This is a genomic window from Phytopseudomonas daroniae, from assembly GCF_004327285.1.
In the GTDB taxonomy this organism is placed as follows: Bacteria; Pseudomonadota; Gammaproteobacteria; order Pseudomonadales; family Pseudomonadaceae; genus Aquipseudomonas; species Aquipseudomonas daroniae.
Genome location: NZ_QJUI01000001.1, coordinates 171103 through 286445, shown reverse-complemented (window position 1 = coordinate 286445; position 115343 = coordinate 171103). Strand labels below are relative to the sequence as shown.

The window sequence follows — 115343 nt, the reverse complement described above, 5'->3', positions numbered from 1 at the left end:
ATCAGTGAGGCGTCCTTGTTGGCCACGGCCAGCATGGCTTCCAGACGGCTCAGGGAGCGGTCGGTACGCCAGTCCTTGGCCAGTTCGACGGCGGCGCGTACCAGATGGCCCTGGTGTCTTTCCAGTTGCGACTCGAAACGTTCGAACAGGGTGAAGGCATCGGCGGTGGCACCGGCGAAACCGGCGATGACCTGACCGTGGTACAGGCGGCGAACTTTTTTCGCATTGCCTTTCATCACGGTATTGCCGAGGGAAACCTGGCCGTCGCCACCCATGACGACTTTACCGTGGCGGCGGACTGAAACGATGGTAGTCAAGGGCGTGCTCCTTCGGCAGCTCCGGGGTTGACCTGTTATATGGGGATAGATTGCGTGAGGTTCAAGCCGAATGGCGTGAACGGTAGGAAAACTACCCCGCCTGATGGCTGGACTTGGCTGGCCGCCGTTTCGTGACGGGTGGCTGGAGCAAGGCGTAAGCAGACGTAGGGTGGATCGGGGCGCGTAGCTGACGCTCTTTTCATCACCATGCGATCGTAGAGCGGTGGACGGGTCGGGCCGCGTAGTAGGTGAAGCGCCGTCCACAGCCCGCCGCGACCTCGGCAGGATGGGTGAAACCCATCAATTACCGATGGGGTTCACCCATCCTGCGACCGTCCGCTTTCGCCTTTTCACGGTCGTAGGGTGGGTGGTGCCGCTTCGTGTCTGTCCTCACGGGGGCTGACGGCGAAGCGGGCGCGGTAGCGGCGGGCGAAGTAGGACGCCGACTCGAAACCGCAGGCCAACGCCACCTCGAGCACGCTCATGTCGCTCTGGCGCAGCAGCTGGCGCGCCTTGTCCAGGCGCACGCCAAGATAGAAGGTGACGGGAGTGGTGCTCAGGTGCTGACGAAACAGGCGCTCCAACTGCCGTGGAGTGATACCGACCGCGCTGGCCAGTTCACCCGGCGAGCGGGGCGCTTCGGTACTGCGTTCCATCTCACCAACTACCTGTACCAGCTTGCGGTTATGAATACCGTAGCGGCTGGTGATCTGCATGCGCTGGTGATCGAGGCGCGTGCGAATGCGCCCAAGCACGAACTGCTCGGACACCTGGATCGAAAGCGGCTCGCCATGGTCGCGGCCGATCAGCCCGAGCATCAGGTCGAGGCTGCTGGTGCCGCCGGCACTGGTGATGCGCTGGCCATCGATCTCGAACAGCTCCTGGGTCGGTTGCAGCTGTGGATAACGTTCGCGAAAGGCATCCAGCGCTTCCCAGTGCAGGGTGAAGCGTTGGCGTGGTTCCAGCAGCCCGGCTTCGGCCAGCACGAAGCTGCCAGTGTCGATGCCGCCCAATACCCGGCATTCTCGCTCCGCCCGACGCAGGCGGCTCGCCAGCTGCGCCGTGAAACCTGCCAGCGGGTCGAAGCCGGCAACCACGAACAGGCTGGTGTCCGTCAAGGCGCCGTCCAGGGCGCCGTCGACATTGAGCGACATGCCGTTGCTGGCCTGCACGGCCTGGCCATCGTCACTGAGCAGGCGCCAGCTGTAGTGCGGGGCGTGAAAGCGATTGGCGACCCGCAACGGCTCGATGGCAGACATCAGCCCCATCATCGAAAAACCGGGCAGCAGGAGAAAGCAGAAGCTGTGCGACATGGCGGAATCCCCCGCGTGTGGAGTCCGCATCTAACGGCAGGTACGCCGATGGATCAAGTCGTTATGATCCTTTTTTATGTCGATATAGTTCGAATTGATTGCCCGGCAACTGCGTAAGGTGGACTCATCGGAACTTCGTTGTTCCGGTCACACGGTACTAAGAACGACACGAAACCGTTGAGGAGCCCCATTATGAAAGCGCTCACTGCGTTCGCAGCTTGCTGCACCTTTACCTTATTCAGCTCACCCTTGCTGGCCGCCGACGAGGAGAGTTGCAAGACCGTCCGCCTCGGCGCCGTTGGCTGGACGGATGTGGTTGCTACCACCGCCGTAGCCAGCGAATTGCTGCAGGGTCTTGGTTACCAGACCACCCAGACGCAGGCGTCGCAGCAGATCATCTTCGCCGGCATCCAGAAAGGCCAGGTCGACGCCTTTCTCGGCTACTGGAAGCCGATCATGGACGACAACATCAAGCCTTTCCTCGCCTCCGGCGCGGTGAAGGTGGCCGATCAGCCCTCGCTGGACGATGCCGTGGCAGTGCTGGCCGTACCCGGTTACGCGGCCGAGAAGGGCCTGAAAACCCTGGCCGACATTGCCCGCTTCAAGGACGAGCTGGATGGCAAGATCTACGGTATCGAGGCGGGTTCCGGAGCCAACACGGCGATCCAGAAGATGATCGACGGCAACCAGTTCGGTCTCGGTGATTTCAAATTGGTGGAGTCCAGCGAAGCCGGCATGCTCGCTGCCGTCGGGCGCGCGGTGAGGAATGAGAAACCGGTGGTGTTCTTTGGCTGGAAACCACACCCGATGAACCTGCAGATGCCGATCACCTACCTGACCGGTACCGAGGATGTGTTCGGCCCCAATGACGGCGCCGCTACCGTATCCACGGTCACTGCCCCGGACTATGCCCAGCGCTGCCCGAATGCCAACCGCTTGTTGACCAGCCTGCGCTTTACCAGTGAGCAGGAGGCGGAGCTTATGCAGCCGATCATGGATCGTCAGCCGGCTGCCAAGGTGGCCCGCGAGTGGATTGCCGCCAATCCACAGGTAGTCGTCGGCTGGCTGGAAGGCGTCACCACCTTCGACGGCAAACCGGCCAGCGAAGCGCTAGCAAACTAATACTCAACTTGCCGTGACCGTGCCTGCGCGCGGGGGCGGCGTTCGTCCCGAACAAAGGAGATCGACCGTGAACCATGAAATCATCGTCACCTGCGCGGTCACCGGCGCTGGCGATACCGTGGGCCGCCATCCGGCCATTCCGGTGACGCCGAAGCAGATCGCCGATGCCGCCATCGAAGCCGCCAAGGCCGGCGCCACCGTTGCCCACTGTCACGTGCGTGACCCGCAGACCGGCAAGCCGAGCCGCGACGTGGCGCTGTATCGCGAGTTGGTCGAGCGCATCCGCGAGAGCGACACCGATGTGATCATCAACCTGACCGCCGGCATGGGCGGCGACCTGGAGATCGGTCGGGGCGAGCAGCCGCTGGAGTTCGGTGCCGGCACCGATCTGGTCGGGCCGTTGACTCGGCTGGCCCATATCGAGGAGCTGCTGCCGGAGATCTGCACCCTGGATTGCGGCACCCTGAATTTCGGTGATGGCGACTTCATCTACGTCTCCACTCCGGCACAACTGCGTGCGGGTGCCAAGCGCATCACCGAGCTGGGTGTGAAGGCCGAGCTGGAAATCTTCGACACCGGCCACCTGTGGTTCGCCAAGCAGATGATCAAGGAGGGCTTGCTGGACGACCCACTGATCCAACTATGCCTGGGCATTCCCTGGGGCGCACCAGCGGATACCGCGACCATGAAGGCCATGGTCGACAACCTGCCGGCGGGTCTGACCTGGGCCGGCTTCGGTATCGGTCGCATGCAGATGCCCATGGCTGCCCAGGCCATGTTGCTAGGCGGCAACGTGCGGGTCGGCCTGGAAGACAACATCTGGCTGGACAAGGGCGTGCCGGCCAGTAACGGCTCGCTGGTCGAGCGTGCGGTAGAGATCATCGAACGTCTTGGCGGGCGGGTGCTGAGCCCGGCCGAAGGACGCGAAAAGATGAGCCTCAAACCTCGTTGAGCCTGCGATCTGGAGCCTGATATGTCTTTCGTTACCACTGTCAAAACCTTCGCCGTCCTTGGCACTGGCGTGATTGGCGCCGGTTGGGTCGCCCGCGCCCTGGCCCACGGCCTCGACGTGCATGCCTGGGATCCGGCGCCCGGCGCCGAGGCCGCGCTGCGGACACGCATTGCCAACGCCTGGCCGGCGCTGCAGAAGCAGGGACTGGCGCCGGGCGCCGCGATGGAGCGCTTGCGCTTTTTCGACGACCTCGAGGCCTGCGTGGCCGATGCCGATTTCATCCAGGAGAGCGCGCCCGAGCGGCTCGACCTCAAGCTCGAACTGCACGGTCGGATCAGTGTGGCTGCGCGGCCGGATGTGATCATCGGTTCCAGTACCTCGGGCCTGCTGCCCAGCGAGTTCTATGCCGAAGCGCAGCACCCGGAGCGCTGCGTGGTCGGCCATCCCTTCAACCCGGTGTACCTGCTGCCGCTGGTGGAAGTGGTCGGTGGCGAACGCACCGCGCCTGACGCGGTGCAGGCCGCCATCGCCATCTACGGCGCTTTGGGTATGCGCCCGTTGCACGTGCGCAAGGAAGTGCCGGGCTTTATCGCCGACCGCCTGCTCGAAGCGCTATGGCGTGAGGCGCTGCACCTGGTCAACGATGGCGTGGCCAGCACCGGCGAGATCGACGATGCGATCCGCTTTGGCGCCGGGCTGCGCTGGTCGTTCATGGGTACCTTCATGACCTACACCCTGGCTGGCGGCGACGCCGGCATGCGCCATTTCATGGCCCAGTTCGGCCCCGCTCTGAAGCTGCCCTGGACCTATCTGCAGGCACCCGAACTGACCGAATCGCTGATCGATGACGTGGTCGCCGGCACCAGCGTGCAGCAGGGCCAGCGCAGCATTGCCGAGCTGGAACGCTATCGTGACGACTGCCTGCTAGCGGTGCTCGATGCCGTGCGCCAGACCAAGGCGCGCCACGGTTTCGCCTTCGAGGAATGAGCATGTTGCCCGTCACCTACCGTACCGCCGTGCAAGCCGATTGGGTGGATTACAACGGCCATCTGCGCGATGCCTATTACCTGCTGATCTGCAGCTTCGCCACCGATGGGCTGATGGATCTTGTCGGCCTGGACGAGGCGGGCAGGGCACGTACCGGGCACACGATCTATACCCTGGAATGCCACCTCAATTTCCTCGCCGAGGTGAAACTCGGTGTGGGTGTTCAGGTGCGCACCCAACTGCTCGACCATGACCGCAAGCGCCTGCATATCCTTCACCGCCTGGAGACCGTCGAGGGCGAGCGACTGCTGGCCGAAAGCGAGCAGATGCTGATGAACATCGACACGCCAAGCGGCCGCTCTGCGCCGTTCGATGTGCAGGTGGCGCAACGGGTTGCCGAACTGGCTGACTCGCAACAGGGTGTGCCGCGCTCCGTCCATGTCGGTCGAGTGATCGGGTTGCCGGTGAGGTAGAGCTTCAAGACAAGGCTTCTACAGGCGCGCAACTGACCCGTACGTGTGCAGCCACAATCGCCCGCAAGCGGGCTCCTCGAGCCTGCTGCCAACCGGGGCTCTTCTGTAGGAGCCGGCTTGCCGGCGATCATTAGGTGCTCGATCAGCCGCAGGGGGTAACGCGCCGAGCTGCGGGTCGCCCGCAAGCGGGCTCCTACTGAACCCTGTTGCCAATCGATCCTCCCTGTCGGAGTCGGTAAGTTTGCTTCTGCAGATTAGCCGCGCATCACCCGCCAGGCCGGCGTATTGTCGTTGGGGTTGTAGGTCAGCTCGCTCTTGTCGGTCTTCTCCACGCCGATGGCTTTCAGCCAGGTTTCCAGGTCGCCAGTGCTGATCTTGCCGTCGCGGCGGTCGTTCTTGGCCAGGTTGTCGAGCTGGTCGAAGAAGCCCTGGTTGTCGAGCAGGAAGCGCGCGGCCTCTTTCTCGGCGTCGCTGCCGTCGCCATCCGCGATCTTCTCCAGATCCTTCTTGCTGACGATGGCGTCCTTGCCGTTCCAGTCATCCCAACGGTCGCGGATGGTATCGATGATGCTCTGGTGCTCGTCGAAGAAGGCCCGGTCGAACTTCTCCTCATGGGCACCGACCATTTTCAGCCAGGTGTTGAGGTCGTTGGTGCTTACCTTGCCATCCTGGCCGCCCTTGCCCCATTGGGTGTCGAGCTGGTCGAAGAAGTCGTTGTTGTCGAGCAGGAATTGCGCGGCCGCTTTCTCCTCGTCGCTGCCATCGCCATTGGCGATCTTTTCCAGATCCTTCTTGCTGACGATGGCGTCCTTGCCGTTCCAGTCATCCCAGCGCTCACGGATGGTGTGGATGACCTCGCGATTCTCCTGGTAGAAGGCCCTGTCGTACTTGGCCAGGTGCAGGTCATCGTCGAGGCGGTTGATAGACGAGCCCCCTTCCTGGGGCGTGTCCTTGAAATGCTCCCACTCGTCCTTCTGATAGTCGTAGATGCTTTGCCCGGCCGGGGCGTCGCGGCCGTCGTATTCGTAGAAGCTGTAACGTGCGTATTCGAGCTTGTCGCCCCAGTCTTCCTGGGTCAGGCCGAGTTCGGCGAGATCCTTGAACCACTGGCCTTCCTTGTCGGTGGCTTTCTGCTTTTTCTCATGATCGACGAAAATGCCGATGATGCCGGCGATCAGCCCGAGGCCTGCGGTGATCAGGAACAGCGGTCCGGTGGCGCCTGCCAGTGCACCGATGCTGGCGAACAGGCCGACGGTGCCGATCACGCCTGCCGTTGTGCCGGCCACGCCACTGATGATTTGCAAGGCACCGGCAGCCTTGCCCAGGTCGCTGTTGTTGGCGATGGCGTCCTTGATCGCGAAGCCGCCCATCACGATATCGGCGACGCTGAGGATATCCGGAGCCACGCCCAGCACCTTGGTCAGCGTGCCGCCAATTTTCGCCGCCAGGCCAGGTTTGATCGATGGTGTATCGGTGGTGCTCAGCGCATCCTGGATGGTGCGCGTATCGACGATGCCCTGTACCGAGGTATTGCTGCGCACGGAGGCGTTGACCCGTTCGATGGCATCATCGACGACGTCGGCGGCCGGAGGCGTGCGATTTTCGTGCTCGAACATCTCGTTGATCGATTGACGATCGAGCTCCAGGTTGCCGTCGAACGGATCGCCGCCGGCCGGCGTGCTGCGGCCTGACTCTTCCAACCGTTCGTTGACCACCCGATCGAAGGACTCGCGGCTCGGTGGGGTGATGTTGCGCTCTTCGAAATACTCCACGGCGTCTTCGTAGATCGAAGACAGGGCGTCGGTGTAGGTGGAATAGCCGGAGGAGGTGATGGACGGTGGCAGCGCACGGTTGGCGGCGTCGTCCAGATGGTTGGCGAACTCGTTGACCGAGGCATCGTCGGGAATGTCGCCCAGACCGTTGGCCGCACGGCGTTCGGCGATAGCGTCATTGATGTGCTCTTCGCTGATGGTCAGGTTCTGTTCTTCGGCGATCTGGTTGAGGCTGTTGTAGCGAGACCAGTCCTCGGGCGGGTTGCCGCCAGCGCGGGTGATGATGTCGTCGAGCAGGGCGCGACTGCCGGCGTCGTCCAGGGAACCGATGCCCGACGCTTCGGCCGAGAGCCTGACCTGGTCGAGTGCGTCGCTGCCGCCGCCGCTGTTCAATGAGCCCAGCTCGATCATGCTGTTGGCGCGATCCTGCACCGCTTCGGGAATGCCAGAGATGCCCTTGTCGCGCAGGAATCCTTCGATCTTCTTGCCGAGCGCGCTTTCCTTGCCCCAGATTTCCGGCACGGTCTTGCTCAGGCCCAGCAGCTCGGCGGTGTTGGTTTTGGTGAACAGGTCGAATATGCCGGTCTTCTCGAACTGCGCGCCGCCACCGAGGAAGGTGATGAAGTCCTTGGCGATGGCCAGGCGCTCCAGCGGCTCGTCGGCCAACTGGCCGTTCTTCGCCGAGAGCATGTAGATGGCGCCGCCCAGTGAGCCGAAGGCGGAGATGGTGCCGAGCACGCCGTATTTGTTGAGGGTGCCCAAGGCCTTGGCGAAGTCGTCCTTGCTGACATCCATGGGCACGTACTTGCCCTGCATCTGCTGGTCGAACTCGGCCTGGGTGATGGTGCCATTGTTCAGTTGGTTGCTGAGCTCGACGAAGTCGGCCATCTTGGTCTTGTCGTTGAGCAGCTCGTTGTAGAACTTCTCGATGGTCTCCTGCACTCGACGCGGGATGTCGGCGGACTTGAGCACGGTCTTGATCAGCGCGCCCATGTCCTTGTAGGCCATTTCCTTGTATTCGTCGGGAATCGCACCGGGGTCGCCGACCAGGGTGTCGATCTCGATCAGAATGCCGTTCTGCTTGAGCGCCGATTCAGCCTGGCGGGCGCGCTCCGGGTCGAGCAGTTCCAGGCTCGAAGCGAGGCGGGCGACTTCCGCTTGGCCTTCGCTGTTCAGGCCCTGTTTCTTCATGTCCGCCAGGTATCTGACGAAGTCCAGGCTGGTCAGGGTTTCGTAGATTTCGTCCGCCAGCTTGGTCTTGTCTTCGCCGCTGACCTTCTCGATGGCGCTGTCCAGCTCGGCCTGGAATTCCTTGCCGATCTTGTCTTTCTCGCCGTCGCCGCTGGTGAACATCTCGCTGAGCAGCTTATCCACCGAGTTGCCGTTGAGGATGTCCTGCATGTCCTCTTCGCTGAGGGTTTCGCCATCGGTGTCGAACTTTCGCCAGGTGGTGTCGCCGCCACGCGGGTCTTCTATGTAGGGGGTGATCTGGTGGCCGCTCTCCATGGCGGCCTTGGCCTCGATGGCCTTGACCAGCTTGTAGATGTCGCTGTCCTTGCCGACCTCGCCGTCGTCGATGAGCTTCTTGTACTTGTCGAGCAGGTTCTTGGTGGCCAGCTCGACCACCGTCATCTCATCCTTGTCGTCCTTGTTGGCTTTCTCGCCACTGCTCTGGCCGAGCAGATCCAGAGCATCGAGGTCGGGCAGATCGTACTTTTCACGAAGTTCCTGGATCGAGTCGCCGCCTTTGACGTGATCACTCCACATCCCCGCGACACGGTCGTACATCTCCTTGTTTTCGTGCTGGGATACGACGTACTTCTTGCCGTCCTTGGTCTCGAACTGGATGACCCCATTGCCGAACTCGTCCGGGCCGCCCCAAAGGGCAATGTCATGCTCGGCCACATAGGTGTCGGCACCAGCGACCTCACGTCCATCGGCCACGCGCTGCTCGAGTGTGTAGCGTGACAGGCCGATCTGCTGCACCGAGGCGAACAGCTCGGGGGTCAGCGCCTTGGAGACGCTGACGGTTTCGCCGTCGGCGGTGATGTAGGTGATCACTTCGGCGTCTTCCAGGTTGCCCTGCCACTTGAACTGGGCGTAGTCGCCCCAGTCCTGTACCTCGGTGTTGCGGTCGGCGATAAGGTGTTCGTCGCCCATCGCTGCAACCACTTGAGCTTTCTGTCCAGGCGACTGGTTGAGGGTGTGCAGGTTGACCAGAAACTTGTACAGCTCCGGGTTGACCGAACGCTCGACCACCACGCCCTGGCCGTTCAGCTCGTAACGGATCTTGCCGTCCTTGGCTGCTTCGACCTGGGTCTTGTCCACGGGTGGCCACTTCTCGTTATCGGTGGCGATGCGGTCTTCCTTGGGCTTCGTGTCACCCTTGGCCTTCAGGCTCAGGCGCATGAGGCTATCGAATCGCAGGCCATCACCGCCTGTCTGTTCGTTGGGGCCTTTGCTCAGTGGTTTCACGCTCACGGTAGATTCCTCGCGAAGTGGAAGCTGGTGGCCGAGCCGCTTCGCAGAGGGAGCCGCGTGTGCGTCTATGGCCGGGACTGCCTCGATTGTTTCGCTTACCGGCGTGAAATGCTGTGAAACATCCCGTTCATAAACCGAGCGGGCAAAGAGAAGCCCCGCCGGTGTTGAGTCCGGCGGGGCTGCGGGGCCATTTTCGGGGTGGCAGGTCGGTCAAAGGCGATAGCAGCCACAAGCGGACGTAGGGTGGATGACGCTCTTTTCATCCACCATCGCGATCTCAGAGCGGTGGACGGTGAAGCGTCGTCCACCCTACGACAGGCTGTTTACGCCACTCTGCAGCCGTATGTCGCTTACTGCGCGGTGACGTCGCGCAGGTAGGGAGCGGGTGCAGCGCCGAGGTTGTTGAGCATGCGTTCGCTGTACCAGTCGATGAAGTTGACCACGCCGAACTCATAGGTCTTGGAGTAGGGGCCGGGCTGGTAGGCGGTGGAGTTGATGCCGCGCTGGTTCTCTTCGGCCAGGCGCCGATCCTGGTTGTTGGTGGCGTCCCATACTTCACGCAGGCGTGCCACGTCGTAGTCGACGCCTTCGACGGCGTCCTTGTGTACCAGCCACTTGGTGGAGACCATGGTTTCCTGGGCGCTGATCGGCCACACCGTGAAGACGATGAGGTGATCACCCATGCAGTGGTTCCACGAATGCGGCAGGTGCAGGATGCGCATGGAGCCCAGATCCGGGTTCTGGATGCGGCCCATGAGCTTTTTGCTGCCCTGTTTGCCATCCATGGTCATGGATACCGTGCCCTTGAGCAGCGGCATGCGCACGATGCGGTTGCGCAGGCCGAAGCTGGCGTGGGCGAAGGGAATTTTCTCGGCTTCCCACTTGGCCGCCGATTCGGCGACATGATCCTTGAATGACTGACTGGCCCGAGGGTCGGTAACGTCGTCCCACTCCAGCAAGGTGTTGAGCAGCTCCGGGTGCGAGCCGTTGCAGTGATAGCACTCGCGGTTGTTTTCCAGCACCAGCTTCCAGTTGGCCTTTTCCATCAGGGTGGTCTGCACCGCCACCTTGGTGTTCTCCATATCGTAGGGCTCCATGTAATGGGCCAGCGTGGAGAGGAACTCGTCGATAGCCGGTGGATTCTCGGCCAGTGAGATGAAGATGTAACCGCCCGCCGTCTTGCAGCTAACCGGCTTGAGGCCGAACTGCTGCATGTCGAAGTCGGCGCCCATTTCGGTGCCTGCGAACAGCAGCCGGCCATCCAGTTCGTACGTCCACTGGTGGTAAGGACAGACCAGCTTGGCCACCTTGCCCTTGTCGCTGGTGCACAGGCGCGAGCCGCGATGCCGGCAGACGTTGTGGAAAGCATGCACGATGCCGTCGGCACCGCGGATGACGAGGATCGGGTTGTCGCCGATCTGCAGGGTCAGGTAGTTGCCCTTGGTGGGGATTTCGCAGGTCATGCCGGCGATCAGCCATTCCTTGTGGAAGATCTCCTGCATGTCGAGCTGGAACACGCGTTCGTCGTTGTAGAACGGCTGCGGCAGGGAAAAGGTGCGCTCGCGGTTCTGCAGCATCTCGGCGGTAGCGGCGCGTGCCGGTTCCAGTGGATCGCCAAGGCTCAGCGTAGAGGTGACGGTCATCGGAAAACTCCTCGTGGCGAGCGCGCTGCGCACGCCGTAAAAGTGGCTATTGCGGTGGTACGCAAGGTGGCGCGTCGCTCCCTGATCGCCTGCCGAATGGCGTTTTGCTTAGGGGCTGCGGCTGGCGCTCTTATCCTGTTCGGCTTGGGGGCGAGTGTGGAGCCGGGCGCGGCGCGAACCTTATCCATGGGCGACATGCTCGAATCATTTCCCGACTCGGTACGCCAGTGTCTACGGGGCAGGTCGCCGTTAGCATGCCGATGTCGCTGGCAGGTAAATGAGCGACAGGTGCGTTGCGCACAATCGCGGCAAAGACAGGGCCGGTGAGCGGCCTGCGTGCGCGAGAGAAACGACCATGTCGAACGACTTCCTCTATCCCGTCACTACCCAGACCTGGAGCAATGGCCGCCACGTGGTGCGTTGCGTCAAGGTCATCCAGGAAACATGGGATGTCCGCACCTTCTGCTTCATGGCCGACCAGCCGGTGCTGTTCTTCTTCAAGCCGGGGCAGTTCGTCACCCTGGAACTGGAGATCGACGGCCTGCCGGTGATGCGCTCCTACACCATTTCCAGCGCGCCCTCGGTGCCTTACAGTTTTTCCATCACCATCAAGCGGGTGCCGGGCGGCAAGGTTTCCAACTGGCTGCACGACAATCTCGCCGAAGGGCAGGAACTGGCGGTGCATGGCCCGGTGGGGTTGTTCAACGCCATCGACTTTCCGGCGGACAAGGTACTGTTTCTCAGCGGTGGGGTCGGCATCACCCCGGTCATGTCGATGGCCCGCTGGTTCTATGACACCAACGCCAACGTCGATATGGTCTTCGTGCACAGCGCGCGCTCGCCGAAGGACATCATCTATCACCGCGAGCTGGAGCACATGGCGGCGCGGATCAGCAACTTCAACTTGCATGTGATCTGCGAGAAGCACGGCCTGGGCGAGGCCTGGTCCGGCTACCGCGGATACCTCAACGAGTCCATGTTGCAACTGATGGCGCCGGACTATCTGCAACGGGAAATCTTCTGCTGTGGGCCTACGCCCTATATGGCGGCAGTCAAGCGGCTGCTCGAAGCCAAGGGCTTCGATATGAGCCGCTACCATGAGGAAGCCTTTGGCCCGGTGCCGGCGGAGGTGCGTCAGGATGTCCGGGAGCTTGCCGAGCAGGCCGCCGATGCGCCACGGGTGCCGGCGGCCGACCTCAATCAGGTGCAGTTCACCAGCACGGGCAAGAGCATTCAGGTCGGCCCAGGCGAAACCGTGCATGCGGCGGCGTCGAAACTCGGCCTGCATATCCCCAAGGCCTGCGGTATGGGCATCTGCGGTACCTGCAAGGTGCTCAAGACCGCCGGGGAAGTGGATATGGAACACAACGGCGGGATCACCGACGAAGACGTGGCCGAGGGGTACATCCTGTCCTGCTGCAGCGTACCGCGTAGCGATGTGAGCATCGATTACTGATATCGAGCCGTTGGCTAGAAAGTAGCCAACGGCCTGCAGGGCTTGCTGTTCGTGGGCTGCAGCCAGTGTCGAACAGCTTATCCACAGCCAGGCGCACAGTAATTGTGTGCAAGCCTTGCTGCTGATTCGTCTGTCATCCAATGCGATCCTGCCCTGCGTCACTGGGACACGCGCCGTTTGGCTGCGCTGCGCGGTGCAGGTATTGAACGAAAATGCAGCACACGCCTGCAGAAGCCACGGGCGTTGGAGGTGGTGGATTGCTGGACAGGTTATCCACAGCTGTATACACAGTTATTGTGTGTAAAACAGAGTGAGTCACTCCCGTGCAGGTGTTTTGAGTGATAAGTCAATCTTATGAAATCGTTCGATTTTTGATCGTTTCCCTACAGGCATGATGGATAAAGGCCTGCGGCCGAGTGACGACAGGTTATTCACAGCTTGATCCACGGACTTTGGGGAAAGGCAGCCGCAGGGTTATTCACCTGTAGCCAGCCCCGACGGTGCTTGCATGCTCTTGGTGAACGCTAGGCGCAGCGAAACACGCGTCGAACAAAAAATGATCAGTACGCTGCAGCCGCCGTATTCACTGGCCTGTAGCCTGTACTGAACACCTTATGCACAGGTAAGCGCACAGCTTCTGTGTGTAGATAACTCTCCAACCTTTTGAAATAGAACGTTTTTCGCTCAAATCGCTGAGACCCTTGTCTGGCAATGGCTGTAGGGGTTTACCTACAGTTTATCCACGTCATCGTCCACGGATTATGGGGACGGCTGTCCACAAGGCTTGGATGACACTTCCTGATAGCTGTGGACGAAATTGTCTCTGGCGGGAGTGATCAAAAAACAATCAGTCCGCTACAAGCCAAGTAATACCTGGTCTGTGAGTACATATGCACAGCTTGTGCAAAGGCTGCTGCACAGCGAGTGTGTGTAACCCTAAGCTCAACCTATTGAAATAGAACGTTTTTTGTACGAACCGCCAAAGGCGCCAAACTGTGTGGCCTGTAGCCCGTTGCCGACAGCTTATCCACAGCGTCGCCCACCTTATCTGGGGATTGTGTCATCGGTTATCCCCAGTCGCTGAAATGGGCGCTCGAGCCGACCCTTATCAGCTGTTATCGATGGCTCGGGTGTTGAGGTGGTGAGCTGCATGAGCTTGGCCCAGCTCTGGAAGGGATGAGATAAATTAAATTGTTACAGGTTCATGTATCCCAATATTCACGCGGGATCGCGCTGAAGTGCGCAAAAAGTTGCGCACTTCATACCTGCTACTTTCGTGCGCGATTTTCAAGGAAGGTTGTCGCTCTCTCCCCGTAGAGCACCACTCGGTAGTGCGGCACACATCCTTGACCTCACTCACTATTTGCAGGGATAGGCACCATGAGTGGAAAACCCGCTGCGCGTGTTACAGATCCAACAGCTTGTCCATTGCCAGGGCATGGCAACAACCCGATCGTCCAAGGCTCTCCCGATGTCATCTTCGATGGTCTGCCGGCGGCACGAGAGGGTGATGTTTCTGCCTGCGGCAGCTCCATTACGTCTGCTGTTTCGTCCACGGTATTCATCAACGGCAAGCCTGCCGCAACACTTGGCAGTGTTGGTGCGCACGGCAACGTGATCATCGGTGGTTCAGGCACGGTCATCATCGGTGACATGTTCGTACCCGCTCCGGTCTCTCCTGTTGCAGCACTTGTCAGTAGCAATGCGCTTTACTCAGGGCGCTTTCAACTCATTGACCAGGAAACAGGTAAGCCGGTCGTCGGGCGCAGAGTAAAAGTCTGGTCGAGTGATGGCTGGAGTTCGCTCGAGACGACAGATGCCGAAGGCATGACATCGTGGGTCAAGCGTGCTGCTTCGGAGTCCATCCATATCGATCTGGTGCAGGGAGGCGAAGCATGAGCGAGCAGCCTAGCCTTTCTCAGGGAGGTATGAGCCCCGACGGCAAGGTCAACCCTCTCGGCACCCTGGAGCCTAAGCTCGACCCACAGGACAAGAACGTGTTGTGTTCGGCGATCTGCTATTGCAGCACCACGCCCAACGTCAGTCAGAACGGCAAGAGTCTCAAGCAGGCCTGCGTGGCCCAGCGCCTGGGAGAGCTGGACGAAATTCTCCAGAGGCGCAGCCCGTACAAGCCCGAGGTCAGTTACGACATGACCAAGCATCCGCCGCAACCCATCCTCGACAGCCAGACCGGCAACAACCCCCATGGCTGGATTCCAGGTTGGATCAGTAAGTACTGGGATGAAGATCCGGAGCACCCACCGTTTAAACCTGGACGAGGCATGATTCGCCGGCCTGACGTGGTGATCGTCAAGGATCCCAACCTGCCGCCGACTCAGGACAATATCAAGCAGGTGGTAGAGATGAAGTTTCCGCCTGATCCGTCAAACCAAAACCAGGTAGATGCCTATGCAGCTATTGCAGGTGATGAGTGGAAGGTAGTCGAAATGAAACCCACCGATTGCGATTGTAGCCAGACGAATCAAGGTTCCAAGGTGCCGATTGAGGAGTTGGGATGGGCCGCTGCTATTGCTAGTGGTGTGATGTACATCCTGACACGTGGCCGCTCCCCGCGACCGATGATCCCCGCCTATTAGATCGGAGGAAATATTATGGAACCGGAATTCAACATGGCCGAGGAATTGGCCAAACAACCGAATCTATTGGAAATACCTGGCAACCTGTTAATGAAGGGTGGTCGCGAAGATTATATCGGTGCGATGCTTTGCCTGCGCGGTACGCTTTATTTCAAGGAGGCCCATACCCCCCTAGTGCGCGAGGCACTGTGCCAATGCTTCGACGAATTCAAGCGCTTGGCCGAGCCCCATCTCACCTGGCTGTGGCGTGAGGAGCCACCAGAAGGAAAGCCACTGACTGCGTACAGTGATGCAAAACCGTTGCGTGAAATACTATCCGGTATGGATGAGGATTACCCGCTGACGTTCTATTACACGAGTGGTCGCCGGGCGAATGATGCTAGTCCCTGGTTCTTCGAGATTTATGGCAAGTCTGCTTGGGAGGCTCGAATCGGACGAAATCTCAGCGTTCTGCAATTCTCAATTCCACTGTTGTATCAGGAGCAGAGCCCGATTAAGTTTCTGCAGCTATTTATCGACTTCTCGCGACGGCTGAACCCGGAACAAGGTTATGCGGGTCATGCCTACAACCTCTCAATAACCAAGCGGGACGATAATCAACCCACTGAAGCCTTTATGGCCGCACGTATGCCCGGGCTGGATGCAGGCACGGCGGCTTTATTGGCTAACCGCCCGCAGTTCAAACATCCCAAGATCAAAACCGTCAGTTGGCTGACCTTGCTCGACCAGGAACGCTTGGAGCTGGCAGGCGGCCTGGAGGCTCTGCGCGCCCAACTGCCATCCAGCCATTTCGCCTTCTACGATTATGGTAACGGTATCGTGATCCAGGCCGGCGCTTACCCCTACCTTGGCGGCGATGCTGAAGACCCCAAACCGGCTCCCTACGTGCTGCTGAACCATGTACTCAAGGGCATCCGCTACGAGACCGTAGGCTCGTTACACGGAGGTTCTCATGACGGCGAGTTGCGCCTGGTCGGCTGGTCGGCCGACCAGTGGCTCAAGCGCCTGGATGTGACGGAGAGTGAGGTACCCGCCTGGCGTGCCAAACTGCTGGCCAACGAACCTGCTCTGAGCGCAGCCAACACCTTGCCGGAGCGCTTGTGAGCGAGCGGCAGCGTTTTGCCCTGACTAATCAGGAAACCGGTTTGCCCATGGCCAATCATCAGGTGCGCCTGTATGCGGAGGATGGGTGGGAAGCCACGGTCACGTCCGATGAACATGGGCTGACGCCCTGGGTCGACTACCCGTTGCCGCTTTCCTGCCTTCCGCTAAATGGCCCGTCCGCCACTGCTCTGCGTACAGCGGCGCAGCTGGCAGATCAACTGATCGAGTGCTTTACGAGGCCAGATGGTCGCGTCGCGTCTCTCACCGGGCTACCAGCGCTGCCCGGCAACCTGCTGATGAAAGGTGGTCCCGAGGACTATATCGGCGCGGTGCTTTGCCTACGCGGTACGCTTTATTTCAAGGAGGCTCATACCCCTTTGGTGCGTGAGGCGCTGTGCCAATGCTTCGACGAGTTTAGGCACTTGGCCGAGCCGCACCTTACCTGGCTTTGGCGTGAAGAGCCCCCGCAAGGAAAACCACTGACAGCATACGGTGACGCCAAGTCGCTGCGCGAGATGATGGGGGCAATGGATGAAGACGATCATCTCAGCTTCTGCTACACCAGCGGCAAGCAATCTCGCGATGCCAGCGCCTGGGTTTTTGATGTTTATGGCAAGCGGGGCTGGCAGGCGAGGATTGGGCGTGATTTGAGTGTGTTGGAATTTTCCATACCGCTTCTTTACCAAGAGCAACAGCCGCTGGATTTTCTACGCCTTTTTCTGGGTTTTGCACGGCGGCTGAATCCAGAGCAGGGCTATGTTAGCTACGCTTTCAACCTTTCCCCCACAAGTCAGAGCAGTAACGAGCCGACTGAGGCATTTATGGCTGCACGTATGCCAGAGCTGGATGTAGGCACTGCAGCTTTGTTGGCTAACCGTCCGCAGTTCAAACAACCCAAGATCAAAACCATCAGTTGGTTGACGTTGCTCGATCAGGAGCGCTTGGATCTGGCAGGCGGCTTGGAGGCATTGCGTGCGCAACTGCCATCCAGCCATTTCGCCTTCTACGACTACGGTAACGGTGTAGTGATCCAGGCCGGCGCCTATCCGTACCTGGGTGGTGATGCCGAAGACCCGAAACCGGCCGCCTACGTGCTGCTGAACCATGTACTCAAGGGCATCCGCTACGAGACCGTAGGCTCGTTACACGGAGGCTCTCATGACGGGGAGTTGCGGCTGGTCGGCTGGTCGGCCGATCAGTGGCTCAAGCGCCTGGATGTGACGGAGAGCGAGATACCCGCCTGGCGCGCCAAACTGCTGGCCAACGAACCTGCTCTGAGCGCAGCCAACACCTTGCCGGAGCGCTTGTGAGCGAGCGCAGCGATGTTGGGATGCGCTCCAGAACCACCCCGGCGAACTGACGCAGGAAGTCGTCTCTTTAGCCGGCCATCACTTCGCGAATATCCGCTGCCAGTTGGCGGACGCGAGCCTCTTCGGTGTCCCAGGAGCACATGAAGCGGGCGCCGCCAGCACCGATAAAGGTGTAGAAGCGCCAGCCGCGGGCGGTCAGGGCGGCGATGGCGGGTTCGGACATCTGCAGGAACACGCCGTTGGCTTCCACCGGGAACATCAGGCTGACACCGGGCACGTCCTCCACCAGTTCGGCGAGCAGTTGCGCGCAGCGGTTGGCATGGTTGGCATAGCGCAGCCAGGCGTCGTTCTGCAGGATGCCGACCCAGGGCGCCGACAGGTAGCGCATCTTCGAGGCCAGTTGCCCGGCCTGCTTGCAGCGGTAGTCGAAGTCTTCGGCCAGGTCACGGTTGAAGAACAGGATCGCCTCGCCGACCGCCATGCCGTTCTTGGTGCCGCCGAAGCAGAGCACATCGACACCGGCTTTCCAGGTCAGCTCCGCGGGGCTGCAGTTGAGGAAGGCGCAGGCATTGGAGAAGCGCGCGCCGTCCATGTGCAAGTTCAGGCCGAGTTCGTCGCAGGTCTGGCTGATCGCCTGGATTTCCTCGGGGCGGTAGACGGTGCCGACTTCGGTAGCCTGGGTCAGGGTGACCACGCGAGGTTTCGGGTAATGGATGTCCTTGCGCTTGAGGGCGATCTCGCGGATCGAGGCCGGGGTCAGTTTGCCCTGCTCGGTGTGTGCGATGAGCAGTTTGGAGCCGTTGGAAAAGAATTCCGGCGCGCCGCATTCGTCGGTCTCGACGTGGGCGGTCTCCGAGCAGATCACGCTGTGGTAGCTCTGGCACAGCGCGGAAAGAGCCAGGGAGTTGGCGGCGGTGCCGTTGAAGGCGAAGAACACGTCGCAGTCGGTTTCGAACAGGCTTCGGAAATGGTCGGCGGCGCGGGCTGTCCATTCGTCATCGCCGTAGGCGCGCTGATGACCCTGGTTGGCCTCTGCCATGGCTTCCCAGGCCTCGGGGCAGATGCCAGAGTAGTTGTCGCTGGCGAATTGCTGGGCGTTGTCGGGCATTGGAAAATCCTTGTCTGCGTCGCCCCGTGCGGGCGTATGCCGCTACTTTAGCCCGCCTTGGGTATGCATAGAACTCGCTGGCGCGACATATTGTTCAGGGCATTCATTCTGAACTCACAGGCGCCGATGGGCTCACAAAGCAGAGAGTCGTATTCAAGGACTCGCCGATTCCAAGCTACAGGAGCCCACCATGAGCTACCGTCATCTGATCGCACTTTTCGCACCGCTCGCCTTCGCCCTACCGGCCGTGGCAGCCGAGCCCTGGTCACCAGAAGCCAAAGCGACCTTCGTTCAGGAGTGCGTGAAAGGCGCTCAGTCCGGCCACTCTCAGGAGAAACTCACCGCGTTCTGCGACTGCGCCGCGACCAAGGTCAGCGAGGAGTTCAGCGAGGCGGAAATGGCCGAGATGAGCCAGCAGGTTCCGCCGGATGCAGCGCTGCAACAGCGTCTGGTCACTGCCTCGAGCAGTTGCAACGCGCAATTGCAGTAGTCAGTGTCGTACGGACGGCGCAGGGTGCAGCCCTGCGCCGCCTTTTGATTTGCGCCGAGGCGCAGACAGCCTCTACCGTGCAGCTTCATCCCCCTGCGTGACGCATGCGCATGCCTCCAGCCCCATCTGCTTCCCTGCAAATGCCTTTTGGCCGTGACGCGGCCCTCGACCTGATCAAATGGCTGGCGCTGCTGACCATGCTGATCGATCACCTTCGCCATGTCTGGCCCTCCCTGTATTTTCTCTACGTGCCTGGCCGCCTGGCCTTTCCGCTGTTCTGTCTGGCGATCGCCGCCAATGTCGCACGGCCGAGAGTCGGCGCTTCGAGTGGCGTGTCCCTGAGCTATCTCGGCTGGTTGCTGCTGTTCTCGCTGCTGTCTGAGTGGCCTTACCGCATGCTGGTGCCTACGGCGGAATCGCTCAACGTGCTGCCGACCCTGGTGCTTGGCCTGCTGATCGCCAACGCCGTGCAGCGGCCGCAGCTCCAGGCCTGCTTGCTGGGTGCGGCTGCGCTGGTGATCGCCGTGTTTGGCCATGACTGGCTGATGTTCGGCTCCTTCGGAGCCGTGTTGCCCGCCGCCTTCCTGCTGGCGCTGCGCAAACCCTATATCGCTTGGTTGCTGCCGATGCTCTGCTGCCTGGCGGCCAACTACTGGGCACCGTTCTACCGCGACGCCGCTCGTGGCGACCCGTTCGCCTGGAGCGTGCTCGGCATCTGCCTGCTCGCCCCGCTGATCGGTCTCTTGCTGTTGCGTCAGCGCCCGCCGTTCCCGATACCGCCGGTACGGCGCTGGGCCTACCTGTTCTACCCCGCGCACTTTCTTGTCCTGGTGGCGCTGCGCAGCGTCTGACCGGCTTTCACGCATGCGTGATTGCGACACTCGCCCATGTCGCAAACGCAATCTCCCGTGGCGTGCATAGGCATCTGGTTCTCGAGGGCGAGTCATACCATCGCTGCAACAAGACTCATATCGAGCAACCGAGCCAGATGCGGCGCCTTCAGGCGCCTCGGGGAGATACGTGATGTTCAGCAAGCAAGACCGGATTCAGGGCTACGATGACGCACTGCTCAGCGCGATGAATGCAGAGGAGCGTCGTCAGGAACATCACATCGAACTGATCGCCTCGGAAAACTACACCAGCAAGCGGGTGATGGAGGCGCAGGGCAGCGGCCTGACCAACAAGTACGCCGAAGGCTATCCGGGCAAGCGCTACTACGGCGGTTGCGAGCATGTGGATAAAGTCGAGCAGTTGGCCATCGATCGCGCCAAGCAGCTGTTCGGTGCCGATTACGCCAACGTGCAGCCGCACTCCGGTTCGTCGGCCAACTCCGCCGTATACCTGGCGCTGCTGCAGGCCGGCGATACTATCCTCGGCATGAGCCTGGCCCATGGTGGTCACCTGACCCACGGCGCCAAGGTCAGCTCGTCCGGCAAGCTGTACAACGCCGTGCAGTACGGCATTGATACCGACACCGGGCTGATCGACTACGACGAAGTCGAGCGCCTGGCCATCGAGCACAAGCCGAAGATGGTCGTCGCCGGTTTCTCCGCCTACTCCAAGACCCTGGATTTCCCACGCTTTCGTGCCATCGCCGACAAGGTCGGCGCATACCTGTTCGTCGACATGGCCCACGTTGCCGGGCTGGTCGCGGCCGGTCTGTACCCGAATCCGATTCCCTTCGCCGATGTGGTCACCACCACCACCCACAAGACCCTGCGTGGGCCGCGTGGCGGGCTGATCCTTGCCAAGGCCAACGAAGAAATCGAGAAGAAACTCAACGCCGCGGTTTTCCCGGGCGCCCAGGGCGGCCCGCTGATGCATGTGATCGCCGGCAAGGCGGTGTGTTTCAAGGAAGCTCTGGAGCCGAGTTTCAAGGACTACCAGGCACAGGTGATCAAGAATGCCCAGGCCATGGCCGAGGTATTCATCGAGCGTGGTTTCGATGTGGTCTCCGGTGGTACCGACAACCACCTGTTCCTGCTCTCGCTGATCAAGCAGGGCATTACCGGCAAGGATGCCGACGCTGCTCTTGGCCGCGCCGGCATCACGGTGAACAAGAACGCCGTGCCCAACGATCCGCAATCGCCGTTCGTGACGTCCGGCCTGCGTATCGGTACCCCGGCGGTCACCACCCGCGGCTTCAAGGAAGTCCAGTGCCGTGAGCTGGCGGGCTGGATCAGCGACATCCTCGAGCACCTCGGCGACGCCGATGTCGAGGCCCAGGTGGCCGGGCTGGCTGCCGGGTTGTGTGCCGATTACCCGGTGTATCGCTAACGCATTGTCGTCACGTAGGGGCCACAGGCTTTGACATCGTAGGATGGGTGGAACCCATCGAAAACTGATGGGTTTCACCCATCCTACGGTTCAGGTGAGCTCCTACAAGCAAGCAGAATTCAGGAGTTCCCCATGCAGCGCTATTCCGGCTTCGGCCTGTTCAAGCATTCCTTCAGCCACCACGAGAACTGGCAGCGCATGTGGCGCAACCCGACGCCCAGGCCGGTCTACGATGTGGTCATCATCGGTGGTGGCGGTCACGGCCTGGCCACCGCCTATTACCTGGCCAAAGTGCATGGCATCAAGAATATCGCGGTGATCGAGAAGGGCTGGCTGGGCGGCGGTAACACCGCGCGCAACACCACCATCGTGCGCTCCAACTACCTGCTGGACGAGTCGTCGGCGCTGTACGAGCACGCCATGAAGTTGTGGGAAGGCCTGTCCCAGGATCTGAACTACAACGTGATGTTCTCCCAGCGCGGTTGCTACCACTTGTGCCATACCCTGCAGGACTTGCGTGACGCTGAACGTCTGGTGACCGCCAACATCCTCAACGGCATCCCCAACGAATTGCTCGACACCAAGCAGGTGGCCGAGGAAATCCCCTACCTGGATTGCAGCGCCAATACCCGTTATCCGGTGCTTGGCGCCTCGGTACAGCGTCGTGCCGGCAATGCCCGTCACGATGCCGTGGCCTGGGGCTACGCGCGCGCCGCCGATGCCCTGGGTGTGGATCTGATCCAGCAGACCGAAGTCACCGGCTTCCGCAAACAGGATGGTGCGGTGATCGGCGTGGAAACCAACAAGGGTTTCATCGGCGCCAAGCGCGTCGGCATGGTGGTGGCGGGCAACACCGGGCCGCTGGCACACAAGGCCGGCTTCAGGTTGCCGATCGAATCCCATCCGTTGCAGGCCCTGGTTTCCGAACCGATCAAGCCGATCATCGACAGCGTGATCATGTCCAACGCCGTGCACGGCTACATCAGCCAGTCGGACAAGGGCGACCTGGTCATCGGTGCCGGTATCGACGGCTGGGTCGGCTATGGCCAGCGCGGCTCCTACCCGATCATCGAGCACACCATCGAGGCCATCGTCGAGATGTTCCCGGTGCTCTCGCGGGTGCGCATGAACCGTCAGTGGGGCGGCATCGTCGACACCACGCCGGACGCCTGCCCGATCATCGGCAAGACACCGGTCAAGAACCTGTTCATCAACTGCGGTTGGGGAACCGGCGGCTTCAAGGCCACACCGGGCTCCGGCCATGTGTTCGCCGCGACCCTGGCCAAGGGCGAGCCCCATCCGTTGGCTGAACCGTTCTCCATCGAGCGCTTTCACACCGGCGCGCTAGTGGATGAACACGGCGCCGCGGCAGTCGCACATTGAAAGGTTGCGCGCAGCGCAACAACTGAATGTCCCTCTCCTTCTGGGAGAGGGTGCCCGAAGGGCGGGTGAGGGTTGTTCCAGGCGCCACGATTGGCCCAGGAGCCCCTCTCCCCAGCCCTCTCCCAGGGGGAGAGGGAGCGGAACGAGCCCTTCTCGACGATTCGAGCAGGTAACAAGATTCACCGGAGGCTCCAACCATGCTGCACATCTTCTGCCCGCACTGCGGCGAACTTCGCGCCGAAGAGGAACTCAGCCCGGCCGGCCAGGCCCACATCCCGCGGCCGCTGGATCCGGCTGCCTGCAGCGATGCCGAATGGGGCGAGTACATGTGGTTTCGCGACAACCCCCGTGGCCTGCGTCATGAGCTATGGCTGCATGCTGCCGGTTGCCGCAAGTATTTCAACGCCACCCGCCACACCGTCAGCTACCAGATTCTCGAGACCTACCGGATCGGCGAGAAACCCAGCGTGACCGAAGCAGTCGCCGAGCCAGCACCGCTCGCCCAAGGAGCCACGGCATGAGCCAGATCAATCGCCTCGCCAACGGCGGTCGCATCGACCGCAGTCAGCCGCTGAGCTTCACCTTCAACGGCCAGTCCTACAGCGGGTATGCGGGCGACACCCTGGCTGCCGCGTTGCTGGCCAATGGCGTCGATATCATCGGCCGCAGCTTCAAATACTCACGCCCGCGCGGCATCGTCGCCGCGGGTGCCGAGGAGCCGAACGCCGTGCTGCAGGTCGGCTCCCGCGAAGCCACTCAGGTACCGAACATCCGCGCTACCCAGCAGGCGCTCTATGCCGGCCTGGTGGCCGGCAGCACCAACGGCTGGCCGAGCGTGAACACCGACCTGATGGGCATTCTCGGCAAGGTCGGTGGCGGCATGATGCCGCCCGGTTTCTACTACAAGACCTTCATGTACCCGCAGAACATGTGGCTGACGTACGAGAAGTACATCCGCAAGGCCGCCGGGCTCGGCCGTGCGCCGAAAGAGAATGACGTGGACACCTACGATCACGTCAACCGGCACTGTGACGTGCTGGTGGTCGGCGCGGGCGCGGCTGGTCTGGCCGCGGCGCTGGCTGCCGCGCGCAGTGGTGCGCGGGTGATTCTCGCCGACGAGCAGGAAGAGTTCGGCGGCAGCCTGCTGGATACCCGTGAGCAACTCGACGGCCTGCCCGCTACCGAGTGGGTGAGCAAGGTGGTGGCCGAGCTGAAGACCTTCCCGGAAGTCGTCCTGCTGCCGCGTGCCACGGTCAACGGTTACCACGACCACAACTTCCTGACCATTCACGAGCGCTGCACCGATCACCTCGGCGACAGCGCGCCGCTTGGCGCATTCGCCCATCGTCCGGTCCGCCAGCGTCTGCACCGCGTACGTGCCAAGCGCGTGGTGCTGGCGGTCGGTGCCCACGAGCGCCCGCTGGTGTACGGCAACAACGATGTGCCGGGCAACATGCTGGCCGGGGCCGTTTCCACCTACGTGCGCCGTTATGGCGTGGCGCCCGGCAAGAAGCTGGTGCTCGCCACCACCAACGATTACGCCTACAAGACGGCCCTGGACTGGCTCGATGCCGGTCTCAAGGTGGTGGCCATCGCCGATGCGCGCAGCAACCCGCGCGGCAGTTGGGTCGAAGAGGCGCGCTCCCGGGGCGTACGCGTGCTGACCGGCAGCTCGGTGCTCGACGTCAAGGGTAGCAAGCGCGTGGAGGCCGCACGCATCGCCGCCATCGATCCGCAATCCTTCAAGGTCACCAGCCCCGGCGAGTGGCTGGAGTGCGATCTGATCGCCAGCTCCGGCGGCTATAGCCCGGTGGTGCACCTGGCGTCGCACCTGGGCGGTCGCCCGACCTGGCAGGAAGACATCCTCGCCTTCGTGCCCGGCGATGGCCTGGGCATGCAGGCACGGGTTTGCGCCGGTGCGGTGAATGGCGTGTTCAAGCTCGGTGATGTGCTGGCTGACGGTTTCGAAGCGGGCGCCAAGGCCGCGGCCGAGAGCGGCTTCGCAGCCGTCAGCGGTGAACTGCCGCGTGCCGAAAAGCGCGTCGAGGAAGCCTCCATCGGTCTTTATCAGGTGCCCCACGACAAGCCCACGGCGCGTGCTCCCAAGCAGTTCGTCGACCTGCAGAACGACGTCACCACCGCTGGCATCGAGTTGGCCGTGCGCGAGGGCTTCGAGTCGGTAGAACACGTCAAGCGCTACACCGCGCTGGGCTTTGGTACCGACCAGGGCAAGCTGGGCAATATCAATGGTCTGGCCATCGCTGCCCGCGCCCTTGGCGTGAGCATTCCGCAGATGGGCACCACGATGTTCCGCCCCAATTACACGCCGGTTTCCTTCGGTGCGGTAGCCGGGCGCAACGCCGGTGCGCTGTTCGAGCCCAAGCGCTACACCGCGCTGCAGGCCTGGCACGTCCGGCAGGGCGCCAAGTTCGAGGATGTCGGCCAGTGGAAGCGGCCGTGGTACTTCCCGCGTGGCGCCGAAGACCTGCATGCCGCCGTCGCCCGCGAGTGCAAGGCGGTGCGTGCCAGCGTCGGCCTGCTGGACGCCTCGACCCTCGGCAAGATCGACATCCAGGGCCCGGACGCCCGCGAGTTCCTCAACCGCGTCTACACCAACGCCTGGACCAAGCTCGACGTGGGCAAGGCGCGCTATGGCCTGATGTGCAAGGAAGACGGCATGGTCTTCGATGACGGCGTGACCGCCTGCCTTGCCGACAATCACTTCCTGATGACCACCACCACGGGCGGCGCCGCTCGGGTGCTGCAGTGGCTGGAGCTGTACCACCAGACCGAATGGCCGGAGCTGAAGGTGTACTTCACCTCGGTCACCGACCACTGGGCGACCCTGACCCTGTCCGGCCCCAACAGCCGCAAACTGCTGGCCGAGGTCACCGATATCGATCTGTCGCCGGAAGCCTTCCCGTTCATGACCTGGCAGGAAGGCTTGGTCGCCGGCGTGCCGGCCAGGGTGTTCCGCATCTCCTTCACCGGCGAGCTGAGCTACGAGGTGAACATCCAGGCCGACTACGCCATGGGCGTGCTGGAAAAGATCGCCGAAGCCGGCAAGCAATACGACCTGACCCCGTACGGCACCGAGACCATGCACGTGCTGCGTGCCGAGAAGGGCTTCATCATCGTTGGCCAGGACACCGACTCCACCGTCACTCCGGACGATCTCAACATGGGCTGGTGCGTCGGCCGCACCAAGCCGTTCTCGTGGATCGGCTGGCGCGGCATGAACCGCGAGGACACCCTCAAGGAAGACCGCAAGCAACTGGTCGGCCTCAAACCGGTGAACCTCAATGACGTGCTGCCCGAGGGCACCCAACTGGTATTCGACCCGAACCAGCCCAAGCCGATGAAGATGGCCGGCCACGTGACCTCCAGCTACATGAGCGCGACCCTGGGCCACGGTATCGCCCTGGCACTGGTCAAGGGCGGCATCAAGCGTATGGGCCAGAAGGTGTTCGCACCGACCCGCGACGGTCGGTTGATCGAAGCACAGATCGTCAGCTCGGTGTTCTACGACCCGAAAGGCGAACGGCAGAACGTGGTTTGAGCAGCGGCAAGCTCCAAGTTGCAAGCCGCAAGCAAGAGCGAAAGGGTGGCGTCCTCGAAGGCGTCTCCCACCTATGAAGGACTGACGACATGACAGCAGCAAACGTCTACCAGCAGCGTCCCGATGATTCCGGCGTAAAAGTCGAGTCGCCGCTGCACCATGCCGGCTTCAACGAGCTGGTCGGCAAGGGCAGAAGTGGTGCGGGCGTGACCCTGCGCGAGAAGAAGCTCCTGGGGCACCTGACCTTGCGTGGTGACGGCAAGGACGCGGCTTTCGCCGAAGGTGTGCACAAGGCCCTGGGGCTGGAACTGCCGGTGGCCCTGGGCCTGGTGGCCAAGGGCGACAGCTCGGTGCAGTGGATGAGTCCGGACGAGTTCCTGGTCATCGTGCCGCGTGGCGAGGAGCTCGCCACCGAGCAGAGGCTACGTGAGGCGCTGGATGGCCAGCACATTCAGGTGGTCAACGTCAGCGGCGGGCAGACCCTCCTCGAACTGAGCGGCCCGAACGTGCGCGACGTGTTGATGAAATCCACCAGCTACGACGTTCATCCCAGCCAGTTCCCGGTGGGCAAGGCGGTCGGCAGCAACTTCGCCAAGACCCAGTTGTATATCCGCCATACCGGCGAAGACACCTGGGAACTGCTGGTGCGCCGCAGCTTCGCCGATTACATCTGGGCCTGGCTGCAGGACGCCAGCGGCGAGTATGGTCTGGCGGTCGAGGCCTAGGCTCTCGTTTCGGTGAATGGCAGGATCAAGGCGCAAGCGGACGGTCGTATGGGTGCAACCCATCGGCAATTGATGGGTTTCACCCATCCTACGGGCTGCAGGATCAAGGCGTAAGCAGACGTAGGGTGGATCGGGCCGCGTAGGCAAGCGTCGTCCACCCTTGTATCTCGACTACAGCCTTTCAGTGAGGCTATGGTTCCCGACTGATCATCGGGGGAGGAGCTGCAAGCCGTGTCCACCCTTAAGCCTTGAGCTTGCAACGTAGATTGCGCTGCGCCCCTCCACACTCATCCGCTAAGTCCGAACGGTATCCAGAGCTTCGAGCTCGCATCAGCAAGGTTGGACGGATGCAGTGACGATCAGCAACCCAAAGGAGGAGATGATGAGTACTGTTGTTGGCATCGACGTCGCCAAGCACACCTTCGATATCGCCACGCTTCAGGCCAATGGCAAACACCGCACCAAAGCCAAGCTGGCCAACGACCCAAAGGGGTTTGAAGTGCTGCTGCAATGGCTGAACAAACACGCTGAGGCGCAGGCCTGGATCGTGATGGAAGCGACCGGCATTTACCATGAGGCCTTGGCTGAATGGTTGTATGAGCGCGGTTATCAGGTCTGCGTGCTGAACCCGGCTCAGATCGCGTTTTACGCCCGCAGTCAGCTGCAGAGAGTAAAGACCGACAAGGTCGACGCCAAGCTAATTGCCGATTATGGCCATCGGCATCAGAAAGAACTGCGCGCCTGGAAACCGGAACAGCCTTCGATCAAACGCCTCAAAGCGCTGACACATCGCCTCAAGGATCTGCAGGAACTGGAGCAGATGGAACAGAATCGTCTGGACGTGACGAGCGATGCCAAGGTAGCCGCGTCGATCCAGTCGGTACTGGGGCATATTCGTCAGCAGATTGCTGACACACTCAAGGCGATCAAGCAGCACTTCGATGACAACGATGATCTGAGAGGGCAACGCGATCTGCTCAAGAGTATCGATGGCATTGCCGACAGAACAGCGGCGTTACTGCTGGCGGAGCTGGGTGATATACGGCGCTTCGACGACAGCCGAGCCGTCACCGCATTTGCCGGTTTGAATCCAAGGCTGCAGGAGTCGGGCAAGCACAAAGGGCATGTGCGTATATCGCGGATGGGGTCTGCATTACTGCGCGGCGGACTTTACCTGCCGGCGGTTACCTCCCTGACTTACAATTCAGCGATCCGGGCAATGGCCGAGCGACTGCGAGCAAAAGGCAAGACCGGCAAACAGATCGTCTGCGCGGCCATGCGCAAGCTGCTATGCATCGCTTACGGGGTGCTCAAATCCGGCCAACCCTTTAACCCGCAACTCGCTATTGCGAGGTGAGGGTTAAGACGGTATCTACGAACCAGCCGTTCGAGCATGAAACTGAGCAAGCCCAAAGAACCCTCACTCCCGGCCCCTCTCCCGGGGGGAGAGGGGTGAACATCATCGGAGTTTGTTATGAGCCGCACCCCCGACACCTGGATTCTTACCGCCCACTGCCCGAGCCTGCTTGGCACGGTGGATGTGGTCACCCGTTACCTGTTCGAACAGGGCTGCTACGTCACCGAACACCACAGCTTCGATGACCGGCTGGCCAGCCGATTTTTCATCCGCGTCGAATTTCGTGCCCAGGCCGATTTCGATGAATCGGCCTTCCTCGCCGGCCTCGGCGAGCGCACCGCGCCGTTCGATATGCACACCGAGCTGACGTCGCCGGGCTATCGCGCCAAGGTAGTGATCATGGTCTCCAAGGCCGATCACTGCCTCAACGATCTGCTCTACCGTCAGCGCACCGGGCAGTTGCCGATGGACATCACCGCCATCGTCTCCAACCATCCGGATCTCAAGCCGCTGGCCGACTGGCACGGCATCCCGTATCACCACTTCCCCCTCGATCCCAACGACAAACCGGCGCAAGAGCGCAGGGTGATGCAGGTGGTCGAGGAAACCGGCGCCGAGCTGGTGGTGCTCGCCCGCTACATGCAGGTACTGTCCGCCGACCTGTGCCGCAAACTCGACGGCCGGGCGATCAACATCCATCACTCGCTGTTGCCCGGCTTCAAGGGCGCCAAGCCCTATCACCAGGCTTACCAGAAGGGCGTGAAGCTGGTCGGTGCCACGGCGCACTTCATCAATAACGATCTCGACGAAGGCCCGATCATCACCCAGGGCGTGGAAAGCGTCGATCACGCGCACTACCCCGAGGATCTGGTCGCCAAGGGCCGTGATATCGAGTGCCTGACCCTGGCCCGTGCCGTCGGTTATTTCCTCGAGCGCCGGGTGTTCCTCAACGCCAACCGCACCGTGGTGCTGTAGCGCCAACGACATCCTGGCGGCTGTATCTGCCGCACATGGAACGTCGACTGTCGGTTCTGCGCCCACGCAACCGACAGCCGCTGGCTACTCTCCCCAGACCTGCGTTCGACGATCGATCGTCGATACGCCGATTCGGCACGCCTCCTGCCAGTTTTCGGCGCGTGCCGATACAGACGCTTCAACGCTCCGCTACAAGGCCTGCGCGACAGCCGTCGCGTCTTTGTATCCACAAGAAGAAAGGAGAGACATATGTCTGGTAATCGCGGTGTCGTCTATCTCGGCACAGGCAAGGTCGAAGTACAGAAGATCGACTACCCGAAAATGCAGGATCCGCGTGGTCGCAAGATCGAACACGGTGTCATCCTCAAGGTGGTCTCCACCAATATCTGCGGTTCCGACCAGCATATGGTGCGTGGCCGTACCACCGCCCAGGTCGGCCTGGTGCTCGGCCACGAGATCACCGGTGAAGTGATCGAGAAAGGCAGCGATGTCGAGAACCTGAAGATCGGCGACCTGGTGTCCGTGCCCTTCAACGTCGCCTGCGGCCGCTGCCGCTCCTGCAAGGAACAGCACACCGGCGTCTGCCTGACCGTCAACCCGGCGCGTGCCGGTGGTGCCTATGGCTACGTGGATATGGGCGACTGGACGGGCGGCCAGGCCGAATACGTGCTGGTACCTTACGCCGACTTCAACCTGCTGAAACTGCCGGATCGCGACAAGGCCATGGAGAAGATTCGCGACCTGACCTGCCTCTCCGACATTCTGCCGACCGGTTACCACGGTGCCGTCACGGCCGGCGTCGGCCCTGGCAGCACCGTCTATGTGGCGGGTGCCGGCCCGGTTGGCCTGGCGGCAGCGGCTTCGGCTCGGCTGCTCGGCGCGGCGGTGGTCATCATCGGTGACGTCAATCCGGTGCGCCTGGCACACGCCAAGGCACAGGGGTTCGAAATCGCCGACCTGTCCAAGGACACGCCGCTGCACGAGCAGATCGCCGACCTGCTCGGTGAACCGGAAGTGGATTGCGCCGTCGATGCGGTGGGCTTCGAGGCCCGGGGGCATGGCCATGCCGGCGCTCAGCACGAGGCACCTGCCACGGTTCTCAACTCGTTGATGGGCGTGGTACGGGTAGCCGGCAAGATCGGCATCCCCGGCCTCTACGTCACCGAAGACCCGGGCGCGGTGGACGCGGCGGCGAAGATCGGCAGCCTGAGCATCCGCTTCGGTCTCGGCTGGGCCAAGTCGCACAGCTTCCACACTGGCCAGACCCCGGTGATGAAGTACAACCGCGCGCTGATGCAGGCGATCATGTGGGATCGCATCAACATCGCCGAGGTGGTCGGCGTGCAGGTCATCAGCCTGGACGATGCACCACGCGGTTACGGCGAGTTCGATGCCGGCGTGCCGAAGAAATTCGTCATCGACCCGCACAAGACCTTCAGCGCGGCGTGAAGCCAGCCGGGAGCGGGGCCAGCCGGCTCCGCTTCCAGGTTTCGGAAGCGGCTATGGCGTTGCTCAGGTGTGTGGGAGCCGCGCCCCCGCGGCGATGGGTGGTCGCACCGCGAATCCCGTTGTATGGCTGCCATCGCATCGCCCCGAGGTCGGGGCTCCTACGCGTGCGATACTGCATCGTTGCCATGGCCCTGGCCTCGATGCGGCCAAGACGTATGGATTCCCCCCTGACAATATGCATTTGCCACTGGAGACCGGCATGTCCTTCGACCGACGCATTTCCCTGATCACCCTTGGCGTCGACGACGTTCAAGCCAGCGCGGCGTTTTACCAGAGACTGGGCTGGAAACGCTCCTCGGCCTCCCAGGAGCAGATCGTTTTCATCAAGCTCAAGGGACTCGTGCTGACGCTGTTCGCCCGGGATGAACTGGCCCGGGACGCGAACATCGACGAGCAACCGGGCAAGCCGGCCTTTTCCGGCGTGACCCTGGCGCACAACCTGGAAAGCCCGGAGGCGGTGGACGCCGCCATGGCCCACGCCATCGCCTGCGGAGGCACACTGCTCAAGGCACCGGAGAAGGTCTTCTGGGGTGGCTACTCCGGTTATTTCGCCGACCCCGATGGACATGTGTGGGAGTTGGCCCACAACCCCTTCGCGCCGCTGGACGAGTCGGGGCACATGATCCTGCCCGATTGAACACGGCGCACCGCGATGGCGCGTGCCGTACTTGGCTGGCCGGGGAACGGAACTTGCATTGCCTAGGGTCTGTTGACGTTTCAGCACGACCGCGCCGGAGCCCGTTTTGCCGCGAGGCAAGGCACGAGACGTGAAGTTTGGTCGTTCCAAATGAGCGTCGAGAAACGCAGCATTCGCGGCAACGTCAACAGACCCTAGCACCCTTCAGGCTGTATTCGGAGCATCCCCATGCGCCACCTCGATACCGATGCCCTGGCCGCTTTCGTCGCGGTCATCGACCACGGCGGCTTCACGGCGGCAGGTGAGCACATCGGCAAGACCCAGGCCGCCGTGAGCCTGATGATCTCGCGCCTGGAAGATCGCCTGGGCAAGCGGCTGGTCGAACGCTCGCGGCGTGGTGTCAGCCTGACCCGTGCCGGTGAGCTGCTGATCGGCTATGCACGGCGCATCCGCGAGCTGGAGGACGAGGCGCTGTTCGCGCTGGGAGAAAGCGAGGCGACACGTATTCGGGTGGGCATGCCCGACGATTACCTGGAAAGCATCGGCTCGCTGCTGCTGCGCGATTACCCGCTACGGCAGGCCGATGCCCAGGTCGAGGTAATCTGTGACTTCTCCTACCGCCTGGAGCAGATGCTGCAGGATGGCACCCTGGACATGGCCATCATTTCCCGGGAGAAGGATCGCCCCATCGGAGTGCTGCTCAAGCGCGAGGCCCTGCTCTGGTGCACGCATCCGGACAGGCGACCGGAACTGCTCTCGCCCTTGCCGCTGGTGCTGTTTCCCGAGGGCTGCCGGGCGCGGCCCAAGGCCATCGCGGCCCTCGATCGGGCCGGGTGCCAGTGGCGTATCGTCTGTACCTCATCACATATCCAGGGCGTGCAGGCCGCCATCCGCATGGGCGAAGCGCTGACCGTGCTGCCCGCCACGGCCGTCCCCGCCGACTGGCGCATTCTCGGCCCCGAAGAGGGCCTGCCCGCCCTCGCCAGCCAGGAGCTCGCCCTGGTCATGCCGAGTGGCGCGCGCCTGGCCGTGCGCCGCCTGGCGCACTTCATCGAGCAGAAATTCGACGCCGATAGCTGCCAGGCCGCCATCGCCTGAGCGCTCTATCTAACGCGAACGAAGCTGTCTCCGCGCGATGCGATGGCAGCCATACAGCGGGATTCACGGTGCGACCACCCATCGCCGCGGGGTCGCGGCTCCCACAGAGCCAGGGCAAACCGCCGTTTTGTGGGTCAAATGCTTGACTGACTGGCATTTGGGGCTAGGCCCAGGCTTCGGCCACTTCGCTGAATATCTCCAGCATCTGCTCCAGCACGGCACGGGTATGCGCGACCGAAAGGTAGATGCGCCCGTATCCGGCGGGCATCGTCAGCAGGCCGCGCCGGCGCAGTGCCAGGTGCAGATCCAGCGAGCGCTGCGGCTTCAGCCAGGCGCTGGCCTCGCTGTAATCGCTCGGTGCCCGTGGCGCGTGCCAGCAACTGAAGACACTGCCATAGCCGCTGGTGCTCAGTGCCAGGCCGTTGCGCGCGAAGACCTGTTCCAGCGCCTGACGCAACCAGTTGCCGTCGGCCTGGTGCGTCGCGTAGTCGAAGCGCTTGAGCTTGCCGAGCGTCGCCAGCACGGCGGCGCAGGCCGGTGGGTTGCCGCTGTAGGTACCGGCGCGCACGACGTTGCCGGTTTCGAATCCGCGCATGACCTCTGCCGTTCCCAGCACCGCCGCGACCGGAATACCACTGCCTATCGCCTTGCCGACGCAGGCCAGGTCGGCGTCCACCGCGAAGGCCTGGCTGAACAGCCCGGCGCGCACCTGGAAGCCCATCAGCACTTCGTCGAGGATCACCAGTGCGCCATGGGCGTGGGCGCTCTTGCACAGCCGCTCCAGATAACCGGGCGCCGGAACCACGCAGCCGGCGTTGGCCAGCATCGGCTCGAGCAGCACCGCGGCGATGTCGGGGTGCTGCGCGAACAATCGCTCGATGTCGTCGAAGTCGTTGTAGCGCAGCAGGGTCATGCCGTCCTTCACCGGCCGCGCGCCGGGCATCTCGGCGTCGGCGCTGGCGGCGTTGCCGAAGGCGACCGGGTCGTACCAGCCGTCGTAGCCGGCGGCGAACTTGGCCACCAGCTTGCGCCCGGTATAGGCCCGGGCGGCACGGCAGGCGAGGTGCACCGCTTCGCTGCCGGTGTTGACGAAGATCACCTGATCCAGCGCGCCAGTACAGCTCGCCAGCGCGCTGGCCGCCTGCTCCTCCAGGGCGTGGGCGTAGGATGGCATGGGCGCGCGTCGCAGCGCCTCGGTCACCGCGTCCAGCACGTCCGGGTCGGCATGGCCGAGCTTGGCCGCGCCGAAGCCCATGGCCGTATCGATATAGGCGCGGCCATTCGTATCCCAGACCTGATGGGCCGCGGCACGCTGTGCCAGAAAGGGGATTCCGTCCAGAGCGGGCAAAGCGCGGCCGGCGCTGGATATTCCACCAACGAGATGGTGCATCGCATGGTTTCCTTGAAGTCGGGTAGAGCGGTTCAGTGATAAAGGGGGTTCAGTAACCGGCCATTCTCGGCAGCCACTCGGTGAGTTCGGGGAAGATCACCAGCAGCACGATGGCCACGGCGCTGGCCACCCAGAACGGCACCAGGCGCCGCGATACCGCGCCGATGCTCAGCTTGGCGACGTTACAGACGACGAAGATGTTGGTGCCCACCGGCGGGGTGAACAGGCCGACGCCGAGGGTGACGGTGAACAGCACGCCGATCTGGTAGGGTTCCAGGCCCGCGCTCTGGGCGATCGGCACCAGGATCGGCGCGAGGATGATCAGCGCCGGGCCCAGATCCAGCCACAGGCCGACCACCACCAGGGCGAGAATGACCAGGACGATGTCCACCACCGCGCCGCCATGCAGGCTGGTGATCCAGGTGGCGATGGTCTGTGGCACCTGCTCCACGGTCAGCAGCCAGCTGAAGGGTACCGCCACGGCCATGATGATCATGATCGCCCCGGTGGTGCTGACCGCTTCGATGATCGAGGGCCAGAGCACGTCCCAGGACAGCTCGCGATAGACCAGCGCGCCGACCAGCAGGGCGTAGATCACTGACAGCGCCGCTGCCTCGGTGGCCGTGGCCAGGCCGCTGACGATCGAGCCGAGAATCAGCGGCGGCATCAGCAGCGCCGGCAGCGCCGCGCGCAGGTCGAGGAAGAGGCGCCGCCAGCTCGGCCGGGTGTCCTGGCGCGGGAAGTTCTCCTTCACGCCGACCACGTAGGCGGCGACCATGAAGGTCAGCGCCAGCAGCACGCCCGGCAGGATGCCGGCCATGAACAGGCCGCCGATGGAGGTGTTGGTCAGCACGCCGTAGATGATGAACACCACGCTCGGCGGCAGGATGATGCCCAGGGTGCCGGACGCCGCCGTGACCGCGGCGGCGAAGGCCTTGGGATAGCCCCGCTCCTCCATGGCCGGGATCATCACCTTGGCCACTGCGCCGGTGTCGGCGGTGGCCGAGCCGGTCAGGCCGCCGTAGACGAACGAGGTGGCCACGTTGACCAGGCCGAGCCCGCCGCGAAAGCGCCCGAAGAGGTGCTCGGCGATGCGCATGATCTGCCGGGTCAGGCCGCCGCGGTTCATCAGCTCGCCGGCGAACAGGAACAGCGGAATGGCCATCAGCGAGAGCGAGTCGGCGCCGCGGATGGTCTGCTGCGCCAGCCAGCCCACCGGTACGCCGACATCGCCGAAGATCAGGGTGATGATGGTAGCGGCGGCCATCGACCAGACCACCGGCACGCCCAGCAGGAGGAACAGGAAGAAGCCACCGAACAGCAGGGCGATGATCATCGGGTCGCTCCCAGTACGCGGCCGCGGCCGGAAAATACCTTGAACAGACGGATGGCCGCGATCAGCAGCAGAACCACCGCACAACTGATCAGGGCCAGGGTGGTGATGCCGGTGGGCCAGCGCAGCACCGGCGTGGGAACCCAGGCCGAGCGCTTGAGCACCGCCAGTGCGCTGTACAGCAGCCAGCCGGACACGCCGGCCAGCAACACGGCGCAGAGCACCGTCATGGCGTGCTGGGCACGGGCCGGCATGAGCTTCAACAGGCCGTCGAAGCAGACGTTCTCACCGCGCAGCTCGGCGATGGCGGTGCCGATGAAGGTGATCCAGATGAAGCCGATGCCGGCGATCTCGAACGACCACTCGAAGCCCGACAGCTTGAAGCTGCGCGCGGCCATGCCCGCCACGATGGCGGTGAAGGTGGCGATAAACAGCAACCCACCGATCAGGCACAACACGCGCTCGCCCCAGCCTTGCCGGGCGCTGGTTTCAGGCAACTGACTCATGCGGGCTCCTTCAGGGCTGGGCGCTGGCTGCGGCGGCGCTGCGCACGCGCTGGATGAGTTCGTCGCCCCATTCCCTGGCGAAGGTGTCGTACACCGGGCCGGCCATGGCCCCGAACGGTGCGGTATCGACCTGGTTGACCTTGACGCCCTTGGTCTGCAGCTCGGCGATCACCTGCTCGGTCACGGCGCCCAGCTGGCCGCGGTACCAGGCGGTGACATCGGCCACGGCGGCATCGAGCGCGTCGCGCTGGGCCGGCTCGAGGCTTTCGTAGGTGTCGAGGTTCATGTACCACCAGTTCGCCGACCACAGGTAGTTGGCGATCGACAGGTAGCCTGCCGGCTCGTACCACTTCTGGTCGTAGTAGTCGCGGGCCTCCGGTTCGGCGCCGTCGACCACGCCGGATTGCAGCGAGGTGTAGACCTCGCCGTAGGGAATCGACTGGGCCAGGGCGCCGAACTGCTTCATGGTGGCGAGGATGGTCGGCATCGGCGGCGTGCGCACCTTCATGCCGGCCAGATCCGCGGGTGTGACGATGGCCTTGCGGCTGCCGACGAACTGACGGAAGCCCGAGTCCAGTGGGGCCAGCACCTTGTAACCGTGATCGTGGCCGAAGCCCAGTACTTCCTTGCCGGCGTCCGTATCGAAGAAGGCATAGACATTGGCCGCATCCTGGAACAGGAAGGGCAGGGTGACCACGTTCAGCCTCGGGTCGATGGGTTCGACCACGCCACCCAGGCCGATGTCGATCGAGCCCATGCCCACGGATTCGGCGATCGGGCCTTCATCGCCCAGCTGTCCATCGGGGAACACCCTGGCTTTCAACTCGCCGCCGCTTCTGGCCTCGAGTTCGGCGGCGAAGCGCGTCATCGCCTGGTTGACCAGGCTGTCGCCGCTCGAGGCGTGGGCGACACGCAGTGTGCGCTCCGCCCAGCTGTGGCCCGATGCCAGCAGGCACACGGCGGACAACGTGATCATGGGCAGCAGGCCGGCGCCACGCAGCAGGTTTGTCGATTTCATGGTGAACCCTCCCCGTTGAATAGCCTCGAGTGTACCCAGCGGCTTTCAGCGGCAGGCGGGTTTCGCCATAACAATAACTAATGCCGGCATGCGCTTTTTTATGGCCTGCCATCCCTGGCGGCCACCCTGCGGGCTGTCGCCAGCGACGTTAAAAATGGCTCCCGGCCATTTTTTATGGCCTGCCAGAGCCGTTCGGCGTCCGTAGGAGCGTCGACCCCGGCGCGAGGCGCTGGCGGCCTTTCCACAAACCGTGTCACGGCCACCAATCGCCGCGAGGTCGCGGCTCCCACACGAATCTGGCGGTCGAACGCTATCCGTAGCTCGGGTCGAGCGCAGCGACACCCGGGAAACCGTCCCCTGGGTATCGCTGCGCTCGACCCAGGCTACGGGGCAAGCCGTACTCCGGTCACGATCCACGTGGCGGGGTAACCACCATGGGCGCAACCGCGTGGGGTCGGGCTCAGGGTCGGTACAGCTTCAGGCTTTCCACCCGCGCGCGGTACGCCGCCAGGCGCTCCTTGAGCTGATCCTTGCGCGAACTGGCCACGCAGTGCAGCAGCACGTTGAGGGCGCTGGTCAGGCCGCCGGTGGACTCCAGGATCAGGCCGGTCTTGGTCTTCATGGTGATGATGTGGGGGGTGTCGATGTGCCGGGCGATGCCGTACTCGTCGGTGAACACCACCAGGTCGGTGCCCTGCTGCAGGCAGTTGTTGGCGAAGGCGACGCCGGCCTCGGCATAGGGCGCGATGTCGATCAGGATCACGCAGCAGCGCTGGTTGTGGCTGTCGATCCACTGGCCGAGCACGCCGCTGTAGAGGTCGAGGAACTCCACGCCCGAGCGCACCAGGGCCAGGCGGTTGGCGAAGTCCTCGGCCAGCCCGCGGATGGTCTGGAAGCCGCAGACGAACACCCGTTCGGCCTGGCTGACCCGGGCGACGATGTCCTGCCAGTGCTGGCTGCCGAGCTGGTTGGCGAAGGCGCTGAGCGCCTCGATCTCCTCGTTGAGATGGGCCAGCAGATCGTCGGGCTGCTGTTCGACGCGGTCGATCAGCGTGGTGTTGAGCAGTGATTGCACGCGGACCTCGTCGCGCAGTTCTTCCTTGAGGCTCTTCAGGCCCTTGTAGCCGAGGCGCCGCAGGAAACGGCTGACGGTGTTGGGGCTGACCCCGCTCTTGGCCGCCAGGCTGGCGCCGTTCTCGAACGCCAGGGTTTCCAGGTTGGCCTGGATATAGGCCCATAAGGTGCGCTCGGCCGGCGTCAGCTTGCCTTCCAGGTGTTGCATCTTGCCATCGAGCATGTCCGTTTCCCCTGCCATGCCAAATCGTTCTGACATTTAAATGTCAAATTGTTGGTCTTTGGAATAAATATATTCTACGCTACAACCGTACCGCAAAGAGACCTCGATCTGCCGCTATACGGGTGAAGAAAGCCAGCAGAAGTCTTTCCGCCCCGCGCTCGACTCTTGCGCAATTCCTGCCGCAACAAGCAAATGCCGCGCCTTCGAGCGGTCATAACAGTGGAGAACAGGAATATGCCCATCCCGCGTCCCCTGCGTCATCTCGCCCTGTGCGTCGCCTGCGGCGGCAGTCTCGTCTCCGGCGCCGCCCAGGCTGCCGAGGAACTGCGGCTATACAACTGGGGGGATTACATCAACCCCGAGGTGCTGAGCCGCTTCAGCGCCGAAACCGGCATCAAGGTGTCGCTCGACACCTACGGCAGCAACGAGGAAATGCTCGCCAAGCTGCAGGCCGGCGCCAAAGGCTACGACATCGTCTTCCCCTCGGTACACATGCACGACAGCATGGCCGCGCTCGGCCTGTTGGAGAAGACCGACATCAACCAGGATCCGGGCTTCGCCAACATCGATCCGGCCTTCCTGCGCGCCAAGTCCGATCCCCAGGGCGAGTACTGCATGCCTTACGCCTGGGGCACGGTGGGCATCTTCTACAACAAGAGCAAGGTGTCCAGGCCGATCGAGAGCTGGGACGATTTCTTCGCCGAGGCGCAGGCCGGCAAGAAGGTGATCATGCTCGACGACATGCGCGAAACCCTCGGCGTCGGTCTGATCAAGGACGGCAAGTCGGTCAACAGCAACGATGCCGCCGAGCTCAGGCAGGCCGCCGACTGGCTGATCGAGCGCAAGCCGCTGATCTCCGCCTTCACCTACGATAGCGTGCCGATGGTGCAGTCCGGCGATGCCGCGGCCGCGCATTATTTCGTCGGCGCGATGATGTACGTGAAGCAGGATCCGCAGAATCTCGCCTACGTCATCCCCAGAGAAGGTGCGACCCTGTACCAGGAAGACATGTGCGTGCTCAGGAGCGCGCCGAACAAGGCCAACGCCAAGCGCTTCATGAGCTTCTTTCTGCAACCGGAGATCGCCGCGCTGAACACCGCGCAGCAGATGAACGGCACGCCCAACAAGGAAGCGCTCAAGCTGCTGCCGGCCGAGCTGCGCGACAACCCGCAGGTCAACCCGCCCGCCGAGGTGATGGCCAAGCTGCAGATCTTCGAGGATCTGGGTAAGGGCCTGCGTCAGTACGACCGGGTGTGGACGCGCGTGCGTACCGCCAACTGAGTGCTGGCAGGTCGCGGCTGGAGCATCGCATCGAAGTAGCCTGGGTTGAGCGAAGCGATACCCGGGTCAGCGTGCGATGGGTATCGCTTCGCTCAACCCATCCTACGGAGGTATGGGCGGGGCTTTAGCCGCGGCGGCTTTACACCTTTCCGGGAGTTGTCATGACTGTCTTCACCCAGACCGCGCCGGTGGTCGAGATTCGCGCCGCCGTGAAGCATTACCGCGCCCCCGAAGGGCATCTGGTGCGCGCCATCGACGGCCTCGACCTGGCCGTCGGCGCCAACGAGTTCGTCACCCTGCTGGGGCCGTCCGGCTGCGGCAAGACCACGCTGCTGCGCACCATCAGCGGTTTCGAGCAACTGGACGGCGGCGAGCTGCTGATCCAGGGCCTGCCGATGAACGCCGTGCCGCCGCACCGCCGCCCGGTGCACACGGTGTTCCAGAGCTACGCGCTGTTCCCGCACATGAGCATCGGCGACAACGTCGGCTATGCCCTGGATGTGCGCGGCGTGGGCAAGGCGGAGAAACGCCAGCGTGTCGGCGAAGCGCTGGAGCTGGTCGGCCTGGCCGGCATGCAACTGCGCAAGCCCGGCCAGCTTTCCGGCGGCCAGCAGCAGCGCGTGGCGCTGGCCCGCGCCATCGTCGACCGCCCGGCGCTGCTGCTGCTCGACGAGCCGCTGTCGGCGCTCGACCGCCAGTTGCGCCAGGCCATGCAGCGCGAACTGAAGAACCTGCAGCACGAGCTGGGCATCGCCTTCGTCTTCGTCACCCACGACCAGGAAGAGGCGCTGACCATGAGCGACCGCATCGTCGTGCTCGATGGCGGCCATATCCAGCAGATCGGCGCCCCGGCGGAAATCTACCAGCGCCCGGCCAACGCCTTCGTCGCCGGCTTCATCGGCGAGAGCAACCTGTTCGACGTGCACGTGACCGCCGTCGACCAGGGCGTCGCCTACCTGATGGACAGCCAGGGCGACCTGCTGCGGGTGCGCCATGGCGGGTTGCAACGCGGGCAGTACGCACAACTGATGCTGCGCCCGGAACAGTTCCACCTGCACCGCCCCGGCGAGGGCTTCGCCGCGCTCGACGGGCAACTGGAGCAGGTGCTGTTCATCGGCAAGGACTTCGAACTGCTGCTGCGCACCGCCCATGGCCGCCGGGTCAAGGCGGTGCTGCGCGACGCCGCGCTGCAGGGCGTGCAGCAGCTGCGCCCCGGCGCTGCGCTGCAGCTCTGGTACGGCCTGGAGGCCGCGCACCTGATCCCGGGAGGTGCCTGATGCTGGGCGAACGCCTGCGCCTGATCGGCCTGCTCGGCCCGGTGACGCTGGTCATCGGCGTGTTCTTCCTCTCTCCGCTGGCGATCATGGCGCTCTACAGCCTGCTCGAGCCGGGGTTGTATGGCGGTGTTGAATGGAATTTCTATCCGGACAATTTCGGCCGCGTGCTGGGCTGGGCCGATGGCACCGTTGAGGACTTCGACCCGGTCTACCTGGCGATCATCCTGCGCTCGTTCAAGCTGGCCGGGCTGACCGTGCTGGCGACCCTGGCGCTGTGCTATCCGGCCGCCTTCTGGGTGGCTCGCCAGCCCGAGCGCATGCGCAACTTCTGCCTGTTCCTGATCACCCTGCCGTTCTTCACCAGCCTGATCGTGCGTCTGTACGCCTGGCTGCTGATCCTGCGCCCCAGCGGCTTCATCAACACCACGCTGCTGGCGCTGGGCATCCACAATCCGCTGGAGCTGATCTACACCGAGACGGCGGTGCTGATCGGCATGACCTACATCTTCATCCCGTTCATGTTCATGCCGGTCTACGCCAGTGTCGAGAAGCTCGACCGGCGCCTGCTGGAGGCCTCGGCCGATCTTGGCGCGAGCCGCTGGCAGACCTTCTGGAAGGTGATCTTCCCCATGACCCTGCCGGGTATCGCCGCCGGCTCGATCATCGTGTTCATCCCCAGCCTGGGCAACTTCATCGTGCCGTCGCTGCTGGGCGGCGCGCGCGTGCTGATGATCGGCAGCCTGGTCGAGCAGCAGTTCCTCGCCGCGCGCAACTGGCCGTTCGGCGCGGCCCTGGCGATGCTGCTGATGGCGGCGGTACTGATCTGCCTGGTGCTCTACGTAGTGGTTCAGGGACGCAACAGCATGCAGGAGGCCAGCCGATGAACACGATGCTCGCATGGCTCGGCCGCCGCCTGCTGGGCGGCTACAGCCTGGCCTTCTTCGTCTTCCTGTACCTGCCGATCGGCCTGATCGTCGCCTACTCGTTCAACAGCAACCCGATCAACATGATGATCTGGGACAGTTTCAGCCTGGACTGGTACCGCTCGTTGTTCGGCCTGTCCACCAGCCTCAGCGAGAACGCGCTGTACGTGGAGTCCACCGACCAGTTGCTGGCGGCGCTACGCACCAGTCTGATGGTGGCGCTGACCACCACGGCGATCTCCACCGTGATCGGTACGCTCACCGCGCTGGCCCTGGCGCGCCATCGCTTCCGCCTGCAGAAGTTCTACCGGGTGCTGCTGTTCATGCCGATGCTGATGCCCGACATCGTGCTCGGCATTGCCCTGCTGATCTTCTTCGTCGGCGTCGGACTGCCGCTGGGCAAGACTTCGATCATCATCGGCCACTGCACCTTCCTGATCAGCTACGTGTTCCTCATCGTCAGCGCGCGCCTGGCCGGCATGGACACACGCCTGGAAGAGGCCTCGGCCGACCTCGGCGCCTCGCCTTGGATCACCTTCCGCCGGGTGACCCTGCCGCAGATCCTGCCCGGAGTGGTCGGTGGGGCATTGCTGGCGTTCATCATCTCGATGGACGACCTGGTGATCACCTACTTCATCGCCGGTGTCGACTCGACCACGCTGCCGGTCTTCATCTACGGCATGATCCGTCGCGGCATCAAGCCCGAGATCAACGCCATCGCCACCCTGCTGCTGCTCGCCTCGCTGCTGATCGCCGCCCTCGGCCTGTACCTGCGCAACCGCAAGCCCGCCACCTCCCAGGATGACGCCCATGGCTAGACCTCGCGCCCGCGAACTCGGCCTGCCGCTGCCCGGCAGCACCGGCCCGCACAACGCCATCACCGACGTACCCGGCGTGCTGGTCGGCTACCGCACGATCAACGGCCTGGCCGACAACGGCCGGCGCATCCAGACCGGCGTCACCGCCATCCTGCCGCGTGGCCGCAACCCCGAGCCGCAGCCGGTGTGGGCGGGCTTCCACGCGCTCAACGGCAACGGCGAGATGACCGGCACCCACTGGATCGAACACGGCGGCTACTTCGTCGGCCCGCTGTGCATCACCAACTCGCACAGCGTCGGCATCGTCCACCACGCCGCCACGCGCTGGATCATCCGCCAGTACGCCGAAGCCTGGCAGCACCAGCACCTGTGGGCCATGCCGGTGGTGGCCGAGACCTACGACGGGGTGATCAACGACATCAACGGCCAGCACGTCGGCGAGGCCGATGCCCTGGCCGCGCTGGATGCGGCATCCGCCGGGCCGATCGCCGAAGGCAACGTCGGCGGCGGCAACGGCATGATCTGCTACGGCTTCAAGGGCGGCACCGGCAGCGCCTCGCGCCTGGTCGAGATCGACGGCCAGCGCTACACCCTCGGCGCCCTGGTGCAGGCCAACCACGGCCAGCGCGCCTGGCTCAAGGTGTGCGGCGTGCCGGTGGGCGAACGCTGGGGCGAAGACGCGCCGAGCGGGCTGGAGCGCGAGCGCGGCTCGATCATCGTCATCCTCGCCACCGACGCGCCGCTGCTGCCGCACCAGCTGGGGCGCCTGGCGCAGCGCGCCGGTATCGGCATCGGCCTGGGCGGCACACCCGGCGGCAACAACTCCGGCGATATCTTCCTTGCCTTCAGCGTCGCCAATCCTCGGGCATTGCCACAGCTGTCGACGACCAGGCTGAATCTCGACTACCTCAACGACGAGTGCCTCGACGCACTTTATCTGGCGGCTGTCCAGGCCACTGACGAGGCCGTGCTCAATGCCATGCTGGCCGCAGAGGATGCGCCGATGCAGAAGCCCGAAGGCCTTTGCAGGGCGCTTGATGGCGAGCGTTTGCTGGCAATGATGGCTAAGGTCTGATCAACGGTGTACCAGATCGCTCTTGAGCTGGGCGATGCGTTGGTCTTTTTCTTCCCATAAACCGCTGACCCAGGCCTGTACGTACTGGCGGAATTCGCCATCGTTCTGGTAATCGCCCTGCCACAGGGCGGGATCAAGTGGTCGCGTACGGATATCCATGATGACCCTTGGCACCTGGCCGCTGATCAGCTTCCAGAAACCGGGCGGGGTCTTTTCCGCATAGACGATGGTGACGTCGAGAATGGCGTCCAGTTGTTCGCCCAGGGCGGCGAGCACGAAGGCCACACCACCGGCCTTGGGCTTGAGCAGGTACTGGTAGGGCGAGCCCTGCTGAGCCTGTTTGGCCGGGGTGAAGCGGGTGCCTTCCAGGTAGTTGACCACGGTAACCGGCAGTTCCTTGAATTTCTCGCAGGCATGCTTGGTGATCAGCAGATCCTGTCCCTTGAGGTGCGGATATTTTTCCAGCTTTGCCTTGGAATAACGCTTCATGAACGGGTAATCCAGCGCCCAGAACGCCAGGCCGAGAAAGGGCACCCAGATCAGTTGCTGCTTGAGGAAGAACTTGAAGTAGGGCGCCTTGCGGTTGAAGGCTTGCACCAGCGCCGGGATGTCGACCCAGGACTGGTGGTTGCTGATCACCAGATAGGAAGTGTCCTGATGCAGCTCGCCACCGCCGCGTATATCCCACTGGGTGGGCGTAAGAGCCGCGAAGATGCGTTTGCAGTTTTCCGCCCAGAACTCGGCAACCCACATCACCTGGCGCGAGCAGGCGGCCTTCAGTGCCTTGCCCGGCAGCACGAACTTGCCGAGGGCGATGAGCAGCATCGGCCCGATCAGGATCAGGGTATTGAGCAGCAGCAGGAGGATAACGGTGAGGCCGGTGAGCAGGCGGCGCATGGCAACTCCTTGTGGGCGCGAAGTGCCCATCATAGGCAGGCGCGACGTTCGCGCCAAATCGGTGCGCGGTTCGGTGCGTTACGCGATATGAGTTTGGCGAGTGGCCAAGGTTTCAATCGCATCATGCTGTGCGACGGTGGCCAGGTCGAGCGCACCGGCACCTGAAATTTCCTGGGTATCGCTGTACTCAACCCAGACGTAGGGTGGATCGGGGCGCGTAGCTGACGCCTTTTTCATCCAGCATCGCGGAGCCGGGGCTGGTGGACGGATGAAGCGCCGTCCACCCTACGGGTCAGAACAGTCGGGCGAGCAGGGCGGTGACCGCCGTTTCCACCCGCAGAATGCGCTCGCCGAGTTGCACGGGCTGCAGACCGGCCTCGGCCAGTTTGTCCACCTCATAGGGAATCCAGCCGCCTTCGGGGCCGATGGCCAGGGTGACCGGCTGCTCGACAGCGCGGGGGCTCGCCGGGTAGTGACCGGGATGGCCGACCAGGCCGAGAGTGCCAGCCGCCAGTTGCGGCAGGCGATCCTCGACGAAGGGCTTGAAGCGCTTCTCGATGATCACCTCGGGTAGTACCGTGTCACGCGCCTGTTCCAGGCCGAGAATCAACTGCTCGCGAATCGCCGCCGGCTCGAGAAAGGGCGTCTGCCAGAAACTCTTTTCCACCCGGTAGCTGTTGAGCAGGATCAGCCGCGGCACGCCCATGGCGGCGACGCTTTGCAGCACGCGCTTGAGCATCTTCGGTCGTGGCAGGGCGAGCAACAGGGTAATCGGCAGCTTGGCCGGTGGTGGTTGGTCGAAGCTGACCTGCAGTTCGGCGCTGCTGGCGTCCAGCTGCAGTAGCTGACCGCGGCCCATGTCGCCGCCGAGGCGGCCGACCCTCAAGGTGTCGCCGTTCTCGGCGCGGTGCACCTCGTGCAGGTGAGTCAGGCGGCGGCCATCGAGGCGTACGCGGTCGGCGGCGATGAAGTCGCCGTCCTCGAGGAGCAGCAGGTTCATGGCTGCGTGCTGGGCGGCTGATCGGCCGGGGTTTCCTCGTCGTCGGGCTCGCCGCGACGCTTGCGGATCAGGCTGCCGGCGATGATGCCCAGCTCGAACAGCAACCACATCGGCACTGCCAGCAGGGTCTGCGAGAAAATGTCCGGCGGCGTCAGGATCATGCCGACCACGAAGCAGCCGATGATCACGTAGGGGCGAGTCTTGCGCAGGTACTCGACATCGACCACGCCGATCCAGATCAGCAGCACCACGGCCACGGGAATCTCGAAGGCCACGCCGAAGGCGAAGAACAGCGTCATCACGAAATCGAGGTAGCTGGCGATATCGGTCATCATCGACACACCTTCGGGCGTCACGCTGGCGAAGAAGTGGAAGATGATCGGGAACACCAGAAAATAGGCGAAGGCCATGCCGCTGTAAAAGAGAATGATGCTGGAGACCAGCAACGGGATGGCGATGCGCTTCTCGTGTTTGTACAGGCCCGGTGCGATGAAGCCCCAGACCTGATGCAGGATCACCGGCATGGCCAGGAACACCGCGACGATCATGGTCAGCTTGAACGGGGTGAGGAACGGCGAGGCCACGTCCGTGGCGATCATCGTTGCGCCTTCCGGCAGGTACTCACGTAGCGGTGCGGAAACCAGGGTGTAGATCTTCTGCGCGAAGTAGAACAGGCCGGCGAAGATCAGGAAGATCGCCGCCACGCAGCGCAGCAGGCGCGTACGCAACTCGGCGAGATGGGAAACCAGCGGCATTTCCTGGTCGTTGTCGGAGAGTCGACTCATGGTTGCGGCGTCTTGTCCTGGCTGGCGACGGGCGCCGGTTCGGGCCCTGTAACGGGGGTGTGCTCAGGCGCAGCGGCTGCCGGGGCGGGCTCGGCGCCGGGTGCCGAATACTGCGTGGGCGGCGGCGTTTCGGCCTGGGGCGCGGGTGTGCTCGGTGGCAGAATGTCGTTCTTCACCGCCTGCATTTCCCGCTCCAGGTCGAGAATGTGTTCGTTATGCAGCTGGCGCCGGATCTCGTCGGCGCCGATTTCGCGCTCGACCTCCGACTTGATCGCATTGAAGCTGCGCTTGATGCGGCCGATCCACAGCCCCGCGGTACGCGCGGCACCGGGCAGGCGCTCGGGGCCGAGCACCAGCAGGGCGATCAATCCGACCAGCAGCAGCTCGCTGAAACTGATACCGAACATGCTCTGGCCTCAGTCCTTGCGCAGGGGTTCTTCGACCTTGCTGGCCTGGCCTTCGACGGTGTGCGGCTGGTTCAGCGGCGCCTGTTGCTGGTGCGGTTGCTGAGCCTGCGGGTCGGCCGGTTTGCTTTCGTCTTCGTTCATTGCCTTGCGAAAACCCTTGATGGTTTCACCGACGTCGGAACCAAGGTTCTTGAGTTTCTTGGTGCCGAACACCAGCACGACGACGATAAGGATGACTACCCAGTGTTTCCAATCGAAAATGCCCATGTTTTGTTGTCCTCGTCAGAGTCTCTATCAGGCTGTTGAAAACCTACCTACGTTTTCAGCGGCCCGCTATTGGTTGTCGCTATCCGGGCGCGCTGCTTTCTCCGCATGCCCGGACAGGCCGAAACGGCGATCCAGTTCGTCCAGCACCGCCTGCGGGTGCTGATCCAGCGCGGCCAGCATGACCAGGCTATGGAACCATAGATCGGCAGTTTCGTAGATCAGGTCGCTGCAGTCACCGCTGGTGGCAGCGTCCTTGGCGGCAAGAATGGTTTCCACCGATTCCTCGCCGACCTTCTCCAGGATCTTGTTCAGACCCTTGTGGTACAGGCTGGCCACGTAGGAGCTGTCCGGTGCCGCACCCTTGCGCGATTCCAGCACCTCGGCCAAGCGTTTGAGGGTATCAGTCATGGCGGTGTTCCGGTGCATATATGGTGTGCGGATCTTTCAACACGGCGTCGACGGTCTTCCAGGCACCCTTCTCGAACACCCGGTAGAAGCAGCTTTCGCGACCGGTGTGGCAGGCGATGCCGCCGAGCTGTTCGACCATCAGCACGATCACGTCGGCGTCACAGTCCAGGCGCAGCTCGTGGAGCTTCTGCACGTGGCCGGATTCCTCGCCCTTGCGCCACAGCTTGCCGCGCGAACGCGACCAGTAGATGGCGCGCTGTTCGCTGGCGGTCAGGGCCAGGGCTTCGCGGTTCATCCAGGCCATCATGAGGATGCGGCCGGTCTGGTGATCCTGGGCGATGGCCGGTACCAGGCCGTCCTCGTTCCAGTTGATTTCATCTAGCCAGTCGTTCATTGCTCTCTCGTATTCATGGCGCAGCGGCGCCTGCTCTCTCGTTGCCAAGTGTGCCAGCCACGGCGTTGGCTGGCTATCGGCGCAGGATCAGGTACAGACCACTGGCGCTCATCAGCCAGGTCGGCCAGGCCGTGGCCGGTTCGCTCAGGTTGCCGGCGCCCAGAGCCAGCACCACGCCACCGCCGAGCAGTGCTGCGCCGATCAGCCGCACTGCCCAGCCATCGCGTTCGCGCCACGGCGGTGGCGGGTCGTTGGCATGGGGCTGGGCCATGCGCTCGAGCAGGCTGCGGGTCATGTTGGCCAGGTGTGGCACCTGCTCGACCTGGCTCTGCAGGTTGTGCAGCAGGTTGCGCGGGCTGACTCGCTCGCGCATCCAGCGCTCGAGGAACGGCTGGGCGGTCGTCCACAGATCCAGATCCGGGTAAAGCTGGCGACCCAGGCCTTCGATGTTCAGCAGGGTCTTCTGCAGCAGCACCAGCTGCGGCTGGATTTCCATGTTGAAACGTCGCGCGGTCTGGAACAGGCGCATCAGCAGCAGGCCGAAGGAGATGTCCTTGAGCGGGCGCTCGAAGATCGGCTCGCACACGGTGCGGATCGCCGCTTCGAAATCGTTGACCTGGGTTTCGGCCGGTACCCAGCCTGAGTCGATGTGCAGCTGCGCCACCTTGCGGTAGTCGCGCTTGAAGAAGGCCACCAGGTTGCGCGCCAGGTAGTCCTGATCCTCGGGGGTGAGGCTGCCGATGATGCCGCAGTCGATTGCGATGTACTGCGGGTTCCAGGGCGTTCGCGTGCTGACGAAGATATTGCCGGGGTGCATGTCGGCATGGAAGAAGCTGTGGGTGAACACCTGGGTGAAGAAAATCTCCACACCGCGTTCGGCCAGCCGTTTCATGTCTGTGCGCTGATCGGCCAGGGTCGCCATGTCGTTGACCTGCACGCCGTAGATGCGCTCCATCACCAGCACCTTGGGTCGGCACCAGTCCCAGTAAACCTGCGGTACGTAGAGTAGATCCGAACCCTCGAAGTTGCGCCGCAGCTGGCTGGCGTTGGCCGCCTCACGGAGCAGGTCGAGCTCGTCGTAGATGGTCTTCTCGTAGTCGCTGACCACGTCCACCGGGTGCAGGCGGCGGGCTTCGGCCGAGGCGCGTTCGGCCAGTTTGGCGAGCAGGAACAGCCAGGCCATGTCGGCCTTGATCACTGGCTTGAGGCCGGGGCGCACCACCTTGACCACCACTTCCTCACCGCTTTTCAGCTGCGCGGCGTGCACCTGGGCCACCGATGCCGATGCCAGTGGCTGCGTATCGAAACGGGCGAACGCCTGGCTGACCGGCACGCCGAGCTGTTCTTCGATCAGCGCCAGGGATTTGGCCGGGTCGAACGGCGGTACGCGATCCTGCAGGTGCGCCAGTTCGTCGGCGATATCCGGCGGCAGCAGGTCGCGGCGAGTGGACAGCAACTGGCCGAACTTGATGAAGATCGGCCCCAGCTCTTCCAGGGCCAGGCGCAGGCTGGCGCCGCGGCTCAGGGACGAGGGCTTGCGCGGCAGCCAGCGCCACGGCAGCAAAACACGCGGCGCACGCAGCCAGAACGGCAGCGGCAGGGCGAACAGCAGGTCATCCAGGCGGTAGCGGATGACCACGTAGAGGATGCGCAACAGACGACGAACGGCAAGCAGCTTCATGCGATGGGCTTATGGCGTTGGACGAGACGCTCGATGCGCGCGTCGAGACGATCGAGGGAAAGTTTCAGGTCATCCAGTTCGGCAAAACGCGCCTCGGCCTCGCGGTAACCAACCAGGGCGCGCGACTCTTCGCTGAGGTAGTCGGCGAGGCTCAATTGCAGGCTGTGCAGATTGTCCCGCGTCCAGCCTGTGCGGCTGCGCAGGTGACCGGCCAGCAGCGGCGTGGCGACGGGGCCGAGCCAGCGCGACAGCTCGTACTCCCAGTCCAGTTCGAGATCCTGCAGTACGCCGGTCAGTTCCATCAGCGCGCCACTGTCGCCGTCGAGATCGACCTCCGGCTCGTGCAGCACGGCCTGCTTGTCCTTGGCCAGGGCCAGACGCAGCAGAGCGCTGGCGGGCGCGCGCAGGGTGCAGTCGACCTCGCCGGCCCACTGGCTGGCCAGACGCAGGCCCTCGCCATCGGCGAGGATGAACAGCTGTAACGCTGGTGCCCGCGATTCGACCGCAATCACTCGACCATTCAGCCGGGCCAGGCGTGGCAGGGCGGTGCTGTCCAGCGCCAGGACGCGGTTGAGGCCGCGCTCGACGCCTGCGAACAGGGCCTGGGTCAGCATCAGGGCTTGATACCGCGGTGCAGGGCGACGATGCCGCCGGTCATGTTGTGGTAGGTCACTCGGTCGAAGCCGGCACCCTGCATCATGGCCTTGAGGGTGTCCTGATCCGGGTGCATGCGGATCGACTCGGCCAGGTAGCGATAGCTCTCGGCGTCGTTGGTGACCAGCTTGCCCACCAGCGGCATGAAGTTGAACGAGTAGGTGTCGTAGACCTTGGACAGCAGGCTGCTCTTGGGTTTGGAGAACTCCAGCACCAGCAGGCGACCGCCGGGTTTGAGCACCCGCAGCATGGAGGCGATGGCGGCGTCTTTATGGGTGACGTTGCGCAGGCCGAAGGCGATGGTCACGCAGTCGAAATGGTTGTCCGGGAAGGGCAGCTTTTCGGCGTCTGCCTGAACGAACGCGATGTTGCCCGATACGCCACGGTCGAGCAGGCGGTCACGGCCGACCTTGAGCATCGAGGCATTGATATCGGCCAGCACCACTTCGCCGGTTTCGCCGACCAGGCGCGAGAACTGCCGGGCCAGGTCGCCGGTGCCGCCCGCGATATCCAGCACGCGGTTGCCGCTGCGTACGCCGGACAGTTCGATGGTGAAACGCTTCCACAGACGATGCATGCCGCCGGAAAGCAGGTCGTTCATCAGGTCGTACTTGGCGGCCACCGAGTGGAACACTTCGGCGACCTTCTCCGCCTTCCTGCTTTCCGGAACATCCTGGAAGCCGAAGTGGGTGGTGGGTTCGCTGCCGTCGTTCTTGCGCGGATCGTTCATGTCGCCCTTTCCTGAAATCCGAGAGGCTCTATAAGCCGAGTGCGGGCATTCTAAACCGAAAACCCCGGCACAGGCTGCAAGCGCGGTAGTGGGTCACAGGGCGCTTCTTGTATATTCCCTCGCCAGCATTTTCAGTCAGGAGAGCCTTGATGGCCAAAATTACCGTCGACCGCCCCCACAACCTGGGGATCGAGGCTGCCCGGGGCAAGGCCGAAAGGCTGGCCGAGCGCCTGGCGCGGGAATACGACGTGCGTTATCAGTGGAACGGCGACACCCTGGAATTCAAGCGCAGTGGCGCCGACGGGCGGATCGCGGTCAGCGAGGATCGCGTTAACCTGCAGCTCAATCTGGGTCTGTTGCTGTCGGTGATGAGCGGCAAGATCAAGAGCGAAATCGAAGAAGTCCTGGATAAGGAATTGCAGGTCTGAACACCAGGTTCAGGCCTGCACTCTCGTAGGGTGGGTCACGCTTCACCGACCCACCATGCGGTACTCCGGGGGATCCTGGGTATCGCCGCGCTCAATCCAGACCATTCGTGAGGCTAGCTCCATACAAGTGTTCGCGAGCCTCTACGGCAGGCGCCGAGGCAACCGAAGCCAGAGCATCCAGCCAATCCCGCTGACCACTGCTCGGCTGCTGCGGCCAGCTCTGAGCCAGCGCCTCCAGGCGAAGCAACTGTTCCCGTTCCGCATCCAACTCCAGCTGTTTGACCCTTTGCCGCAGGTCGGCCAGCGCCGGGTCTTGCTGCGCTGACGTACGCCAGGCCTGGCGCAGTGCTCTGAGCGGTTTGACGACGTCGCGTTGCCAGTGCGCTGCGATCTGCCGTAATTGCGCTTCGAACTCACCGTTATGGGGCGTGCCGAGACGGTCCAGCCACAGGCCACAGAGCAGCAGGCAGACGTCCGTGCCGGCGTCCTGCTGCGTCAGGCAAGCGGCCTCCACACCCGGACGGGCGTACAGCGTGGTGGCGAAATCCCACAGGTCAGCAGTCATGGCACCTTCCGAGTATGCGGCAAGGGACTCTGGTAGAATCCGCCGCCATTATGATCCGACTCCTGAACCTTACCTTACAGCGTGGCCCGCAGCGTCTGCTAGAAGACGCCGAGCTGACCCTGCACGCCGGCCACAAAGCCGGTCTTATCGGTGCCAACGGCGCCGGCAAATCCAGCCTGTTCGCCCTGCTGCGCGGCGAGTTGACCCCGGATGCCGGCGATTGCCTGCTGCCCGGCGACTGGCGCATCGCCCATATGCGTCAGGAGGTCGATAACCTCGAACGTCTGGCCGTGGACTACGTGCTCGACGGTGACCACAACCTGCGCCGCGTGCAGGCTGAGCTGGCGACTGCCGAACAGCGTCAGGACGGCAGCGCCATCGCCCGCCTGCACAGCGAGCTGGACAGCGCCGACGGCTATACCGCCGACGCCCGTGCACGCAAGCTGCTGGCTGGCCTGGGTTTCGACAATGCGCAGATGGGGCAAAGGGTCGGCGACTTCTCCGGTGGCTGGCGCATGCGCCTGAACCTGGCCCAGGCGCTGATGTGTCCGTCCGACCTGCTGCTGCTCGACGAGCCGACCAACCACCTGGATCTGGATGCCATCCTCTGGCTCGAAGGCTGGCTGCAAAGCTATCCCGGCACCTTGCTGCTGATTTCCCACGACCGTGATTTTCTCGATGCGGTGGTCGATCACGTCGCCCATGTCGATCAGCGCAAGCTGACCCTTTATCGCGGCGGCTACAGCGCCTTCGAGCGTACCCGCGCCGAGCGCCTGGCTCAGCAGCAGCAAGCCTACGAGAAACAGCAGGCGCAGCGGGCGCACATGGAAAAGTACATCGCCCGCTTCAAGGCCCAGGCCACCAAGGCGCGCCAGGCACAGAGCCGCATCAAGGCATTGGAACGCATGGAGGAGCTGAGTGCGGCCCATGTCGACTCGCCCTTCGATTTCGTGTTCCGCGAGGCCGACAAGATTTCCACGCCGCTGCTCAGCCTCAGTGAGGGGCGTCTGGGGTATGGCGACAAGACCGTGCTGCAGCCGGTCAAGCTGAGCCTGGTGCCCGGCGCACGGATCGGCCTGCTCGGCCCGAACGGCGCGGGTAAATCGACTCTGATCAAGAACCTTTCCGGTGAGTTGCAGCCCTTGGGCGGCAGCCTGCAGCGTGGCGAGAACCTGGTGATCGGCTACTTCGCCCAGCACCAGCTCGATGCCCTCGACGACAAGGCCAGCCCATTGCTGCACCTGCAACGCATTGCGCCGACCGAGCGCGAGCAGACCCTGCGCGATTTCCTCGGTGGCTTCGATTTCCGTGGGCCGCGCTGCGATGAGCCGGTGCTGAATTTCTCCGGTGGCGAGAAGGCACGCCTGGCTCTGGCGCTGATCGCCTGGGGCAAGCCCAACCTGCTGCTGCTCGACGAACCGACCAACCACCTGGATCTGGAAATGCGCCTGGCGCTGACTATGGCGCTGCAGGAGTTTGCCGGGGCAGTGGTGGTGGTGTCTCACGATCGTCATCTGCTCAAGAGCACCACCGACGAGTTTCTGCTGGTGGCGGATGGGCGCGTGGTGCCGTTCGACGGTGACCTGGAGGATTACGCGCGCTGGCTGGTGGATTATCGTCAGCGGCAGGCGGCTCCGGCGACTGCGGCACCGGCCGGCACCGGCAACGACAAGCGTGGGCAGCGCCAGGCCGCCGCTGCGCTGCGTCAGCAACTGGCGCCGCACAAGAAGGCGGCGGACAAGCTCGAAGCCGAGCTCGGCCAGGTGCAGGGCAAGCTCGCCGCACTGGAAGAGCGCCTGGGCGATAGCGCCATCTACGAGGCGACGCGCAAGGAAGAGCTGCGCCAGGCTCTGGCCGAGCAGGCAGGGCTCAAGAGCCGTGAAGCCGAGTTGGAAGAGCAGTGGCTGGAAGCGCTGGAAACCCTGGAAACCTTGCAACAGGAACTGGAGGCAATAGGTTGAACTTCGATGTCACCGATCTGGCCTGGCTGACGGCCTGGAGCCAGCCACTGATGCGCACCGGTCAGGTGGTGCTGATTCTGGTTCTGGCCTGGCTGGCGCAGCGTATTCTCACCCGCGGCATCACTCGGCTGGGCCACCGTTACCCCCAGCTGCCGGGAGAGCTGCTGGTGCCGTTGCGTGGCCTGACTCGCTGGCTGATCCTCGGCAGCGCCTTCATGCTGGTGCTCGAGCGACTGGGTGTCTCGGCACAGGTTCTGTGGGGCGCCTTGACCGGCTTCGTCGCCGTGGCAGCCATCGCCTTCTTTGCCATCTGGAGCGTGCTGTCGAACCTGTTCTGTGCCTTGCTGATCTTTGCTCTCGGGCCGTTCCGTATCGGCGACTGCGTCGAGGTGCTGGAAAGCGCCGACAAACCCGGCGTACGTGGCCGCGTTCTGGACATCAATCTGTTCTATACCACCCTGGAAGACCTGACCGGTGATGCGCCGGGAACCTGGGTACAGATTCCCAACAGCCTGTTCTTCCAGAAGGCCGTGCGGCGCTGGCGCAACGGCGATGTTCCTGCTCCGCGCAAGATCGAATCCTGATCGTCACTAATTCGAGGTCGTCACTATGGCTCTGGAAACCTGGCTCGCTTTCTTCGTCGCCTGTTGGCTGATCAGCCTGTCGCCGGGAGCCGGTGCCATCGCGTCGATGTCGGCCGGCCTGCAATACGGCTTTCTGCGTGGTTACTGGAACGCACTGGGCCTGCAGCTCGGCCTGGCGCTGCAGATCGCCATCGTCGCGGCCGGCGTCGGCGCGGTGCTGGCGACCTCGGCGCTGGCCTTCAGCCTGATCAAGTGGTTCGGTGTTGCCTACCTGGTGTACCTGGGCTGGCGCCAATGGCGGGCGCTGCCTGCCGACATGAGCATCAGCGGCGAGCGCCCGATTGGCCGGCCGCTGAGCCTGGTGTTGCGCGGCTTTCTGGTGAATTTCGGCAACCCCAAGGCAATCGTGTTCATGCTGGCGGTGCTGCCGCAGTTCATCAACCCCCATGCGCCACTGGTCGAGCAGTACCTGACCATCGGCGTGACCATGATCGTCGTCGACCTGATCGTCATGGCCGGCTATACCGGCCTGGCCGTACGCGTCCTGCGCCTGCTGCGTACGCCGCGCCAGCAACGGATCATGAATCGCAGCTTTGGCGTGCTGTTCGTCGGTGCTGCAGCGTTGCTGGCCACCGTGCGTCGCGCGCCGGTCTGAGGCTGGCGGGTATGCGTGTGTGGATCGATGCCGACGCCTGCCCACGGGCCGCTCGGGATCAGGTGGTCAAGTTCGCCCTCAAGCGTAACTTCAACGTGATCATGGTCGCCGGCCAGGCCCAGCCCAAACCTGCGTTCGCCTGCGTACGGTTGATCGTGGTGCCGAGCGGCCCGGATGCGGCCGACGACTATCTGGTGGAGCATGCGCTGCCGGGTGAACTGGTGATCTGCAGCGATGTGCCGCTGGCTGATCGCCTGGTGAAGAAAGGTGTGGCGGCGCTGGATCCGCGCGGCAAGGAATTCGACGAGCGCAACATGGGCGAGCGTCTGGCGGTGCGCAATCTGTTCACCGACCTGCGTGAGCAGGGGCAGGTCGGTGGTGGTCAGGCCGCCTACGGCGACAGGGATCGGCAGGCTTTCGCCAACTCGCTGGATCGTCTGCTGACGCGCCTGTCACGCGGTTGAATGAGCGGCCGGATCCCGAATCCTAGCCTGGGTTGAGCGAAGCGATACCCGGGGCTGGAAGGTGGCGGATGTAGGCAATCCGACGAGCCGAGATTGGCGCTGAATGGCCTGGTGGGTCGGTAAAGCGTGACCCACCCTACGAAAGGCCAAACGGCAAGCCTGTCACTCGTGGGTCAGTTCCAGCACCCGATCGACCAGCTTATTGATCCCTGATGCTGCCTGGGAGATTGAATTGGCCAGCATGTAAGCCGGGGTGGTCACCAGTTTGCGCTTGGGATCTTCGACGATGTCTTCGACGTTGCACTCGACGTGCTCGGCGCCCATCTTGCCCAGGGCGGCGGCCGTGTCGGCATCATGGCCGATGGTACAGATCACGCCGGCACCGAAGATGCGTGCGGCCAGAGCCGGGGCGATGCAGATCAGCCCTATGGGCTTGGCGGCGCTGACGAACGACTGCGCAGCGGCCAGTACGTCGGCCTGTACGCTACAGTCGCTGCCGCTGCTGGCGAAGTCGGAAAGATTCTTGGCAGCGCCGAAACCACCCGGCAGGATCAGAGCATCGAAGTCGTCGGCACGCAGTTCGCGCACGTCCTTGATATTGCCGCGGGCAATGCGCGCGGACTCCACAAGCACGTTACGCGCCGGCTGCATTTCTTCGCCATTGAGGTGGTTGAGTACGTGTACCTGGTCGATATTGGGCGCGAAGCACTGCACCTCTGCACCGCGCTGGTCGAGACGCAGCAGGGTGATTACGCTCTCGTGGATTTCCGAGCCGTCATAGACGCCACAACCGGAAAGAATCACTGCGACTTTTTTGTTCATCGACCAACTCCTGATGAGGTACGAACCGAGCCCGGATCTGATGTCCGGCGGTCTTGCCTGGGGAAATGTATCTTCTGTTATGACTGGACTGTCAGCCAATTGTTACAGGTGTTTAAGCGTGCGCAGGGCTATCGTCAACCGTCGTGTTTCAGCTGCTGCGCTGTCTGCGACGGTATAGCCAGATGCCAAGGCCGAGAACCAGCAAACCGCCGAACAGGTACAGCTGAACCTGATGCAGCTCGCCAAGCAGGCTTTCGAGTACGCGGCCGAGCTTGTAAGCCAGGGTGCCGAGCACGACGGCCCAGATCGCCGCGCCGATGGCATCGAGGATCACGTAGCGGCGTCGCGGGTAGCCGGAGAGGCCGATAGCCAGTGGCATCACCGTGCGCATGCCGTAGAGGAAACGAAAGCCCAGCACCCACAGATCCGGGTGGCGGCGCAGATACACCAGCGCCTTATCGCTCAGCGCCTGCCACTGCGGGCGGCGATCGAGGATGCGCCGCCCATGACGGCGACCCAGGTGGAACCACAGCTGATCACTGGCGTAGGTGCCGAGAAAGGCGAAAACCATCACCAGCTCGATGTCGAGAATGCCGCGCAACGCCAGGTAGGCCGCCAGCAACAACGACATTTCGCCTTCGAGAAAAGTGCCCAGCGCCAGGGCCGGGTAACCGAAGTGCTGCAGCAGATTTTCCAGCATGCAAGTTGACCGTAGAGGAGAGAGTTCAAGGTACGCCGTTCGACAACGTAAAACAGCATTTGTCGGGAGACTGTGAAATGGCCAGCCGCAGCTTTTTTCCGACTGCGTAGGCTTTTGGCTTTTTCGATGTGCCTTATCAACTGCGACGCACCGTCGCAGTATTCGTTATCGGCGTCATCATTTGGTCATAATGGCGGCTTATAACTGTCACACTTCGCCCGCTCGAGCGGGCCCAGGAGTCTGCCGTGAGCTTTACCCCCGCCAACCGCCTGTTTCCAGCCACCCGCCTGCGTCGCAATCGTCGTGACGACTTTTCCCGGCGTCTGGTGCGTGAGAACGTGCTGACCACCAACGACCTGATCCTGCCGGTATTCGTGCTCGACGGCGAGAATCAGCGTGAAGCGGTGGCGTCCATGCCGGGCGTTGAGCGTCTGTCCATCGACCTCCTGCTGCAGGAAGCGGAAAAGTGGGTAGCGCTGGGTATCCCTGCTCTGGCCCTGTTCCCGGTAACCCCCGCAGAAAAGAAAACCCTCGACGGTCGCGAAGCCTGGAACCCGGATGGCATCGCCCAGCGCGCCACCCGTGCGTTGCGCGCGCGGTTCCCCGAACTCGGGGTGATCACCGACGTGGCCCTCGACCCGTTCACCACCCACGGCCAGGACGGCATTCTTGACGAAGAAGGCTATGTGCAGAACGACATCACCGTCGATGCACTGGTCAAGCAGGCGCTGTCCCATGCTGAAGCCGGCGCCCAGGTGGTGGCACCCTCGGACATGATGGATGGGCGCATTCAGGCCATCCGCGAGGCGCTGGAGCTGGCCGATCACGTCAACGTACGGATCATGGCCTACTCTGCCAAGTACGCCAGCGCCTATTACGGCCCGTTCCGCGATGCGGTGGGTTCCTCGCTGAACCTGGGCAAGGCCAACAAGGCTTCCTACCAGATGGATCCGGCCAACAGTGACGAGGCGCTGCACGAAGTCGCCGCCGACCTGGCCGAAGGCGCCGACATGGTCATGGTCAAGCCGGGCATGCCGTATCTGGACATCGTTCATCGGGTCAAGAACGAATTCAAGGTGCCGACCTTTGTCTATCAGGTCAGTGGCGAATACGCGATGCACATGGCCGCCATTCAGAACGGCTGGCTCAGCGAGGCGGTAATCCTCGAGTCGCTGACGGCCTGCAAACGAGCGGGTGCCGACGGCATCCTCACTTATTTCGCCGTGCGTGCGGCCGAACTCATACGACAGGGGCAATAGCCCCTCCAGGGCATTTCAATGAACAGCGAAGGACTCAGTGAGAACGAACAGCACGATGTACCGGCAGTCAGCCTGCCGGTGATCGACGAGGCGCCGGTGGAAACAGTAGTGGAAACGCCAGTAGTCGAAACCACGGCGGTGGCCGTGGCAGTGCCCAGTCTGGATGACAGTAGCCTGTACATCCATCGCGAGCTGTCGCAGCTGCAGTTCAACATCCGCGTGCTGGAGCAGGCGCTGGACGAGTCCTATCCGCTGCTCGAACGTCTCAAGTTCCTGTTGATCTTCTCCAGCAACCTCGACGAGTTCTTCGAGATCCGCGTCGCCGGGCTGAAGAAGCAGATCAATTTCGCCCGCGAGCAGGCCGGTGCCGACGGCCTGCAGCCGCACCAGGCACTGTCGCGGATTGCCGAGCTGGTACATGAGCAGGTCGGCCGCCAGTACGCCATCCTCAACGACACCCTGTTCCCGGCGCTGGCCAAGCACGGCATCAACTTCGTACGCCGGCGCTACTGGACGACCAAGCTCAAGGCCTGGGTGCGTCGCTACTTCCGCGACGAGATCGCACCGATCATCACGCCGATCGGTCTCGACCCGACTCACCCGTTTCCGCTGCTGGTCAACAAGAGCCTGAACTTCATCGTAGAGCTGGAGGGCGTCGATGCCTTCGGCCGCGACTCTGGTCTGGCGATCATCCCGGCGCCGCGCCTGTTGCCGCGCATCATCAAGGTGCCGGAAGACGTCGGTGGTTCTGGTGCCAACTACGTGTTCCTGTCGTCGATGATCCATGCCCACGCCGACGACCTGTTCCCCGGTATGAAGGTCAAGGGCTGCTACCAGTTCCGCCTGACCCGTAACGCCGACCTGTCGGTGGATACCGAGGACGTCGAAGACCTGGCCCGCGCTCTGCGTGGCGAGTTGTTCAGCCGTCGCTACGGTGACGCTGTGCGCCTGGAAGTGGTCGACACTTGCCCGAAACACCTCACCGATCAGTTGCTCAAGCAGTTCGGCCTGTCGGAGCACGAGCTTTACCAGGTCAACGGCCCGGTCAACCTGACCCGCCTGTTCAGTATCACCGGTCTGGATAGCCATCCGGAACTGCAGAATCTGCCCTTCACGCCGGTGATCCCCAAGCTGCTACAGAACAGCGAGAACCTGTTCAGCGTGATCAGCAAGCAGGATATCCTGCTGTTGCACCCCTTCGAGTCCTTCACCCCGGTGGTGGACATGTTGCGCCAGGCGGCCAAGGATCCCCATGTCCTCGCGATCAAGCAGACGCTGTATCGCTCGGGCGCCAACTCGGAGATCGTCGATGCGCTGGTGGAGGCCGCGCGCAACGGCAAGGAAGTCACCGCAGTGATCGAGTTGCGCGCGCGTTTTGACGAGGAGTCCAACCTGGCCCTGGCCAGCCGTCTGCAGGCTGCAGGCGCGGTGGTGATCTACGGTGTGGTGGGTTTCAAGACCCACGCCAAGATGATGCTCATTCTGCGTCGTGAGAATGGTGAGATTCGCCGCTATGCGCACCTGGGCACTGGCAACTACCACGCCGCCAACGCACGTCTATATACCGACTACAGCCTGCTCACTGCCGATGTGGCGCTGGGGGAGGATGTGTCCAAGCTGTTCAGCCAACTGATCGGCATGGGCAAGACCCTGCGCATGAAGAAGCTTCTGCATGCACCCTTTACCCTGAAGAAAGCCCTGCTCGACCTGATCGCCAAGGAAACCCACCTGGCCAGCGAGGGCAAGCCGGCGCATATCATCGCCAAGTTCAACTCGCTGACCGATCCGAAGATCATTCGCGCGCTGTACAAGGCCAGCCAGACTGGCGTGAGGATCGATCTTGTGGTGCGCGGCATGTGCTGCCTGCGTCCGGGGATTCCGGGGGTATCGCACAATATCCAGGTGCGCTCGATCATCGGTCGCTTCCTCGAGCACACCCGGGTGTTCTACTTCCTCAATGGCGGCGAAGAGAAGATCTACCTGTCCAGCGCCGACTGGATGGAGCGTAACCTCGACAAGCGGGTGGAGACCTGCTTCCCGGTAGAGGGCAAGAAGCTCATCACCCGGGTCAAGAAGGAGCTGGAGGCCTACCTGACGGACAACACTCATGCCTGGGTACTGCAGCCTGACGGACGCTACCTGCGGATTTCCCCGACCGGCAACCAGAACTCGCGCAGCGCTCAGGCCAGCCTGCTGGAAAAGCTCAGCGCACCGGTGATCATTCCGCGCTGAGTCGCCTTTAGGCGATATTCGGCGTTGCGGCATGGTGGGTTACGGCGTAGCAGGAATTGCATGCGCCGGGCTGCCTGGAACAGGCACCTAACCTGCGCGGCCCGACCCACCCTACGGTTTCTCCCGTGCGATTGAAATTCAATCAGCCGGGTCAAAACCACGCCTCGTTCATCGCCAGGCACGTATCGTCGCGCCGCTCCAGCAGATCCAGGTCGTGATGACAGCCCGGTACTTCGCGGAGCAGGAAGTAGCGCGCGGCCTGCAGCTTGCCGCGGTAGAAGTCGGCGTCCGCCGGGTTACCGCTCTGTCGACCGCCCTCGGCGTGGATGGCCTGTTCCAGCCAGCGCCAGCCGATCACCATATGCCCAAACACCTTGAGATACAGCGCCGAGTCTGCCAGGGCGCTGTTGAGGCGACCCTGCTGCAGATCGCCAAGCAGCGCCAGCGTCACGTTCGACAGGCGCGCCAGTAATTTTTCCAGCGGCTGACGCAGTGCGTCCAGTTCGGTAAAGGGCTCGGCGCGCTGGCAGGTATCGATGATCTGTCGGCTCAACGCCTTGAGCGCCGCGCCACTCTGCTGGCCGACCTTGCGCCCCAGCAGGTCGAGTGACTGAATGCCGTGGGTGCCTTCGTGGAGCGGATTGAGGCGGTTATCGCGGTAATACTGTTCCACCGGGTGATCGCGGGTATAACCGTGGCCGCCGAGAATCTGGATTGCCAGGGCATTGGCCTGGAGGCAGTACTCGGACGGCCAGGATTTGGCCACCGGGGTCAGCAGGTCGAGCAGTTGCCCCGCCTGCTCGCGCTGCTCGGCGTCTACCAGGGTCTGGCTATCGTCGAACAGACGGGCGCAATACAAAGCAAGATCGAAGGCACCTTCCACGTAGGCCTTCTGGGTGAGCAGCATACGGCGCACGTCGGCGTGCTCGATGATCGCCACCTGATCACTTGCCGAACTCTTGCCGTCGGGCAGGCGGCCCTGCGTACGCTGGCGTGCATATTCCAGAGAGTACAGATAACCGGCGTAGCCGAGCATCACTGCACCCATGCCGACACCGATGCGCGCCTCGTTCATCATCTGGAACATGTAGGACAGGCCTGCGTGTGGTTTGCCCACCAGATAGCCGACACAGTTACCTTGATCGCCGAAATTCAGCGCCGTGGACGTGGTGCCACGCCAGCCCATCTTGTGGAACAGACCCGCCAGGGTCACGTCGTTGCGTGGGCCCTGGTTGCCATCTTCATTGATCAGAAATTTCGGCACGATGAACAGCGAGATGCCTTTCACCCCGGCGGGTGCATCGGGCAGTCGGGCCAGCACCAGATGGACGATGTTTTCGCTCAGCCCATGGTCGCCACCGGAGATGAAGATCTTGTTGCCCTTGAGGCGGTAGCTGCCGTCGGCCGCCGGCTCGGCGCGGGTGCGAATGTCGGCGAGGGAAGAGCCGGCGTGGGGCTCGGTCAGGGCCATGGTGCCGAAGAAGCGACCCTCGATCATCGGCTGCAGGAAGCGGCGCTTCTGCGCCTCATCGCCGAAGGCTTCGATGAGGTTGGCGGCCGCCATGGTCAGCAGCGGGTAGGAGGCCGTGGCGATGTTGGCCGCCTGGAAATGCGCGAAACAAGCCTGGGACAACAGGTTGGGCAACTGCATGCCGCCTGCCTCGAAGTCTCTGGTCGCGTTCAGAAAGCCGGCATCGATAAAGGCCTGCAGCGCGGGTTTGACTTCGGCGATCAGTTGCGCGGTGCCTTCGACATACTGCGGCTCATGTTCGTCGCCTTTGCGGTTGTGCGTGGCGAACAGCTCCTCGGCAATGCTGCGCGCGGTCTCCAGCGCCGCCTCGAAGGTTTCCCGGTTGTGCTCGTTGAACCGCTGGCGGCTGGTGAGTGCTTCGGCGTTCAGCACTTCATAGAGTTCGAACGCCAGATTGCGGGCGCTGAGCAAGGTCTCGGGCATGATGTCTCTCCGGTTGTATAAGGCCAGTCTAGGGAGCTGCGCGTACGCCGCCAGCATCATCGACAGCCGTGATGCCGAGGAACAAGCCGGACGCTGCCCGGCCAATCCATGCCAGGCGCTGCACCGCGGGCGCAGGACGGCTACAATTCGCCCCCTGCTCAGGAGTCGATGATGAATTACCGCCACGCCTTCCATGCCGGCAACCATGCCGATGTGTTGAAACACCTGGTGCTGTGCCGTCTGTTCGCCCTGCTGGCGCGCAAGGAGGCGCCCTATGCCTACCTCGATAGCCATGCTGGCGTTGGTCTGTACGACCTTGCGGGGGATCAGGCCAGTCGCACTGGCGAATGGCGTGAAGGGATAGGCCGCCTGTGGGAGGCCACGGATGTGCCGGATCCACTGCTCGATTACCTGGAAGTGATCCGCACGATGAACCCCGATGGCGTCCTGCGTCATTATCCCGGTTCGCCGGAGCTGGCGCGCTTGCAGACCCGTGAGCAGGATCGCCTGCACCTGAACGAAAAACATCCCGAGGACGGTCGCCTGCTCAAGGAGAACATGGCAGGCGACCGCCGCGTTGCCGTGCACCTGGGCGAGGGCTGGCACGTGCCACGAGCCCTGCTGCCGAGCCGCGAGAAGCGCGCGGTATTGCTGATCGATCCGCCCTTCGAAAAGGCCGACGAACTCGAACGCTGCGTGACAGCGCTTAATGAGGCCATCGGACGCATGCGCCAGACCGTGGTCGCGATCTGGTATCCGATCAAGGACGAGCGTCAGCTCAAGCGTTTCTACCGCGATATGGAAAAGAGCACGGCACCCAAGCTGCTGCGTGTCGAACTGTTCGTGCACCCGGCCGACGAGGCGCAGCGCCTCAACGGCTCCGGCCTGCTGATCAGCAATCCACCTTGGGGGCTGGAAGACGAACTACGTGCGCTACTGCCCTGGTTGACCGAGCGCCTTGCTCAGAGCCAGGGCAGCTTCCGCCTGGACTGGCTGATCGCGGAGTAGGGGCTACCCGGCTGGCCGACGGCTTCAAGGCGTAAGCAGACGTAGGGTGGATGACGCTCTTTTCATCCACCATTGCGATCGCTAGGTTGGTGGACGGATCGGGCCGCGCAGGTGAAGCGTCGTCCACCCTACGTCATGAAGCCCACCAAATCGAATGTCCGCTTTCGCCTTATCACTGCCACGATCAGACGTAAATCTCGGGACTTTCTAACGCCGTCGAGAGTCGACGTAATAGCTCAGCTGTTGGCGCGGGTTCAGGTATTCGCGGGCTTGCGGTGGCAGTTGCGAAGCACGCAAGCTGCTGGCGATGCTCAGCGCCGGTTCCCGTGCCAGGTCGATGATCAGCGTTTCTTCCTTGGGCGCATGGGGCGTGTCCTTTCCATCGGAGCCTGTGTTGTGATGACCGGCCGTATAGGACTACTGCGGTGCTCAGGCTGGCAGGCACACTCCGGTTCCGCCCAGGCCGCAATAGCCTTCCGGATTCTTCGCCAGGTACTGCTGGTGGTAGGCCTCGGCGTAATAGAAGGGCGGTGCCGGGGCGATTTCCGTGGTGATCTCGCCAAAGCCGGATTTCTCCAGTTCGTTCTGGAACTGCGCCTGACTACGGCGGGCAATCTCGAGCTGCTGTTCATCCGTGCAGTAGATGGCCGAGCGGTACTGGCTGCCGATGTCGTTGCCCTGACGCATACCCTGAGTCGGGTTGTGCACTTCCCAGAACACCTTGAGCAGCTCTTCATAGCTGGTTTGTTGCGGGTCGAACACGACCAGCACCACCTCGGCATGGCCCGTCAGGCCTGAGCAGGTTTCCTCGTAGGTCGGGTTGGGTGTGTGACCACCGGCATAGCCCACGGCGGTCGTCCACACACCAGGCTGCTGCCAGAAGCGGCGCTCGGCGCCCCAGAAACAACCCAGCCCGAACAGCGCGGTCTGCAGGCCCGCGGGGAATGGGCCCTGCAGCGGGTTGCCGTTGATGTAATGGGCTTCGGGCACCGAAATCGGCGTATCGCGACCAGGCAAAGCCTGTTCGGCACTGGGCAGTTCGAGTTTGTGAGCGAGAATTTGCGAGCGTAAGACCATGGGGCATGTTCTCCGAATCGTTGTTTGGGGTAGACCGCGGCGTCTGCTGGACGTGCCGTTCAGCGTGTGGGGCGCCGCGGGTAGCGCTTCAGGCTTTCTACCAGATCGCGTCCCGCTATGGGGCGGTCGAACAGGTAGCCCTGGCCGATATCGCAGTGCTGACGGCGCAGGAAGTTCAACTGGGCCGGGGTTTCGATACCTTCGGCGACCACTTTGAGCTTGAGGTTGTGAGCCATGGCGATCACCGCTGAGGTGATTTCCATGTCGTCCTGATTTTCCGGAATGTCCTTGATGAAGCTGCGGTCGATCTTGATCACGTCGATCGGGAATTTCTTCAGGTAGCTGAGCGACGAGTAGCCGGTGCCGAAGTCGTCCATGGCCAGAGTCAGGCCCAGTTGTTTCAAACGGCTTAGCTGGCTGCGGGTGTCTTCGGTGGCTTCCAGCAGCAGGCCTTCGGTGAGCTCCAGTTCGAGCATCTGTGGCGGCAATTGCTCCTCGTCGAGGATGGCGGCGATCGAACCGACCAGATCCGGGTCGCTGAACTGCTTGGGCGACAGGTTGATCGCCACCTGCAGGTTGCCCAGCCCCACGGCGGTGAGCTGCTTGCTCATGCGGCAGGCCTGGCGCACCACCCATTTGCCGATGGGAATGATCAAGCCGGTTTCTTCGGCCACGCTGATGAACTGATCCGGGCGGATCATGCCTTTTTCCGGGTGTTGCCAGCGCAGCAAGGCTTCCACGCCCAGCAACTGCCCGGTTTTCAGGCAAAGCTTGGGCTGATAGAACACTTCCAGTTCGTTCTGCGTCAGGGCGCGGCGCAGGTTGTTTTCCACGAACAGCTTGTAGTTGGCTTCGGCATTGAGAACGTCGGTGAACACCTGCAACTGATGCTTGCCGTTGGCCTTGGCTTTGTGCAACGCCAGGCCGGCATGTTTCATCAGCGTCTGTGGATCCTCGCCGTGTTCGGGCGAACAGGCCAGGCCTACGGATCCCGTGAGGTTGATCAACTGGTTATCGACGAACAACGGTTTGTCCAGGGTTTCCAGCACCTGCTGAGCGATGAGCTGACCCCGCTCGCTTTGGCAGTTGTCGAGCAGGATGGCGAATTCGTTGCTGGCGAAGCGCGCCAGGGTGCCTTCGCCGCCGAAGCTGTTGCGCAGGCGTTTGGCCAGGCTTACCAGCAACTTGTCGCCGGTCTGGTGGCCGAGGGTGTCGTTGATGCGCTTGAAGTTATCGATGTCGACCAGCAGCAGGCTGACCGGAGAGCTGCCGCTGCTGGCGAAGCGTTTTTCCAGGGCGCGGATGAAGGCGTAGCGGTTACCCAGACCCGTGAGGTTATCGCTGTAGGCCAGGCGCTCGATGCGTTGTTGGGACTGCTTGGTTACGGTGATGTCTTCGTAGATGCCGATGTAATGGGTCAGGGTGCCGTCGTCCGCATGCACCTTGGAAATCGAGAACTGCCCCCAGTAGGGTTCCAGGTTCTTGCGCCGGCTCTTGAACTCGCCCTGCCAGCTGTTCTGTTCGGCCAGCCCGGAGGTGCTGTCGAATAGCAGATCACTGAGATTTTCCAGGGCTGGCAGCTCGGCAAGCTGACGGCCCTGCACCTCGTCGGCGCTGTACTGGGTAATTGCTGTGAAACTCGGGTTGACGTACTCCACCATGCCGTCGCGATTGAGCAGGATGAAGGCGCTGGCGCTCTGCTCTACGGCGCGCTGGAACAGGTACAGGGCACTGGTGGTGTTGCGCCGCTCCTGATTGCTCAGCACGTTGGCATATTGATCCGCCAGCTCGCCGGCGAAAGCTATTTCGTCCGCCTGCCAGATACGTGGCCCGCCGGTATGTTCCAGGCAGAGCACGGCGACCAGTTCACCGCCGACACGGATACTGGCATCGAGTATGGCGGTGATCGCTTCGGGGCGCAGATAGTCATCGCGCAGCTCACTGGTGCGCGGATCGTTTTCGGCGTCATGAGCATTCAGCGAGCGACTTTCCTTCAGGGCGCGAAGGTAGTTCGGATAACGACGCCCATCGATCGGCAACGGTATTTCGTAGTGATTCTGATCCAGCAGGTAAAGTGCCACGGGATCGAGGGTATCGCCATTGATATGCCAGATGCCGGCTCGGGCGACCCTGTAGATCTCACAGGCGCTACGGGTGATCAGCTCGGCCGCTTCACGTGTCGGGTCGCTGCCCTGATAGCGTTGGCTGGCCAGGCGCACGATGAGTTGTTGCTGGGCGAGAGAACGCAATTGATGCTGCTGTAGCTCAGCCTGGCTTCGCTGGAAGTGCTCCAGCGAGTCCAGAGCCTCGGTAGGCGCTGGTGGCTCAGCCGTGGAGAGATCCGCGTTGTCGTCGCCGATGATCATCAGGTAGCCGCGCAGCAGATGTCGTCCGCGCTGCCTGAACGGCTCGCCGAGCTCCATCAACCTCAGCGGGCCTTGAGGTGTATGCAGGGTGTAGCGCACCAGGTAGTGAGCACTTTCCGACAATTGTTGCTGAATGGCATCGTGCAGGCGGTAGCGCGTTTCCGGCTCCATCAGGCTGGCGTAGGGGGTTTCCACCAGCGTGCAGAGATCACTGGCAGAAATCCCGAACTGCTTTTCGCAGGACGCGTCGAGAAACAGCAGAAGCCAGTTCGCTTCGTTCATCCGCTCGAAACGCATCATGCCGAGCCGAGAAGGCACGGGCAGTTGCGTCACGACCTCGGCCGTTACACGGCTCGCGGTATCGGGATGGCTTTTCATCGAATGGCTGTATCCATCTGCTGGCGCAGGCAACGCCTGGCCTTTTCACTATAGCGCTAACGAGGGGTGTTGCCGCATCTCCCTGGCCGCTGTGAGGCGGTAATGGCGCCTAGGTTGCACCATGGTGTGACGGCTGACAAGAAATCTAGTGGCATTGTGATGTCTTTCTTTTAACGTGCTGATTTTAAATAAATAATTATTTTATTTTGATGACTATCAAGCTTGTTCTGGCGTCTTCGAACGCGGCGGTTACCGTGAAAACAGGCAAAAAAAACCCCGCCTGATCGGGCGGGGTCGAGGGTACGAGCGTGGCGCTCGAAAATGGTTCGTTTACAGCAGCATGGTGCGGATATCGGTCAGTACATCGCCCAGGCGCTTGGTGAAGCGTGCGGCGGCTGCACCATTGATCACGCGGTGATCGTAGGACAGCGACAGCGGCAGCATCAGCTTGGGCTGGAAGGCTTTGCCATCCCATACCGGCTGGATGGTTGCCTTGCTGACACCGAGGATCGCCACTTCCGGTGCGTTGACGATCGGCGTGAAGCCGGTGCCGCCAATGTGACCGAGGCTGGAGATGGTGAAGCAGGCGCCCTGCATGTCGTCAGCCGAGAGCTTCTTGTTGCGCGCTTTTTCCGCCAGTGCGGCGGCTTCGGCAGCCAGTTGCAGCAGGCTCTTCTGGTCGACGTTCTTGATCACCGGCACCAGCAGGCCATCCGGAGTATCGACGGCGAAGCCGATGTGCACGTATTTCTTGCGGATCACGGCCTTGCCGCTCGGAGCCAACGAACTGTTGAAGTCCGGCAGTTCCTTGAGCAGGTAAGCGCAGGCCTTGAGCAACAGCGGCAGAACGGTCAGCTTGACGCCGGCTTTCTCGGCGACGGCCTTCTGGGCGACGCGGAAAGCTTCCAGCTCGGTGATGTCTGCCGAGTCGAACTGCGTCACGTGCGGCACGTTCAGCCAGCTGCGGTGCAGGTTGGCAGCACCGACCTGCATCAGGCGGGTCATCGGCACTTCTTCGATTTCACCGAACTTGCTGAAATCGATGGTCGGGATCGGCGGAATGCCTGCACCGCCGGTAGCGCCAGCCGCTGCTGCGGCAGGAGCCGATTTGGCCTTCTGCAGCTCGGCCTTGACGTAGACCTGCACGTCTTCCTTGAGGATGCGACCTTTCGGGCCGGTACCTGCCACGGCGCTCAGCTCGACGCCGAATTCGCGGGCCAGCTGGCGCACGGCCGGGCCGGCGTGCACTTTGCTGCCGTCTCGGCTTGGCGTGGCCGCTGGAGCGGCCTGCGGTGCGGCCTGCGGTGCGGCCTTGGCGGGTACCGAACCCTGGACGTTGGCCGCTTTGGTCTGTTCCGGGGCGGCAGCTGGAGCCTGAGCGGCGGCCGCGGGTTTGGCGGCTGCCTTGCCCTGGACTTTCAGCACCAGGATCAGGTCGCCGGTCTTGGCCTGATCACCGACCTTGATGGCGATGCTCTCGATAACCCCGGCCTTGGGGGCCGGGATCTCCATGCTGGCCTTGGCCGATTCCAGCACGATCAGCGACTGTTCGGTTTCGACGCTGTCGCCAACCTTGACCAGCACTTCGATCACGCCAGCAGCGTCTTCGCCAATATCCGGAATACGCACTTCTTCACTGCTTTCGCCTGCCGGCTCTTCTTCGACTGCCGCAGGAGCGGCGGCTTCGGCAGGGGCAGCAGCACTTGGTGCGGCAGCCGGAGCGCTGGCAGCCTGCTTCGGCTGTGCGCCAGCAGCGCCTTTGAGTATCAGGATCAGGTCGCCGGTACCGACTTCGTCACCAACCTTGATCGACACGCTCTCCACCACGCCTGCGGCGGGCGAGGGGATTTCCATGCTGGCCTTGTCGGACTCGAGGGTGATCAGCGATTGATCGGCCTCAATGGTGTCGCCCGGCTTGACCGACACTTCGATCACGCTGGCCTTGGCGCTGGAACCGATGTCCGGCACCTTGACTTCCTGAGGCTCGGCACTGCCCGCCGACTGAGCCTGTGGCTCGGCGGCTTGCTGCGCTGCAGCGGCAGGTTCTGCCTGGGCAGGCGCCTGCTCTTGCTTGGCCGGAGCGGCCTCGGCATCGCCTTCCACGTCCAGTTCGAGCAGTTCGTCGCCTTCTTTCAGGTTATCGCCCAGCTTGACTTTCAGGCTCTTGACGACGCCGGCTTTGGGGGCCGGAATCTCCATGCTGGCCTTGTCCGACTCGAGGGTCAGCAGGCTTTGATCTGCCTCGATGCGGTCGCCAACCTTGACGAACAACTCGATGACTTCACCCTCACCACCGCCGATGTCGGGTACGCGAATCAATTCACTCACAATGCGTCTCCTTAGCAGTCCAGAGGGTTACGTTTTTCGGGATCGATACCGAACTTGACGATGGCCTCGGCCACGACTTTACGTTCGATCTCACCACGATCGGCCAGCGCTTCGAGCGCAGCCAGGACGACCCAGCGGCGATCCACTTCGAAGAAATCGCGCAGTTTGCGGCGGCTGTCGCTGCGGCCGTAACCGTCGGTGCCCAGCACCTTGTATTCCTTGACCGGTACCCACTGACGAATCTGCTCGGCGAACAGCTTCATGTAGTCGGTGCTCGCCACAACCGGGCCTTTGCGGCCGTTCAGGCACTGTTCGACATAGCTCTGCTTGGGCTCGTCGCCCGGGTGCAGGCGGTTGCTGCGTTCCACGGCCAGGCCGTCACGGCGCAGTTCGTTGAAGCTGGTGACGCTCCATACGTCGGCGCCGATGTTGTAATCGTTGCGCAGGATCTTCGCCGCTTCGCGAACTTCGTTGAGGATGGTGCCGCAGCCCAGCAGTTGCACGTGGTGGGCGGCTTCCTTCTTGTCCTCTTCGAGCAGGTACATGCCCTTGATGATGCCTTCTTCGACACCTTCCGGCATGGCGGGCTGCTGGTAGTTCTCGTTCATCACGGTGATGTAGTAATAAACGTTTTCCTGCAGGGTCATCATCCGGTGCGTGCCTTCGCGCACGATCACCGCCAGCTCGTAGGCATAGGTTGGATCGTAGCTGCGCACGTTGGGGATGGTGCTGGCGAGGATGTGGCTGTGGCCGTCCTCGTGCTGCAGGCCTTCACCGTTCAGCGTGGTGCGGCCGGAAGTGCCGCCCAGTAGGAAGCCGCGGGTCTGGCCGTCGCCAGCTGCCCAGGCCAGGTCACCGATACGCTGGAAGCCGAACATCGAGTAGAAGATGTAGACCGGCAGCATCGGTGTGTTGTAGTTGCTGTAGGCGGTACCGGCAGCGATGAAGGAGGAGAACGCACCGGCCTCGTTGAGGCCTTCCTGGAGGATCTGGCCGTCCTTCTCTTCGCGGTAGTACATCACCTGGTCGCGGTCGACCGGCTCGTACAGCTGGCCGACAGGCGAGTAGATACCCAACTGGCGAAACATGCCTTCCATACCGAAGGTACGGGCTTCGTCAGCGAGGATCGGGACGATACGCTTGCCCAGCTCCTTGTCCTTGACCAGCGACGCAAGGATGCGGCCGAACGCCATGGTGGTGGAAATTTCGCGGTCGCCGGAGCCGTCCAGAACAGCCTTGAGGGTGTCCAGCGGCGGGGTCGGGATGCTGATGGTGCCGCGGTTGCGCTGCGGCAGGTGGCCACCGAGCTTCTCGCGGCACTTGCGCAGGTACTTCATTTCCGCGCTGTCTTCGGCCGGACGGTAGAACGGCAGTTCTTCCAACTGCGAATCGTTCAGCGGGATGTCGAAGCGATCGCGGAATTTCTTCAGCGACTCGATATCGACCTTCTTGGTGTTGTGCGCGGTGTTCTTCGCTTCGCCGGCACCGGTGCCATAGCCCTTGATGGTCTTGGCCAGGATGACGGTCGGCTGACCCTTGTGGTTGACCGCCTGATGGTAGGCCGCATAGACCTTGTAGGGGTCGTGGCCGCCGCGGTTGAGATTGAAGATCTCCTCGTCGGAGAGCTTCTCGACGCGCTTGAGCAGCTCCGGGTCGGCACCGAAGAAGTGCTGGCGCACGTAGGCGCCGTCCTTGGCCTTGTAGTTCTGGTACTCGCCGTCGATGGCCTGATCCATGCGACGCTGCATGCGGCCGTCTTCGTCCTGGGCGAACAGCGGATCCCACATGCGGCCCCAGATGACCTTGTTGACGTTCCAGTTGGCACCGCGGAAGTTGCCTTCCAGTTCCTGGATGATCTTGCTGTTACCACGCACTGGGCCGTCGAGGCGCTGCAGGTTGCAGTTGATGACGAAGATCAGGTTGTCGAGGTTTTCGCGGCCGGCCAGGGAGATGGCGCCCAGGGTTTCCGGCTCGTCGCACTCGCCGTCGCCGATGAAGCACCAGACCTTCTGCTTGCCGGCCGGGATGAAACCGCGGTTTTCCAGGTACTTCATGAAGCGTGCCTGGTAGATCGCGGTGATCGGGCCCAAGCCCATGGAAACGGTGGGGAACTGCCAGAAGTCCGGCATCAGATGCGGGTGCGGGTAGGACGACAGGCCGCCACCGTCCACTTCCTGACGGAACTTGAGCATCTGCTCTTCGCTCAGGCGGCCTTCCAGGAAGGCGCGTGCGTAGATGCCGGGAGAGGCGTGGCCCTGATAGTAGATCAGGTCGCCGCCATGCTCATCGGTCGGAGCCTGGAAGAAGTAGTTGAAGCCGATGTCGTAGAGGGTCGCACTGGAGGCGAAGGTGGAGATGTGGCCACCCAGATCCGGATCCTGCATGTTGGCGCGCATCACCATGGCCAGGGCGTTCCAGCGAACGATCGAGCGGATGCGGCGTTCCATGAACAGGTCGCCCGGCATGCGCGCTTCGCGGGTTACCGGGATGGTGTTGCGATAGGGTGTGGTGATCGAATAGGGCAACTGCGTGCCGCTACGAGTGGCCAACTCACCCAGGCGCGTCATCAGATAGTGGGCACGGTCTTCGCCTTCCTTGTCGAGGACGGATTCCAGCGCGTCCAGCCATTCCTGGGTTTCGATTGGATCGAGGTCTTGCATGGCTTGCTCCAGAGCGGAAAGGCTTCCAGAATCGGAAGCCAGGATGCGTGGCCGGCTTTTTGAGCGGGCACATTAATTCTTGGATATACCGGTTGGGTAGATCCGGCTTCGTGTAGTTTTACTACATTTCGCTGGCGATTTCAGCTCTTACGATTGATTCATTAGCAGCAAAACTACAATCAAATCAGGCGTGAGCCATACGCGGCGAGCCTTCGCAGGGCTTCGCCGGTTTTCCAACAGGCTCAGTAGCCCGCCGAAAAGGATAGACCATGAGCTTGCCCGCGCTCGTCTCTTTGCCTGCCATCCTCATGCCGCTGGCCCAGCGCGCCGAGCAGTCGCTGACTCAGACCTTCAGTGAATTGTCTCCCCAGGCCGCCACCGGCTTCGCTGCCTGGCCGCCGCTGCGCAAGGAGCATTTGCAACGGGTGACGGCCGCGAGCGACTTCGTGACGCAGCAGGGGCTACGCGACCCGAAAATGCTGCTCGACCTGGCCGACAGTGGCGAGCTGGAACGCCGCCTGGCAGCCGGTGAGTTGCGCGGGCAGCTTGCAAGACAGTTGAGCGAATGTGCTGACGAGAATGCCTTGGCGCGCAGTCTGCGGCGCTTTCGCAATCGCCAGCAGCTGCGCATCATCTGGCGCGATATCAGTCGTCAGGCGGATCTGGTGGAGACGTGCCGCGATTTATCCGACCTGGCCGATGCCTGCATCGATCTGGCCTATCAATGGCTCTATCCCAAGCACTGTGAGCAGTTCGGCACGCCGGTCGGGCACCGCACTGGCGAGCCGCAGCATATGGTCATCCTCGGCATGGGCAAGCTTGGTGCCCATGAGCTGAACCTGTCGTCGGATATCGATCTGATCTTCGGCTATCCGGAAGGCGGCGAAACCCAGGGGGTCAAGCGGCCGCTGGATAACCAGGAGTTCTTCATCCGCCTGGGCCAGAAGCTGATCAAGGCGCTGGACGCCATCACCGTCGACGGCTTCGTGTTCCGCACCGACATGCGCCTGCGCCCCTATGGTTCTTCCGGTGCGCTGGTGTTCAGTTTCAACGCGCTGGAGCAGTACTACCAGGATCAGGGTCGCGACTGGGAGCGCTATGCGATGATCAAGGCGCGGGTGGTCGGCGGTGACCAGGAGGCCGGCGCGCAATTGCTGGAGATGTTGCGCCCGTTCGTCTATCGCCGTTATCTGGATTTTTCCGCCATCGACGCGCTGCGCACCATGAAGCAGCTGATTCAGCAGGAAGTCCGGCGCAAGGGCATGGCCGAAAACATCAAGCTCGGCTCTGGTGGCATCCGTGAAGTGGAGTTCATCGCCCAGGCCTTCCAACTGATCCACGGCGGTCGCGATCTCAGCCTGCAGCAGCGTTCGCTGCTCAAGGTGCTCGATACTCTCAAGGGGCAGGGTTATCTGCCAGCGCAGGCAGTCGACGAACTGCTCGCCGGTTATGCCTTCCTGCGTTATACCGAGCATGCCCTGCAGGCCATCGATGACCGGCAGACGCAGATGCTGCCGGACAACGACGAAGATCGTGCACGGGTGGCCTTCATGCTCGGCTTCGACGACTGGGAAGCTTTCCATGCGCAGTTGATGCAGTGGCGTGGTCGCGTCGACTGGCACTTCCGCCAGGTCATCGCCGACCCGGACGAAGATCAGGACATTGGCGAAGAGCCCATGGTCGGCGCCGCCTGGCTGCCGCTGTGGAACGACGATCGGGACGAAGAAGCGGCCTGCCGGCAATTGGCCGAAGCCGGGTTCGCCGATGCCCAGGCCGCCTGGCAACGCCTGGTGGGGCTGCGCAACGGCAATCAGGTACGGGCGATGCAGCGCATCGGTCGCGAGCGCCTGGATGCCTTCATCCCGCGGCTGCTGGCCGCCACGGTGGAGCAGGAAAAGCCGGATCTGGTGCTGGAGCGGGTCTTGCCGCTGATCGAAGCGGTAGCCCGGCGCTCCGCCTACCTGGTGCTGCTCACGGAAAACCCCAATGCGTTACTGCGCCTGCTGACCCTGTGTGCGGCCAGCCCGTGGATCGCCGAGCAGATCACGCGCTTTCCGCTGCTGCTCGACGAACTGCTCAACGAAGGACGCCTGTTCAGCCCGCCTCAGGCACCGGAGCTGGCTGCCGAGCTGCAGGAGCGGCTGACGCGCATCCCCGAAGAGGATCTGGAACAGCAGATGGAAGCCCTGCGCCATTTCAAACTGGCTCACGGCCTGCGCGTGGCGGCTTCGGAAATCACTGGCACGTTGCCGCTGATGAAAGTCAGCGATTACCTGACCTGGCTGGCCGAGGCCATTCTCGACCAGGTGCTGGCGCTGGCCTGGCGGCAGATGGTCGCCCGTCATGGCACACCGCAGCGGCTAGACGGCAGTTTGTGCGCGCCGGACTTCATCATCGTCGGCTACGGAAAGGTCGGTGGTATCGAGCTGGGCCATGGCTCCGATCTGGATCTGGTGTTCATTCATGACGGCGATCCCCAGGCCGAGACCGATGGCGCCAAGCCCATCGACGGTGCGCAGTTCTTCACTCGGCTGGGTCAGCGCATCATCCACCTGCTGACGGCACAGACCAACTCCGGCCAGCTTTACGAGGTCGATATGCGCCTGCGGCCTTCCGGGGCGGCCGGATTGCTGGTCAGTTCTCTGGGTGCCTTCCGCCGTTATCAGGAAAGCGAAGCCTGGACCTGGGAGCATCAGGCGCTGGTGCGTGCCCGGGTGCTGGTCGGCTGTCAGCGGGTGGCCGCGGCATTCGCCGAAGTGCGTACGGCCGTCCTCGCCCGCGAGCGCGATCAGGCCAAGTTGCAGGCCGAAGTCAGCGAGATGCGCGCGAAGATGCGTGACAATCTTGGCACCCGCACCACCGCTGCCGGCACCGCGGAGAATGCCTTCGACGCCGCCGCGGCCTTCGACCTCAAGCAGGACGCCGGAGGTATCGTCGATATCGAATTTATGGTGCAATACGCGGCCCTGGCGTGGTCGAAGCAGCACCCGGTACTGCTCGAGTTCACCGATAATATCCGCATTCTGGAAGGCCTGGATCGGCTCGGTCTGCTACGTGATGGCGAGGCGACCCTGCTCCAGGACGCTTACAAAACCTACCGCTCTGCAGCCCACCGACAGGCGTTGCAGAAGCAGCCTGGGGTAGTGGGTGGCGACCAGTTCCACGAGCACCGACGCAACGTGATGCGTATCTGGCGTGAACTGGGCTTGAGCTGATGGCAGTCGCTTACCACCATGCCCCTCAATCATTGTACCGCTGAGCTTATGAATATTCTGATCATCGGCCCTTCGTGGGTAGGCGACATGGTGATGGCGCAGACATTGTTTCAATGTCTGAAAGTTCGCCATCCCGATTGCGCCATCGACGTGCTGGCGCCGGAGTGGAGCCGGCCGATCCTCGAACGCATGCCCGAAGTGCGCGAAGCCCTGAGCTTTCCCCTGGGCCATGGCGTGCTGGAGCTGGCCACTCGGCGGCGCATCGGCAAATCCCTGGCCGGCCGTTATGACCAGGCGATCCTGCTGCCCAACTCGTTGAAATCGGCACTGGTGCCGTTCTTCGCGGGTATCCCCGTGCGTACCGGCTGGAAGGGCGAAATGCGCTACGGCCTGCTCAACGACGTTCGCACCCTGGACAAGGCACGCTACCCGCTGATGATCGAGCGCTTCATGGCGCTGGCCTATGCGCCGGGCGTCGAGCTGCCGCAACCTTATCCGCGACCCTCGCTGAGTATCGATCCGGCTACCCGTGACGCGGCGCTGGCGAGTTTCGGCCTGACCCTGGATCGCCCGGTTCTGGCCCTGTGCCCCGGCGCCGAGTTCGGCGAGGCCAAGCGCTGGCCGAGCGAGCATTACGCCCGCGTTGCCGAGCACAAGATCCGTGAGGGCTGGCAGGTCTGGCTGTTCGGTTCGAAGAAGGATCATCCGGTCGGTGAAGATATCCGTTCGCGGCTGATTCCGGGGCTGCGCGAAGAAGTGGTCAACCTGTGTGGCGAAACCAGCCTGGCCCAGGCCATCGACCTGCTGTCCTGCGCCGCTTCGGTGGTGTCCAACGATTCCGGGTTGATGCACGTGGCGGCGGCGCTCAACCGCCCATTGGTGGCGGTCTATGGCTCCACGTCGCCGCAGTTCACCCCGCCGCTGGCCGAACAGGTGGAAATCATCCGCCTGGGCATAGAGTGCAGTCCGTGTTTTGACCGTACCTGCCGCTTTGGCCATTACAACTGCCTGGTGCAGCTCGAACCGCGCGTCGCCGTTGATGCGCTGGATCGGCTCGTCGCCCATCCGGTCGAGGTGTAGCGCCGGATGCGAGTGCTGTTGATCAAAACCTCGTCACTGGGCGACGTGATCCATACCCTGCCGGCTCTGACCGACGCGGCTCGGGCCATTCCCGGTATCCGCTTCGACTGGGTGGTGGAAGAGGGTTTCGCCGAGATTCCAGCCTGGCACCCGGCGGTGTCTCAAGTCATTCCTGTGGCCATCCGTCGCTGGCGCAAGCACCCCCTGCAGACCCTGCGCAGCGGCGAGTGGTCGCGCTTCAAGAAACGCTTGCGTGACACCCGCTACGATCTGGTGATCGATGCGCAGGGCTTGCTCAAGAGCGCCTGGCTGACTCGCTACGTCAAGGCACCGGTGGCCGGGCTGGATCGCAAGTCGGCCCGTGAACCGATCGCTGCGCGCTTCTATGATCGCTGTTACAGCGTGCCGCGCGCCCAGCACGCCCTGGAGCGGGTGCGTCAGCTGTTCGGCCAGGCGCTGGGGTACAGTGTGCCCGCTGGTCTGGGCGACTATGGTTTGAACCGCGCCCAGCTTGCAGATCCGCAGGCGCGCCCTTATCTGGTGTTTCTGCACGGCACCACCTGGGCCAGCAAGCACTGGCCCGAGGCCTATTGGCGTGAGCTGGCCGAGCGGGTCGCCGAACAGGGCTGGTCGATTCGCCTGCCCTGGGGCAATGAAGTCGAGAAGGCCCGTGCCGAGCGTATCGCCAGTGGCATCGACGGGGCGGCGGTATTGCCGAAGCTGAACCTGGCCGGAATGGCCAAGGTGCTCGCCGGTGCCCAGGCCTGTGTTGCCGTGGATACCGGGTTGGGACATCTGGCCGCGGCGCTGGATGTGCCCACCGTGTCGTTGTACGGGCCGACGCTGCCGGGCCGTGTTGGCGCCTATGGTCGTGCTCAGGTTCACCTGTGTGCCACTGGCCCGGATGCCGGCAAGGGCGATCGCGACAAGCCGTGCTTCGATGATTTGTTGCCGCAGAGGGTGTTCACCGAGTTGCACGCGCTGCTGCTGGATATGGGGATAGACTGATGCCGCTGGCCGATCACAAGCGTCCGGCTGGCGAGATTTCGAGGCGCGACCACAACCAGACGAGTGGAGGGGCAATGCGCCTGGCTTTCATCCTTTATAAATATTTCCCGTTCGGCGGGTTGCAGCGCGACTTCATGCGCATTGCCCTGGAGTGTCAGCGGCGTGGTCATGAGATCCGCGTGTACACGCCGATCTGGGAGGGCGAAGTGCCCGCCGGTTTCGAGGTGGTGGTCGTGCCGGTCAAGGCACTGTTCAATCATCACCGCAACGAAAAGCTGACCGCCTGGGTGCAGGCCGATCTGCGCCAACGGCCGGTCGACCGGGTGGTGGGCTTCAACAAGATGCCCGGCCTGGACGTCTACTACGCCGCCGACGGTTGTTTCGAAGATAAAGCGCAGACCCTGCGCAATCCGGTGTATCGCCGCTGGGGCCGCTACAAGCATTTTGCCGAGTACGAGCGGGAGGTATTCGCGCCCGGATCGCGCACCGAGATCCTGATGATTTCCGAGGTGCAGCAGCCGCTGTTCGTCAAACACTATGGCACCCCGCTCGAGCGCTTCCATCTGCTGCCGCCGGGTATCTCGGTGGATCGTCGCGCACCGGCTAACGCGGCCGAGGTACGCGCCGAGTTCCGTCGCGAGTTCGGCCTGGCCGAAGATGATCTGCTGCTGGTACAGATCGGCTCCGGCTTCAAGACCAAGGGTCTGGATCGCAGCCTGAAAGCGCTGGCGGCACTGCCTTCTGCGCTGCGCAAGCGCACGCGCCTGTTCGTCATCGGCCAGGATGATCCGAAAGCCTTCCAGATGCAGAGCAAGGCTCTGGGGATCGCCGATCAGGTTTCCTTTCTCAAGGGGCGAGACGATGTGCCGCGATTTCTGCTGGGCGCCGATCTGCTGATTCATCCGGCCTACAACGAGAACACCGGTACGGTACTGCTGGAGGCGCTGGTGGCAGGCCTGCCGGTGCTGGTGACCGAGGTCTGCGGCTATGCCCATTACATCCTCGATGCCGATGCCGGGCGCGTGCTGCCCAGCCCCTTCGAGCAGGGTGCGCTCGATCAAGCGCTGGCCGATATGCTCAGCGACCCGGCGCAGCGCCTGGTTTGGCAGCGCAACGGCCTGGCATTCGCCGATACCGCCGACCTGTACAGCATGCCGCAGCACGCGGCCGATGTGATCCTGGCGCCGCGCCCATGAGCAATCCAGCTGCTCTGGCAAGCATCGACCCTGTAGGAGCGTCGTCCTCGGCGCGGTGCACTCGTGGCCGTTCCACAAGATTTCTGTCGCCTTCAGCATTCGCCGCGAGGGCGCGGCTCCTACAGGGGGGCTTATGCGCCTGATTCTCGCTGAACCCTTCAAGTCCCTGTGGGCCGGCAAGGATGCCTTCGCTGAGGTCGAACGCCTGCAGGGGCAGGTTTACCGTGAGCTGGAAGCACGCCGCACCTTGCGTGCCGAGGTCGACGGCAGGGGTTATTTCGTCAAGATTCACCGCGGCGTTGGCTGGGGCGAGATCGTCAAGAATCTCAGCACATGGCGTCTACCGGTGCTCGGCGCCGGCCAGGAGTGGAAGGCCATCCAGCGTCTGACCGAAGCCGGTGTGCCGACCATGACTGCCGTGGCCTATGGCGAGCGCGGCAGTAACCCGGCGCAGCAGCATTCCTTCATCATTACCGAAGAATTGGCGCCGACCATCGACCTCGAGCAACTGACCCAGGCCTGGCCGGAGCAGCCACCTCTGCCGGGACTGAAATGGGCGCTGATCCTCCGTGTTGCTGATATGACTGGACGTATGCACGCGGCAGGAGTCAATCATCGCGACTGCTACATTTGTCACTTCCTGCTGCACACCGACAAGCCCTTCAGTGCCGATGATTTCCGTTTGTCGGTGATCGATCTGCATCGCGCCCAGTTGCGTCCCGCCGTGCCGCGGCGCTGGCGCGACAAGGATCTGGCCGGCCTGTATTTCTCGGCGTTGAATATCGGCCTGACCCAGCGCGACTTTCTGCGCTTCCTCAAGGGGTATTTCGCTGCAGCCGGAAGTGCACGTTCGCTACGCCAGATTCTGCGCGACGAAGCCGCGCTGCTGGCCTGGCTGCAGCGCAAGGCCGAACGGTTGCTGTCGCGCTACGCACGTAAATACGAAACAGGGGCCAGTCATGAGTGAGTGGCGAGTCACCGCTCTGGCGACGCCAGGGGCTGCCAGAGCGTTTGCTACCCTTGACGCCGTGTTCGCCCTGGAGGGTGAGCCGATTACCCACGATCCGCTCTCGGATGTGATCCGTGTTGAATTCGATGGGCTGCGTTATTACGTCAAGCGCTACCACGGCGCGGGCAAGGGCGTTCGGCGGTTCGTCGGCAGGCCGCGGGTCAAGGCCGAGTGGCAGAACCTCAAGCATTTCGCCGCCTGGGGCATTCCGACTGCGCCCATTGCCGCCTACGGCCTGGAGCGCAAAGGCACCGCCTTTGGTCGGGGCGCGCTGATCACTCAGGAACTGGTCGACACCATGGACATGTCGCGCCTTGCCGCCAGCGGCGATGCACGCCTGCGTGATCGTGCCTGGGTCGAGGATGTCAGCTACCAGCTGGCCAAGGCCACGCGCACCCTGCACGATCATCACTTCACGCACAACGATCTGAAGTGGCGCAACCTGTTGGTCGACGAGCACCGTCGCCTGTATTTCATCGATTGCCCGACCGGGGCCTTCTGGTGGGGGCCTTTTCTGCGCAGGCGTATCGTCAAGGATCTGGCTTGTCTGGACAAAGTCGCTAAATATCATTTGTCGCGTACTCAGCGGCTGCGCTTCTATCTGCAGTATCGGCGTCGCGAGCGCTTGAACGACAGCGACAAGCAGCGCATCGGCCAGATCGTCCGCTATTTCGAGGGAAGAGAATGAAGGACTTCATCGACAGCGAAGATCGCTCGCTGCTCGAACGTCACGGCCTGGCCAGCTTCGAGGCGCTGTGGGCGCTCGAGCTGCATGCGGTGGACGAACCCAACAAGGCGCCCCGTGGTGGCTGGAGTTCGGTGTACCGGCTCGACCTGGATGGCCACGGGTACTACCTCAAACGCCAGAGCAACTACCTGACTCGCAGCCTGGAGCGTCCATTGGGCGAACCGACCCTGGCTCGCGAGTTCCGCAGCATTCGCCGCTACAGCCACCTGGGCATCCCTGCCATGAGTGCGTCGTTCTACGCCGAGCGACGCATCGCCGGCGAGCGCCGGGCCATTCTGCTGACCCGAGCGCTGGATGGTTGGCAGGATCTCGACAGCCTGCTGCCAGGCTGGACGCAGCTCGCTGCCGAGCAACGTCTGGCGATCGTCAGTGCCTGTGGGGCACTGGCCCGTCAGGTGCATGACAAAGGGCAATTGCATGGCTGCTTCTATCCCAAGCACATCTTCCTGCAACCCAGCGACAGCGGTTTCGCGGCTCAACTGATCGATCTGGAGAAGACGCGTCCGCTGTTCTTCGGCGAGCGTGATCGCATCAAGGATCTCGAACCGCTGCTGCGCCGCGCCAATCCGTGGAATGACGAGGATACAGTCGGGTTCCTGACCGCCTATCTGGGGAGTGAGGAGAACGTGGATCATTGGTTGCAGCGCCTGACGGCGCGCTTCAAGGACAAGGCCCAACGCCCATGAAACTGGCTTCTCTGACCGATGCGGGGCGTAGCCCCGAGTTGCCGCTGCTGCTCGAAACGCCTGCTGGCCAGCTCCTCGAGCTGCAAAGCTTGCTGCGCGTGTTGCCTGGCCAGCGCTATGTGGGGCAGGCGCAGTGGCAAGGGCGTGCGGTGCTGGCCAAGTTGCTGGTCGGCAGCAAGGCCGAGCGACACTTCTCTCGCGAGTTGCTGGGCGCCCAATTACTGGTTGAGCAGGGGTTATGCACACCGTCGTTGCTCGAGCATGGTTCGACCTCTGGCGAGGGCGGCTGGCTGTTGTTCGAGTTTCTCGAAAATGCGCGCAGCCTGGCCGATGACTGGCAGGCGGTGGCCGACCAGCCCTGGTTGAGCGACGCTCAGCAACAGGTGCTGGGCGAAGCCTTGGCCGTCATCGCCGAGCTGCACCGCAAAGGGCTGTGGCAAGAGGATCTGCACCTGGACAATCTGCTGCGCCAGGAGGGTCGTCTATACCTGATCGATGGTGGTGGCATTCGCGCGGAAGCGCCAGGGCAGCCCTTGTCGCGAGACAAGGTGCTGGCCAATCTGGGCCTGTTCTTCGCGCAGTTTCCCGGTGCCATCGACAGCTTTATCGAAGAGCTGCTGGTGCATTACCTGCTGGTCAATGGCGAGCATGCGCTGCCGCTGGAGGCGTTGCTGAAGGCCGTGACGAAGGCGCGGGCATCGCGCATGCAGGCGTTCATGGCCAAGATCGGACGTGAGTGCACAGCCTTTCGCGTCTGGCGCAGCGCCTCGCGTTTGCAGGTCGTCAGGCGAGAGGAAGACGCACTGCTGGCAACATTGCTGGCTGATCCGGATGCGGCGATTGCCGCAGGCCAGCCCCTCAAACTGGGCGGCTCGTCCACCGTGGCGCGGGTCGAACAGGCAGGCCGGCAGATGGTCATCAAACGCTACAACATCAAGGGCTTCGGGCACTGGCTAAGACGTTTCTGGCGCCCGAGCCGTGCCTGGCACAGCTGGTGCGAAGGCAATCGCCTGGATTTTCTCGGCATCGCCACACCCAGGCCGCTGGCCGTGCTGGAGCGTCGTACCTTGTGGCTGCGCCGCCAGGCTTATCTGATTACCGAACACACGCCGGGTGTGGATATAATTACCCGTTTCGCGCCCTGCCAGGCAGGTGAGTTGCCGCCCGAGGCGGACTTGCAGGCGCTGGAAACCTTGTTCGCGGCGCTGCTGCGTGAGCGCATCAGCCACGGCGACTTCAAGGGCACCAACATATTGTGGCAGGCTGGCCGCCCGGCGCTGATCGACCTGGATGCCATGCAGCATCACGGCAGCGCCAGCAGTTTCACGGCTGCCTATGCCCGGGATCGTGCGCGTTTCTTGCGCAACTGGCCGGCAGATAGCGCCCTGTACCAGGAACTGGATCGGCGTTTGCCAACTATCACCTGAGTCCGCTCCAGGCGGGCTTGGCGAAACCAAACAACCGCGGTTGTCGACGTCCGGCAACCGCACTAAGAGGCTTTATCCGTGGCATTGACGATTCTCGGCCTTTCCGGCGCCCTCAGCCATGATCCATCCGCTGCGCTGTATATCGACGGCAAGTTGATCGCGGCCGCTGAAGAAGAGCGCTTCGTGCGCGACAAGCACGCGAAGAGTCGCATGCCCTACGAGTCGGCCAAGTTCTGTCTGGAGCAGGCTGGTATCAAGCCGTCGGACGTCGATGTGGTGGCGATTCCCTTCGCACCCGTCAGCCTGTTCGGCAAAGCGCGCTGGCACTACGCCAAGCGCTACTGGTATGCGCCGGATCGTGCCCTTGACGCCATCCTCATGGGCAATCGTCGCTACAAGCGCTACCGCAAGAAGATCGTCTGGTGCCTGGAACAGCTCGGTTTCGACGCCAAGAAGGTCAAGATCGAACCGGTCGAGCACCACCTGGCTCACGCGGCCAGCGCCTACCACTGCTCGGGCTTCACCGAGAAGACCGCGATTCTCGGTATCGATGGCAAGGGCGAGTACGCCACCACCTTCTTCGGCTATGGCGAGAACGGCCGCATCCACAAGATCAAGGAATTCTTTGACCCGGACTCCCTTGGTGGTCTGTATGGCGCGGTCACCGAATTTCTCGGCTTCGAGATGCTCGACGGCGAATTCAAGGTCATGGGCATGGCGCCCTATGGCGATGCCAGCAAATACGATTTTTCCCGCCTGGCCAAGTTCGAGAATGGCGAACTGGTGATCAACACCGATTACGCCAACGTCATCGGCCTGCGTCGCTACAAGGAAAAGGGCAAGGGCTTCTACTTTTCGCCCAAGCTGATCGAGTGGCTGGGGCCCAGGCGTGAAGGCGACATCGCCGACGATCCCTACATCCACTACGCCGCCAGCATGCAGGCGCTGTTCGAGAAGCTGGCCCTGGAAATGATGGATTACTACCTGGGCGACATCATTCGCGAAACCGGCAAGATCGCCTTCGCCGGCGGCTGTGCGCTGAACGTCAAGCTCAACCAGAAGATCATCGCTCGCCCCGAGGTCAAGGAGCTGTTCGTTCAGCCGGCTTCCGGCGATGCCGGTACTTCGGTCGGCGCCGCCGCCTACGTTTCCCACAAGCGTGGTGTGCCGGTCGAGAAGATGGAGCACGTTTACCTCGGCCCAGCCTACTCCAACGAAGACGTCATCGCCGCTTGCGCACGCCACCCGAACGCGCCGAAATGGCAGCAGATCGACGACATGCCGCAGCGCATCGCCCGGATCATGGTCGACGGCAACCCCGTGGCCTGGTTCCAGGGCCGTATGGAGTTCGGCCCGCGCGCTTTGGGCGGCCGCTCCATCATCGGCTGCCCGAGTATTCCGGGTGTGGCCGACCGCATCAATGAGCAGATCAAGTTCCGCGAGCGCTGGAGACCCTTCTGCCCATCCATGCTCGACACCGTCGCCGAACAGATGCTCAAGGTCGACCATCCGAGCCCGTTCATGACCTTCACCTTCGAGGTCAACGACGAGTGGAAGGAGCGCGTCAGCGAAGTCGTCCACGAAGACGGCACCTCTCGCGCCCAGGTGCTCAAGCGCGAATACAACCCGCGCTGGTACGACCTGATGCTGGAGCTGGAAAAGCTCACCGGTAACGGCGTGTCCCTGAACACCTCGCTCAATCGCCGCGGCGAACCGATGATCTGCTCCCCGACCGATGCGCTGAACATGTTCTTCGGCTCGGATCTGCAGTACCTGATCATGGAAGATATTCTGGTGGTCAAGGACGGGACGATACCGAATGAGCAGCCCTGAGCCCTGGGTTCTGCAGATTTGTCATGGCTATGACGGGCCTTTCCTGGACTGTGCCCGCCAATATGCCAGCCTCTTCGTCGGTACCCGGTTCAAGGTAATGACTGTCTACCTGACCGGAGCCGCTGATGCCGAGGTCGAGGCCGGCTCCGCTTCGGATGAGGTGGTTTTTCTAGGCTACGGTTCGCGTGACATGCGCGGGCTTAAGGTGCGCGCCATCCGTGATGTCAGCCGTCTGGCTCGCTCGCGTGATTTCAAGCTTTGCATCGCCCACCGGTTCAAGTCGACCTATATTGCCTGCCTTGGCACTGGCTTGCCGGTAATTGGTGTGAACCACGCCTTCGGTGTTTACCAGCGCCTTTCCCGGCGCTTCTTCGCCAATGTTTTTCGTCAGAGACTGCTGTTGCTGGGCGTCTCCGATGCCGTGCGTGACGATATCCGGAATAATCTCGCCGGCTGGTCGCAGGAGCGGATTCTGAGCCTGTACAACCGGATCGATATTGCGCAGGCGCAGGCCCGTGTCATACCTCGTGAAGGCGCTCGCCAGGCTCTGGGGTTGCCTTGTGATGCCTGGGTTGTGGGCAACGTGGGCCGGCTTCATGCGGATAAGGATCAGGCTACGTTGTTGAGAGCGTTTGCCGCAGCGTTGCCGCAGTTGCCGAGCAATAGCGTCTTGGTGATATGCGGGAAAGGGCGCCTTGAGGTTTCTCTGAAGGCGCTGAGTGCCGAGCTCGGTATTGCCGAGCGAACCCTTTTTCTGGGGCAGGTTCCTGATGCTCGTAGATTTTTTCAAGCATTCGATGTTTTTGCCCTCAGCTCGGATCACGAGCCGTTCGGTATGGTGCTTCTGGAAGCCATGGCGGCAGGTGTGCCTTTGATCAGCACTGACTGCGGTGGCGCGCGCGAGGTGGTCAAGGATGTCGGAATACTGTTTCCGTTGGGCGATAGTGCAGCCCTTGCCGAAAGCCTTGTGAAGCTCTCGACCCTTTCGGTGGAGCAGGTTCGGCAGTGTCGCCTGGCGATGAGCCAGAGGCTGCAAGAGCGCTTCTCGGACTCGGCTGTTCAGCAACGTTTCTGGGCGCTGCCTTTTACCAGCCATTTTCACTGAATCAACCCGGGATTTTTCGATGGCTATGATGCAGCGAGAGCAGGTGAGCGGAATCCCAAGCATCCGTTTTCTGATCCCTTATTTCGGCCAATGGCCATTCTGGTTCGACTTCTTTCTCGAAGGATGTCGGCGCAATCCCAGTATCGACTGGCTGCTTTATACCGACTGTGCGATTCCTGCCAGCGCACCTGCCAATGTGCAGTTCGTCAGCACCAGTTTCAGTGATTACTGCGCTCTGGTTTCGTCCCGTTTAGGGATCGATTTCCAGCCACGCAACGCTTACAAATTGTGTGATATCAAACCTGCATTGGGCGCCGTGCATGTCGATGATCTTCAGGGTTATGACTTCTGGGCCTTTGGCGACATCGACGTCGTGTACGGCGATCTGCGGGGCTATTTCACGCCCGAGCGCCTGCGGAGCAAGGATCTCTTCGCCACCCATAGTAGAAGAATATCTGGGCATCTGTGTCTATTGCGAAATACCCCCCTCATGCGGGACGCCTTTCGACTGATTCCCGACTGGCAGCGTCGCTACGAGGATCAAGCTCATCAGGCGCTCGACGAAGGCGCTTTCAGCCGGATTTTCGTTCGTCATAAGAACTGGCCGGAACCGCTGCGTGCATTCGTGGCACGTTTCAACGCTTGGAGCCAGCGCAGCGAATTTGTTGAAGCGCACAGCACCTATACTCTTCATGAGGATGGGCGACGCGTGGTGGCCGACAGCTGGTTCCTACACAATGGTCGGCTGACCAACAGCGAGCAGGGAAACCTAGAGTTGCCCTATCTGCATTTCATGATGTGGAAGAACGAGCAGTGGAAAGGTGTCTCTGCCGATGCGCTGATAGGCCCGTATGAACTGCACCTTGCCGACTCCTGGCAGGTGGGGGCGCAGGGCTGGCGACCTTGGCCGGTTGGTGAGGTAATGAATGAAACCCGCTGAGCTGCCTCTCGTCTCGGTCATTGTCCCCTGCTACAACTATGCAGCCTACGTGGCTGACGCACTGCGCAGCGTACTGGAGCAGGAGTACGACAATTTCGAACTTATCGTCGTTGATGACGGCTCTCGTGATGAGAGTGTCCCGGTTATCGAACGCACGCTACAGGCTTTCCGGGAGAGCACGCGGGCTCGTCGAATAGAGTTCATTCAGCAAGAGAATCAAGGCGTCAGCGCGGCGCTTAATGCTGGGTTGGCACGGGCTCAGGGAACATACATTGCGACTTTCGATGCGGATGATGTGATGCCCGCAGGGCGCCTTGCGCTGCAAGCGGCCTATCTGCAGGAGCATCCGGAAGTAGGTTGCCTGGGTGGTGTGGCCGTGCGTATCGACGAGCGGGGCGCGATCTTGCCCAAAAAAGACAAGAACCGACCGATCCGGCGTTATGACTTTGATCAGGCACTCGCTGCTGCATTGGTCGTCGGCGGCAATATTGCCGTCTACCGCCGCGATGCGATGATGAAGGTCGGTGGGTACGATCCGGCTATCAAGGTTCAGGATTTCCAGATGACGCTGAAGGTCGCCCATGCCGGGTACTTCGTGGATATCCTGCCTGACGTCGTGACTCTATATCGCAAACATCCCGATAGCCTGTCAAAAAACTATAAATCCGAGTACGACTATGGGTTGCAGGTGATTTACTCGTACAAAGGGCACAAGGCTTATGCATCAGCCAAAGCGCGGCTGATCACCAAAGCCTTGCGTATGGCGGTCATGGATGACAAGAAATATGCGTGGAGCCTGCTTCGTCAGGTTCCTCTGCGTGAGTGGGATCGCCAACTTCTGAAGCGAGTCAGGCATCTTCTGTTGAAAAAAGGTACTACTGCAGGGAACCGACATGCTTGAGTCTCACCCACAATTCACCATCAGTGGAACGCCCGTCTCCATCGACGTCGTCATATTGAGTTTCGCCAAGAATGAAGAGCTTCGGCGTATGACCGAGCATTGCCTCAGTACATTGCTTGCGTCGGAGAGTCCTGATTCGGTTGTTTTTCGAGTCATCGTGGTCGAGTCCAATCATGCTGCGCCGGCTTATGATTTTGCTTCTGTTGAAACAGTCTATCTACCACCACCGTTTAACTATCATCGTTATATGAACCATGGCATCGCCAAAGGAAGCAGCCCCTTTGTCGCGATCTGCAATAACGATCTGAGTTTTCACCCTGGTTGGGCCACGAGCCTGCTTAAGGCTTTTTCGGCAGATGACAAACTCTATAGTGCTAGCCCGATTTGTTCCTTGCATCACCCTCGTAATGGATTTGAGTTGCACAGCGGTATCCATTACGGATATGGAGTTTTAAGAGAAATATCAGGTTGGTGTTTGGTCTTCAGGCGCGAGATGCTTGAGATAACCGGTATGCTGGATGAGCGCTTCTATTTTTGGTATGCAGATGATGACTACGCTCGAACCCTGAAAGAGAAGAGATTGTTGCATGGGCTGGTTACCAACTCGGTTGTTGACCATCTTGATAGTCGAACGCTCAAAACCCACAGCACGTTGCGTCAGTGGTTGATGACCAAGAGGTCGCAATACGTCTTCGAGCGAAAATGGTCGGGTAAGAGTGGTTACTACTTTTTCAGGAAGTATCTGAAACTGTATTTGAAAGTGCCTTTGTATTTGTTGGGCATTAAGAAGATACGAGGTCGGTGACTTGATATCGGTGATTATTTGCAGTATTTCACCCGCCAGGTTGGAACGCGTTTCTGCGAGCATTGCGCAAACGATCGGCTTGGCGCACGAGATTGTGGTCATTGATAATCGTGAGCGAGGCTTGGGGTTGTGCGCGGCCTACAATGAGGGAGCACAACGCGCCATCTACCCAATCCTTTGTTTTGTCCACGAGGATGTCGAGTTTCTTACTGGCGATTGGGGTGTGCGTGTTCTCGAGCATTTTGACGACGATGCGCGTCTCGGTCTCATCGGGGTGGCGGGCGGGCGCTACAAAGCAGCGGTTCCCTCGGGGTGGTCTACTGGCATGAGGCAGGATATCTGCATGAACGTCTACCATGGTGCCGATAAAGGTTCTATGTGGCGCATGTACTATCGGCCCGAGGACGCCGAGCGCATTGAAGTGGTCGCCATCGATGGCGTATGGATGTGTACGAGGCGTTCAGTGTGGCATGAAACCCCGTTTGATGAGCGTGTCGACGGGTTTCATTTCTATGACGTGGATTTCAGTCTGCGGGTCGCGATCAATCATACTGTTTCCGTGATCTTCGATATCGATTTGCTGCATTATTCAATGGGCAATTTTGGCGCCGATTGGGCAACCAAGGCCCTGTCGTATTACTCATCCGCCCCTGTCGAATTACCCTTTTATATCGGCTCCTTGACGGCGGCCGAAATTCGTCAGCGTGAGGTCGCAGCGACGCGCTATTGGTTGAGGATATTGCGAAAGGCCCATTTTTCTCCACACCTGCGCTGGCGCTGGATTCTTGCCAGCCGAGCCTGGCGCTCTCCAGCTCTATGGCGCCCTGCATTAAGGTACTTGCTGGATAGCGGCAAGTGAGAGGGTATTTATCGAGACTTCATTTTTGTCTTGATCTTGTAACTGAGCAGTCGTAGCTGGGCGCGTAGTTTTGCTGTGCCGGATAAATTGTGCGCTACAAGGGGGTTGTAGCGTCTTTCATTTTCTCTATCTGCGTTTCTGATCGCGAGCCTCGCTTCTTTTTCGGCATCCTTTCGCAGAAGAGCATGGCTCTTTTCGCGTAGAGAGACGGGCGCGTCGATGGCGCTCAGGTAGTCATTGAGCTTTTTCCGCATCACGATGTCGTATTTCTTTATGAAGGATGCTTTCTGGTTGGCAGCGCGCGTCGCTATGACACTTTTTTCGTGCTGGCGAAAATGGTTGAGTTTTTGGGCGCTGTAATGCACGTTCCCCGATAGCGCCAACTTCAGCCATGACAGCCAGTCTCCACAGTACTTTACCGTGGGGTCGGCCTTGGCATGGAATAAGTAGTTTTCTCTGCGAAATAAAACGGCACTGGCGTTTGGGATGACATTTCGATGAATGAGCAGTCGTTCTACGAATTCTATACCGCTCATTTCAAAATCGGATTTGAACAGCCCGGGCGCCAGGTCTTCTGTCCAATCGCCCCAATCACCAATGGCGGCTCCTGTTTTATCGATGCGTGTGGATTGGCTATACGCTATGACTTTGCGCTCATCGGCTTCTAGAGCCATTACCATCGTCGATAGGAAATTCGGTTCTGCACGGTCGTCGGACTCGGCGATCCATATGTATTTGCCTTGCGCCTTCTCGATGCCCGAATTCCATTGTTTGAATGTCGAACCTGAGTTGTCCTTGTTTATTATCAGTTGTGAGACCTTGAGGTGTGTGGCGTACGATTGTAATAGCTCGGCGCTGCTATCGGTCGATGCGTCGTCGAGAAGTAATACTTCGTAGTCGTCGAAGGTCTGGTTGAAAATGCTTGCTAGCCGCTCTTCAAGGTAATCTCTATGGTTGAAGTTAGGCACTATCACCGTTACGGTAGGCATGGCGGCTCTTCCTTAGCTGTTTTTCTGGCGCTGGAGCAGGGGGTGTACAGTCTTCTTCAGTTGAAGGGCCAACCTCCGCAGGGCCGGTATTTGCAAGACTGCCGATTTCGTAAGTGCTTTCATTTTTGCGTTGGTTTCATCGACGTCGAAATTGCCCACTGCCCCTGAATAGAGGGAGAAGCAGTCTTTTTCTAGGGGCGCACTCGTTCTGTGAAGCCAGGACTCATGGGTATACCGGTCGGTACTGATAATGGGTTCCGGCAGGGTGGTTATGTAATGTGCGGTGGTCCACCAGAAGTTGAACCAGATCCATCCTTCGGTCGAGGGGAAGAGGCCCACTTTGCGTATGGCCTTATCGTCAAGCAGTCGGGTTATTTTTCTCCACCCTTGGAATGTTTCTCGGGTGAGCGTTTTCTCGAAGCGGGTTCTTTTTTCGATGTCATAGCTTATCCCTTTCGAATGCAGGTAGGCCAGTTGTCCGTTCGGATTGCTGTTGGCCAGATCCCAGGCATATTTCAATGCCCAGTACTCGTAGGCGTTTTCAGCGTATGTCAGGATTGTTGGTGTCGAGCCGCATATGTTTCTTATGATGTTCTCGGCGCCTTCTGTATTATGCGGGTTGGTTATTATTATGTGCAGTTTTGCGGCTGCCAACAGCTGGTATCTCTTCAGGTCGTTCAGTTGGCCGGATAGTATGGCTTTCCAGTTCGATTTAGGGTTTAGGTAAAAGCCGAATACCACGTTTATATTCTTTTCCAGGGCGGATTCTGTCTTTTTCATGGATGTCTGATTTTGCTTTTTGAATAAGAGTGCGCGTTGCTGGCTGGTGTGCGTCGAGGCCTGCAGTTTATCTGGTTTGCGTTGTCCTTAGGTGCCGTAATCCTACGTCCCTTCGGCGCTAGCCACGACCGGGCGTTAGCTCGGAACGTCGTTGGGCCCTGTGATAAACTGGCCGTCTTGTTTTTCGGATGGAATCCAGATGCCTGAGCTTTCAGGGCAAGCTGCCCCGCTTTCCAGCTTCAAGCTGTACATGCGTCTGCTGAGCTATATGAAGCGCTACTGGGCTATGTTTGGCATCAGCATGGTCGGCTACATCATCTTCGCCTCGACCCAGCCGATGCTAGCCGGTCTGCTCAAGTATTTCGTTGATGGGCTGGCCGCGCCGGATGCTGGAGCGGTAGATCTGCCTTTGCTGGGCAGCATGCAGCTTCTCTATGGTGTGCCGCTGGCCTTGTTGTTGATCACTGTCTGGCAGGGGCTGGGGTCGTTTTTGGGCGGCTACTACTTGGCGCGGGTGTCCCTGGGGTTGGTTCAGGATCTACGCATCGCGCTGTTCAACAACTTGCTGACCTTACCCAATCGCTATTTCGATAACCATGCCACGGGCTATCTGATCTCCCGGATCACCTACAACGTCGGCTCCGTGACCGGTGCAGCCACCGATGCACTGAAGGTAATGGTACGTGAAGGGCTCACCGTGCTTTTCTTGTTCGGCTACCTGCTGTGGATGAACTGGAAGCTGACCATGGTGATGGTGGCGATTCTGCCGCTGATCGCCCTGATGGTGAAAAGCGCCAGCAAGAAGTTCCGCAGCCAAAGTCGCAAGATTCAGAGCGCCATGGGCGAGCTGACCCACGTATCGTCCGAAACCATTCAGAATTACCGGGTGGTGCGCAGTTTCGGTGGTGAGCGCTATGAGCGTGAGCGCTTTCTTGAGGCCAGCGAGGACAGCACGCGCAAGCAACTGCGGATGACCCGTACTGGTGCGATCTATACGCCGTCGCTGCAGTTCGTCAACTACGCCGCCATGGCTTTCCTGATGTTCCTGGTGTTGTTCCTGCGTGGCGATGCCAGCGTTGGGGATCTGGTGGCCTATATCACTGCCGCCGGGTTATTGCCCAAGCCGATCCGCCAGCTTTCCGAGGTCAGCTCGACCATCCAGAAAGGCTTGGCGGGTGCCGAGAGCATCTTCGAGCAACTGGATGAAACACCTGAGCCGGATCAAGGCAGCATTGAGAAGGACAAGGTTCGTGGTGCGCTGGAGGTTCGCCAGTTGAGCTTCGTCTACCCGGGGACAGATCGAACCGTTCTGAGTGACATCAGCTTCACCGTCGAGCCGGGGCAGATGGTGGCTCTGGTCGGACGTTCCGGTAGCGGTAAATCGACGTTGGCCAATCTGATTCCGCGTTTCTATCAGCACGGCGAGGGGCTGATCCTGCTCGATGGTACGCCCGTGGAGGACTATCGGATCGAGAACCTGCGCAAACATATTGCCCTGGTTACTCAGCAGGTCTCGCTGTTCAACGATACGGTACTGAACAATATTGCCTATGGTGATCTACGGCAGCTACCGCGTGAGCAGGTTGAGGAGGCGGCTCGCGCCGCTTATGCCAGCGAGTTCATCGAGCGTTTGCCACAGGGCTTCGATACGGTGGTCGGTGAGAATGGCGTCATGCTTTCGGGTGGCCAGCGTCAACGCCTGGCTATCGCGCGGGCGCTTCTCAAAAGCGCTCCGGTGTTGATTCTCGATGAAGCCACATCGGCACTCGATACCGAGTCGGAGCGTTATATCCAGGGTGCTCTGGATCGAGTAATGGAAGGGCGCACGACCTTGGTCATCGCGCATCGGCTGTCTACTATCGAGAAAGCTGATCTGATTCTGGTCATGGATCAGGGCCGTATCGTCGAACGGGGAACCCACGAGTCGTTGCTGGCTCTTAATGGCTACTATTCGCGCTTGCATGCCATGGGACTTGATGATGAGCGCGATGGTGCACAAGAGGAGCCGACCATTCAGCCCGACGTTTGAGATGGTGCGACTTTTACATGTCGACGCCCCTGGTTGCGTTCGAGCCGTGATGGATTCCCAATGTCTGAAAAGTTAATCAGTGTCATCATCCCGACCTACAACTACGCGGCGGTACTGCCGCGTGCCGTGGGCTCGGTGCTGGCGCAATTGTCGGATGCCGACGCCGAACTGCTGGTCATCGATGATGGCTCGACCGATGAAACGCCCAGGGTTATCGCTGAGTTGCAGATAGCCCATGGGGAGCGTTTCACCGCCTTGCGCAAGGAAAATGGTGGACTGGCTTCGGTGAGAAATTATGGTATTGCCCAATCGTGCGGGCAGTTTCTGATTTTTCTCGATGCCGATGATGAGATGCTCCCTGGCACTCTTGCGGCATTGAGTGCGCATGTAGCCGAGCAGCCCGATACCAGGATGGTCATAGGTGGTCATCACTCCGTTGCGTTCGATGGGCAGCGTGCGGTGCATCCCGTGTCATCGATAGCCGCTACGCCCGAGGAGCGCTTGCGGGCGTACCTATTCGATAAAACGCTTTCACTGTGCAACGGTGCCTGCGCCATGCACCGTGACGTTTTTGCCGATGGCCTTTACCCCGAATGTTTCCGCAATGCCGAAGACATTCCTGTCTTCGCCCAGGTTCTGGCGCGTTACCCGTGCACCGCGCTAGGCGCCTTTATGGCGGTCATTTACAAGCATCCGGCCAGCCTGCGACGTAATCTTGCGTTCGCCCGGCAAACCGGTTTGGCCTTGGTCGATGAGGTTTTTTCCTCGCAGCGGATGCCGAAGCGATATCAGAACTTGAGGCGGCGCTACTTGGGGCAGCGTTGTCTATCGCTCTTCAGGCTCTTCAGTAACGCTGGGGAGTATGCCGAAGCTCTGGCCTTCTACCGCAAGGCGCTGAGGGCCGACCCCATGGTGCTGCTGCGCTGGTCATACACCCGTAAGGTGCTGCGTATCTTGCTCGGATCGAATGGTAAGAGGCGTTCCCCGTGACGCGACGTTTCAAGGTGCTGCAATTGCAGAACCGTTACAACGTCAGTGCCGCTGACCTGGCCGAGCAGATCGTCAAGTCCCTGCCTGCTGAACGTTATGATGTGACCACGGCTTTTCTGCGTGGTCGCCCGAAAGACGGTGAGCCACATAGCTGCGCCGCGCGTTCGGTGTATTTCGAATTCAGCCAGGCGGCAACCAAGGGGCTGCGCTTGCGGGTGCTCTGGGCGTTGTACAAACACTGTCGCGAGCAGCGCTACGATGCAGTCGTGGCGCACCGGTTCAAGCCGATCAATCTGCTGATGTTGCTCAATCTTTGCTTGAAGATTCCCGCATGTATTGGCGTTCTACATGGCCTTGGGGAATTCGATCGGGGTTATCGGCAGTGGATCATGCGTCGCTTGCTGACCGATGCCTGGCGTTTCGTCGGCGTGTCTCGGGCGGTTCGTGAGGATCTGTTGGCGTCTCGATGCAACCTGACGCAAGACAATACGCTGCAGATCAACAATGCCATCGATATCGACCGCGCCGAGTCTTTGCAGCTCGAGCGGGGCGTGGCCCGGGAGCGATTGCGGCTAGGATCCGGTGATACCGTCATCGGCACGATCGGCCGGCTGGTTCCGGTGAAGGGACATATCTTCCTGTTGCAGGCCTTCGCACGGCTGAAGGATGACTTTCCCCAAGCCCGCCTGGTGATTATCGGTGACGGCCGTTGCCGGGCAGAGCTGGAGGCCTGTATCAGGCAGCACCAGTTGCAGGAACGTGTGTGTTTGCCTGGCACCCTGGATGACGCGTTGCAGTACGTACAGGCATTCGATGCCTTCGTCATGCCCTCGCTCAGCGAGGGGCTGCCTTTGGCATTGCTGGAGGGCATGAGTGGCAGGCTTCCCGTTCTGGGTTCCAGCATCGATAGCTTGCGGCCCATTCTTCAGGATTGTGGCGGGCGGATATTCGAGCCTGCAGATGTACCTACCTTGGCGCAGCAATTGCGCACGCTACTCGAATTGTCTGCCGAAGCGCGTGAGGCTGAAGGGCGGCAGGCCTATTCCTATTTGCGCCAGGCCCATGCCATCGAGGACTTTCGGCGCCAGTACCTGGGACTGCTCGATACCCTGCTGGTCAGATAAAGATGGTCTCTGACCGCGATTGATAATGAGAACGACGAAGCCCTATGCAGGCTTCGACTGATGATGGAGATGCTGGGTTTTGTCGAATAGTCATGTAGGCGCTCGGATACTCGGCGCCAAGAGCCCGCTGATTTTGTTGCCTGGGTTGCTTTGCCTGGTGCTTGGCATTGCGTTGCCGAGCAGTGGGCTCTATTACCAGTTGGTCATTGTATTGCTATGGCTGCCGACGCTTTATCTGCTCACGGTCAATCGGCAAGCATGGCGCGACTGGTTTTCCCCTTTGATGGTGGTGTTGACGATATTTTTTGCCTGGGCGCTGCTCAGTAGTCTCTGGAGCAATAGCGATGAGCCGGGCAGGGAGGTCAAGCATGCCTTGATGATCTACCTGACGCTCTGGGCTGGGGTTCTGGCTGCGGGTCTGGATAAGCGTTGGCTGATCGGTCTGCTTGGCATCAGTTGCTATTTCATGGCGATGCTGGCGGGAGTCTGCATCTATACCGCTTACGTGCTCTATGACTTGCCGCTGAGTTTCCGTTTGACCAGCTTCTGGCAACTGAGCCATCCGATCCTGGCGGCCCATGTATTCGGCTTCTTCCTGATGGTGCTTTTGTACCTCAAGCCGGTACGGCTGGTGCATCAGGCATTCTGGTGCCTGGCGTTGTTGTCGCTGGCCGGCTTCATATTCTTTACCCAGAGTCGCGGTGTCTGGTTCGCACTGGCCGCCGGCTTATTGTTCACGGCGGTTTTGCGTCGAGAGTGGATTTATCGGATTCCTGTCGCTTGCGCAGTTGTTGCGCTTGCCGGGCTTGTGCTGTGGATGCCAGCCTTGCTTACCAATCGGGGGCTGTCTTATCGGCCAGAACTTGCAGCCGAGGGGTGGGCTTTGCTGGCGCAGCATCCATTGGGAGGGTTGGGGCTCGGTAGTGTTTATAGCCTGGCTTTGGAAACTGTCGGTATGGTCTTCGACCATCCCCATAACCTGTTCATTAATGTGGGACTGGATCTGGGAGGTGTCGGCCTGATCCTCTGGCTGGCTATCTGGGGATTGCTGTTCCTGACCGGTTGGCGAGCCCGCGATTCTATGCTTGGCGGCGCTCTGCTTGGGGTCTGGTGTTTCGCTTCGGTGGCTTTCCTATCCGATGGTGCCGGGATCTGGAGTAAGCCACGGGAGATCTGGTTTCTCACCTGGATTCCGCTGACCCTGGCGCTGGCCCTAACGCCTGCGATGAAAGCGCGCAGCCAGCCGCTGCCATAGCGGCAGCTTGAGTCCTGATACCTTCTCGATAAGGGCTGTCGCGCGGCTATCTCTGGCATGCAGCAGGGCCGCTCTCGTCCATAGCGCCCGGATTATCGGGTCGCTTCCAGTCTGGTTCTGCAGCCAGCCGCACAAGCTTTGCATAAGCGGCAGGTAGTGCTCGAGCTCCTCGTCCGACAACGCCAACTGGTCATGCCAGAGACGGTAGTGGCTGGCCAATTGCAGGCGTCCGCATTCGATACCCGCCACCGGCAGCCAGCAGTGCAGGAGCTCGCTGAGATTGGCCTGGTTCTCGGCCGCCAGGCGTTGCGAGGCTTGTTCTGCATGGGTGCGGTAGGCGTAGAGTGGCTGTTCGATATTGTGTAGGTGCAAGGTCGGCGACTGCAGTATCAGGGCCAGAAAGAATCCGAAGTCTTCTGCATAGCGCAGGCTTTCATCGAAGCGGGTGTCGGCGATGGCGCTGCGCCGCAACATCACCGCGGGGCCTGGAATGGTTCGGCCATAGAACAGGTAGTTGGCTTTGAGCGTAGCGTCGTCACCAGGGTAGACGATGGTGCGGTTTCTACGGCCAAAAGTACGCAGTGCGCATCCGCAGGCGTCCAGTTGCAGCCTGTCCATGGTTGCGAGCTGTTGCTCGAAGCGCGCGGGCAGGCTTTGGTCATCCGCATCCATCAGGGCGATGTAATCACCGCTGCAATGGTGCAGGCCCAGATTACGTGCTCGTGATACGCCACCGTTGGCTGTGTTGTGCAGTTCGATGCGTTGCTCGCGCCGGGCCAGACGTTCGAGGATTTCCGCTGAGCCGTCGGTGGAGCCGTCATTGATCACGACGATCTGATCCGCCGGCCGACTCTGTTGCAGCAGCGAATTCAGCGCATCCTCGACATAGGGCGCCGCGTTGTACACCGGCAGCAATACGCTGAGTGTGCTCATGCTTTGCTGCTGGTAGCTGCTTGTTGGTCGAACAGGGATCTGAGGTGCTTGCGGAAGTGACTCGCGTCAGCAGGCGTCAGATCCTCTACGTAACCGTCGATGAAGGCCTCGCGGTTTGCCTGCAGCTTGTCCACATCCTGTGGGTAGCGGAACAGGTGCTGAAAGTTGCGCGAGCGCTTCAGCCGGCCCAACGCAGCTTCGCCGCAGGCCATGTCGGAAATGTCGATCAGCCCGAGTCGGCTTGCCTCGTCCTGCACGACGTTACCCAAATGCAAAGAGCGGAAATACACACCTTTGTCATGCAACTCTGCGATCAGTGCACCTAGATCACGGCATAGCTGTGTGTGTTCATCGCTTGGCTGGACGAGCAACTGGCGCAAGGTCTTGCCGGGAAGGGGCCAGTAATGAACCGCGGTGCGTTCGATGCCGCGAATGCGATAAGTCGCGATGATCTCCGGACACAGAATATCGCGTCGTTTCAGTTCTGCGGCGTTGTCAGCAAACCGCTTGGCATGGGAAACCAGGGTGGCCGAGGAGATCAGCCGTTTGCGGCGAAACAGTTTGAGAAAGCTGCCGTCGACCAGTTTGAGGACTTTTTCACCATGATGGTCGGCCTCGATCACTTCAGCATGCTGGCGCAGGGCGGAAAACTGTTCGTTACTGAGGCGTGACATGCAGATCTACTTGCTCGGCGTTGAGGGCGTGCGGCAGTTTACCTGATGTCGTAGCTCAGGACGCGTGAAGCCTGTTGCAGGTTGTCGCTATGCTAGAATCCTTGTCATTTTCAGCGTTCAGAAAGCCGGAGTTCCGCATGAAGTTATCCATGCCCCGTTTCGATCAGGCCCCCGTTCTCGTGGTGGGTGATGTCATGCTTGATCGTTATTGGCACGGCGCTACCTCGCGTATTTCGCCTGAGGCTCCGGTTCCGGTGGTCAAGGTCGAGCAGATCGAGGATCGACCCGGCGGTGCAGCCAACGTTGCGCTGAATATCGCTGCGTTGGGCGCGCCGGCGGTGCTGGTCGGGGTCACTGGTGAGGATGAGGCTGCGGACAGTTTGCGCGATAGCCTTGCGGCAGTTGGCGTGAAAACCTATTTCCAGCAAATCGCCGAGCAGCCGACCATCGTCAAGCTGCGGGTGATGAGCCGCCATCAGCAGTTGCTGCGCATGGATTTCGAGGAGCCTTTCCACACCGACGCCGATGCCTTGGCGCGGCAGGTCGAGCAGTTGCTGGATCAGGTCAAGGTGCTGGTGCTGTCCGACTATGGCAAAGGTGCTCTGCAGAACCATCAAGTGTTGATTCAGGCTGCTCGGGCGCGGGGTATTCCGGTGTTGGCCGACCCGAAAGGCAAGGATTTTTCCATCTACCGCGGTGCCAGCCTGATTACCCCGAACCTCAGCGAATTCGAGCTGATCGTCGGCCGTTGTGAAGACGAAGCGGAGCTGGTCAGTCGTGGCGCCCGTTTGATGCGTGAGCTTGATCTTGGCGCGCTGCTGGTAACCCGAGGCGAGCATGGCATGACCCTGCTGCGCCCGGAGCACGCGCCGCTGCATCTGCCGGCGCGTGCACGCGAAGTGTTCGATGTGACTGGGGCAGGGGATACGGTGATCTCGACACTGGCCGCTTCCATCGCGGCGGGTGAGGAGTTGCCCCAGGCCGTGGCATTGGCCAACCTCGCGGCGGGCATCGTGGTTGGCAAGCTGGGTACAGCGGCGATCAGTACGCCCGAGCTGCGCCGTGCGGTGCAGCGTGAAGAGGGCTCCGAACGTGGCGTACTGAGCCTGGAGCAACTGTTGCTGGCCACTGAGGATGCTCGTGCCCACGGTGAGAAGATCGTGTTCACCAATGGCTGCTTCGATATTCTGCATGCCGGTCATGTGACCTATCTCGAGCAGGCGCGTGCCCAGGGTGATCGCCTCGTCGTGGCGATCAACGACGATGCCTCGGTCAGCCGCCTCAAAGGCCCGGGCCGACCGATCAATGCCGTGGATCGGCGTATGGCGGTATTGGCCGGTCTTGGTGCCGTGGATTGGGTGGTGAGTTTCAGCGAGGACACGCCGGAACGTCTGCTCAAGCAGGTTCAGCCCGATGTGCTGGTCAAGGGCGGCGACTATGGCATCAACCAGGTGGTTGGTGCCGACATCGTGCTGGCCTACGGTGGTGAAGTACGGGTGCTGGGATTGGTCGAGAACAGCTCGACCACCGCCATCGTCGAGAAGATTCGCAGTCGCTGAACACCAAACCCCGCTGTCCGGCGGGGTTTTACTTTGAATTTTTCATCCGATTGCCATGCAACGTGCCTGCTGTCCGTTAGACAGCTGCGGCGGTATCCAGGCGCACTCTGGGCGTTGAAGTCGTACCTGCGCGGGTGGCGGCGGGGCCGGACTTGTGAGCCTTCGGTGTGAGATTCTGCTGCGCCAGCCAGTCCTTCCAGCGAATGCGTTCATCACGCACCAGCCAGCCGTCCTGGGGGGCGAAACTCTCGGCCAGCCACAGTCCGCGGGTGTTCGCGGGTACCAGTTGGCCCTGGCGCAAGGTCATCAGTTGGGCTGTCGGGTGGCCCTGATCCAGAGGGATCAGATACAGATCCGGGCGCGCATGATCCAGGCGAGCGATCAGCTTACCGTCTTCCAGATGCTCATCGACATGAAGGAGGCTGAGTTGCTTTACCTCTTTGGGCAGATCCAGGCGCAGGTCGTAAACCAGCTGCAGTGAGGCGGTCGGCACGTGCACGTAGGCGCGAGGGCGCTCCAGCAGGTTCAGATTGCCGCATTGCACGGGGCGCGCTGCGCCGGACAAGGGGCTGAGCTGGAAGTGAACGCCCTCGCGGTACTTGAGCGTGCCCTCATAAGGGGCTGGCAGCCAGGTTTCACCGAAGCGGCCGTGGAGCCAGCCTTCGCTGGTCTCCAGCAGGCACTCTTCGGCCACCTCCTGAATTGCTGTCAGCAGCGGCAGGTTGAGCTCATGGGCCGGTACGTAACCGGAGATCAGCTTGAGGACTACGTCTCCGCGGTCGAGACGCCGCTGGCGCACCAGCAGCCAATATTCGCGGCCTTGCCAGTTCAGGGTCAGGCGTACCGAGACGCCGAGGTTGGCTAGCTCTACCGCAAAACGCTGGCTGTCATTTAGCTCGACGGTTTTGCGGCGCTCCAGCATTTCGCTGAAGTTCAGCGGCCGGCCAAGGCTCTGGTAGGCGAGGCCGTCGGCGGTTGCCTCGACGAATAGCGGCAGGGTCTTGAAGGTAGCGGGGTTCTTGCGGGAAATGATACGCGGCATGTCGGCTCCTTCTTACGTCGGGGTCGGCCGCATATGCGGCGTCAAGGGCGTGCGTGGTACGCCAGATTCATTAATCTCCTGATGCTTTGTTACCGGCATTAGTGGCAACGATTACTTCGGCGGCCATGGCGACATTGTGGGCCAGGTGCAGTGGATTGATGGTGCCGACGATTGCACTGCCGACGCCTGGGTGGCCGAAAATCAGCTCGAAGCTGGCGCGTACCGGATCGACGCCGGCATCGAGGCAGGCATGACCGCTGGCCAGTGCCTTCTTGATCAGGATGCCTTTGGCGTGACAGGCAGCATAGTCCAATACCGGTTTTTCGTGCTGCTCGCCGAGGTTGTAGGTAATCATGGCGCAGTCGCCACGTTCGAGCGCCAGCAGACCACCTTCGACGGTCTTGCCGGAGAAGCCGAAGCCGCGGATAAGCCCGGCCTGCTTGAGTTCGGCAAGGGTGTCGTAGACGGCTTCGTTTTGCAGGATCGACAGATCATCGCCGTTGGAGTGCACCAGCATCAGGTCGATGTAGTCCGTTTCCAGGCGTTTCAGACTGCGCTCCACCGACAGGCGCGTATGAGCGCGGGAGAAGTCGAAGCGGGACTGCCCACCTTCGAATTCCTCGCCCACCTTGCTGACGATCACCCAGTCCTGACGCTGGCCGCGTAGCAGCGGGCCGAGGCGTTGTTCGCTGGTGCCGTAGGCCGGTGCCGTATCGATCAGGTTGATACCCAGCTCGCGGGCCAGATCGAGCAGTTGGTGCACCTGCTGATCATCGGGAATGGTGAAGCCATTGGGGTATTTGACACCCTGATCACGGCCGAGCTTCACCGTGCCCAGCCCGAGGGGAGAAACGCTGAGGCCTGTAGAGCCCAGAGGGCGGTGTAGCTGGTGTAGATCGCGCATCAGAATGACGTCTCCCAGGCGGGGCGGCCAATTGCCGGGCGTGGTAGCTCGGGCGGGGCGGCGTGCTGGCCAGGGCGAATACCGTCATGCTCGAGGCTGGCCAGCACGCGGTCGGCGAAGTCCGGCGCCAAGGCCAGTTTGGTCGGCCAGCCGACCAGCAGCGCACCTTGGGCGCTGACAAAGGCATTGTCCGGGCGCACCAGGCCGCTTTGCGCAGGTTCGGCGCGGTCGACTCGCAGGGTTGCCCACTGGGCTGCCGACAGGTCGACCCAGGGCAGCAATTGCGCGAGCTCTTTGCGCGCAGCCTCGATCTGCGCCGCCTCGTCGCGTGCCACGCCGTCGGCTTCGGCCAGGTCGCCGCCGAGGTACCAGACCCACTCGCCATCGGCACTCGGGTGGCTGGTGACCGTGATCCGCGGCTTGGGGCCACCGCCGAGGCAGTGAGCATACAGCGGCTTCAGGGTCGGCCCCTTGACCATCACCATATGCAGGGGACGCAGTTGCTGGGTTGGTTGCGCGATATGCAAGCTGGTGAGCAGGTCGGCATTGCCGCGACCGGCGCTGAGCACGATGCGCTGAGCACGGATTTCTCGGCCATCGACACTCAGGCCGACGAGTTGTCCATGCTCGTGAACCGGCTGGATGTCGTTGGCGGCTAGCAGGCTGTCGCCGGCCAGATCGGCCAGGCGTGCGATCAGGCTGGGCACGTCGACTACCAGTTCCGCCAGGCGGTAGACCTTGCCCTTGAATTTCGGGTCTTGCAGGGCCGCCGGCAATTGCTCGCCCTTGACCTGATCGACGCGGCCGCGCACGGCTTTGCTGGCGAAGAAGCTGGTGAGGTTGCCGGCCAGGGTGCCGGGCGACCACAGGTAATGCGCATCGGAGAGCAGGCGCACGCCGGATAGATCCAATTCGCCGCTACCGTCCAGCGCTTCGCGCCAGCGCCGTGGCATGTCGGCGATGGCTTCGGAGGCGCCGCTCAGGGCGCCGTGCAGGGCATATTTGGCGCCGCCGTGAATGATCCCCTGGGACTTGACGCTCTGCCCGCCACCCAGGCTCTCGCGCTCCACCAGCAAGGTAGCGTAGCCCTGGGCACGCAGGCGCGCATTCAGCCACAGACCGGCGACACCACCGCCGACGATCAGGACGTCTGTGCTCAGAGTTTGGGACATGCGGGTGCCTCTCAGGAAAACAGGTGCGCAGTATAGCCCCGCGGGGAGGGGAGAGCCTTAGGGTCTGTTTCCGTTTCAGCGCGAGCCGCGTTGCCGCGAGAAATGGCCTCCGGTTAGGCGCAGGACGCCGGGAATGGTTGTTCCCTTGCCAAGTCCTGCAACGACAGCGGAGGTCATTTCCCGCGCAACCCGCAGGGCCGGGCCAGTTTTTGCGCGATGCGGCGTTACTCGATGGCTCATTTGGCCCGCCAAACTTCACATCTCGTGCCTTGCCTCGCGCAAAAACTGGCTCCGGCGCGGCCGTGCGTGAAACGGGAACAGACCCTAGGTTTCAAGCTAGAAGCCAAAGCCAGGCGTTGCACCGGTCTGCTTCAACTTGCCGCTTGAGGCTTGCAGCTGCTTTCAATGGCCGGTAACGCGGGAGAACAGCTGGATCACCACCACGCCGCTGACGATCAGGCCCATGCCCAGCACTGCGGGCAGATCCGGTTTCTGGCCATAGACGAACATGGCCGCGATGCTGACCAGCACGATGCCCAGGCCAGCCCAGATGGCGTAGGCAATACCCACAGGGATGGTGCGCACCACCAGGATCAGCATCCAGAACGCGATGCTGTAACCGACGATCACCAGCAGCAGTGGCAGGGGCTTGTTGAAGCCGTCGACGGCCTTCATGGAAGTGGTGGCGACCACCTCGGCAGCAATGGCCAGGGCGAGATAGAGATAACCGTTCATCGGCAGCACTCCTATTAACAGAGCGCCAATTCTACGGACTCACTTTATTAGGTAAACTCATTACCTATCTGAAGTGGAGATAGGTTGTGCGCTGGAGTCTTGAGCAACTGGAGGTCTTCGTTGCTGTCGCCGAGGGCAATTCGTTTTCTGCCGTAGCGCGACGCTTTGGACGTGTGCAGTCGGCGGTCAGTACTGCCGTGGCGGCCCTGGAAGACGATCTTGGCGTGCGCCTGTTCGAGCGTAGTAGCGGTCGTCAGCCGCGCCTCACTGAGGCCGGTCAGGCGTTGCTCGAAGAAGCTCGCGAGCTGCTGCGCCAGTGTCAGCGACTGGAGGGGCGCGCGCTGGGGCTGTCGCGAGGCGAGGAGGTCTGCCTGCGTCTGGCCCAGGACGAAGCCTTGCCGATGCCGCCGGTGCTCGACAGCCTGGAGGCGCTGGCCCAGGCCTTTCCGCGGGTCGAGTTGCAAATGACCAGCGGCGGGCAGGGTGTGGTGGCGCGACAACTGCTGGAGCGGCGTGCCGACCTCGGTCTGCTGTTTCATCACGAGGGCATGCCCGCTGAGCTGGAGCGCCGCCGCCTGGGCATGGTGGATATGGTCATGGTCTGCGGCGCCGGTCATCCGCTGGCACAGGGGCGCTCCGTCGGTCGTCGCGAATTGGCCAGGCACCGACAACTGCTGATTACTCTGCAGGACAGTCACTATCCCGGTAACGAGCGGGTCAGCCCCACGGCCTGGCGCACCGACAGTTTTTACGTGATGGCCGAGCTGCTGATGCGCAACCTGGGCTGGGCCTGCCTGCCCCGGCACGTAGCGCAGTACCCGACCTATCAGGGGCATCTGGTCGAGCTGAGCAGCGACTGGATCGCGCCACCGTTGCCGCTGGAACTGGTGTTTCGTCGTGATGAGGCCCTGGGGCCGGCGGCGCAGTGGCTGGCGCAGTACCTGGCCGAGCGCCTATGCGTGTTGGAACCATGAGCAGGGGCAGCACTTGTCCTGGCTTGTGCTGCAATGGTCGCAGCCCCTAAGCTTCCCCGCCATGAATCGACATCTCTATACCCTGCTGTTCCATCTCTGCCTGCCGTTGATCGGTCTACGCCTGATTTGGCGAGCCTGGCGCGCGCCTGCCTATGCCAAACGTGTCGGCGAGCGCTTTGCCTTCGGTCTGCCGCCGCTGCGCTCTGGTGGTATCTGGGTGCATGCCGTATCGGTCGGGGAAAGCATCGCGGCGGCGCCGCTGGTGCGTGAGCTGCTGGCGCGTTACCCGGAACTGCCGATCACCCTGACCAGCATGACCCCGACCGGTTCCGAGCGTATTCGTGCGCTGTTTCCCGAGGAGCAGTTCGCTGGCCGCGTACAGCATTGCTACCTGCCCTACGATCTGCCCTGGGCTGCGTCGCGCTTTCTCGAGCGAGTTCGTCCGCGCCTGGCGGTGATCATGGAAACCGAGCTGTGGCCCAACTACATCCACCAGTGTGCCCGTCGAGGTATTCCGGTGGCGCTGGCCAATGGCCGATTGTCCGAGCGCTCCGCCAGAGGCTACGGACGCTTTGCCAAGCTCACTGCGCCGATGCTCGCCGAGCTGACTTTGCTCGCGGTACAGAGCCAGGTCGAGGCGCAGCGCTTCATTGCCCTCGGAGCCCGGCCTGAAGCGGTAGAGGTGACCGGCTCGATCAAGTTCGACCAGCAAGTGGATGCAACTGTGTTGGCGCGTGCCACTACGCTGCGTGAGCAATGGCAGGCGCAGCAACGGCCTGTGTGGATCGCCGCCAGCACCCGTGAGGGAGAAGATGCGCTGGTGATACAGGCGCATCAGCAATTGCTCGCTACTCAGCCGGATGCTCTGCTGATTCTGGTGCCCCGTCATCTGGAGCGTTTCGACAGTGCTGCCGCGCAGCTGCGTGAGGCAGGCCTGAGTTTCGTGCGTCGCTCTTCAGGCGAGGCTGTTGGCCCTAATGTGCAGGTACTGCTCGGCGACAGCATGGGCGAATTGATGTTTCTGTATGGCCTGGCTGATGTCGCCTTCGTCGGCGGCAGCCTGGTCGAGACGGGCGGCCATAACCCGCTGGAGCCAGCGGCGCTGGGGCTTCCGGTGATCATGGGGCCGCACCGCTTCAACTTTCAGGAGATCACCGCGCAACTGCTTGAGCGTGGCGCGCTCTGCGAGGTGGCGGATGCCAAGGCGCTCGGCGCCCAGGTCGCGTTGCTGTTGCACGAGCCTGCACGTGCGGCGGCCATGCGCGAGGCCGGCCTGGCAGTGCTCAAGGCCAATCAAGGCGCGCTGCAGCGGTTGCTGGATGGGTTGGCAAGGCTGCTCGCATAGAACCTGTTCGTGATCTTTCAAGGCAGGTTTCTGGTATTTAGGCAGCAAAGTAGCGGAAGCGGGTAATCGCAGGTCGTAGGATGGGTGCAACCCATCGGCAATTGATGGGTTTCACCCATCCTACGACTAAATCGCATCCTGTGACGACAGCGTGTCGAGACCGCAATGGTGGACGAAAAAAGCGTCAGCTACGCGCCCCGATCCACCCTGCTTATTCGCCTTGCAGCTGGGCCTCGGCAGCGCGGGCCAGATCCGGGGGCAGGAAGTCGCGATCCGGGTTGTAGTCCGGTTTCAGGTAACGACCCAGGGCGTCCAGGTCTGCGGGGCTGAGGGTGCCGGCAGCCTGCTTCAGGCGCAGGTTGTTGAGGATGTAGTCGTAGCGTGCGTCGTTGTAGTTGCGCACCGCGTTGTACAGCTGGCGTTGGGCGTCGAGCACGTCGACGATATTGCGTGTGCCTACCTGATAACCGATTTCCGTGGCCTCCAGTGCACTCTGGTTGGAGATGATCGACTGGCGGCGGGCCTGCACGGTTTCCACGTCGGTATTCACCGCGCGATACAGGTTGCGGGTGTTCTGCACCACCTCGCGGCGTAGCCCTTCACGTTGCTGCTCGGACTGGCTGAGGCGCTGATAGGCTTCGCGGGCCTGGGAGCTGGTCAGGCCACCGCTGTACAGCGGGATGTTCAGTTCCAGGCCGATGCTGCGCTGGCTTACGTCGCCGCTGTAGTGGGGCTCGCCCGGCCTTTCGGTATTGGTGAAACCGAGGTTGTCGTTGTCGCCGCGCTGATAGCTGGCCACGGCGTCGAGGGTCGGCGCGTGCCCGGCCTTGCGCTGACGCAGGGTTTCTTCGGCGGCGTTGACCGCGAAATTGCTGGCCTGCAGGTTGAGGTTCTGCACTGCGGCCGTGTTGACCCAGGCGGTAGCGTCGTTGGGCATCGGAGTGAGAATCGGCAGGCTGTGCTGGATGCCTTCGATGCTGCGGTACTCGCGGTTGGTCAAGGTGATCAGGGCCTGGAAGGCGTCCTCCACCTGACGGTCGGCGATGATCCGGTTGGCTCGCGCCGTATCGAAGCCGGCCTGGGCCTGGAGCACGTCGGTCTTGTCCGACAGGCCAACCTCGAAGCGCTCGTTGGCCTGGTCGAGCTGGCGTTTGAAGGCGGCCTCTTCGGCCTTGGTCGAGGCCAGGTTGTCCTGGGCGCGCAGCACCGAGAAGTAGGCGTCGGCGCTCTGCAGTATCAGGTTCTGTTCAGTGGCAGACAGCTCCAGGGCTGCCTGCTCGCTGACCGCCTCGGCGGCCTGCAGCTGGAACCAGCGATCGGCGCGGAACAGCGGCTGGCTGAGGTTGGCCTGATAAACCGTGCCGCTACGTGACAGGGTCGCGGCCGGCGTCTCCAGTGCGGTGCGGGTATCGTTCATCCGTGCGCCGGCGCTGAGGTTCGGCAGCAGGCCGGCGCGGGCCTGGGGTACGCCTTCGCGGCGGGCCTGGAAGTCGGCACGGGCGGCGGCCAGGTCTGCATTGTTGGCGGCGGCTTCCTGATACACCGACATCAGATCGGTACGCACCGATAGTGGGGCAGGATCTGCCCAGGTCGTGGCGGTTGAGGCGGCGGTCACGGCTACGGCCAGGGAGAGTCTGCGCAGCATGTCAGTGAATCCTAGAGTGGGCAGTAGTCGGCGAGACTAAGCCCGGCCATCGGGGTGGTCAAGGCGCGCGGTGCCGACTATGTAAACGTCACTATCCGACCTGCGGGTCGTATCCACGTTGCCGCCGTTGCCGGCTGTCAGTAGACTGGCCGGGTTCTTGTCGGGGTGCCTCGAATCGGAGGCTGAGATCGGATAGTTCCGGATCCCGTTGAACCTGATCAGGTTAAGGCCTGCGTAGGGAACAAGAGGTATCCGCCTCTACAGATCGTTGAAAAACGTAGGCGAGGCAGCCAGCGCAAGGCAAAAACAGGCGAAAACGCGGAGTGTACGAGTAGTACATGAGCATTTTGAGGCTGTTTTTAACGCCGCGATGGCAAGGCAGCTAGTTTTTCAGCGATCTGCCCGGTGGATACCCCCGCACCGCGTCTGTGGTGTGCCCGCGCCCAGGCTGTCCGATCATGCCGGCGCTCTATCATGACTCCCGCATGTTCCGACAGCTCTTGGCGCGGCGTTGCTTCATCACGCATCGATCAGGTTCGCTCCGACATCCAGCCGAGGAGCCAACCGATGAGCGTCAAACAACAACAGAATCTCAGCGAATCCGCACAAGTCGACCAGCAGTCGATCCAGCCCTTTCCCCGTTCGCAGAAAATCTACGTCCAGGGTTCCCGCCCGGACATCCGCGTGCCGATGCGCGAGATCAGCCTGGATGTGACGCCTACCGCATTCTCTGAAACCAGGAGCGGTGGCGAGATCAATGCCCCGGTCACCGTGTACGACACCTCCGGCCCTTACACCGACCCTAGCGTGACCATCGACGTACGCAAAGGGCTTGCCGATGTGCGTTCGGCGTGGATCGAGGATCGTGGCGACACCGAGCGCCTCGAAGGCCTCTCTTCGGAGTTCGGGCAACGCCGCCTGGCTGATGCCGAGCTGACCAAGATGCGCTTCGCCCACGTACGCAACCCGCGTCGTGCCAAGCCCGGCAAGAACGTCAGCCAGATGCATTACGCGCGTCAGGGCATCATTACTCCGGAGATGGAATACATCGCCATCCGCGAGAACATGAAGCTCGCCGAGCACCGCGCCGCCGGTCTGCTCGAGGAACAACATGGCGGCAACAGTTTCGGCGCCAGCATTCCCAAGGAGATCACCGCGGAATTCGTCCGTGACGAAGTGGCCCGCGGCCGCGCCATCATCCCGGCGAACATCAACCACACCGAGCTGGAACCGATGATCATCGGCCGCAACTTCCTGGTGAAGATCAACGGCAATATCGGCAACTCGGCGCTGGGATCGAGCATCGAGGAAGAAGTCGCCAAGCTGACCTGGGGCATTCGCTGGGGGTCGGACACGGTGATGGATCTGTCCACCGGCAAGCATATTCACGAAACCCGCGAATGGATCATCCGCAACTCGCCAGTGCCGATCGGCACCGTGCCGATCTATCAGGCGCTGGAGAAGGTCAATGGCGTGGCCGAAGACCTGACCTGGGAGCTGTTTCGCGACACCCTGATCGAACAGGCCGAGCAGGGCGTCGATTACTTCACCATCCACGCCGGCGTGCTGCTGCGCTATGTGCCGCTGACCGCCAAGCGGGTTACCGGCATCGTCAGCCGCGGTGGTTCGATCATGGCCAAGTGGTGCCTGGCGCACCACAAGGAAAACTTCCTCTACACCCACTTCGAAGACATCTGCGAAATCATGAAGGCCTACGACGTCAGCTTCTCGCTGGGCGATGGCCTGCGTCCGGGCTCCATCGCCGACGCCAACGATGCCGCACAGTTCGGCGAACTGGAAACCCTTGGCGAACTGACCAAGATCGCCTGGAAGCACGACGTGCAGTGCATGATCGAGGGCCCCGGCCACGTGCCGATGCAACTGATCAAGGAGAACATGGACAAGCAGCTGGAGTGCTGCGACGAGGCGCCGTTCTACACCCTCGGGCCGCTGACTACCGACATCGCACCGGGCTACGACCACATCACCAGCGGCATCGGGGCGGCGATGATCGGCTGGTTCGGTTGCGCCATGCTCTGCTACGTCACGCCCAAGGAACACCTCGGTCTGCCGAACAAGGATGACGTCAAGACCGGCATCATCACCTACAAGATCGCCGCCCATGCGGCCGACCTGGCGAAAGGCCATCCGGGCGCGCAGATCCGCGACAACGCGCTGAGCAAGGCGCGCTTCGAGTTCCGCTGGGAAGACCAGTTCAACCTGGGTCTTGACCCGGATACCGCACGCAGCTTCCACGACGAAACCCTACCCAAGGACTCGGCCAAGGTCGCTCACTTCTGTTCCATGTGTGGGCCGAAGTTCTGCTCGATGAAAATCACTCAGGAAGTGCGCGAGTACGCCAAGGTCAATGGTCTGTCCGACGAGAGCAAGGCAGTCGAGGCAGGCTTCAAGGAGCAGGCCGAGCGTTTCAAGGAAGAGGGGTCAGTGATCTACCGACAGGTGTGAAGCCCAGCCGGGTGAGCGGCATGGTTGCCGTTCACCCGGACTTCACTCAGCGTGCAGCACCACCTGGCACGTAGACCGGGCGCAGGATGCCCTGCAGCTGGCTGTAGGGAATCTTTATCTCCGGGTGGCCGTCGGAGTAGGGCGCCAGGCGCGCGACATCGTATTTGAGCAGCACGGCATCAGGGTTCAAGGCGATGTTCGGCGTGCGCTCGAATGGCCAGGTCTGACGGTAGTCGGCATCGTCACCGTGGCCCTGAGCGATCAGCCAGGCCTGGTGGGCGCGCTGGGCGATCTGCCAGAACGCTGTTTCTTCGCCGGGGACGAGGATGTCCTGCAGGCTCAGTACCTTGTTCAGCTCGCGGTCGTAATTCAGGTAGGTGCGCCCGGGTACGCCATGGGCACCGCCAATGAAGTGGTAGCTGGACAGCTCGATCACCACCAGGCGGTCATGTTGGCTCAGTACCTTGGCCTGCAGATAGCTGACCCAGCCGGGCTTGCCGTTGGCGAGAAACTCGCGCTCGTGATCGGCCAGCGATTGCGGTCGGGTATCGGTGGCGGCGCTCACCAGGCCAAGCAGGGTCGATTCGATGCGCGCATTGAGCTCGGGCTGATCGGCCAGGCGCTGCAGCTCGATATTGACCAATGGGCAGTCCTGGGCGGTGCAGCCTGGCGCTTTGTGTTCCCAGCGCTCATGGGTGGTGGCGAGGGCTGGCGGCGTGTCGGGTTTGGACAGGCTTTGGCAGGCGCCGAGCAACAGACCGAGGCTGAGGATAGCGCCGAGGCGGGCAATGGTGGATGTATTCATGCAGGAAAAGCCATTGGCGAAGGACGGGTGTTCGACTGCCTGACGGCAGGGGAGTTCGCGATTATTCGCCAACGCGAGCGGATCGGCCAGGCTTTCGCTGCATCGCTTGCGGGAGAGCCTTAACAGACCCTAGGATGCATTCAATCCGCACGTAACGAGAGAGCAGCAGATGACCGAAACCTTTACCCCCGGCCCGGATGCGGTGGAAATCATCGAGCGTGAAGAGTGCTTCCGAGGTTTTTATCGCCTGGATCGCTTCCGCCTGCGCCACCAGCAGTTCTCAGGCGGCATGGGGCCGGTGCTTAGCCGTGAACTGTTCATCCGCCACGATGCCGTTTGCGTGCTGCCCTACGATGCGGTGACCGACAGCGTGGTGCTGATCGAGCAGTTTCGCGTCGGCGCCATGCACAAGGCCACCAACCCCTGGTTGGTCGAGCTGGTGGCAGGCTTGATCGACAAGGACGAAGAGCCCGATGAAGTGGCGCTACGTGAAGCCGAGGAAGAAGCTGGGCTGACGCTGACGTCGTTGTGGCCGATAACCCGCTATTTCCCGTCGCCGGGCGGCTCCGACGAGTTCGTGCATCTGTTTCTCGGTCGTTGCGACAGCGCCGGGGTGGGCGGCATACACGGCCTGGAGGAAGAGGGCGAGGACATTCGCGTGCAGGTATGGCCTTTCGAGGATGCCTTGCAGGCGGTCAGGGATGGGCTGATCAACAATGCGGCGAGCATCATCGCCTTGCAGTGGCTGGCGCTGAATCGCGCCGAGGTAAGGGGCCTATGGGGGTAAATCTGCTGCGTGAGCGCTACCGGGTCGATCTGGTCGAGCTGCAGGCTGCTTGCGAGGCCAATTACGCACGGCTGATGCGTTTGTTGCCAGGTATGCGCGAAGCCCAGGGCGCGCGGCGCGTGGCGCTCAGTCAGGGCGAGCGGCAGCTTGGCGTGCTGGCGCTGGAAGTGGTGGAGAGGTGCCCATACACTTCCACGGTGCAGGTGCGTCAGGAACACAGCCTGCCCTGGCTGCCGGTACCGCAACTGGAAGTGCGCGTCTATCACGACGCACGCATGGCCGAGGTGACCGGTGCCCAGAGCGCGCGACGCTTTCGCGGCATCTATCCCTATCCCAACGCGGCCATGCACCAACCGGACGAGAAAACCCAGCTCAACGTGTTTCTCGGTGAATGGCTGAGCCACTGCCTTGCATGTGGGCACGAGACCGAACCGCTGGTTTGAGCTAATTCTTTGTCATAAGAATGCTTCGGGTTTCTGTGAACTAGTCACTATTAGTGGGTTTACCGGGCCACATCGCGATTCCATAATTTGCACTTGCCCTCTTATGGAGAAGCACTTTGCCGAGTGCGTACGCGTCCACCCCTGCTGATTCTTCGGTATTGCTGGTGCAGCTTACCGACAGCCATCTGTTTGCCGGCACGGACGGCAAGCTGCTGGGCATGGACACCGCTGACAGCCTGCGCCAGGTGGTCGATCTGGTGCTTGAAGAGCAGCCGGCCATCGACATGATTCTGGCCACTGGTGATTTGTCCCAGGACGGCAGCCCGGCCTCCTATGCGCGCTTTCTCGAACTGAGCGCCGCGCTGAGAACGTCAGCCCGCTGGATTCCCGGCAACCATGACGACATCCTGGCGATGCAGGCGGCCTGCGTGGGTAGCGATCTGCTGGAACCGGTCGTGGATCTCGGCACCTGGCGGTTGATCATGCTCGATTCGTCGATCCCCGGCGCGGTGCCCGGTTACCTTCAGGAGCCGCAGCTGGCGCTGTTGGAGCGGGCATTGAGCGAGGCGCCGGATCGTCACCATCTGATCTGCCTGCATCACCACCCGGTGGATATCGGCTGTCAGTGGATGGCGCCGATCGGGCTGCGCAACCCCGATGCGCTGTTCGCCGTACTGGATCGGTTTCCCCAGGCGCGGGCGATTCTCTGGGGGCACGTCCACCAGACGATCGATGAGATGCGCGGCAAGGTGCGGCTTCTGGCCTCACCGTCGACCTGCGTACAGTTCACGCCAGGCAGCGAGGATTTTCAGGTCGATAGCACGGCGCCCGGCTACCGCTGGCTGCGTCTGCACAGTGATGGGCGGCTGGAAACCGAGATATCGAGGGTCAGTGGCATCGTTTTCGAGCCTGACTACAGTGTTGGCGGGTACTAGGGTCTGTTGACGCGGCAACGCGGCTTGCGCTGAAACGTCATCAGACCCTGGTGTCGCGACAACGGTCATATGTCGGCCAGGGGGTCGATGAGCCGAGGCGGCGAACGGGATATCGTAATGTGGGATGGCAGCCATAAGGCGGGAGCAGCCGGTCGGTGACCCGCGTTGAACCATCGATCACGGCCTTCGGCCCCGGATTACGCCTGCGGCTAATCCAGGCTACGTTCTACGGTAAACGGCCTGTCGTAGGGTGGACGACGCTTCACCCGTCCACCGCTCTGCGATCGCAATGGTGGATGAAAAGAGCGTCATCCACCCTACGGGGTGAGCGTCCGCTGTCGCCTTTGAGCGACCACTCAGTCTAATCGCTCGGATACCACATTTGATGGGTGACGCTACACTAGCAACGCTTGCGGCCTATAGGGCGGCGCTAGTAGCCTCTCGTTATGACTACAGGCATTCTTTATATCCATGGGCTCAATAGTTCGCCGGCTTCCACCAAGGCCAGCCAACTGACCGTCGCCATGACCGCCATGGGGTTGCAAGCGCAACTGCGGGTTCCTGCCCTGCCTCATCACCCGCGCCAGGCTATTGCCGAGCTCGAGGCGCTGATCGCTGAACTCGGCCGCCCCACTCTGGTCGGCAGCTCCCTGGGCGGCTACTATGCGACCCACCTGGCCGAACGGCATGGCCTCAAGGCGCTGTTGATCAACCCGGCGGTGTGCCCGCACCGGTTGTTCGACGGTTACCTCGGCCCGCAATGCAACCATTACAGTGGCGAAACCTGGGATCTGACTGCCGATCACGTGGCGGCACTGGCGGAACTCGAGACCCCGCCGCCCACGGATCCGGCCCGTTATCAGGTATGGCTGCAGACCGCCGATGAAACCCTCGATTACCGGCACGCCCAGGCGTACTACCGGCATTGCGCGCTGCGCATCGAGGCCGGCGGTGATCATGGCTTCCAGGGCTTCGCAGAGCACCTGCCCATGCTGTTCGCCTTCGCCGGCATCGCGTCCGTGTCCTGACCGGCCGCGCCCGAACCCCGATCAATCAGAGCATTTCAGAGACCTATGGCCCAGCAAAACGCCTACAACGCAGATGCCATCGAAGTCCTTTCCGGCCTTGATCCGGTGCGCAAGCGGCCGGGGATGTATACCGACACCAGCCGCCCCAACCACCTGGCCCAGGAAGTCATCGACAACAGTGTCGACGAAGCCCTGGCGGGTCACGCCAAATCCATTCAGGTAATCCTCCACGAGGACAACTCCCTGGAAGTGAGCGATGACGGTCGCGGTATGCCAGTGGACATTCACCCGGAAGAGGGCGTACCTGGTGTCGAACTGATCCTTACCAAGCTGCACGCCGGCGGCAAGTTTTCCAACAAGAACTACCAGTTTTCCGGCGGTCTGCACGGTGTGGGTATCTCGGTGGTCAACGCCCTGTCGACCCGTGTCGAAGTGCGGGTCAAGCGCGACGGCAACGAATATTCCATGGCCTTCGCCGATGGCTTCAAGGCCAGCGACCTGGAAGTGATCGGCACGGTTGGCAAGCGCAACACCGGCACCAGCGTGCATTTCTGGCCGGACGGCAAATATTTCGATTCCCACAAGTTCTCGGTCAGCCGCCTCAAACACGTGCTCAAGGCCAAGGCCGTGCTGTGCCCCGGCCTGGCGGTGAGCTTTTATGACAAGGCGAGCGGCGAGCAGGTCGAGTGGTTATATGAAGACGGCCTGCGTTCCTACCTGGTCGATGCGGTCAGCGAGTACGAGCGCCTGCCCAACGAACCCTTCTGCGGCAGCCTGGCCGGTAACAAGGAGGCGGTGGATTGGGCGCTGCTGTGGCTGCCGGAAGGCGGCGACTCGGTGCAGGAAAGCTACGTCAACCTGATCCCCACCGCCCAGGGCGGTACCCACGTCAACGGTCTGCGTCAGGGCCTGCTGGACGCCATGCGCGAATTCTGCGAGTTTCGCAACCTGCTGCCCCGTGGGGTCAAGCTGGCCCCGGAAGACGTCTGGGAGCGTATCGCCTTCGTGCTCTCGATGAAGATGCAGGATGCTCAGTTCTCCGGGCAGACCAAAGAGCGGCTGTCCTCCCGAGAGGCGGCTGCGTTCGTCTCCGGTGTGGTCAAGGACGCCTTCAGCCTGTGGCTCAACGCGCATCCGGAGTTCGGTCAGCAGTTGGCCGAACTGGCCATCAGCAACGCCAGCCGCCGTCTCAAGGCCGGCAAGAAGGTCGAGCGCAAGAAGATCACTCAGGGCCCGGCATTGCCCGGCAAGCTGGCCGATTGCGCCGGGCAGAACCCGATGCGTTGCGAGCTGTTCCTGGTCGAGGGCGACTCCGCCGGTGGCTCGGCCAAGCAGGCGCGGGACAAGGAGTTTCAGGCGATCCTGCCGTTGCGCGGCAAGATCCTCAACACCTGGGAAGTGGACGGCGGCGAAGTGCTGGCCAGCCAGGAAGTGCACAACATCGCCGTGGCCGTCGGTCTTGACCCCGGCTCCAGCGATCTGGGCCAGTTGCGTTACGGCAAGATCTGCATCCTCGCCGATGCCGACTCCGACGGCCTGCACATCGCCACGCTGCTCTGCGCACTGTTCGTGCAGCATTTCCGTCCGTTGGTGGATGCAGGTCATGTGTACGTGGCGATGCCGCCGCTGTATCGCATCGATCTCGGCAAGGAAATCTACTACGCCCTGGACGAACCAGAGCGCGACGGCA

99 protein-coding genes and 1 riboswitch (2 of these 100 only partly in view) are annotated in these 115343 nt (G+C 62.0%); of the genes, 61 read left to right on the top strand and 38 right to left on the bottom strand.

All coding sequences use genetic code 11. The annotated features are described in order from the left end of the window. Both hslV and DNK06_RS01245 read right to left on the bottom strand, forming a co-directional pair. Positions 1–317, bottom strand: the 5' portion of a protein-coding gene (hslV, locus tag DNK06_RS01250; protein ID WP_131178228.1) for an ATP-dependent protease subunit HslV. 220 nt of this gene lie to the left of the window's left edge; 317 of the gene's 537 nt are visible here — the first part of the coding sequence; its start codon is at positions 315–317; its stop codon lies off the left edge, out of view. Between the two features lie 350 nt (positions 318–667). Next, positions 668–1630, bottom strand: coding sequence for a GlxA family transcriptional regulator (locus DNK06_RS01245; protein ID WP_131178227.1), 963 nt, complete (start codon positions 1628–1630; stop codon positions 668–670). A gap of 192 nt (positions 1631–1822) precedes the next feature. On the opposite strand from DNK06_RS01245, the gene choX reads away from it, so the two are divergent. From choX to DNK06_RS01225, 4 genes are all read left to right on the top strand, one after another. Continuing rightward, on the top strand, positions 1823–2752 hold the full coding sequence (choX, locus tag DNK06_RS01240; protein WP_131178226.1) for a choline ABC transporter substrate-binding protein: 930 nt from the start codon (positions 1823–1825) through the stop codon (positions 2750–2752). 67 nt (positions 2753–2819) lie between these two features. Continuing rightward, positions 2820–3704, top strand: a complete 885-nt coding sequence (gene cdhC / locus DNK06_RS01235) for a 3-dehydrocarnitine:acetyl-CoA trimethylamine transferase CdhC (RefSeq protein ID WP_131178225.1) — start codon at positions 2820–2822, stop codon at positions 3702–3704. 21 nt (positions 3705–3725) lie between these two features. Further along, positions 3726–4691, top strand: a complete 966-nt coding sequence (locus DNK06_RS01230; RefSeq protein WP_131178224.1) for an L-carnitine dehydrogenase — start codon at positions 3726–3728, stop codon at positions 4689–4691. 2 nt (positions 4692–4693) lie between these two features. Further along, positions 4694–5164 carry a thioesterase family protein gene (locus tag DNK06_RS01225; RefSeq protein WP_131178223.1) on the top strand — a complete coding sequence of 157 codons (471 nt, stop codon included), beginning with the start codon at positions 4694–4696 and terminating at the stop codon, positions 5162–5164. 254 nt (positions 5165–5418) lie between these two features. On the opposite strand, the gene DNK06_RS01220 is transcribed toward DNK06_RS01225, so the two are convergent. After that, complete coding sequence (locus DNK06_RS01220) at positions 5419–9417, bottom strand: hypothetical protein (protein ID WP_131178222.1); 3999 nt, start codon at positions 9415–9417, stop codon at positions 5419–5421. Positions 9418–9767: 350 nt separating this feature from the next. Continuing rightward, positions 9768–11060 carry a glycine-betaine demethylase subunit GbcA gene (gbcA, locus tag DNK06_RS01215; protein ID WP_131178221.1) on the bottom strand — a complete coding sequence of 431 codons (1293 nt, stop codon included), beginning with the start codon at positions 11058–11060 and terminating at the stop codon, positions 9768–9770. A gap of 355 nt (positions 11061–11415) precedes the next feature. Here gbcA and gbcB point away from each other — a divergent pair, with 355 nt between their 5' ends. From gbcB to DNK06_RS01190, 5 genes are all read left to right on the top strand, one after another. Next, positions 11416–12516 carry a glycine-betaine demethylase subunit GbcB gene (gene gbcB, locus DNK06_RS01210; RefSeq protein WP_131178220.1) on the top strand — a complete coding sequence of 367 codons (1101 nt, stop codon included), beginning with the start codon at positions 11416–11418 and terminating at the stop codon, positions 12514–12516. A 1380-nt stretch (positions 12517–13896) separates the two neighbouring features. Further along, on the top strand, positions 13897–14415 hold the full coding sequence (locus tag DNK06_RS01205; protein WP_131178219.1) for a PAAR domain-containing protein: 519 nt from the start codon (positions 13897–13899) through the stop codon (positions 14413–14415). Next, positions 14412–15113: a VRR-NUC domain-containing protein gene (locus DNK06_RS01200; protein ID WP_131178218.1), complete on the top strand. Its 702-nt coding sequence runs from the start codon at positions 14412–14414 to the stop codon at positions 15111–15113. Before DNK06_RS01205 ends, DNK06_RS01200 begins: the two co-directional genes overlap by 4 nt. 15 nt (positions 15114–15128) lie before the next feature. Then, positions 15129–16217 carry a DUF3396 domain-containing protein gene (locus DNK06_RS01195; protein WP_131178217.1) on the top strand — a complete coding sequence of 363 codons (1089 nt, stop codon included), beginning with the start codon at positions 15129–15131 and terminating at the stop codon, positions 16215–16217. Further along, positions 16214–17527, top strand: a complete 1314-nt coding sequence (locus DNK06_RS01190; RefSeq protein WP_242674647.1) for a DUF3396 domain-containing protein — start codon at positions 16214–16216, stop codon at positions 17525–17527. Before DNK06_RS01195 ends, DNK06_RS01190 begins: the two co-directional genes overlap by 4 nt. A gap of 67 nt (positions 17528–17594) precedes the next feature. On the opposite strand, the gene DNK06_RS01185 is transcribed toward DNK06_RS01190, so the two are convergent. After that, entirely contained in the window at positions 17595–18635 is a 1041-nt protein-coding gene (locus DNK06_RS01185) for a threonine aldolase family protein (RefSeq protein WP_131178216.1), read from the bottom strand. Positions 18636–18825: 190 nt separating this feature from the next. Between DNK06_RS01185 and DNK06_RS01180 the strand changes: the two genes are divergently transcribed. From DNK06_RS01180 to DNK06_RS01125, 12 genes are all read left to right on the top strand, one after another. Next, positions 18826–19125, top strand: a complete 300-nt coding sequence (locus DNK06_RS01180; protein ID WP_131178215.1) for a hypothetical protein — start codon at positions 18826–18828, stop codon at positions 19123–19125. A gap of 110 nt (positions 19126–19235) precedes the next feature. Further along, positions 19236–19976 (top strand): TraX family protein, encoded by a 741-nt coding sequence (locus DNK06_RS01175; RefSeq protein ID WP_242674646.1) that lies wholly within the window; start codon positions 19236–19238, stop codon positions 19974–19976. Between the two features lie 172 nt (positions 19977–20148). After that, positions 20149–21402 carry a serine hydroxymethyltransferase gene (gene glyA / locus DNK06_RS01170; RefSeq protein WP_131178214.1) on the top strand — a complete coding sequence of 418 codons (1254 nt, stop codon included), beginning with the start codon at positions 20149–20151 and terminating at the stop codon, positions 21400–21402. A 132-nt stretch (positions 21403–21534) separates the two neighbouring features. Then, positions 21535–22785, top strand: coding sequence for a sarcosine oxidase subunit beta family protein (locus DNK06_RS01165; protein WP_131178213.1), 1251 nt, complete (start codon positions 21535–21537; stop codon positions 22783–22785). A gap of 197 nt (positions 22786–22982) precedes the next feature. Beyond that, on the top strand, positions 22983–23306 hold the full coding sequence (locus tag DNK06_RS01160) for a sarcosine oxidase subunit delta (RefSeq protein ID WP_131178212.1): 324 nt from the start codon (positions 22983–22985) through the stop codon (positions 23304–23306). Next, entirely contained in the window at positions 23303–26344 is a 3042-nt protein-coding gene (locus DNK06_RS01155) for a sarcosine oxidase subunit alpha (RefSeq protein ID WP_131178211.1), read from the top strand. The genes DNK06_RS01160 and DNK06_RS01155 overlap by 4 nt, the downstream gene beginning before the upstream one ends. Positions 26345–26433: 89 nt before the next feature. Continuing rightward, positions 26434–27069, top strand: coding sequence for a sarcosine oxidase subunit gamma (locus DNK06_RS01150; protein ID WP_131178210.1), 636 nt, complete (start codon positions 26434–26436; stop codon positions 27067–27069). Between the two features lie 382 nt (positions 27070–27451). Then, a complete protein-coding gene (locus DNK06_RS01145; RefSeq protein ID WP_131178209.1) occupies positions 27452–28426 on the top strand; it encodes an IS110 family RNA-guided transposase in 975 nt (324 codons plus the stop codon). Positions 28427–28543: 117 nt separating this feature from the next. Next, positions 28544–29401, top strand: coding sequence for a formyltetrahydrofolate deformylase (purU, locus tag DNK06_RS01140; protein ID WP_131178208.1), 858 nt, complete (start codon positions 28544–28546; stop codon positions 29399–29401). A 249-nt stretch (positions 29402–29650) separates the two neighbouring features. Beyond that, entirely contained in the window at positions 29651–30850 is a 1200-nt protein-coding gene (gene fdhA / locus DNK06_RS01135) for a formaldehyde dehydrogenase, glutathione-independent (protein ID WP_131178207.1), read from the top strand. 259 nt (positions 30851–31109) lie between these two features. Beyond that, positions 31110–31547 carry a VOC family protein gene (locus DNK06_RS01130; protein ID WP_131178206.1) on the top strand — a complete coding sequence of 146 codons (438 nt, stop codon included), beginning with the start codon at positions 31110–31112 and terminating at the stop codon, positions 31545–31547. Between the two features lie 228 nt (positions 31548–31775). After that, entirely contained in the window at positions 31776–32645 is an 870-nt protein-coding gene (locus DNK06_RS01125; RefSeq protein WP_131178205.1) for a LysR substrate-binding domain-containing protein, read from the top strand. Between the two features lie 163 nt (positions 32646–32808). Here DNK06_RS01125 and DNK06_RS01120 read toward each other — a convergent pair whose 3' ends face one another. From DNK06_RS01120 to DNK06_RS01100, 5 genes are all read right to left on the bottom strand, one after another. Next, a complete protein-coding gene (locus DNK06_RS01120) occupies positions 32809–34035 on the bottom strand; it encodes an aspartate aminotransferase family protein (RefSeq protein WP_131178204.1) in 1227 nt (408 codons plus the stop codon). A 49-nt stretch (positions 34036–34084) separates the two neighbouring features. After that, on the bottom strand, positions 34085–35371 hold the full coding sequence (locus DNK06_RS01115; RefSeq protein WP_131175253.1) for a TRAP transporter large permease: 1287 nt from the start codon (positions 35369–35371) through the stop codon (positions 34085–34087). Then, positions 35368–35874: a TRAP transporter small permease gene (locus DNK06_RS01110; protein WP_131175252.1), complete on the bottom strand. Its 507-nt coding sequence runs from the start codon at positions 35872–35874 to the stop codon at positions 35368–35370. The genes DNK06_RS01115 and DNK06_RS01110 overlap by 4 nt, the downstream gene beginning before the upstream one ends. A 10-nt stretch (positions 35875–35884) precedes the next feature. Next, the gene (locus DNK06_RS01105; RefSeq protein WP_131175251.1) at positions 35885–36892 is read right to left on the bottom strand and encodes a TRAP transporter substrate-binding protein; all 1008 of its coding nucleotides are present in this window, start codon (positions 36890–36892) and stop codon (positions 35885–35887) included. Between the two features lie 460 nt (positions 36893–37352). After that, entirely contained in the window at positions 37353–38207 is an 855-nt protein-coding gene (locus DNK06_RS01100; RefSeq protein WP_242674645.1) for a MurR/RpiR family transcriptional regulator, read from the bottom strand. Between the two features lie 216 nt (positions 38208–38423). On the opposite strand from DNK06_RS01100, the gene DNK06_RS01095 reads away from it, so the two are divergent. The 5 genes from DNK06_RS01095 (at position 38424) to DNK06_RS01075 (ending at position 43563) form a co-directional block, all read left to right on the top strand. Beyond that, complete coding sequence (locus DNK06_RS01095) at positions 38424–39470, top strand: polyamine ABC transporter substrate-binding protein (RefSeq protein ID WP_131178203.1); 1047 nt, start codon at positions 38424–38426, stop codon at positions 39468–39470. A gap of 161 nt (positions 39471–39631) precedes the next feature. Further along, positions 39632–40747: an ABC transporter ATP-binding protein gene (locus DNK06_RS01090; RefSeq protein WP_131178202.1), complete on the top strand. Its 1116-nt coding sequence runs from the start codon at positions 39632–39634 to the stop codon at positions 40745–40747. After that, on the top strand, positions 40747–41631 hold the full coding sequence (locus DNK06_RS01085; RefSeq protein WP_242674644.1) for an ABC transporter permease: 885 nt from the start codon (positions 40747–40749) through the stop codon (positions 41629–41631). Before DNK06_RS01090 ends, DNK06_RS01085 begins: the two co-directional genes overlap by 1 nt. Further along, complete coding sequence (locus DNK06_RS01080) at positions 41628–42488, top strand: ABC transporter permease (protein WP_131178201.1); 861 nt, start codon at positions 41628–41630, stop codon at positions 42486–42488. Before DNK06_RS01085 ends, DNK06_RS01080 begins: the two co-directional genes overlap by 4 nt. Continuing rightward, positions 42481–43563: a DmpA family aminopeptidase gene (locus DNK06_RS01075; protein WP_131178200.1), complete on the top strand. Its 1083-nt coding sequence runs from the start codon at positions 42481–42483 to the stop codon at positions 43561–43563. The genes DNK06_RS01080 and DNK06_RS01075 overlap by 8 nt, the downstream gene beginning before the upstream one ends. On the opposite strand, the gene DNK06_RS01070 is transcribed toward DNK06_RS01075, so the two are convergent. From DNK06_RS01070 to ubiE, 10 genes are all read right to left on the bottom strand, one after another. After that, the gene (locus DNK06_RS01070; protein WP_131178199.1) at positions 43564–44460 is read right to left on the bottom strand and encodes an acyltransferase; all 897 of its coding nucleotides are present in this window, start codon (positions 44458–44460) and stop codon (positions 43564–43566) included. A 292-nt stretch (positions 44461–44752) separates the two neighbouring features. Then, positions 44753–45460 carry a 16S rRNA (uracil(1498)-N(3))-methyltransferase gene (locus tag DNK06_RS01065; RefSeq protein ID WP_131178198.1) on the bottom strand — a complete coding sequence of 236 codons (708 nt, stop codon included), beginning with the start codon at positions 45458–45460 and terminating at the stop codon, positions 44753–44755. Next, the gene (tatC, locus tag DNK06_RS01060) at positions 45457–46245 is read right to left on the bottom strand and encodes a twin-arginine translocase subunit TatC (protein ID WP_131178197.1); all 789 of its coding nucleotides are present in this window, start codon (positions 46243–46245) and stop codon (positions 45457–45459) included. Before tatC ends, DNK06_RS01065 begins: the two co-directional genes overlap by 4 nt. Further along, positions 46242–46652: a Sec-independent protein translocase protein TatB gene (gene tatB, locus DNK06_RS01055; protein ID WP_131178196.1), complete on the bottom strand. Its 411-nt coding sequence runs from the start codon at positions 46650–46652 to the stop codon at positions 46242–46244. Before tatB ends, tatC begins: the two co-directional genes overlap by 4 nt. 9 nt (positions 46653–46661) lie before the next feature. Further along, positions 46662–46919, bottom strand: coding sequence for a twin-arginine translocase TatA/TatE family subunit (locus DNK06_RS01050; RefSeq protein ID WP_131178195.1), 258 nt, complete (start codon positions 46917–46919; stop codon positions 46662–46664). 66 nt (positions 46920–46985) lie between these two features. Continuing rightward, the gene (locus DNK06_RS01045; RefSeq protein WP_131178194.1) at positions 46986–47327 is read right to left on the bottom strand and encodes a phosphoribosyl-ATP diphosphatase; all 342 of its coding nucleotides are present in this window, start codon (positions 47325–47327) and stop codon (positions 46986–46988) included. Continuing rightward, on the bottom strand, positions 47320–47721 hold the full coding sequence (hisI, locus tag DNK06_RS01040; protein ID WP_131178193.1) for a phosphoribosyl-AMP cyclohydrolase: 402 nt from the start codon (positions 47719–47721) through the stop codon (positions 47320–47322). Before hisI ends, DNK06_RS01045 begins: the two co-directional genes overlap by 8 nt. 73 nt (positions 47722–47794) lie before the next feature. Continuing rightward, positions 47795–49402 (bottom strand): ubiquinone biosynthesis regulatory protein kinase UbiB, encoded by a 1608-nt coding sequence (ubiB, locus tag DNK06_RS01035; RefSeq protein WP_131178192.1) that lies wholly within the window; start codon positions 49400–49402, stop codon positions 47795–47797. Next, positions 49399–50016 carry a ubiquinone biosynthesis accessory factor UbiJ gene (locus DNK06_RS01030; protein WP_131178191.1) on the bottom strand — a complete coding sequence of 206 codons (618 nt, stop codon included), beginning with the start codon at positions 50014–50016 and terminating at the stop codon, positions 49399–49401. Before DNK06_RS01030 ends, ubiB begins: the two co-directional genes overlap by 4 nt. Further along, a complete protein-coding gene (gene ubiE, locus DNK06_RS01025) occupies positions 50016–50786 on the bottom strand; it encodes a bifunctional demethylmenaquinone methyltransferase/2-methoxy-6-polyprenyl-1,4-benzoquinol methylase UbiE (RefSeq protein ID WP_131178190.1) in 771 nt (256 codons plus the stop codon). The genes DNK06_RS01030 and ubiE overlap by 1 nt, the downstream gene beginning before the upstream one ends. Positions 50787–50935: 149 nt before the next feature. Between ubiE and DNK06_RS01020 the strand changes: the two genes are divergently transcribed. Then, positions 50936–51214 carry a polyhydroxyalkanoic acid system family protein gene (locus DNK06_RS01020; protein WP_131178189.1) on the top strand — a complete coding sequence of 93 codons (279 nt, stop codon included), beginning with the start codon at positions 50936–50938 and terminating at the stop codon, positions 51212–51214. Between the two features lie 91 nt (positions 51215–51305). Here the strand turns inward: DNK06_RS01020 and DNK06_RS01015 are convergent, their stop codons facing one another. Then, positions 51306–51779, bottom strand: a complete 474-nt coding sequence (locus tag DNK06_RS01015) for a TIGR02444 family protein (protein WP_131178188.1) — start codon at positions 51777–51779, stop codon at positions 51306–51308. Between the two features lie 50 nt (positions 51780–51829). Here DNK06_RS01015 and DNK06_RS01010 point away from each other — a divergent pair, with 50 nt between their 5' ends. The 4 genes from DNK06_RS01010 to DNK06_RS00995 are packed head-to-tail and all read left to right on the top strand — an operon-like array spanning position 51830 to position 55443. Beyond that, entirely contained in the window at positions 51830–53740 is a 1911-nt protein-coding gene (locus DNK06_RS01010) for an ATP-binding cassette domain-containing protein (RefSeq protein ID WP_131178187.1), read from the top strand. A 50-nt stretch (positions 53741–53790) separates the two neighbouring features. Continuing rightward, the gene (locus tag DNK06_RS01005; protein ID WP_131178335.1) at positions 53791–54324 is read left to right on the top strand and encodes a mechanosensitive ion channel family protein; all 534 of its coding nucleotides are present in this window, start codon (positions 53791–53793) and stop codon (positions 54322–54324) included. 25 nt (positions 54325–54349) lie between these two features. Further along, entirely contained in the window at positions 54350–54979 is a 630-nt protein-coding gene (gene rhtB / locus DNK06_RS01000; protein WP_131178186.1) for a homoserine/homoserine lactone efflux protein, read from the top strand. Between the two features lie 11 nt (positions 54980–54990). Next, positions 54991–55443 (top strand): YaiI/YqxD family protein, encoded by a 453-nt coding sequence (locus tag DNK06_RS00995; protein WP_131178185.1) that lies wholly within the window; start codon positions 54991–54993, stop codon positions 55441–55443. Between the two features lie 162 nt (positions 55444–55605). Here DNK06_RS00995 and elbB read toward each other — a convergent pair whose 3' ends face one another. After that, entirely contained in the window at positions 55606–56265 is a 660-nt protein-coding gene (gene elbB / locus DNK06_RS00990; protein ID WP_131178184.1) for an isoprenoid biosynthesis glyoxalase ElbB, read from the bottom strand. Positions 56266–56413: 148 nt separating this feature from the next. Then, positions 56414–56965 (bottom strand): DedA family protein, encoded by a 552-nt coding sequence (locus DNK06_RS00985; protein ID WP_131178183.1) that lies wholly within the window; start codon positions 56963–56965, stop codon positions 56414–56416. A 245-nt stretch (positions 56966–57210) separates the two neighbouring features. Between DNK06_RS00985 and hemB the strand changes: the two genes are divergently transcribed. Together hemB and ppk1 are read left to right on the top strand one after the other, a co-directional pair. Next, positions 57211–58224 (top strand): porphobilinogen synthase, encoded by a 1014-nt coding sequence (gene hemB / locus DNK06_RS00980; RefSeq protein WP_131178182.1) that lies wholly within the window; start codon positions 57211–57213, stop codon positions 58222–58224. An 18-nt stretch (positions 58225–58242) separates the two neighbouring features. After that, the gene (gene ppk1 / locus DNK06_RS00975; RefSeq protein WP_131178181.1) at positions 58243–60456 is read left to right on the top strand and encodes a polyphosphate kinase 1; all 2214 of its coding nucleotides are present in this window, start codon (positions 58243–58245) and stop codon (positions 60454–60456) included. 151 nt (positions 60457–60607) lie between these two features. On the opposite strand, the gene DNK06_RS00970 is transcribed toward ppk1, so the two are convergent. After that, a complete protein-coding gene (locus tag DNK06_RS00970) occupies positions 60608–62410 on the bottom strand; it encodes an acyl-CoA dehydrogenase family protein (protein ID WP_131178180.1) in 1803 nt (600 codons plus the stop codon). A 171-nt stretch (positions 62411–62581) separates the two neighbouring features. Between DNK06_RS00970 and DNK06_RS00965 the strand changes: the two genes are divergently transcribed. Next, the gene (locus DNK06_RS00965) at positions 62582–63418 is read left to right on the top strand and encodes a 23S rRNA (adenine(2030)-N(6))-methyltransferase RlmJ (protein ID WP_131178179.1); all 837 of its coding nucleotides are present in this window, start codon (positions 62582–62584) and stop codon (positions 63416–63418) included. Positions 63419–63847: 429 nt separating this feature from the next. Here the strand turns inward: DNK06_RS00965 and msrA are convergent, their stop codons facing one another. From msrA to aceE, 4 genes are all read right to left on the bottom strand, one after another. Continuing rightward, positions 63848–64495, bottom strand: a complete 648-nt coding sequence (gene msrA / locus DNK06_RS00955; protein WP_131178178.1) for a peptide-methionine (S)-S-oxide reductase MsrA — start codon at positions 64493–64495, stop codon at positions 63848–63850. A 59-nt stretch (positions 64496–64554) separates the two neighbouring features. Further along, positions 64555–67239, bottom strand: coding sequence for a sensor domain-containing phosphodiesterase (locus DNK06_RS00950; RefSeq protein WP_131178177.1), 2685 nt, complete (start codon positions 67237–67239; stop codon positions 64555–64557). Between the two features lie 330 nt (positions 67240–67569). Next, a complete protein-coding gene (gene aceF, locus DNK06_RS00945) occupies positions 67570–69567 on the bottom strand; it encodes a dihydrolipoyllysine-residue acetyltransferase (protein WP_131178176.1) in 1998 nt (665 codons plus the stop codon). An 11-nt stretch (positions 69568–69578) separates the two neighbouring features. Next, positions 69579–72227 (bottom strand): pyruvate dehydrogenase (acetyl-transferring), homodimeric type, encoded by a 2649-nt coding sequence (gene aceE, locus DNK06_RS00940; protein ID WP_131178175.1) that lies wholly within the window; start codon positions 72225–72227, stop codon positions 69579–69581. A gap of 269 nt (positions 72228–72496) precedes the next feature. On the opposite strand from aceE, the gene glnE reads away from it, so the two are divergent. The 14 genes from glnE to DNK06_RS00870 all read left to right on the top strand — a co-directional run bounded on the left by glnE (position 72497) and on the right by DNK06_RS00870 (position 89039). Then, positions 72497–75442, top strand: a complete 2946-nt coding sequence (gene glnE / locus DNK06_RS00935; protein ID WP_131178174.1) for a bifunctional [glutamate--ammonia ligase]-adenylyl-L-tyrosine phosphorylase/[glutamate--ammonia-ligase] adenylyltransferase — start codon at positions 72497–72499, stop codon at positions 75440–75442. A 48-nt stretch (positions 75443–75490) separates the two neighbouring features. After that, positions 75491–76522: a lipopolysaccharide heptosyltransferase II gene (gene waaF / locus DNK06_RS00930; protein ID WP_131178173.1), complete on the top strand. Its 1032-nt coding sequence runs from the start codon at positions 75491–75493 to the stop codon at positions 76520–76522. Between the two features lie 6 nt (positions 76523–76528). After that, a complete protein-coding gene (gene waaC, locus DNK06_RS00925) occupies positions 76529–77530 on the top strand; it encodes a lipopolysaccharide heptosyltransferase I (protein WP_131178172.1) in 1002 nt (333 codons plus the stop codon). Between the two features lie 74 nt (positions 77531–77604). Continuing rightward, positions 77605–78726 (top strand): glycosyltransferase family 4 protein, encoded by a 1122-nt coding sequence (locus DNK06_RS00920; protein WP_131178171.1) that lies wholly within the window; start codon positions 77605–77607, stop codon positions 78724–78726. 133 nt (positions 78727–78859) lie between these two features. Then, complete coding sequence (gene rfaP / locus DNK06_RS00915) at positions 78860–79693, top strand: lipopolysaccharide core heptose(I) kinase RfaP (protein ID WP_131178170.1); 834 nt, start codon at positions 78860–78862, stop codon at positions 79691–79693. Beyond that, positions 79686–80423: a lipopolysaccharide kinase InaA family protein gene (locus DNK06_RS00910; protein ID WP_131178169.1), complete on the top strand. Its 738-nt coding sequence runs from the start codon at positions 79686–79688 to the stop codon at positions 80421–80423. The genes rfaP and DNK06_RS00910 overlap by 8 nt, the downstream gene beginning before the upstream one ends. Next, positions 80420–81169 (top strand): lipopolysaccharide kinase InaA family protein, encoded by a 750-nt coding sequence (locus DNK06_RS00905; RefSeq protein WP_131178168.1) that lies wholly within the window; start codon positions 80420–80422, stop codon positions 81167–81169. Before DNK06_RS00910 ends, DNK06_RS00905 begins: the two co-directional genes overlap by 4 nt. Next, positions 81166–82596 carry a lipopolysaccharide kinase InaA family protein gene (locus DNK06_RS00900; RefSeq protein ID WP_131178167.1) on the top strand — a complete coding sequence of 477 codons (1431 nt, stop codon included), beginning with the start codon at positions 81166–81168 and terminating at the stop codon, positions 82594–82596. Before DNK06_RS00905 ends, DNK06_RS00900 begins: the two co-directional genes overlap by 4 nt. A gap of 78 nt (positions 82597–82674) precedes the next feature. Then, the gene (locus DNK06_RS00895; protein WP_131178166.1) at positions 82675–84429 is read left to right on the top strand and encodes a carbamoyltransferase family protein; all 1755 of its coding nucleotides are present in this window, start codon (positions 82675–82677) and stop codon (positions 84427–84429) included. Continuing rightward, entirely contained in the window at positions 84416–85534 is a 1119-nt protein-coding gene (locus tag DNK06_RS00890) for a glycosyltransferase (RefSeq protein WP_131178165.1), read from the top strand. The genes DNK06_RS00895 and DNK06_RS00890 overlap by 14 nt, the downstream gene beginning before the upstream one ends. A 19-nt stretch (positions 85535–85553) precedes the next feature. Next, positions 85554–86474, top strand: coding sequence for a DUF6625 family protein (locus tag DNK06_RS00885; RefSeq protein WP_242674643.1), 921 nt, complete (start codon positions 85554–85556; stop codon positions 86472–86474). Further along, on the top strand, positions 86461–87375 hold the full coding sequence (locus DNK06_RS00880; RefSeq protein ID WP_131178164.1) for a glycosyltransferase family 2 protein: 915 nt from the start codon (positions 86461–86463) through the stop codon (positions 87373–87375). Before DNK06_RS00885 ends, DNK06_RS00880 begins: the two co-directional genes overlap by 14 nt. Continuing rightward, positions 87368–88180: a glycosyltransferase family 2 protein gene (locus DNK06_RS00875; protein ID WP_131178163.1), complete on the top strand. Its 813-nt coding sequence runs from the start codon at positions 87368–87370 to the stop codon at positions 88178–88180. The genes DNK06_RS00880 and DNK06_RS00875 overlap by 8 nt, the downstream gene beginning before the upstream one ends. A 10-nt stretch (positions 88181–88190) precedes the next feature. Continuing rightward, positions 88191–89039, top strand: a complete 849-nt coding sequence (locus tag DNK06_RS00870) for a glycosyltransferase (RefSeq protein WP_242674649.1) — start codon at positions 88191–88193, stop codon at positions 89037–89039. Positions 89040–89047: 8 nt separating this feature from the next. On the opposite strand, the gene DNK06_RS00865 is transcribed toward DNK06_RS00870, so the two are convergent. Together DNK06_RS00865 and DNK06_RS00860 are read right to left on the bottom strand one after the other, a co-directional pair. After that, positions 89048–90028 carry a glycosyltransferase family 2 protein gene (locus DNK06_RS00865; RefSeq protein ID WP_131178161.1) on the bottom strand — a complete coding sequence of 327 codons (981 nt, stop codon included), beginning with the start codon at positions 90026–90028 and terminating at the stop codon, positions 89048–89050. Between the two features lie 12 nt (positions 90029–90040). Further along, positions 90041–90808: a hypothetical protein gene (locus DNK06_RS00860; protein ID WP_131178160.1), complete on the bottom strand. Its 768-nt coding sequence runs from the start codon at positions 90806–90808 to the stop codon at positions 90041–90043. A 199-nt stretch (positions 90809–91007) separates the two neighbouring features. On the opposite strand from DNK06_RS00860, the gene msbA reads away from it, so the two are divergent. The 4 genes from msbA to DNK06_RS00840 all read left to right on the top strand — a co-directional run bounded on the left by msbA (position 91008) and on the right by DNK06_RS00840 (position 96206). Beyond that, entirely contained in the window at positions 91008–92837 is a 1830-nt protein-coding gene (gene msbA, locus DNK06_RS00855) for a lipid A export permease/ATP-binding protein MsbA (protein WP_131178159.1), read from the top strand. A 60-nt stretch (positions 92838–92897) separates the two neighbouring features. Further along, on the top strand, positions 92898–93827 hold the full coding sequence (locus tag DNK06_RS00850; RefSeq protein ID WP_131178158.1) for a glycosyltransferase family 2 protein: 930 nt from the start codon (positions 92898–92900) through the stop codon (positions 93825–93827). Further along, entirely contained in the window at positions 93824–94951 is a 1128-nt protein-coding gene (locus tag DNK06_RS00845; protein ID WP_131178157.1) for a glycosyltransferase family 4 protein, read from the top strand. Before DNK06_RS00850 ends, DNK06_RS00845 begins: the two co-directional genes overlap by 4 nt. Positions 94952–95030: 79 nt before the next feature. Next, positions 95031–96206: an O-antigen ligase family protein gene (locus tag DNK06_RS00840; protein ID WP_131178156.1), complete on the top strand. Its 1176-nt coding sequence runs from the start codon at positions 95031–95033 to the stop codon at positions 96204–96206. On the opposite strand, the gene DNK06_RS00835 is transcribed toward DNK06_RS00840, so the two are convergent. Both DNK06_RS00835 and DNK06_RS00830 read right to left on the bottom strand, forming a co-directional pair. Then, positions 96165–97139 carry a glycosyltransferase family 2 protein gene (locus tag DNK06_RS00835; protein ID WP_131178155.1) on the bottom strand — a complete coding sequence of 325 codons (975 nt, stop codon included), beginning with the start codon at positions 97137–97139 and terminating at the stop codon, positions 96165–96167. The two genes, DNK06_RS00840 and DNK06_RS00835, sit on opposite strands and share 42 nt — an antisense overlap. Then, positions 97136–97813, bottom strand: coding sequence for a lipopolysaccharide kinase InaA family protein (locus DNK06_RS00830; protein ID WP_131178154.1), 678 nt, complete (start codon positions 97811–97813; stop codon positions 97136–97138). The genes DNK06_RS00835 and DNK06_RS00830 overlap by 4 nt, the downstream gene beginning before the upstream one ends. A 137-nt stretch (positions 97814–97950) precedes the next feature. On the opposite strand from DNK06_RS00830, the gene hldE reads away from it, so the two are divergent. Continuing rightward, entirely contained in the window at positions 97951–99372 is a 1422-nt protein-coding gene (gene hldE, locus DNK06_RS00825) for a bifunctional D-glycero-beta-D-manno-heptose-7-phosphate kinase/D-glycero-beta-D-manno-heptose 1-phosphate adenylyltransferase HldE (RefSeq protein ID WP_131178153.1), read from the top strand. Positions 99373–99448: 76 nt separating this feature from the next. On the opposite strand, the gene DNK06_RS00820 is transcribed toward hldE, so the two are convergent. The 4 genes from DNK06_RS00820 to DNK06_RS00800 form a co-directional block, all read right to left on the bottom strand. After that, positions 99449–100414 carry a metal ABC transporter ATPase gene (locus tag DNK06_RS00820; RefSeq protein WP_131178152.1) on the bottom strand — a complete coding sequence of 322 codons (966 nt, stop codon included), beginning with the start codon at positions 100412–100414 and terminating at the stop codon, positions 99449–99451. Between the two features lie 70 nt (positions 100415–100484). Then, entirely contained in the window at positions 100485–101318 is an 834-nt protein-coding gene (locus tag DNK06_RS00815) for an aldo/keto reductase (RefSeq protein WP_423228039.1), read from the bottom strand. After that, complete coding sequence (locus DNK06_RS00810; protein ID WP_131178150.1) at positions 101318–102490, bottom strand: NAD(P)/FAD-dependent oxidoreductase; 1173 nt, start codon at positions 102488–102490, stop codon at positions 101318–101320. Before DNK06_RS00810 ends, DNK06_RS00815 begins: the two co-directional genes overlap by 1 nt. Positions 102491–102892: 402 nt before the next feature. Beyond that, positions 102893–103225: a DMT family transporter gene (locus tag DNK06_RS00800; RefSeq protein ID WP_131178148.1), complete on the bottom strand. Its 333-nt coding sequence runs from the start codon at positions 103223–103225 to the stop codon at positions 102893–102895. An 86-nt stretch (positions 103226–103311) separates the two neighbouring features. Here DNK06_RS00800 and DNK06_RS00795 point away from each other — a divergent pair, with 86 nt between their 5' ends. Together DNK06_RS00795 and waaA are read left to right on the top strand one after the other, a co-directional pair. Continuing rightward, positions 103312–104199 carry a LysR family transcriptional regulator gene (locus DNK06_RS00795; protein ID WP_131178147.1) on the top strand — a complete coding sequence of 296 codons (888 nt, stop codon included), beginning with the start codon at positions 103312–103314 and terminating at the stop codon, positions 104197–104199. Positions 104200–104260: 61 nt separating this feature from the next. Then, complete coding sequence (gene waaA, locus DNK06_RS00790) at positions 104261–105544, top strand: lipid IV(A) 3-deoxy-D-manno-octulosonic acid transferase (RefSeq protein WP_131178146.1); 1284 nt, start codon at positions 104261–104263, stop codon at positions 105542–105544. A gap of 211 nt (positions 105545–105755) precedes the next feature. Here waaA and DNK06_RS00785 read toward each other — a convergent pair whose 3' ends face one another. Beyond that, a complete protein-coding gene (locus DNK06_RS00785; RefSeq protein ID WP_131178145.1) occupies positions 105756–107189 on the bottom strand; it encodes a TolC family outer membrane protein in 1434 nt (477 codons plus the stop codon). A 151-nt stretch (positions 107190–107340) separates the two neighbouring features. Further along, positions 107341–107447: riboswitch (TPP riboswitch) on the top strand. 309 nt (positions 107448–107756) lie between these two features. On the opposite strand from DNK06_RS00785, the gene thiC reads away from it, so the two are divergent. Continuing rightward, a complete protein-coding gene (gene thiC, locus DNK06_RS00780) occupies positions 107757–109655 on the top strand; it encodes a phosphomethylpyrimidine synthase ThiC (RefSeq protein WP_131178144.1) in 1899 nt (632 codons plus the stop codon). Between the two features lie 46 nt (positions 109656–109701). On the opposite strand, the gene DNK06_RS00775 is transcribed toward thiC, so the two are convergent. Next, on the bottom strand, positions 109702–110460 hold the full coding sequence (locus DNK06_RS00775) for an RsiV family protein (protein WP_131178143.1): 759 nt from the start codon (positions 110458–110460) through the stop codon (positions 109702–109704). Between the two features lie 169 nt (positions 110461–110629). On the opposite strand from DNK06_RS00775, the gene DNK06_RS00770 reads away from it, so the two are divergent. The 5 genes from DNK06_RS00770 to parE form a co-directional block, all read left to right on the top strand. Beyond that, on the top strand, positions 110630–111247 hold the full coding sequence (locus DNK06_RS00770; protein ID WP_131178142.1) for an NUDIX domain-containing protein: 618 nt from the start codon (positions 110630–110632) through the stop codon (positions 111245–111247). Continuing rightward, on the top strand, positions 111238–111690 hold the full coding sequence (locus DNK06_RS00765) for a DUF1249 domain-containing protein (RefSeq protein WP_131178141.1): 453 nt from the start codon (positions 111238–111240) through the stop codon (positions 111688–111690). The genes DNK06_RS00770 and DNK06_RS00765 overlap by 10 nt, the downstream gene beginning before the upstream one ends. Before the next feature lie 116 nt (positions 111691–111806). Further along, positions 111807–112625, top strand: coding sequence for a 3',5'-cyclic-AMP phosphodiesterase (gene cpdA / locus DNK06_RS00760; protein WP_131178140.1), 819 nt, complete (start codon positions 111807–111809; stop codon positions 112623–112625). A gap of 446 nt (positions 112626–113071) precedes the next feature. Next, positions 113072–113653 (top strand): YqiA/YcfP family alpha/beta fold hydrolase, encoded by a 582-nt coding sequence (locus DNK06_RS00755; protein WP_131178139.1) that lies wholly within the window; start codon positions 113072–113074, stop codon positions 113651–113653. A gap of 45 nt (positions 113654–113698) precedes the next feature. Beyond that, on the top strand, positions 113699–115343 hold the 5' portion of the coding sequence (gene parE, locus DNK06_RS00750; RefSeq protein WP_131178138.1) for a DNA topoisomerase IV subunit B. Its footprint extends 254 nt past the window's final position; 1645 of the gene's 1899 nt are visible here — the first part of the coding sequence; the start codon lies at positions 113699–113701; its stop codon lies beyond the right edge, outside the window.

What these genes read in the sequence shown, in the direction of transcription:
- DNK06_RS00965 (WP_131178179.1), top strand. Translation starts at nt 62,582, where the DNA reads ATGAATTACCGCCACGCCTTCCATGCCGGCAACCATGCCGATGTGTTG.
- glnE (WP_131178174.1), top strand. Translation starts at nt 72,497, where the DNA reads ATGAGCTTGCCCGCGCTCGTCTCTTTGCCTGCCATCCTCATGCCGCTG.
- DNK06_RS00800 (WP_131178148.1), bottom strand. Translation starts at nt 103,225, where the DNA reads ATGAACGGTTATCTCTATCTCGCCCTGGCCATTGCTGCCGAGGTGGTC.
- gbcA (WP_131178221.1), bottom strand. Translation starts at nt 11,060, where the DNA reads ATGACCGTCACCTCTACGCTGAGCCTTGGCGATCCACTGGAACCGGCA.
- DNK06_RS00970 (WP_131178180.1), bottom strand. Translation starts at nt 62,410, where the DNA reads ATGCCCGAGACCTTGCTCAGCGCCCGCAATCTGGCGTTCGAACTCTAT.
- DNK06_RS01245 (WP_131178227.1), bottom strand. Translation starts at nt 1,630, where the DNA reads ATGTCGCACAGCTTCTGCTTTCTCCTGCTGCCCGGTTTTTCGATGATG.
- thiC (WP_131178144.1), top strand. Translation starts at nt 107,757, where the DNA reads ATGAGCGTCAAACAACAACAGAATCTCAGCGAATCCGCACAAGTCGAC.
- DNK06_RS01150 (WP_131178210.1), top strand. Translation starts at nt 26,434, where the DNA reads ATGACAGCAGCAAACGTCTACCAGCAGCGTCCCGATGATTCCGGCGTA.
- DNK06_RS00905 (WP_131178168.1), top strand. Translation starts at nt 80,420, where the DNA reads ATGAAGGACTTCATCGACAGCGAAGATCGCTCGCTGCTCGAACGTCAC.
- DNK06_RS01005 (WP_131178335.1), top strand. Translation starts at nt 53,791, where the DNA reads ATGCGCACCGGTCAGGTGGTGCTGATTCTGGTTCTGGCCTGGCTGGCG.
- msbA (WP_131178159.1), top strand. Translation starts at nt 91,008, where the DNA reads ATGCCTGAGCTTTCAGGGCAAGCTGCCCCGCTTTCCAGCTTCAAGCTG.
- elbB (WP_131178184.1), bottom strand. Translation starts at nt 56,265, where the DNA reads ATGAACAAAAAAGTCGCAGTGATTCTTTCCGGTTGTGGCGTCTATGAC.
- ppk1 (WP_131178181.1), top strand. Translation starts at nt 58,243, where the DNA reads ATGAACAGCGAAGGACTCAGTGAGAACGAACAGCACGATGTACCGGCA.
- DNK06_RS01050 (WP_131178195.1), bottom strand. Translation starts at nt 46,919, where the DNA reads ATGGGCATTTTCGATTGGAAACACTGGGTAGTCATCCTTATCGTCGTC.
- DNK06_RS00995 (WP_131178185.1), top strand. Translation starts at nt 54,991, where the DNA reads ATGCGTGTGTGGATCGATGCCGACGCCTGCCCACGGGCCGCTCGGGAT.
- DNK06_RS01095 (WP_131178203.1), top strand. Translation starts at nt 38,424, where the DNA reads ATGCCCATCCCGCGTCCCCTGCGTCATCTCGCCCTGTGCGTCGCCTGC.
- DNK06_RS01010 (WP_131178187.1), top strand. Translation starts at nt 51,830, where the DNA reads ATGATCCGACTCCTGAACCTTACCTTACAGCGTGGCCCGCAGCGTCTG.
- tatC (WP_131178197.1), bottom strand. Translation starts at nt 46,245, where the DNA reads ATGAGTCGACTCTCCGACAACGACCAGGAAATGCCGCTGGTTTCCCAT.
- DNK06_RS00765 (WP_131178141.1), top strand. Translation starts at nt 111,238, where the DNA reads ATGGGGGTAAATCTGCTGCGTGAGCGCTACCGGGTCGATCTGGTCGAG.
- rfaP (WP_131178170.1), top strand. Translation starts at nt 78,860, where the DNA reads ATGCGCCTGATTCTCGCTGAACCCTTCAAGTCCCTGTGGGCCGGCAAG.
- rhtB (WP_131178186.1), top strand. Translation starts at nt 54,350, where the DNA reads ATGGCTCTGGAAACCTGGCTCGCTTTCTTCGTCGCCTGTTGGCTGATC.
- DNK06_RS01180 (WP_131178215.1), top strand. Translation starts at nt 18,826, where the DNA reads ATGAGCTACCGTCATCTGATCGCACTTTTCGCACCGCTCGCCTTCGCC.
- DNK06_RS01105 (WP_131175251.1), bottom strand. Translation starts at nt 36,892, where the DNA reads ATGAAATCGACAAACCTGCTGCGTGGCGCCGGCCTGCTGCCCATGATC.
- DNK06_RS01065 (WP_131178198.1), bottom strand. Translation starts at nt 45,460, where the DNA reads ATGAACCTGCTGCTCCTCGAGGACGGCGACTTCATCGCCGCCGACCGC.
- DNK06_RS00755 (WP_131178139.1), top strand. Translation starts at nt 113,072, where the DNA reads ATGACTACAGGCATTCTTTATATCCATGGGCTCAATAGTTCGCCGGCT.
- hisI (WP_131178193.1), bottom strand. Translation starts at nt 47,721, where the DNA reads ATGAACGACTGGCTAGATGAAATCAACTGGAACGAGGACGGCCTGGTA.
- DNK06_RS01175 (WP_242674646.1), top strand. Translation starts at nt 19,236, where the DNA reads ATGCCTCCAGCCCCATCTGCTTCCCTGCAAATGCCTTTTGGCCGTGAC.
- waaF (WP_131178173.1), top strand. Translation starts at nt 75,491, where the DNA reads ATGAATATTCTGATCATCGGCCCTTCGTGGGTAGGCGACATGGTGATG.
- DNK06_RS00775 (WP_131178143.1), bottom strand. Translation starts at nt 110,460, where the DNA reads ATGAATACATCCACCATTGCCCGCCTCGGCGCTATCCTCAGCCTCGGT.
- gbcB (WP_131178220.1), top strand. Translation starts at nt 11,416, where the DNA reads ATGTCGAACGACTTCCTCTATCCCGTCACTACCCAGACCTGGAGCAAT.
- DNK06_RS01185 (WP_131178216.1), bottom strand. Translation starts at nt 18,635, where the DNA reads ATGCCCGACAACGCCCAGCAATTCGCCAGCGACAACTACTCTGGCATC.
- DNK06_RS01030 (WP_131178191.1), bottom strand. Translation starts at nt 50,016, where the DNA reads ATGCTGACCCAGGCCCTGTTCGCAGGCGTCGAGCGCGGCCTCAACCGC.
- ubiB (WP_131178192.1), bottom strand. Translation starts at nt 49,402, where the DNA reads ATGAAGCTGCTTGCCGTTCGTCGTCTGTTGCGCATCCTCTACGTGGTC.
- DNK06_RS00900 (WP_131178167.1), top strand. Translation starts at nt 81,166, where the DNA reads ATGAAACTGGCTTCTCTGACCGATGCGGGGCGTAGCCCCGAGTTGCCG.
- DNK06_RS01160 (WP_131178212.1), top strand. Translation starts at nt 22,983, where the DNA reads ATGCTGCACATCTTCTGCCCGCACTGCGGCGAACTTCGCGCCGAAGAG.
- DNK06_RS00920 (WP_131178171.1), top strand. Translation starts at nt 77,605, where the DNA reads ATGCGCCTGGCTTTCATCCTTTATAAATATTTCCCGTTCGGCGGGTTG.
- DNK06_RS01165 (WP_131178213.1), top strand. Translation starts at nt 21,535, where the DNA reads ATGCAGCGCTATTCCGGCTTCGGCCTGTTCAAGCATTCCTTCAGCCAC.
- aceE (WP_131178175.1), bottom strand. Translation starts at nt 72,227, where the DNA reads ATGCAAGACCTCGATCCAATCGAAACCCAGGAATGGCTGGACGCGCTG.
- DNK06_RS01200 (WP_131178218.1), top strand. Translation starts at nt 14,412, where the DNA reads ATGAGCGAGCAGCCTAGCCTTTCTCAGGGAGGTATGAGCCCCGACGGC.
- DNK06_RS01070 (WP_131178199.1), bottom strand. Translation starts at nt 44,460, where the DNA reads ATGCGCCGCCTGCTCACCGGCCTCACCGTTATCCTCCTGCTGCTGCTC.
- DNK06_RS00985 (WP_131178183.1), bottom strand. Translation starts at nt 56,965, where the DNA reads ATGCTGGAAAATCTGCTGCAGCACTTCGGTTACCCGGCCCTGGCGCTG.
- DNK06_RS01225 (WP_131178223.1), top strand. Translation starts at nt 4,694, where the DNA reads ATGTTGCCCGTCACCTACCGTACCGCCGTGCAAGCCGATTGGGTGGAT.
- DNK06_RS00770 (WP_131178142.1), top strand. Translation starts at nt 110,630, where the DNA reads ATGACCGAAACCTTTACCCCCGGCCCGGATGCGGTGGAAATCATCGAG.
- DNK06_RS00860 (WP_131178160.1), bottom strand. Translation starts at nt 90,808, where the DNA reads ATGAAAAAGACAGAATCCGCCCTGGAAAAGAATATAAACGTGGTATTC.
- choX (WP_131178226.1), top strand. Translation starts at nt 1,823, where the DNA reads ATGAAAGCGCTCACTGCGTTCGCAGCTTGCTGCACCTTTACCTTATTC.
- DNK06_RS01080 (WP_131178201.1), top strand. Translation starts at nt 41,628, where the DNA reads ATGAACACGATGCTCGCATGGCTCGGCCGCCGCCTGCTGGGCGGCTAC.
- DNK06_RS01045 (WP_131178194.1), bottom strand. Translation starts at nt 47,327, where the DNA reads ATGACTGATACCCTCAAACGCTTGGCCGAGGTGCTGGAATCGCGCAAG.
- DNK06_RS01125 (WP_131178205.1), top strand. Translation starts at nt 31,776, where the DNA reads ATGCGCCACCTCGATACCGATGCCCTGGCCGCTTTCGTCGCGGTCATC.
- DNK06_RS01145 (WP_131178209.1), top strand. Translation starts at nt 27,452, where the DNA reads ATGAGTACTGTTGTTGGCATCGACGTCGCCAAGCACACCTTCGATATC.
- waaA (WP_131178146.1), top strand. Translation starts at nt 104,261, where the DNA reads ATGAATCGACATCTCTATACCCTGCTGTTCCATCTCTGCCTGCCGTTG.
- purU (WP_131178208.1), top strand. Translation starts at nt 28,544, where the DNA reads ATGAGCCGCACCCCCGACACCTGGATTCTTACCGCCCACTGCCCGAGC.
- DNK06_RS00830 (WP_131178154.1), bottom strand. Translation starts at nt 97,813, where the DNA reads ATGTCACGCCTCAGTAACGAACAGTTTTCCGCCCTGCGCCAGCATGCT.
- DNK06_RS01020 (WP_131178189.1), top strand. Translation starts at nt 50,936, where the DNA reads ATGGCCAAAATTACCGTCGACCGCCCCCACAACCTGGGGATCGAGGCT.
- DNK06_RS00880 (WP_131178164.1), top strand. Translation starts at nt 86,461, where the DNA reads ATGAAACCCGCTGAGCTGCCTCTCGTCTCGGTCATTGTCCCCTGCTAC.
- ubiE (WP_131178190.1), bottom strand. Translation starts at nt 50,786, where the DNA reads ATGAACGATCCGCGCAAGAACGACGGCAGCGAACCCACCACCCACTTC.
- DNK06_RS00785 (WP_131178145.1), bottom strand. Translation starts at nt 107,189, where the DNA reads ATGCTGCGCAGACTCTCCCTGGCCGTAGCCGTGACCGCCGCCTCAACC.
- DNK06_RS00865 (WP_131178161.1), bottom strand. Translation starts at nt 90,028, where the DNA reads ATGCCTACCGTAACGGTGATAGTGCCTAACTTCAACCATAGAGATTAC.
- DNK06_RS00815 (WP_423228039.1), bottom strand. Translation starts at nt 101,318, where the DNA reads ATGCGCGATCTACACCAGCTACACCGCCCTCTGGGCTCTACAGGCCTC.
- DNK06_RS01120 (WP_131178204.1), bottom strand. Translation starts at nt 34,035, where the DNA reads ATGCACCATCTCGTTGGTGGAATATCCAGCGCCGGCCGCGCTTTGCCC.
- msrA (WP_131178178.1), bottom strand. Translation starts at nt 64,495, where the DNA reads ATGGTCTTACGCTCGCAAATTCTCGCTCACAAACTCGAACTGCCCAGT.
- DNK06_RS01100 (WP_242674645.1), bottom strand. Translation starts at nt 38,207, where the DNA reads ATGGCAGGGGAAACGGACATGCTCGATGGCAAGATGCAACACCTGGAA.
- DNK06_RS00835 (WP_131178155.1), bottom strand. Translation starts at nt 97,139, where the DNA reads ATGAGCACACTCAGCGTATTGCTGCCGGTGTACAACGCGGCGCCCTAT.
- DNK06_RS01090 (WP_131178202.1), top strand. Translation starts at nt 39,632, where the DNA reads ATGACTGTCTTCACCCAGACCGCGCCGGTGGTCGAGATTCGCGCCGCC.
- DNK06_RS01205 (WP_131178219.1), top strand. Translation starts at nt 13,897, where the DNA reads ATGAGTGGAAAACCCGCTGCGCGTGTTACAGATCCAACAGCTTGTCCA.
- DNK06_RS01075 (WP_131178200.1), top strand. Translation starts at nt 42,481, where the DNA reads ATGGCTAGACCTCGCGCCCGCGAACTCGGCCTGCCGCTGCCCGGCAGC.
- DNK06_RS01130 (WP_131178206.1), top strand. Translation starts at nt 31,110, where the DNA reads ATGTCCTTCGACCGACGCATTTCCCTGATCACCCTTGGCGTCGACGAC.
- glyA (WP_131178214.1), top strand. Translation starts at nt 20,149, where the DNA reads ATGTTCAGCAAGCAAGACCGGATTCAGGGCTACGATGACGCACTGCTC.
- DNK06_RS01115 (WP_131175253.1), bottom strand. Translation starts at nt 35,371, where the DNA reads ATGATCATCGCCCTGCTGTTCGGTGGCTTCTTCCTGTTCCTCCTGCTG.
- waaC (WP_131178172.1), top strand. Translation starts at nt 76,529, where the DNA reads ATGCGAGTGCTGTTGATCAAAACCTCGTCACTGGGCGACGTGATCCAT.
- DNK06_RS00820 (WP_131178152.1), bottom strand. Translation starts at nt 100,414, where the DNA reads ATGCCGCGTATCATTTCCCGCAAGAACCCCGCTACCTTCAAGACCCTG.
- DNK06_RS00850 (WP_131178158.1), top strand. Translation starts at nt 92,898, where the DNA reads ATGTCTGAAAAGTTAATCAGTGTCATCATCCCGACCTACAACTACGCG.
- fdhA (WP_131178207.1), top strand. Translation starts at nt 29,651, where the DNA reads ATGTCTGGTAATCGCGGTGTCGTCTATCTCGGCACAGGCAAGGTCGAA.
- DNK06_RS01085 (WP_242674644.1), top strand. Translation starts at nt 40,747, where the DNA reads ATGCTGGGCGAACGCCTGCGCCTGATCGGCCTGCTCGGCCCGGTGACG.
- DNK06_RS01230 (WP_131178224.1), top strand. Translation starts at nt 3,726, where the DNA reads ATGTCTTTCGTTACCACTGTCAAAACCTTCGCCGTCCTTGGCACTGGC.
- tatB (WP_131178196.1), bottom strand. Translation starts at nt 46,652, where the DNA reads ATGTTCGGTATCAGTTTCAGCGAGCTGCTGCTGGTCGGATTGATCGCC.
- DNK06_RS01195 (WP_131178217.1), top strand. Translation starts at nt 15,129, where the DNA reads ATGGAACCGGAATTCAACATGGCCGAGGAATTGGCCAAACAACCGAAT.
- DNK06_RS00885 (WP_242674643.1), top strand. Translation starts at nt 85,554, where the DNA reads ATGGCTATGATGCAGCGAGAGCAGGTGAGCGGAATCCCAAGCATCCGT.
- DNK06_RS00810 (WP_131178150.1), bottom strand. Translation starts at nt 102,490, where the DNA reads ATGTCCCAAACTCTGAGCACAGACGTCCTGATCGTCGGCGGTGGTGTC.
- DNK06_RS01155 (WP_131178211.1), top strand. Translation starts at nt 23,303, where the DNA reads ATGAGCCAGATCAATCGCCTCGCCAACGGCGGTCGCATCGACCGCAGT.
- DNK06_RS01015 (WP_131178188.1), bottom strand. Translation starts at nt 51,779, where the DNA reads ATGACTGCTGACCTGTGGGATTTCGCCACCACGCTGTACGCCCGTCCG.
- DNK06_RS00950 (WP_131178177.1), bottom strand. Translation starts at nt 67,239, where the DNA reads ATGAAAAGCCATCCCGATACCGCGAGCCGTGTAACGGCCGAGGTCGTG.
- DNK06_RS00890 (WP_131178165.1), top strand. Translation starts at nt 84,416, where the DNA reads ATGAGCAGCCCTGAGCCCTGGGTTCTGCAGATTTGTCATGGCTATGAC.
- DNK06_RS00910 (WP_131178169.1), top strand. Translation starts at nt 79,686, where the DNA reads ATGAGTGAGTGGCGAGTCACCGCTCTGGCGACGCCAGGGGCTGCCAGA.
- DNK06_RS00875 (WP_131178163.1), top strand. Translation starts at nt 87,368, where the DNA reads ATGCTTGAGTCTCACCCACAATTCACCATCAGTGGAACGCCCGTCTCC.
- hldE (WP_131178153.1), top strand. Translation starts at nt 97,951, where the DNA reads ATGAAGTTATCCATGCCCCGTTTCGATCAGGCCCCCGTTCTCGTGGTG.
- DNK06_RS01110 (WP_131175252.1), bottom strand. Translation starts at nt 35,874, where the DNA reads ATGAGTCAGTTGCCTGAAACCAGCGCCCGGCAAGGCTGGGGCGAGCGC.